Source organism: Pseudomonas neuropathica (genome assembly GCF_051174785.1).
Taxonomy (GTDB): Bacteria; Pseudomonadota; Gammaproteobacteria; order Pseudomonadales; family Pseudomonadaceae; genus Aquipseudomonas; species Aquipseudomonas neuropathica_A.
This window is the reverse complement of record NZ_CP195111.1, coordinates 1771987-1885871: the sequence shown is the minus strand read 5'-3', so window position 1 is coordinate 1885871 and position 113885 is coordinate 1771987. Positions and strand designations below refer to the sequence as shown.

The following is a 113885-nucleotide window of genomic DNA, read 5'->3' as shown; positions in this document are numbered from 1 at the left end:
CAGGTCGGGGAATCGATGCGCAACACGTTGGCGCCAAGGCCAGCGAGGAAGCGACTGGCAGTGGGACCCGCGAGTACGCGTGTCAGATCCAGCACTTTGAGCCCGGCCAACGGTTGCGCCAGCGAGCCTTGCCACGCTGGATTGTTCTCATCCGGCGACTCGAGGAAATGCACCAGCGGTTCGGCATTCACCGCGAGCCCCTGCGGATGCTTCTGCCACTGTGCCAAACTGCGCATTTCGGCGGCGCAGCCCTTGGCCTCGACCACCGCTTGCTCCAGATCTGTACTCGCCCATTGCGCGACTTTCGCCGCCATCGCGGCACGGTCGGCGCAGGCACCGAGCACACGTTCAGCGGCGGCGCGGTGATGTGGAGCGTTGGTGTGCAGGCGGATCCAGCCGTCGCGGGTCTGGTAATCGCCAGCGACTGGATCCCACAGTGGCGGGACTTGCCAGTCGATGGGACGGATTGATGTGGCAAACCAGAACGAGGCCAATCGACGATCGACTTCAACGGCAAGTTGCTGACCGGTCTGCTGCCGGAGCAATTCGCTGACGGCCTGACCGGCAGCGGCAATGCTGGCGCAGGCAAGCTCAGTGACGGCGAATGCCGAGGGCAGTGCGCCATCGGCGGTGAACGGAATCGGCGTGTGCGGCAAGCCGAGTGCGGCTTGAATGGACGTGAGTAAATCAGTCATCGAAGGCCCTCCGGAGCGAGAGGGCGATGATAGTGCAAAAGAATCCCGAGTCAGATGAAATCACCGGCAGGTGAACACTCACCCCTGTGGGAGCGAGCTTGCTCGCGAAGGGGCCGTCACATTCAACATCATTACTGAATGGCAGACCGCTTTCGCGAGCAAGCTCGCTCCCACAGGGTTCAACGGTGTAGCGTCAGACGCGGAACTGATCCATCAATTTCATCTGCTGACTCGCCAGGGCATTGAGCTGGCTGCTGATCGCCGCCGACTCGGTGGCTTGCTCGGTCAGCGTCTCGGTGACGGTACGAATCGCCGAAACGTTGCGATTGACCTCTTCAGCCACCGCACTCTGCTGTTCGGCCGCACTGGCAATCTGCAAGTTCATGTCGCTGATCACCGTCACCGCGTCGCTGATCTTGCCCAGCGCATCCACCGCCTGACGAATCTGTCCGGCGTTGTTGTGCGCCTGGGTCTGGCTCGAATGCATGGTCGCGACCACGCCCCGCGTACCGGTCTGAATCCGCTCGATCACGATGCGAATCTCTTCCACTGAATCCTGCGTACGTTTGGCGAGGTTGCGCACCTCGTCGGCAACCACGGCAAAACCACGGCCGCTCTCACCGGCACGGGCCGCTTCAATCGCCGCGTTAAGGGCGAGCAGGTTGGTCTGCTCGGCGATGCTGCGGATCACTTCCAGCACCGAGCCGATCTGCTCGCTATTCACCGCCAACGCTTCAACTTCGGTCACAGCCTTGCTGACTTCATCGGCCAGTTGGTTGATGTCGCGGGTGCTGCGCTCGATGATCGACATACCATCTTTGGCCGACTGATCGGCACCTTTCGCCGCATTGGCCGCGTTCGATGCGCTGTTGGCGACGTCATGGGCAGTGGCGCTCATTTCGTTGGAGGCGGTGGCGACCTGATCGATCTCGCGGAACTGCACCTGCATGCCTTCGCTGGTCTGACGGGCGATTTCCGAAGACTGGTCGGCGGTGCCACGGGCTTCGGTGATGCTCTGCTTGATCTGCGCGATGGTCGGTTGCAGCTTGTCGAGGAAGCGGTTGAACCAGTTCACCAGTTCGCCCAGTTCATCCTGCTTGCTGTAGTTCAGGCGTTGGGTCAGATCGCCTTCGCCGCTGGCGATGTTCTTCAGCATCTCGGCAACGCTGTTGATCGGGCGAGTAACGCCGGACGCGGTCAGCCAGATCAGCAACAGGCCGACCAGACCGGCGACCACGGCAACCAGCAGCGCTGTGATCACGCCGGTATCCTGAGCATCGTCGAGTACCGCTTGCAACTTGACCGAGTCGGCCAGCAGCACTTGTTTCGGCAAGTCGATGACCACGCCCCAGGCGCGTGAGTTACCGATCGGGTCGACCGGGTACACCGCACGAATCAGGTCGCCCTGTTCAAGAATCTTCGGGGTGCCGGAGGTCAGCAGTTGCAGCACATCTTTGCCATCGGCACCGAGGGTGTCGCTGATCTTTTTGCCGACCTTGCTCGCGTCGGAGCTGTCGGCAGCGAGCACGCCGCTGCCGGAGACGATCAGCATGTGCCCGGCGTTGTTGAACAGGTTGCGCTGGGAGTCGACGGCCGCTGCTTGCAGGGCGTCGAGGGCGATGTCGACGCCAACCACGCCGATGGCTTTGCCGTCGACAATAAACGGCACGGAAATGGTCGTCATGAGCATTTCCTTGCCGCCGACGGTGTCGGCATACGGGTCGAGCAGGCAAGTGCGCTTGGCATCGCGAGGGCAGGTGTACCAGCTGTTATACGGGGTGCCGCTGACGCTGAGAGTGGTTTTGGTCAGGTCTTCTTCGACCATGATCGTGTTCAGTGAGGCGCCGGCGGCGCGGCTCCAGTAGGTGGCAAAACGTCCGGCTTCGTTGGACTGGCGCGCGGCATCGTTGGCGAATTCGCTGTCCTTGCCGTCGAGAGCGTTCGGTTCGAAAGCGAGCCAGATGCCGAGCACTTTGTCGTTGCGCTCGAAGGCGGTTTTCAGGCTCAGGTTCAACTCTTCGCGCAAGGCGCCGGCGTCCAGCGAACGCTTGGCGGCCATGACGCGCATGTCCTTGATCTGATCCGCTACGGCAGTGATCACCGTCAGGCTTTCACCGAAGGTTTTCTGCACCCGCACGGCTTGTTCGGCAGCTTTGGCTTGCAACAGATTCTGCACACTGGCGGTGAGCAATTTGTTGCTGGAGTTGCTGACCAGTTCGTCGTTCTGGTTGGTCTGGTAGATGTTCATGCCGACGATCAGCGCGACTACACCGAGCAGGCACAGGCCGGAGAGCAGAACGATTTTCAGGCGAATGGACAGAGCGTCGAACATAGGGCGATCTCGCGAATGAATAAACGGGTGGCAGGCGGATATGAACTACCCGGTTCGCCAAATCCATTCAGCGCCATTCAATGCTCATCGGCGTGGAAGCAGAGGGCATGAGGCGCGTGCCGACGGACGGTCAGTGCTAAACGTTTGCGCAGGAGAATGTGCTGAAAAAGCGAATAATTACAGGGAAGTTTCAGTGCGATGACGGGTCAGTACAGACCCGGATGGTTTCCGGGCGTGTCCAGATCCACAGATTGCCCAGGCTCATCCCGGCTATCGCCAGATAGACCGGCCAGCCGTGGTCGAGCATCACCAGCATCAGAGTCGCGCAGAGCAACATGCTTACCGTCGCACTGATCTTGGCCTTGCGCGCGATGATCTTGCCGTTGCGCCAGTTGCTCAGGATCGGCCCGAACAGGCGATGGTTTTCCAGCCAGGCACTCAGGCGCGGTGAGCTGCGCGTCGCGGCCCAGGCGGCGAGGAGGATGAACTCGGTGGTCGGCAGGCCTGGCACGACGATGGCGATCAGGCCAATGCCGAGGCTGACGTAGGCCAAGAGGCCGAACAGCACGCGGGCGAGTTTCGAGGAGGCGGGTTGCGGCATGGGCTCGGGATTGCTGTGAGGCGAGATGGGGATTCTACAGACTTGCGCTGTTCCCATGTGGGAGCGAGCTTGCTCGCGAAAGCGGTATGTCAGTCACATCAGTGTTGAATGTGCCGCCGTCTTCGCGAGCAAGCTCGCTCCCACAGGGTTTTGTGGTGTGTCGGGGATCAGGCCGGTTCGGCTTCTGTGGCGTAAGCCTGTTCCAGCAGCACGGTGAAGCGGTTGAATGCATCGATCGCGCCTTGCTCCACCTCAGCCTCTTCTTCAGCGCTGAATTGCAGCGAATCGAGAGTACGCACGAAGCTTTTCCAGCCTTCGGCACGGCCACCTTCAGGCTCGCCGAGGTGACGGGCGCCAAAGGTTTCGTTCAGCTCCAGCGCTACGGCGCGTTTGATCAGGAATGCCGCACCGAGCTTCGAACCTTCGGAGACAAAGATCCAGCCCAGTGCGCGAGCCTTGCTCGGATTTTTCACCGCGCCCGCAACCGGAGCCGGCACTTCGGTGTCCAGATCAGCCAAGTCAGCCTTGGCCGCTTCGGCACGGCAACGGGCCGGCAGGTCAGGGACGATGGCGGTGAGTTCGGCGTCGTTGTACAGGTCGACCAGTTCCGACTGGAACAGGTACTGCGCAACGACAAAACGCGCGAAGTTGGCGCGGGTCTCGAACGGCGCGTGGGCTTTGACCAAGGCGTCGAGCTTGCTGTGCGGCTCATGGGTTATCTGGTTCAGGCGTTGTGAACGCAGGGCTTTTTCCGAAGTGGTCATGACATGTCCTTGATAAAAGAGGCGCTTGATAACGAGACGAACAAGGCGACGTGCAAGCGTAAAAAAACCTCACTGCGCGGGGAGAAAACACGCGCAGTGAGGTTGGCCGGATCAGATGTCCCAGATCAGATTGATCGCGAAGTTGCGGCCCGGTTGGGTCAGGCGATCGAGGTTGGCCGGCTGCGTCACCGAGGCTTCGCCAACGCTGTCGTAACCGCGCACGTCATCCCACAGCCAGTATTTCTTGTCGGTCAGGTTGTAGATGCCGCCGCTGACGGTGACGTCGTCGGTGACTTTGTAATAACCGGCCAGATCAAGAATGCCGAAACCCGGGGTTTTGAACTGGCTGCTGACGCCATCCGGCGACTTGAAGTTGCTGTCGTCGACGCGATCCTTTTTCTTCACCACGGTCCAGCTCAGCAGGCCGCCGTAGTTGTCCTGGTCGTAACCCAGACCGAACACGCCGGTCAGCGGGTTGACGCTGTTGATCGGCTCGCCGTTGTCGTTGTTGCGACCGTAGGCGTAGGCGATCGAGCCTTGGGTGTAGAGGCCTTGCGGGGCGCCGAACGCATCCAGATTCAGGCGACCTTTGACTTCCGCACCCTTGATGGTGGCGTGCTTGATGTTGGCCGACTGGAAGGTCAGCTCGTTGCGGCCCGGGGTCACAGCGTCTTCGTTGATGAAGTCGCGGTACTTGTTATAGAACACTGCCACGTCGAACGAACCGTGTTCGAAGTTGCCGCGCAGACCGGTTTCATAACTTTTGCTTTTCTCCGGTTCCAGGTCCGGGTTCGGCGCCACGCTGTAGCCGGTGGTGGTGTTTTCGAAGCGGCCGTACAGGGCTTTCGCGGTCGGTGTGCGGAAACCTTCAGCGTACTGACCGTACCAAGTGTAATTCTCGGTCAGGGCGTAGGTCAGGCCGAATTTCGGCGAGACTTTGTGCCAGGTCTTGTTTTCGTCGCTGACCGTGCCTTGGCCGTCAGCCGCCACGGTGTTGAGGAATTCCTGAGTGATGTGCGGCTTGAGCTGGGTGTAGTCGTAGCGCAGGCCCGGCAGGAAGGTCCAGTTGTTCCAGCTGATCTGATCCTGAGCGAACACGCTGTAGGTGTTGATGGTCGGGTCCGGGAAGTCGGTGGCTTTGGCCAACACGTCAGCGGTACTGGTTGCGCCGATAGCGCTGCAGCCCCGGCCGACGGCCAGGCAGGTGCCGTCGCCGCTGCGCGAGCCGGTGACTTTCTGTTGCTTGATGGTGGTGCCGTAAGTCAGCACGTGATCGGTGGCGCCGATGGCGAACGCCTTGTCCAGTTGCGCATCGAAGACCCACTGCTTTTCTTCGTAGATCGTGTCGCGAGTACGCAGCACTTTACGGGTGATCGGGTAGTAGAACTCGGTGGTGCTCTGGTCGGTCTTGGCGATCTGGTGGTTGAGGCTCCACTTCACGTTGTCGACCAGCAGGCTGTCGAGGGCGAACGAGTGTTCGATGCCGATACGCTCACGGGTGATCGTGTCGTTACCGGTGCGCCACTGGTACATGCCGCCGGGCAGCACGCTGTTCGGAATGGTCGGCGCGCCGTTGAAGTACGGGCCGCCGTAAGCGCTTTTCTGATCGGTGTCGCGATCATCCTTGTACTTTTCGTAGGTCAGGCCCAGACGCGAATCGTCGTTGTAGTTCCAGCCGATCTTGGCCAGCACGTTGTAGGCGCGGACGTCTTCCGGGTTGGCGGCGGTGCGCTCAAGGCCAGTGCCATTGTTGCTGCCGTAGGAATCGGTTTCGTGGCCGTCGCGTTGGCTGTAGTGCAGCAAACCGTCGAACTGGTCGGCACGGCCGGCAAGTGTGGCGGACTTCAGCCAGCTGTCATCGGCGGAGCTGTAACCGGTTTTCATGCGGGCGCCGACGTCTTTGCCTGGCTTGATGATGTCGTCGGCATCGAGGGTGTAATAGCTGACGGCGCCGCCGATGGCGTTGCTGCCGTACAGCACCGAGGCCGGGCCACGGAGGATTTCCACGCGTTTGACGATTTCCGGATCGACGTAGTTGCGCTGGGTCTTGGCGTACGGGCCGTTGAAGAAACCGTCTGGCACTTCCACACCATCAACCTGCGTCAGGATGCGGTCGCCGTCGATACCACGGATGTTGTAGCCGCTGATGCCGCCACGGGTGCCGGCGCCGCCGACGGAAACGCCCGGCTCATAACGCACCAGATCCTTGATAGTGTTGACGTTGTTGCGGTCCAGATCCTGACGGGTCTGCACGGTGACGGTAGCCGGCACGCTGTTGACCGACTGCTCCTGACGGGTGGCGCTGATGGTCACCTGATCCAGATTGAGCGTGCCGCTGGCGTTGCGCTTTTCCAGCACGACGTTGTTGTTGCCGATTTTGCGGAAGCTCAGGTTGGTCCCCACCAACAGACGCTCCAGGGCTTTTTCCGCTGGCAATGAGCCACGCACGCCCGGCGACGACACGCCCTGACCCAGTTCTGCCGGCAAGCCGACCTGCCAACCGGTCACGGCGGTGAAGGCATTGAGTGCCGACACCAGCGGCTGCTGGCCGATGGCGAACGAGTAATCGCCCATGTTGCGCGTCGGTTGCTCAGTGGCAGCCATCAGTGGCGCGGTGCCGGCCATCAGAATGGCAGCGGTCAGCAGCGACAATACGCGAGAAGGGGAGGAAGTCTGGCGGGTAAGGCGTGAGGACATCGATAGCGCTCCGTGTCGCACGAATCTTTATAGGTGCTGATTGCTTCGCGTGTTGCGAATCAATTGCATTGGCTATAACGAGACGTACTGACGTTGGCTATCGAGTAAAAATAATTCTCATTTAGTTCAAAATCACCAGCGCGGGGAATTCCTGCAGGCGCGCCGAGGTGATGTGCGCGAGGGAACGCACCACGTCGAGCGGCTGGTCGAGACGGTAATTGCCGGTCACGGCGACGTCCGCCAGTTGCTCGTTGTTGTTGATGATCCAGCCCGGATAGTAGCGGCGCAATTCGGCCAGCACCTGATTCAGCGGGCAGTTTTCGAACACCAGCCGGCCCTGGACCCAGGCCAGATCGGTGTTGGCATCGAGTTTGGCCGGGCGGTCGAAACCGTTGGGGCCGATGCGAATGCTCTCGCCGGCAGTCAGGCGCACACGAGCATCGTTATGGGTGGCGCGCAGATCGACGTCGCCGCGTTGCACATTGACCTGCGCGACGCCATCGAGATAACGCACGGCGAACGCGGTATCGCGCACGCTGGCGGTGACCGGGCCGGCATCGATTTCCAGCGGTTGACTGCGGCCGCTGGCGATCTCGAAAAACGCCTCGCCCTGAAACAACCGGGCAACGCGCTGCTGATCGTTGATGGTGCTGGAGAATGCCGAGTTGGTATTGAGCAGGACTTTCGAGCCGTCCTCCAATTGCAGACGCTGGCGCTCGCCGACCACGGTCAAATGATCGGCCTGAATGCGCATCGGCAAATTGCTGAAACTGAACAGACCGAGCACCAGCACGGCGGCGGTGGCCAACGGTTTCCAGTGCGGGTGCAGACGCTTGAGGAAAGTGACCTTTGCAGGCTTGGCCGCCAGGCTTTGCGCGCACAGGGCGACTTGCGGGCCGTCCCAGATCGCCTGAGCCTTGGCGAACGCCTCGGCATTCAACGGATCAGCCGCCAGCCAGGCATGAAACTGCCGGGTCTGCTCCTCGTCCGGGCTGCCGAGCACGATGAGCCAGTCCAAAGCCTGGTCCATTGCGTTGGCAGCGTCCTGCACCGAATCCGGCGAAGGCGAGCGGTGGGTGTCCGTCACGGTGTTTCCTCGGCAGTGTCTGCGCACGGCTGTTTTTTCAAGTGAAGCGTAAAAGTCGGGCAAGGGTAACAAAGCCAGCTGATCCGTGCAGGCGATCCTGGCACTTACAGAAAAGCCCTACAGCTTCAGTCGCCATTCAGACGTTCAGCGACGCCGATGCAAATGCTCATGATCAGCTTCAGTTCTTTCTGCACAGTGCTGAGGGAAACATTCAGCTCATCAGCGATTTCCTGATAACTGTTCCCGTGCAAACGGCTAAGGATGAAGATTTGCTGCTGGCGGGGGCTGAGTTGACTGAGGCTCACGTTCAGGCGCTCCAGCATCTGTTCAGCGTGGGCGGCGTCTTCGGCGCTGCTGGTCGGGGCGGCGATGCTGTGCACGACATCCTGCGGCACGTCATCGACCATGGTCCGCGAACGGATCTTGCGCGCACGCAGATGATCCAGTGCCAGATTGCGCGCGGTCTGGAAGACAAAAGGTTCGAGGTGATCGATGGCCCGCTCGCTCAACGCCCGCGTGACGCGCAGGTAGGTCTCCTGCAGCAGGTCTTCAGCGGTGCTGTGATTGTTGACCATCCGCTCCAGCGTACGCAGCAAGGATGTGCGCTGAGTAAGGAAGACGTGGTTGAAGCGCGATTGACTCACGGGAGGACCTGATCGATTTCAAGCGAATGATAATGCTTATCATCTAGTCGACTGGTCAAGCCCTGATTTTGAAAGCTGCGCAAAAAACTGTGGGAGCGAGCCTGCTCGCGAAAGCGGTGGATCAGCCAACATAAATGTTGAATGACACATCGTATTCGCGAGCAGGCTCGCTCCCACAGGGGCAGGGGATAACCTGAGATTATTCCGCGTTACACAGCGCCAGGCAGTTATCCAGCATGCGGTTGGAGAAGCCCCACTCGTTGTCATACCAGGCCAGCACTTTCAGCAGTTTGCCGCTGGATTTGGTGTGGTTGGCGTCGAAGATCGACGACAGCGGGTTGTGGTTGAAGTCGCTGGATACCAGCGGCAAGGTGTTGAAGCCGAGAATCTTCGAGTGTTGGCTAGCCGCTTTCATCAGCGCGTTGACTTCCTCGGCGCTGGCTTCTTTTTTCAGCTGCACGGTCAGGTCCACCAGCGACACATTGATCACCGGCACGCGCACGGCCATGCCGGTCAGTTTGCCCGCCAGTTCCGGCAGCACCAGGCCCACCGCTTCAGCGGCGCCGGTCTTGCTCGGGATCATGTTCTGCGTGGCCGAACGCGCGCGGTACGGGTCGGTGTGATAAACGTCAGTCAGATTCTGATCGTTGGTGTAGGCATGAATCGTGGTCATCAGACCGCTTTCGATCCCCAGTTCGCGGTGCAGCACTTGCGCCACTGGCGCCAGGCAGTTGGTGGTGCACGAAGCGTTGGAGATGATCTGGTGCGACTGGCGCAGAATGTCGTGGTTCACACCATAAACCACAGTGGCGTCGGCGCCTTTGGCCGGGGCCGAGATGATCACTTTGCGTGCGCCGGCAGTAATATGCGCGGCCGCTTTGGCGCGATCGGTAAAGAGACCGGTGCATTCGAACACCACATCAATCTTTTCCGCCGCCCATGGCAACTCGGCCGGGTTGCGAATGGCACTGACCGAGATGCGGTCGCCGTTGACGGTCAGACTTTCGTTGTCATGCTCGACCTGAGCGTCGAACGTGCCGTGAACGGTGTCGTATTTGAGCAGATGAGCATTGATCGAGCTGTCGCCCAGATCGTTGATGGCGACGATCTGCAAATCCTGTCGATAGCCTTGGGTATACAGTGCGCGCAGGACATTACGGCCAATGCGGCCAAAACCATTGATTGCGATTCGAAGAGTCATGGAACAGCGCCGCCGTCGTTTTGTTGTTGGAATTACAAGATTATTCGCATAAAAATAGAAAACAAGCCTTTTTAGTGGCAATATTTTGTTTTATCTACAACGAGTGACCTGAATCAACTGGTCCGAATGGTCAAAAAAACCGTCTGTCATTCCAACAACAACGGCGTTTGATCAGCATAGACAATCAGGTCGCCACATCCGTTAGCCTGGAGTTCTACACATGCATCCCCGCGTCCTTGAGGTCACCGAACGGCTTATCGCCCGCAGCCGCGCCACGCGTCAGGCTTACCTTGCACTGATTCGCGGCGCCGCCACTGACGGGCCGATGCGCGGCAAGCTGCAATGCGCCAACTTCGCCCACGGCGTGGCCGGTTGCGGCAGCGAAGACAAGCACAGCCTGCGGATGATGAACTCGGCGAACATCGCCATTGTGTCTTCGTATAACGACATGCTCTCGGCGCACCAGCCGTACGAAGTGTTCCCGGAACAGATCAAGAACGCCCTGCGCGAAATCGGCTCGGTCGGCCAGTTCGCTGGTGGTACGCCGGCGATGTGCGACGGCGTGACCCAGGGCGAGCCGGGTATGGAGCTGAGCCTGCCGAGCCGCGAAGTGATCGCCATGTCCACGGCGGTGGCGCTGTCACACAACATGTTCGACGGTGCGCTGATGCTCGGCATCTGCGACAAGATCGTCCCGGGCCTGATGATGGGCTCGCTGCGTTTCGGCCATCTGCCGACGATTTTCGTCCCGGGCGGGCCGATGGTCTCGGGGATTTCCAACAAGGAAAAAGCCGACGTGCGCCAGAAGTACGCCGAAGGCAAAGCCACCCGCGAAGAGCTGCTGGAATCGGAGATGAAGTCCTACCACAGCCCGGGCACCTGCACGTTCTACGGCACCGCCAACACCAACCAATTGCTGATGGAAGTCATGGGCCTGCACTTGCCGGGCGCTTCTTTCGTCAACCCGAACACACCGCTGCGTGACGCGCTGACCCGCGAAGCCGCGCACCAGGTCACGCGCCTCACTAAACAAAACGGCAACTTCATGCCGATCGGCGAAATCGTCGACGAGAAGGCGCTGGTCAACTCGATTGTTGCGTTGCACGCCACCGGCGGCTCGACCAACCACACCCTGCACATGCCGGCCATCGCCATGGCCGCGGGCATTCAACTGACCTGGCAGGACATGGCCGACCTCTCCGAAGTCGTGCCGACCCTGAGCCACGTTTACCCGAACGGCAAAGCCGACATCAACCACTTCCAGGCGGCGGGCGGTATGTCGTTCCTGATCCGCGAACTGCTCGCCGCCGGTCTGCTGCACGAAGACGTCAACACCGTGCTCGGCCACGGCCTGAGCAAGTACACCAGAGAGCCGTTCCTCGATAACGGCGAGCTGGTCTGGCGTGAAGGCCCGGTCGACAGCCTCGACGAAAACATCCTGCGCCCGGTCGCTCGTGCGTTTTCGCAGGAAGGCGGTTTGCGCGTGATGGAAGGCAACCTCGGTCGCGGTGTGATGAAGGTGTCCGCTGTGGCGCTGGAAAATCAGATCGTCGAAGCACCAGCGATGGTGTTCCAGGATCAGCAGGACCTTGCCGATGCGTTCAAGGCCGGCCTGCTGGAAAAAGATTTCGTCGCCGTGATGCGCTTCCAGGGCCCGCGTTCCAACGGCATGCCCGAGCTGCACAAGATGACGCCGTTCCTCGGCGTGCTGCAGGATCGCGGCTTCAAAGTCGCGTTGGTGACTGACGGCCGGATGTCCGGCGCCTCGGGGAAAATCCCCGCAGCGATTCACGTCAGCCCTGAAGCTTATGTCGGCGGCGCTTTGGCACGCGTGCAAGAGGGCGATATCATCCGCGTCGATGGCGTCAAAGGCACCTTGGAACTCAAGGTCGACGCCGCAGAATTTGCAGCGCGCGAACCTGCCAAAGGCCTGTTGGGCAACAACATCGGCAGCGGGCGCGAACTGTTCGGCTTCATGCGCATGGCCTTCAGCTCGGCGGAGCAGGGCGCCAGCGCCTTCACTTCTGCCCTGGAGACGCTTAATTGAAACTGGCTTTGGTCGGTGACATCGGAGGCACCAACGCGCGGTTCGCGTTGTGGAAAAACCAGCAACTGCAATCGGTTCAGATTTTGGCCACCGCCGACCACGCCAGCCCGGAAGAGGCGATCAGCCTCTATCTGAGCGGGCTTGGTGTGGCGCCGGGTTCGATCGGTTCGGTATGCCTGTCGGTGGCCGGCCCGGTGAGTGGTGATGAATTCAAGTTCACCAACAACCACTGGCGCCTGAGCCGCACGGCGTTCTGCAAAACCTTGCAGGTCGAGCAGTTGTTGCTGGTCAACGACTTCTCGGCGATGGCGCTGGGCATGACCCGTTTGCAGCCGGGCGAATTCCGCGTGGTCTGCGAGGGTACGCCGGAGCCGTTGCGTCCGGCGGTGGTGATCGGTCCGGGCACTGGCCTTGGCGTCGGCACCTTGCTTGATTTGGGCGAGGGCCGTTTCGCGGCTTTGCCGGGCGAGGGCGGTCATGTTGATTTGCCGCTGAGCAGCCCGCGTGAAACCCAGCTGTGGCAGCACATCCACAACGAGATCGGCCATGTCAGCGCGGAAACCGCGTTGAGTGGCGGCGGTTTGCCGCGGGTTTATCGGGCGATCTGCGCAGTGGACGGGCATGAGCCAACGCTTGATACGCCGGAAGCGATTACGGCTGCTGGCCTGGCGGGTGATCCGATTGCCCTGGAAGTGCTCGAGCAGTTCTGCTGCTGGCTCGGCCGTGTCGCCGGCAACAACGTGCTGACCACGGGCGGGCGTGGTGGGGTGTATATCGTCGGCGGTGTGATTCCACGCTTTGCCGACTTCTTCCTCGAAAGCGGTTTCGCTCGCAGCTTCGCTGACAAAGGGTGCATGAGCGATTACTTCAAAGGCATTCCGGTGTGGCTGGTGACAGCGCCGTATTCCGGGCTTGTCGGTGCTGGCGTGGCCCTGGATCAATCAATCCCGACCTGAAATGCATTCCAATTGTGGGAGCGAGCCTGCTCGCGAAAGCGGTGTGTCAGTCAACAGATTTGTTGAATGTTTAAACCGATTCGCGAGCAGGCTCGCTCCCACAGTGGTTCTGTGGTGTTTGTAAGTTCCATGCTTAAGGCATAATCCGCCCCAATTCCAACAACAAGGATGCCTTCGAAGTGAGCTCAGTCAACAAGTCGATATTGTTGGTCGATGACGACCAGGAAATACGCGAGTTGCTGGAAACCTACCTGACCCGCGCCGGGTTTCAGGTACGGGCCACAGCCGACGGTGCCAGTTTCCGTCAGGCTCTCAACGAGGCGCCGAGCGATCTGGTGATCCTCGATGTCATGCTGCCCGACGAAGACGGCTTCAGCCTGTGCCGTTGGGTACGTCAGCATCCGCGTCAGGCGCAGGTGCCAATTATCATGCTCACCGCCAGTTCCGACGAAGCCGACCGCGTTATCGGTCTGGAACTCGGTGCTGACGACTACCTCGGCAAACCCTTCAGCCCGCGCGAACTGCAAGCCCGCATCAAAGCCCTGCTGCGGCGTGCGCAATTCGGCCAAGAGCGCAGTGGCAGTGACGTGCTGGCCTTCGATGAATGGCGCCTGGACATGGTCAGTCATCGGCTGTTTCACACTGACGGCGAGGAAGTGATTCTCTCCGGCGCCGACTTCGCCCTGCTGAAGCTATTCCTCGATCACCCGCAGGAAATCCTCGACCGCGACACCATCGGCAACGCCACCCGGGGCCGCGACCTGATGCCGCTCGATCGCATCGTCGACATGGCCGTCAGCCGTTTGCGCCAGCGTCTGCGCGACACCGAGAAACCGCCACGGCTGATTCGCACCGTGCGCGGCAGCGGCTACCAACTGGCAGCCAACGTGGTTGCCGGCAATGCTCACTGAGTCGTTGCGCAAACTCGCCGCCAAGGTGCCGGTACCGCGTTCGCTGCTCGGGCGGATGTTGCTGCTGACCTTGCTCGCGGTGTTGTTTGCGCAGACCTTGTCGAGCGTGATCTGGGTCTCGCAACTGCGCGCCACACAACTCGAAGGCCTGGTCACCAGCGCCCGCAGCCTCGCCCATTCGATGACCGCCAGCGTCAGTTATTTCCGCTCGTTGCCGGTGGCTTATCGTCCTTTGGTGCTCGACCAGTTGCGCAGCATGGGCGGCACCCGATTCGTCGTGACGCTCAACGACAAGCCGCTGGGCATGGACGTATTGCCGGTCACGCCGCGTAAAGCGGCGGTGATGAAAGCGGTCGATGAAGTGCTGCGCCAGACCCTCGGCAATGACACGGATATTTCGGTGACCTTTGTCAGCCCCGAAGATCTGCGGATTTTCAACGCCGGGCTGAAACTCGATGAGCTGCCGCGCTCATGGGCGCATTACGCGCTGACTCTGGAGCCGGTCAATCCGCCCGTGCTGGTCACGCAAATTCAAATGGCTCCGGGCGAATGGCTGTACATCGCCTCATTGTTGCCCGAGCCGTACACCAGTCTTGAAGAACAAGGCCTGCCGTCGCAGCAAGTGTGGTTCATCGTCCTCACCAGCGGATTCTTGCTGTTGTTCATCGGCCTGTTGGTGCACTGGCAGAGCCGGCCGCTCAAGCGCCTGGCGCGGGCAGCGCGAGATTTGTCGCTGGGCGCCGACGTCGAGCCAGTGGCCGAGGGCGGCGGCAGTGAGGTGGTCGAAGTGGGCCGCGCGTTCAACACCATGCGCGAGCGCATCAGCCGTTACCTGACTGAGCGCAGCCAGTTGTTCAGCGCGATTTCCCATGACCTGCGCACGCCAATCACCCGTTTGCGTTTGCGCGTCGAACTGCTGGAAGACGAGAAGCTGCAAGCCAAGTTCGGCCGTGATCTGGATGAACTGGAGTTGTTGGTTAAAGGCGCGCTGCAATGCGTGAAAGACACTGACATCCACGAGAACATCGAACCGGTGGACCTCAACCATGTGCTTGATTGTCTGGTCGAGCCGTATCTGGCGCCGAACGGCAACGGTCGGGTGACTCAGCATGGTCGTGCGTTGGCGGCGTATCCGGGTAAACCTTTGGCGTTGAAGCGCTGCATCGGTAATTTGATCGACAACGCGTTGAAGTATGGGCAGAACGCACATCTGCACATCGATGACGATGACAGCGCGTTTGTCTTACACGTTGATGATGAAGGGCCGGGAGTGCCGGAGCAGCGCTTGGAGCAGGTGTTTGAGCCGCACTTCCGGTTGGCGGGGCAGCAGCAGGGATATGGCTTGGGGTTGGGCATTGCACGCAATATTGCCCACAGCCATGGCGGGGAAGTGACGTTGCAGAATTTGCGAGAGGGTGGGTTGCGGGTGACGTTGCAGTTGCCGCGTTCAGCGGATTAGATCAAAAGAGCCCCTCACCCTAGCCCTCTCCCGGTGGGAGAGGGGACTGATCGGGGGATGCTGCAGATATACGCCGACCTGACCGTACAACGCTGAATCCATAATCGACTCGGTATTTCAGGTCGGCGGAAAGCTTATTACACCTCGGTCGGCCCCCTCTCCCTCTGGGCGGTCCGACGTTTCGGGAGGGCTGGGGTGAGGGTGGCTCTTTTGTCACGGATCAGTGACAAACCCCGCCCCCTTCGTTACAAGCCCAACCCGACCCGTTGTTTAGACTCCCCGCAGTCATAACAACAAAAAAGGCCACCCATGGATCTCTTCCAACCCGGCTTCAGCAGTTGGCTGAACGCCCCTGCACACCAGCAATGGCTTGCCGCCGAAGGCCTGCGTCTGCTGGATTTCGCCAAGGCAGCAAAACTCCCGCACGGTTTCGGTAACCTCGACGAACGCGGCCGTCTGCCAGCGAACGCGCAATCCGAAACCATGAACACCGCGCGCATGACCCACAGCTTCGCCATGGCCCATATTCAGGGCCTGCCGGGTTTTGCCGAACTGGTCGATCACGGCATCGCCGCCCTGCGCGGGCCGTTGCGTGATGCGTTGCACGGCGGCTGGTTTGCCGTCGCCGAACACCGCGACGACAACACCGGCAAGAACGCCTACCTGCATGCCTTTGTCGCACTGGCCGCCAGCTCCGCTGTAGTCGCACAGCGTCCCGGCGCCCAAGCGCTGCTGGATGATGCGATCGACATCATTGACACCTATTTCTGGAGTGAAGAAGAGGGCGCCATGCGCGAATTCTTCAATCGCGACTGGAGCGAAGAAGAAGCCTATCGCGGCGCCAACAGCAACATGCACGCGACCGAAGCGTTCCTCGCGCTGGCCGATGTCACTGAAGATCCGCGCTGGCTGGTACGTGCGCAACGCATCGTTGAGCGGGTGATCCACGGTCACGCCGCTGGCAACGGTTACATGGTCATCGAGCATTTCGACCGCGACTGGCAACCGCTGCGCGACTACAACCACGACAATCCTGCCGACGGTTTCCGCCCGTACGGCACCACCCCGGGCCACGGTTTTGAGTGGGCGCGGCTCTTGCTCCATCTCGAAGCCGCGCGGGTGCAGGCCGGCATGTTGACGCCCGGCTGGCTCGCCACCGACGCGCAAAAACTGTTCGAGAACAATTGCCGCAACGGTTGGGACGTCGATGGTTTGCCGGGCATCGTCTACACCCTCGACTGGCACAACAAAGCCGTTGTCCGCCATCGTCTGCACTGGACGCACGCCGAGGCCAGCGCTGCTGCCAGCGCCTTGCTCAAACGCAGCGGTGATGCGCAATACGAAACCTGGTACCGACTGTTCTGGGAATTCTGCGAGATGAATTTCATCGACCGTTGCGACGGCAGCTGGCACCACGAACTCAACCCGCAAAACCTGCCAAGTGCCGATATCTGGCCGGGTAAACCCGATCTGTATCACGCCTGGCAGGCGGTGCTGATCCCTCGTCTACCCTTGTCGCCGAGCATGGCGACTGCGCTGGCGCAGTTGTCCCAGAGCAGTCCTGTGTAACCATACGGTGACATTCGCGCATCCCTTCGTTACCTGCGAAGGGAAACGTCCTGTTTAAACTCCTGTGCAGCGCAAGCACCAGACTTGCATGCATAACAACAAGAAAGGTACATCTCAGATGAATGCGATTTCTCGCCTCGCTACTGTCATTTCTGTCGCCTCCCTGTTTCCGCTCGCAATTCTGCCTCTCAGTGTTTCCGCTGCCGAATCCAAAGGTTCGGTCGAAGTCGTGCACTGGTGGACGTCCGGTGGCGAAAAAGCCGCTGTTGATGTGCTCAAGGCGCAAGTCGAAAAAGACGGTTTCACCTGGAAAGACGGCGCTGTCGCCGGTGGTGGCGGTGCGACTGCCATGACCGTGCTGAAAAGCCGTGCCGTTGCCGGCAACCCGCCTGGCGTTGCCCAGATCAAAGGCCCGGATATTCAGGAATGGGCGTCCACTGGCCTGCTCGATACCGACGTGCTGAAAGACGTCGCCAAGTCGGAAAAGTGGGACAGCCTGCTCGACAAGAAAGTCTCCGATACCGTGAAGTACGACGGTGATTACGTGGCCGTGCCGGTGAACATTCACCGCGTGAACTGGCTGTGGATCAACCCGGAAGTGTTCAAGAAAGCCGGTATCACCAAGAACCCGACCACCCTCGAAGAATTCTATGCCGCTGGCGACAAGCTGAAAGCGGCGGGCTTCATTCCGCTGGCTCACGGCGGTCAGCCTTGGCAGGACAGCACCGTGTTCGAAGCTGTAGTGCTTTCGGTCATGGGTGTCGACGGTTACAAGAAAGCCCTGGTTGACCTGGACAACGCCGCGCTGACCGGCCCGGAAATGGTCAAGGCGCTGACCGAGCTGAAGAAAGTCGCGACCTACATGGACGCCGACGGCAAAGGTCAGGACTGGAACCTCGAAGCGGCCAAGGTCATCAACGGCAAGGCCGGCATGCAGATCATGGGTGACTGGGCCAAGTCCGAATGGACCGCCGCCAAGAAAGTCGCCGGCAAGGATTACGAGTGCGTAGCCTTCCCGGGCACCGACAAGGCGTTCACCTACAACATCGACTCGCTGGCCGTGTTCAAGCAGAAAGACGCAGGTACTGCGGCCGGTCAGCAGGACATCGCCAAAGTCGTGCTGGGTGAAAACTTCCAGAAAGTCTTCAGCATCAACAAAGGCTCGATCCCGGTACGCAACGACATGTTGAACAACATGGACAAGCTTGGTTTCGACTCCTGCGCCCAGACCGCTGCCAAGGACTTCCTGGCAGACGCCAAGTCCGGTGGCCTGCAGCCAAGCATGGCGCACAACATGGCGACCACGCTGGCGGTGCAAGGTGCATTCTTTGATGTCGTGACCAACTACATCAACGACCCGAAAGCCGACCCGGCCGACACTGCCAAGAAACTGGGGGCGGCGATCAAGTCGTCCAAATAAGCGTCGGTAGCACAGGCTTCTCCTGTGGGAGCGAGCCTGTTCGCGAAGGCGTTGTGTCAGTTGCTCCATCCGTCGACTGATACACCGCATTCGCGAGCAGGCTCGCTCCCACAAGGGATCTCACTGTAGTTTTTATTCCCTGTACTGGATTTCCCCATGAGTTCTGTTGCTGTGTTCAGCAAGGCCTCGCCGTTCGATGCATTGCAACGCTGGCTACCCAAACTGGTGCTGGCGCCGAGCATGTTCATCGTGCTGGTGGGCTTCTATGGCTACATCCTGTGGACGTTCGTGCTGTCGTTCACCACCTCGACCTTCCTGCCCAACTACAACTGGGCCGGTCTGGCGCAATACGCGCGGTTGTTCGACAACGATCGCTGGTGGGTCGCGAGCAAGAACCTCGCGGTGTTCGGCGGTATGTTCATCGGCATCACCTTGGTGATCGGCGTGTTGCTGGCGGTGTTCCTCGACCAGCGCATCCGTCGCGAAGGCTTTATCCGCACCATTTACCTGTACCCGATGGCGCTCTCGATGATCGTCACCGGTACCGCGTGGAAATGGCTGCTCAACCCGGGCATGGGCCTGGACAAATTGTTGCGTGACTGGGGCTGGGAAGGCTTCCGTCTCGACTGGCTGATCGACCCGGATCGCGTGGTCTACTGCCTGGTGATCGCTGCTGTGTGGCAAGCCTCGGGCTTCATCATGGCGATGTTTTTGGCCGGCCTGCGTGGCGTTGATCAATCAATCATCCGTGCCGCGCAGATCGATGGCGCGAGCATGCCGACGATCTACTGGAAAGTGGTGCTGCCAAGCCTGCGTCCGGTGTTCTTCAGTGCGGTGATGATTCTCGCGCACATCGCGATCAAGAGCTTCGACCTGGTCGCGGCGATGACCGCCGGTGGTCCGGGTTATTCCTCCGACCTGCCAGCGATGTTCATGTATTCCTTCACCTTCAGTCGCGGCCAGATGGGCATGGGCTCGGCCAGTGCAATTCTGATGCTCGGTGCGATCCTCGCGATCATCGTGCCTTACCTGTATTCCGAGCTGAGGACCAAGCGCAATGACTAGTCTCGCTGCCAAACCTGCTATCAGCCTGAGTCGCGTCGCGATCTACGCGGTGCTGATCCTCGCCGTACTGCTTTATCTGGTGCCGCTGGTGGTCATGTTGCTCACCAGCTTCAAGACCCCGGAAGACATCAGCACCGGCAACCTGCTGAGCTGGCCGACCGTGGTCAGCGGCATCGGCTGGGTCAAGGCCTGGGCCACGGTTGACGGTTACTTCTGGAACTCGATCAAGATCACCGTTCCGGCCGTGATCATCTCCACCGCCATCGGTGCGTTGAACGGTTATGTGCTGTCGTTCTGGCGCTTCCGTGGTTCGCAGTTGTTCTTCGGTCTGCTGTTATTCGGCTGCTTCCTGCCGTTCCAGACCGTGCTGCTGCCGGCCTCGTTCACCCTCGGCAAAATGGGCCTGGCGAGCACCACCACCGGTCTGGTGTTTATCCATGTGGTTTACGGTCTGGCGTTCACCACGCTGTTCTTCCGTAACTACTACGTGAGCATTCCGGATGCGTTGGTGAAAGCTGCACGCCTCGACGGCGCGGGTTTCTTCACGATTTTCCGCCGGATCATTCTGCCGATGTCGACGCCGATCATCATGGTCTGCCTGATCTGGCAGTTCACCCAGATCTGGAACGACTTCCTGTTCGGTGTGGTGTTCTCCAGCGGTGATTCGCAGCCGATTACGGTAGCGCTGAACAACCTGGTCAACACCAGCACCGGCGCCAAGGAATACAACGTTGATATGGCAGCGGCGATGATCGCCGGCCTGCCGACCCTGCTGGTCTATGTGGTCGCAGGCAAGTATTTCGTGCGCGGGCTGACGGCCGGCGCAGTCAAGGGGTAATCATGGCAACGCTCGAACTTCGCAACGTTAACAAGACCTACGGTGCCGGCCTGCCGGACACCCTGAAGAACATCGAACTGTCGATCAAGGACGGTGAGTTCCTGATCCTCGTCGGCCCGTCGGGCTGCGGCAAGTCGACCCTGATGAACTGCATCGCCGGTCTGGAAACCATCACCGGCGGCGCGATCATGATCGGTGATCAGGACGTCAGCGGCATGAGCCCGAAGGATCGCGACATCGCCATGGTGTTCCAGTCCTACGCGCTGTACCCGACCATGAGCGTGCGCGAGAACATCGAGTTCGGCCTGAAGATCCGCAAGATGCCGCAGTCGGCGATCGACGAAGAAGTCGCGCGCGTGGCCAAGCTGTTGCAGATCGAACACCTGCTCAATCGTAAACCGGGTCAGCTCTCCGGCGGTCAGCAACAGCGTGTGGCGATGGGCCGTGCCCTGGCACGTCGACCAAAGATTTATCTGTTCGACGAACCGCTGTCCAACCTCGACGCCAAGCTGCGCGTCGAGATGCGCACCGAAATGAAACTGATGCACCAGCGCCTGAAAACCACCACGGTCTACGTGACCCACGACCAGATCGAAGCAATGACCCTGGGCGACAAGGTTGCGGTGATGAAGGACGGCATCATTCAGCAGTTCGGCACGCCGAAAGACATCTACAACAACCCGGCCAACCTGTTCGTGGCGAGCTTCATCGGTTCGCCGCCGATGAACTTCATCCCGCTGCGTCTGCAACGCAAGGACGGTCGTTTGTTGGCGCTGCTCGACAGCGGTCAGGCGCGTTGCGAGTTGCCGATGAGCATGCAGGACGCCGGTCTTGAAGATCGCGAAGTGATCCTCGGCCTGCGCCCGGAACAAATCGTCTTGGCGAACGGCGAGGGCAATGGCCTGCCGAGCATTCGTGCCGAAGTGCAGGTCACCGAGCCGACTGGTCCGGACACCCTGGTGTTCGTCAATTTGAATGACACGAAAGTCTGCTGCCGTCTGGCACCAGACGTGGCGCCGCAGGTGGGCGAGAGCCTGACGCTGCAGTTCGATCCGTCGAAAGTGTTGTTGTTCGACGCCAACACCGGTGAGCGCCTCGGCACTGCCGGCCAACCACAGACCGATGCGCGGTCTGCGAACGTGGCGCAATTCAAAGGCCGCTGAAGAACAACTGTGGGAGCGAGCCTGCTCGCGAAAGCGGTCTGACATCCAGCATTGATGTCGCCTGATACACCGCATTCGCGAGCAGGCTCGCTCCCACAAAGGAGCACGCGGTGGATTGCCTGTAATCCATCGCAATTTATGTAAACCGCGTTAGATAAAAACAGTTAATAACAATAAAGACGAGGATGTAGGGATGAAAAAGAAACACGTCAATGCCCGGTTGATCTGCCAAGTGTCGGCTGCGGCGGCCTTGGTGCTGGCCGGTAACGCCATGGCGGCGGACGCCTTCAGTTCCGATTCGAAATGGATGACCGGCGACTGGGGTGGCGAGCGTACCAAGCTGATCGAGCAGGGTATCGACATCAAGGCCGATTACGTTGGGGAAATGGGCGCCAACCTGCACGGCGGCTACAACGATGACAAGACCGGACGCTACAGCGATCAGTTCGGTCTGGGCGTGGCTCTCGATCTGCAAAAGCTGTGGGGCTGGGATAACACTCAGGCGAAGATCCAGCTGACCAACCGTAACGGCTACAACATCTCCAACGACCGCGTTGGCGATCCGCGTGCCGGCACCCTCAGTTCCTCGCAAGAAGTTTACGGCCGTGGCCACATGGTGCGTCTGACCCAGTTGTGGATTCAGCACCAGTTCTTCGACAACAAGCTCGACGTCAAGGCCGGTTACTTCGGTGAAGGCGAAGACTTCAACACCTTCCCGTGCGACTTCCAGAACCTGGCGTTCTGCGGTTCGCAAGTGGGTAACTGGGCGACCAACATCTGGTACAACTGGCCCGTCAGCCAGGCCGCGATCCGCGTGAAGTACAACATCAACGACGAGCTCTACGCGCAAATCGGTGCGTACAACCAGAACCCGTCGCAGCTGGAGCACGGCAACGGCTTCAAGCTCAGCGGCAGCGGCACCAAAGGTACTGTGTTGCCGGTCGAGCTGGTCTGGTCGCCGAAGGTCAACAGCCTGCCGGGCGAATACCGCGTCGGTTACTACAAGAGCACGGCTGATGCCGACGACGTTCGTGAAGACGTCAACGGTTTCGACGCTGCCACTACTGGCGACGCCTACAAAACCCACAACAGCAAAAGCGGTTACTGGTTCGTCGCGCAACAGCAACTCACCAGCCACAACGGTGATGCAACTCGCGGTCTGAACATCGCGGCCAACGCCACGTTCCACGACAAAGACACCAACTTCATCGACAACTACCAGTCGGTGATGTTTGTCTACAAAGGCCCGTTCGACGCGCGTCCGAAGGATGACGTCGGTATCGGCGCGGCGCGTATCCACGTCAACGATGACGTGAAGAAAAACGCCGAGCTGCTGAATGCTTCCAACGGTGTTTCGGACTACGACAACCCGGTGTTCTCGCCGATTCGTGAAACCGAATACAACTACGAGATCAACTACGGCTTCCACGTCACCAACTGGCTGACGGTACGTCCTAACCTGCAGTACATCACTCACCCGGGTGGTGTGGATGAAGTGGACAACGCTTTGGTCGCTGGCCTGAAAATTCAGTCTACGTTCTAACGCGTCTGCGATAAGCTCCTCTCTATGTGCGCATATTTGCGGACAGCCAAGGCTGTCCGCTTTTTTTTGGGGCAAGCGCCGCCCTGTGAAAGTCGATTTCAGGACCGTGGCAAATGCATGAGCATCCGCTACAACGCTTCTTCAAATCCCTGCGTGAACAACCGGTGTTCGCCTGGGAGCGCTATCAGATGCGCGACGTGTTGGTGATCGATCACCCGCTGTGTCAGGCGGTGTTCAGTCGTCAGGGCGCGCAGTTGCTGCACTTTCAGCCGCGTGGGCAAAAGCCGTGGTTGTGGTGTGCGGCGAAGTGGCCGCATGTCGGCGCGATCCGTGGTGGTGTGCCGGTGTGCTGGCCATGGTATGGCCGTCACCCGAGCGAAAACGCCTGGCCATCGCATGGTTGGGCGCGTTTGCTCGACTGGAAGTTGCTCGACAGCAGCAGCGCCGAAGATGGCGTACGCCTGCACTGGCAATTGCAGTTGTGCGACTGGCAGGTTGACCTGCACGCACACCTTGGCGAGCGCATGGAATTACGCCTGAGCACCGAGCATCAGGACGACATGCCGTGCCAGTTGAGCCAGGCTTTGCACGCTTACTGGCGTATTGGCGATGTTGGTGAGATAGCGCTGTCTGGGCTTGAAGGGGCGCAGGGTTATGACCAATTGAATCGGCAGGTTTGCCAGCAGGAAGGCGAGTTAAGGGTTGATGGCGGCTGTCAGCGAGTGTTCCAGCATGACGGCGAATTGCAGCTCAAAGATCACGCCTGGCAGCGCGAGTTGTGCATCGATACCGGTGACAGTGCCGACACGGTGGTGTGGCATCCGGGCGCTCGGCCGTTGTTGGGCGTGACGTGGGATGAGATTTCCGAGTTCGTGTGCGTGGAAGCGGCGGCGGGTGGGACGGACAGCCTGCATCTGGCGCCGGGGGAGAAGGCGCATTTGAGTTTGCAGGCGTGGGCGGCGGCTTGAGTGTGTCAGGTACACCGCTACCCTCACCCTAGCCCTCTCCCGGAGGGAGAGGGGACTGATTGCGGGATGCTCAAAAGTTACGCCGACGTGAAAGTGCAGCGCTGAATCCATAATCGACTCAATCATTCAGGTCGATGTATAGCGCAAGACACCTCGGTCGGCCCCCTCTCCCTCCGGGAGAGGGGACCGATCGGGGGATGCTGAAGAATTACGCCGACGTGAAAGTGCAGTGCTGAATCCATAATCGACTCGGTCATCCAGGTCGATGTATAGCGCAAGACACCTCGGTCGGCCCCCTCTCCCTCCGGGAGAGGGCTGGGGTGAGGGTTGGCTTTCGCTTTTAGCGCCTTAGTTGAACTCGTCACCCACCGGATACCGGCTGGCATTCAAGCTCTCTTTGATCTTGCGCAGATGCGGCTGGAAATCCACGCCACGACGCAAGGTCATCCCGGTCGCCAACACATCCAGCACCGTCAACTGAATGATCCGCGAAGTCATCGGCATATAAATGTCGGTGTCTTCCGGCAACGGAATATTCAGACTCAAGGTACTCGCCTTGGCCAACGGCGAATTCTCCGCCGTCAAACCCAACACCGAAGCGCCGTTCTCACGAGCGATGCGCGCCACTTCGACCAGCTCACGAGTACGGCCGGTGTAGGAAATGATCACGAACAACTCACCGGTGTGCGCCACCGAGGCAATCATCCGCTGCATCAACACATCGGCGTGCGCGGTGACGGCGAGGTTGAAGCGGAAGAACTTGTGCTGCGCATCCAGCGCCACCGGTGCCGAAGCGCCGAGGCCGAAGAAGTGGATCTGCCGCGCCTGAATCAACAGGTCGACAGCGCGGCTGATCAGGTTCGGGTCGAGCGCCTGACAAGCACTGTCCAAGGACGCAATGGCGCTGCCGAAAATCTTCTGCGTGTACGCCTCGGGATTGTCGTCGGCCTCGACTGCGCGGCTGACATAGGCCGCGCCGCTGGCCAGGCTCTGCGCCAGTTGCAGCTTGAGTTCGGGATAGCCGCTGACACCGAACGAACGGCAGAAACGGTTGACCGTCGGCTCGCTCACCGAGGCTGCCTGGGCGAGGGCGGCGATGCTGAAGCGGGTGGCCTGCTGCGGGTTGAGCAGGATCACCTCGGCGACTTTGCGTTCGGCCTTGTTCAGGTCTTCAAGGCGACTCTGGATCTGTTCCAGTAAATTTCGCACGCGGTCCATATGGAATTCCTAATTCACCTGCGCAAAGGTGCGCCGGGCTATGCAAATTGGGCCTTTGATATGGCCCGTAACGGTGGCCTATCCTACTGATGGCTCCGACTGACCACCACTCGGAATCTGTATTTTGCGAAAATGTTGTGGTTATTACTACATTTTCCCTTGAGTGATGCCTTGAAAAAAGGTATTTGTAGCTTAACTTGATAAAAGAACAAACATCATGCCTTCGATTACGGTTGAACCGTGCACCTTTGCCTTGTTCGGCGCGCTTGGCGATCTGGCCCTGCGCAAGCTGTTTCCTGCCCTTTATCACCTCGATGGCGCCGACCTGCTGCACGAAGACACGCGGATCATCGCGCTGGCCCGTGAAGAAGGTTCCGAGCAGCAGCACATGGCGTTTATCGCCGCCGAACTGCGTCGCTATGTGGGCAAAGAGCTGGACGAGGCGGTCGCCGAGCGTTTTCTCGCACGCCTGACCTACCTGCACGTCGACTTCCTCAGATCTGAAGATTATGTGGCGCTGGCCGAACTGGCTGGCAGCACGCAACGCATGATTGCCTACTTCGCCACACCGGCAGCGGTGTATGGCGCGATCTGCGAGAACCTGGCGAAAGTCGGCCTGGCAGAAAACACCCGCGTGGTGCTGGAAAAACCGATCGGCTCCGACCTCGAATCGTCGCGCAAGGTTAACGACGCCGTGGCGCAGTTCTTCCCGGAGAACCGCACCTACCGCATCGACCATTACCTGGGCAAAGAAACCGTTCAGAACCTGATCGCCTTGCGTTTCGCCAACAGCTTGTTCGAAACCCAGTGGAACCAGAATTACATCTCCCACGTGGAAATCACCGTGGCCGAGAAGGTCGGCATCGAAGGCCGCTGGGGCTACTTCGACAAGGCCGGCCAGCTGCGCGACATGATTCAGAATCACCTGTTGCAGCTGCTGTGCCTGATCGCCATGGACCCACCGGCTGACCTGTCCGCCGACAGCATCCGTGACGAGAAGGTAAAAGTGCTCAAGGCCTTGGCGCCGATCAGCCCCGAAGGCCTGACCACGCAAGTGGTGCGCGGCCAGTACATCGCCGGCCACAGCGAAGGCAAATCCGTTCCGGGTTACCTCGAAGAACCGAATTCCAACACCCAGAGCGACACTGAAACCTTCGTCGCTCTGCGTGCCGACATCCGCAACTGGCGCTGGGCCGGTGTGCCGTTTTACCTGCGTACCGGCAAGCGTATGCCGCAGAAACTGTCGCAGATCGTCATCCACTTCAAGGAGCCGTCGCACTACATCTTCGCCCCTGAGCAGCGCCTGCAGATCAGTAACAAACTGATCATTCGCCTGCAACCGGACGAAGGCATTTCCTTGCGCGTGATGACCAAAGAGCAGGGCCTGGACAAAGGCATGCAACTGCGCAGCGGCCCGCTGCAACTGAATTTCTCCGACACCTGGCGTAGCGCGCGGATCCCCGATGCCTACGAGCGGTTGTTGCTGGAAGTGATGAACGGCAATCAGAACCTGTTTGTCCGTAAAGATGAAATCGAAGCCGCGTGGAAGTGGTGTGACCAGCTGATCGCCGGGTGGAAAAAATCCGGTGACGCGCCCAAGCCGTATGCGGCCGGGTCGTGGGGGCCGATGAGCTCCATTGCATTGATCACGCGGGACGGGAGGTCGTGGTATGGCGATATCTGATGTGCAACTGCCTACGGGCGTGAACGCTCACGAATTCAAGAGCCCGGTGCTGTTGGCCGAAGGTCTGGCGCTTAACGTCGCCAAGCAATTGAGCGACGCCATTGCCGCACGCGGCAACGCGGTGCTGGTGGTGTCTGGCGGTCGTAGCCCGGTGGCGTTTTTCCAGCACCTGGCCAAGCAGGCGCTGGACTGGTCGAAGGTCGTTGTGACCCTCGCCGACGAGCGTTGGGTACCGGTTGAACACGCTGACAGCAATGCCGGTTTGCTCAAGCAATACCTGCTCAAAGGCCCGGCGGCGAAAGCGCAGTTCCTCAGCCTGTATAGCGCGGCGGCCAACGTCGAGCAGGCTGCTGAACAGGCTGACCGCTTGCTCGCCGAATTGCCGCCGATTGACGTGCTGGTGCTGGGCATGGGCGATGACGGCCACACCGCGTCGCTGTTCCCCGACAGCCCGAATCTCGCCGAAGCGCTGCAAGCCGATGGCACTCGCCGTTGCTGGCCGATGCTGGCGCCGAGCGTGCCGCGTCAGCGCCTGACCATGAGCCGTGCGCTGCTGGCCTCGGCCAAGCACAAGATTCTGTCGATTTCCGGTCAATCGAAACTGACCACCCTGAATGCCGCACTGGCATCCGACGACGTCGCCGCCATGCCGGTGCGCGCGTTTCTGCAACCTACGTTAGAGATTTACTGGTGCCCATGAGCCAAGGAACAGCCGCTATGACAACCCCATCCCCGACCGTTTCCATGGCGGACAAAGTTGCCCTGATCGACAGCCTCTGCGCCAAGGCGCGGATCCTGCCGGTGATCACCATCGCTCGCGAACAGGATGTGCTGCCACTGGCCGACGCCCTGGCTGCCGGTGGTCTGACCGCGCTGGAAGTGACCCTGCGTTCGCAGTTCGGCCTCAAAGCCATTCAGATCCTGCGCGACCAGCGTCCGGAACTGATGACCGGTGCCGGCACCGTACTCGATCGCAATATGCTGGCTGCGGCTGAAGCTGCCGGTTCGCAATTCATCGTCACTCCGGGCATCACCCGTGACCTGCTGGAGGCCAGCGTCGACAGCCCGATTCCGCTGTTGCCGGGCATCAGCAACGCCTCCGGCATCATGGAAGGTTATGGTCTGGGTTATCGCCGCTTCAAGCTGTTCCCGGCTGAAGTCAGCGGTGGCGTAGCAGCAATCAAGGCCCTCGGCGGCCCGTTTGGCGAAGTGAAATTCTGCCCGACTGGCGGCGTCGGCCCAGCCAACATCAAGAGCTATATGGCGCTGAAAAACGTCATGTGCGTGGGCGGTAGCTGGATGCTTGATCCGGAGTGGATCAAGAACGGCGACTGGGCCCGTATTCAGGAATGCACCGCTGAGGCACTGGCGCTGCTGGACTGATTGTTACCAGACACTTCGTTGTGTGTTCTACGGCTTTACGGTGCGCTTGGTCGGTGCACCGTTTTTTTTGCCTTGAAGAAAGTGCGAGGACATCACGCGATACATAGTTACCGCACGGCTGCGTTTGCGTGGCGCTAATCTGCGTTCATCTTACGGAAGAGAGAACGCCTCATGGACGACCATCAATCTTTAGCTTTATCAGTCAACGCTCTTCAGCCACGGCAGTTGCCCGTGGTTGGCAGTTTCGATTGGCACAACAGCAAGGGCAAGGTGCGCAACATCAGCGCGGGCATCGAAGGCTTGCCTCTTCTATTGCGGCTGGCCCTGGTCGATGCCATGACCGGCGAGCCGGTCAGTGGCGCCGTGGTCCGCATCGAGCAGCACATCGGCACCGACACACTGTGCGGCAGTCAGTCGACCGACAGTAAAGGCATCGTTCGTTTCACCAGCCTTTACCCGGATCGGCAAACTGCCTTTTCGTGCATCGCTCTGAGCGTCGCCATCGCCAATGACGATCAACAGCCGCAGCTGTATCAGGAGGCCTGGGCGGGGCGCCTGCATTTGCCCTGTGCCTGCAATTGCACAACCGCTGATAACGATGCCGTTCGGCTGGCGTTGCGCCCGATCACAGACGATGGCCCGGAGGACGGCTACTTCGGCAACCTGACGATCGGCGTCGACACCTTTGCACTGTCATCGCAGATCGGCGTGGCGGGCTATGACAAATACCTGATCACAGTGTTTTAGCGCAGCTCGTTCAGCGCGCGCACCAATAACTGCATCTCGGCAGCAGTGGTTGTCAGCCCCGGCGTGATGCGGATGCTCGGCCCGCTGGCGGCGCCGTTGCGCACCACGGTAAACAGGTTGTAGTCGTTGAGCAGACGCTCGGCCATCGCCTGTTGATTGTCGTGCCGGGTGAAGCGCAGCGAGGTGATGCCGCAATACAGCCTTGGATCGTCTGGCGTCATCACCTCGATACCCGGCAAGTGCCGTACCGCGCTGACCCACAGATTGCGCAGATAATTGACGCGAGCGCCTTTGGCCGGTGCACCGCCGAGGGAGCGGTGCTCCTCGAACACCAGCGGCAAGGTCATCAGTGCTGGAATGTTGGGCGTGCTGTACGAAGTGCGCGCACGGATATCATTGGCCGGGTAGTGCATTTCATCCATGTCCGGATCGATATCGGTCAAGCGTTGCGGCGCGATATAGAGGAAGCCGAGTGTGAGCGGTGCGCCGATCCATTTGTGCAGGTTGTAACCCGCGAAAGAGATGCCCAGTGCTTCAAGATCGAACTCGATCTGACCGAGTGCATGGGCGCCGTCGAGGATGACATCGACGCCATGCTCTTTGGCCAGCGCGGCGATGGCTTGCACAGGCATGACCAGGCCGGTGCGGTGAGTGACGTGAGTCAGGGCCATCAGCTTGATCTTCGGCTGGCCGCTGAACGCTTCGCGGTAAGTCTCCAGCAGACTGTCGTAACTCGCTGGGTGCGCGTGGGCAATCTCGATCACCTCGGCACCACGATGTCTGGCCAGCCAGCGCATGGCGCCTTTGACCGTGTCGTATTCCAGATCACTGATCAGCACCTGATCGCCCGGTTGCAAGCGGTTGTAGTTGCGGATCAGCGACTGCAGGCCTTCGGTGGCGTTACGGGTGAAGGCTACGCTCTGCGCATGCACGCCAATCAGCTCGGCCAGTTGCGCGCGGATATCGAGATTGTCGTACTGCTCGAAACGCTGGCGCACGTACACCGAATTGCTGGTGTTGATCAGCTCGATATTGCGCTGGTATTCCTCGATCACCGTGCGCGACATTCGCCCGAAGTAGCCATTTTCCAGGTTCACGGGGCCGGGTTGAGTGTCGTAGCGATCGGCGAACGTTTGCCAGAAGGCTTCGTCACGGGCGCGGCGGGTGTTATCGGGCATGGTCGGCTGACTCTAGAGAGGAGGGCGCTTCAATGGCGCGGGGCAGGTTTGCCGTGTTTGGCGCGCAGCGGTTCGAGCAGGTCCGAGAGGCCGTTATGGTCGATCTCCTGCATCAGCGCGAGCAAGCCACCAAGCTCGCCGTGGGGAAAACCTTCACGGGCAAACCAGTTCAGGTACGGCCCCGGCAGGTCGGCAATGATCCTGCCCTTGTACTTGCCGAAGGGCATTTCGCGGGTAATCAGCAGTTCGAGTTTTTCGGGATTCATCAGGGATTTCGTCTGGCTTCAAATCAGCTTGGAAAATACAGGCATTCTGCATGCAGGCCAAATGACAGATCATGCAAATAACCGTGATACAGATAGTTCACTTATCTTTAACTATTTGATTTGAAAGGTTTTTTCAAAAATAAAAAAACTGGCACGCACACTGCAATATCCCTTGCATCTTCAACCCATCGCAAGGAATTGAAAAATGACCGACATGAATAAAGAAGCCATCTCTGTACTCAATGACCTGATTGAAACCTGCAAGGACGGTCAGGAAGGGTTCAAGACTTGCGCTGAAGACATCAAGCATCCAGAACTGAAATCCCTGTTTGTGACTCGCTCCGCCGATTGCGCTACCGCTGCAGCAGAACTGCAAGCCGAAGTTCGCAAGCTGGGCGGCGATCCGGAAACCTCTACCAGCGTCAGCGGTGACCTGCACCGTCGCTGGGTCGACGTCAAAGCCATGTTCACCGGCAAAGACGAAGAGGCTGTGCTGAACGAAGCCGAGCGTGGTGAAGACCATGCGCTCAAGGCTTATCGTGAAGCCATCGAGAAGATCAACAAGCACAACCTGGTCGGTATTCGTGACCTGGTTGAACGCCAGTATCACGGCGTACAACGCAACCACGATCAGGTGAAAGCCCTGCGTAACCAGGCTCGCGCTCGTTCTTAAGCGTTCGCCAGTAACAAAAAACGCCAGCTAGTCTGGCGTTTTTTTATGTCTGGGGGAAAGCCAAAGCAAGAGCCCCTCACCCTAGCCCTCTCCCGGAGGGAGAGGGGACTGACCGAGGTGGATGTTGGAGATACACCGACTTGAGCGATTTTAGGTGAACTCAGGTTTTGAAAAGCACGAAGATCGGCTCCCTTTCCCCCTCGCCCCCCTGGGGGAGAGGGCTGGGGTGAGGGGGAAAAGCTCTCACTGACACACCACCAATCAATCAGCCAATGCTGATCGCCGGCAAAGTAGGCAACGTCACCGTCTGCTGCTTGCGCGGCGCCAGAATCTCAGCCTCGCCATCCACCACCAGCTCATCACGCTGGTTGAACACGCGAGTGGCAATGCGCACGCGAAACTTCGGCAGCTTCTCGAGAATTTCCAGACGCACGGTCAACGTGTCGCCAATCTTCACCGGCTTCTGAAAGCTCATCTGCTGACCGATATAAATAGTGCCCGGTCCAGGCAATTCGCAGGCCACTGCGGCACTGATCAGCGCCCCGCTGAACATACCGTGAGCGATACGCTCCTTGAACATGCTCGCGGCGGCAAACTCGGCGTCCAGGTGCACCGGGTTGTGGTCGCCCGACATCGCGGCAAACAGTTGAATGTCGCGCTCTTCGACGGTTTTGCTGTAGCTGGCGGTCTGGCCGACTTCGAGGGCTTCGTAAGGGATGTTGGTAACCTGGGTCATCGGTCTCGATTCCTGTGACGGATTCAGTGAATCCACAAAAAATTATTCGCTGCGCTGAGGGCGCGGATGGCTCAGGGCCTGATCGATCCAGGCCAGCACATCAGCGATCACTTCGTCGCGGTTGGTTTCGTTGAACAATTCGTGCCGTGCCTGCGGGTAGATTTTCAGTTGCAGGTGCTGGCTGCCGGCCGAGCGCAAGGCATTGGCCAGATCTGTCAGACGCTTGCCCTCACTCACCGGATCACATTCGCCGCCGATTACCAGCAGCGGCAGGCCCGGGTCGATCTGCGCGAGATTGGACGCTTTGCTGATCTGCTGCAAGCCGCCGAGCAGGTCGATCCACAGTTGATTGGTGCAGCGAAAGCCGCACAACGGGTCGTTGGCGTACTGGTCGACTTCGGCGGGATCACGACTCAGCCAGTCGAAGCGTGTGCGCACCGGTTTGAACTTGTTGTTGAACGAGCCGAACGACAGCCATTCGATTAGTGCACTGCGACCCTTGCCACCCTGACGCAGTTTCTCCAGACGGGCGATCTGCCGTGCAGCGCCGTACAGCGCGACGGGCTGAAAGTTTGAACCACTGAGAATCGCCCCGTGCAGGCTGGCGCTGTGGTGCAGCAGATAGCCTTGGGCGAGGTAGCTACCCATGCTGTGCCCCAGCAGAATGATCGGTACACCGGGGTGTTGTTGGCCAATGTGCTGATTGAGGCTGGCCAGGTCGCCGAGCACTTTGCACCAGCCGTCGTCATCGGCGAAGTGGCCGAGGGTTCCGTGATTGGCGGTTTTGCCATGTCCGCGTAAATCCGGTGCGTACACGCCATATCCTTTGTCGCAAAACGTGTCGGCCAGTCGAGCGTAGCGGCCGCTGTGTTCCGCCATGCCATGGGCCAGCAGGATCACCGCTTTCAACGGCGCCGCCGGCAGCCATTGATTGACGAAGAGGCGGCTGCGGTCACTCGCGTCCAGCCATAGGGTGTCGTGGATCATGGCGATTCCTTTGCTCAGAGTCGGAACATTGTATAGCGCGTCTGATCAGCCCACGCCATGGCAGGAAGATTCACACGGTCAATGACGGCTTTGTCCATATTTGCCTCAATGGCCATAACTGCTAGTGTCCGTGAAGCTCCGCTTTTTCAGAAATGACAGAAAGCGGCCCGGATCGGCTCAGGTAAAGAGGACAAGAACAATGCAACCTGATTTCTGGAACGATAAACGCCCGGCCGGCGTACCGCTGGACATCGACATGGGTGAGTTCAAGTCGGTGATCGAGGTATTCGAGCGTTCCTGCAAGAAGTTCGCCGATCGCCCGGCGTTCAGCAACATGGGCATCACCCTGACCTACGCCGAACTTGAGCGTCAGAGCGCTGCCTTCGCCGGTTACCTGCAGGCGCATACCGATCTGGTGCCGGGGGATCGCATCGCCGTGCAGATGCCCAATGTCCTGCATTACCCGATTGCCGTATTCGGTGCCTTGCGTGCCGGGCTGATCGTGGTCAACACCAACCCGCTGTATACCGCGCGGGAGATGCGCCACCAGTTCAAGGATTCCGGCGCACGGGCGCTGGTGTACCTGAACATGTTCGGCCAGAAAGTCCAGGAAGTGCTGGGCGACACCGACATTCAGTACCTGATCGAAGCGAAGATGGGCGACCTGATGCCCACCGCCAAGGGCTGGCTGGTGAATACCGTGGTCAGCAAAGTGAAGAAAATGGTCCCGGCGTATTCGCTGCCGCAGGCGATTTCCTTCAAGAGTGCGTTGCGTATCGGCCGTGGCCTGGGCATCAAGCCTTTGAAGGTCAGCCTCGACGACATCGCCGTGCTGCAATACACCGGCGGCACCACAGGGCTGGCGAAAGGCGCGATGCTCACCCACGGCAATCTGGTGGCGAACATGCAGCAAGTGCGTGCCTGTCTCGCGCAACTCGGCCCGGATGGCCAGCCATTGCTGCGCGAAGGCCAGGAAGTGATGATCGCGCCGCTGCCGCTGTATCACATCTATGCCTTCACCGCGAACTGCATGTGCATGATGGTTTCCGGCAACCACAACGTGCTGATCACCAATCCACGGGATATTGCCGGCTTCATCAAAGAGCTGAAGAACTGGCGTTTCTCGGCGCTGCTGGGGCTGAACACCTTGTTCGTGGCGCTGATGGATCACCCGGACTTCAAGACCCTCGATTTCTCCAGCCTCAAGCTCACCAACTCTGGCGGCACCGCGCTGGTCAAGGCCACCGCCGAGCGCTGGGAGCAGATGACCGGTTGCCGCATCACCGAAGGTTACGGCCTGACCGAAACTTCACCGGTGGCCTGCACCAATCCGTACGGCGATCAATCGCGGCTGGGCACGGTCGGTTTGCCGGTGCCGGGCACGTTGCTGAAAATCATCAATGATGACGGTGTCGAGCAGCCGATGGGCGAGCGGGGCGAGTTGTGCATCAAGGGCCCGCAGATCATGAAGGGCTACTGGCACAAACCGGAAGCCACGGCCGAAGTGCTGGATGCAGAGGGTTGGTTCAAGTCCGGCGATATCGCGGTGATCGATCCGGACGGTTTCGTGAGAATCGTCGATCGCAAGAAGGACATGATCATCGTCTCCGGTTTCAACGTGTACCCCAACGAAATCGAAGACGTGGTGATGGCGCACCCGAAGGTCGCCAACTGTGCGGTGATCGGTGTGCCGGACGAGCGCTCGGGGGAGGCGGTAAAGCTGTTTGTGGTGGCGCGGGAAACCGGGGTCAGCCTCGAAGAACTCAAGGCCTACTGCAAAGAGAATTTCACCGCGTACAAAGTGCCGAAACACATCGTATTGCGTGAGTCATTGCCGATGACGCCTGTGGGGAAAATTCTGCGGCGTGAGTTGCGCGATATCGCGTAGCCCTTAACCGCTGCGCTTCGCGCATTCGCGAGCAGGCTCGCTCCCACAGGGAAAGATGTAATCCTTGTGGGAGCGAGCCTGCTCGCGAATTTTTGTCTGACGTCCCCGAAAACCGGGGCTTTCAAGGCGGTCTAGGATTTTTGCTCTAAAATGACTGCTTGGTAGTCTTGAGTCATCATAGTGACTGTAGGGGCCGCTTTTGGCTCTAGTCGACCCTTGGCAAAGCTGCTACTCTCGGCGCGCTTTGTGACTTCTCGGCCTATGTAAAAGCCAGATTCACCAATACCAAACACACACCAATAATAATCGCATCAAATGCGGTGAAGAATTCGCGTTGCTGAGGAGTGGGCTTCCATGATCGAAGACTTTTGGAAGGATAAATACCCGGCTGGAATTGCTGCCGACATCAATCCGGACGAGTATCCGAACATTCAGGCAGTGTTGAAGCAATCCTGCCAACGCTTCGCCAACAAACCGGCTTTCAGCAACCTGGGCAAGACAATCACCTACGGTGAATTGTATGAATTGTCCGGTGCGTTTGCCGCGTATCTGCAACAGCATACCGATTTGCAGCCCGGCGATCGAATCGCCGTGCAACTGCCCAACGTTCTGCAGTACCCGGTAGCCGTCTTCGGTGCGATCCGCGCCGGGCTGATCGTGGTCAACACCAACCCGCTGTACACCGCGCGGGAAATGGAACACCAATTCAATGACTCCGGTGCCAAGGCGCTGGTGTGCCTGGCAAACATGGCGCACCTGGCCGAAGCCGTGGTGCCGAAAACCGGCGTCAAACACGTTATCGTCACTGAAGTTGCCGACCTGCTGCCGCCGATCAAGCGTCTGCTGATCAACAGCGTCATCAAGTACGTGAAGAAAATGGTCCCGGCCTATCACCTGCCCAAAGCCGTCAAGTTCAACGACGTGCTGAGCAAGGGCCAGGGCCAGCCGGTGGCCGAAGCCAATCCGCACAGCGGCGATGTTGCGGTGCTGCAATACACTGGCGGCACCACCGGCGTGGCCAAAGGCGCGATGCTGACCCATCGCAACCTTGTCGCCAACATGCTGCAGTGCAAAGCGCTGATGGGCTCCAACCTCAATGAAGGCTGCGAGATCCTGATCACGCCGCTGCCGCTGTACCACATCTATGCGTTCACCTTTCATTGCATGGCGATGATGCTGATCGGCAACCACAACATCCTGATCAGCAACCCGCGCGACCTGCCGGCGATGGTCAAGGAACTGTCGAAGTGGAAGTTCAGCGGTTTTGTCGGACTCAACACGTTGTTCGTGGCGCTGTGCAACAACGAAGGTTTCCGCAAGCTGGATTTCTCCGCGCTGAAAGTCACCTTGTCCGGCGGCATGGCCCTGCAACTGGCCGCTGCCGAGCGCTGGAAAGCGGTCACTGGTTGCGCCATCTGCGAAGGTTACGGCATGACCGAAACCAGCCCGGTGGCCACGGTCAACCCGATCCAGAACATCCAGATCGGCACCATCGGTATTCCGGTGCCATCTACTTTGTGCAAAGTCATCGACGATAACGGTGTCGAGCAGCCGCTGGGTGAAATCGGCGAGCTGTGCGTCAAGGGCCCGCAAGTGATGAAGGGCTACTGGCAGCGTCAGGAAGCCACCGATGAAATGCTCGACAGCGAAGGCTGGCTGAAGACCGGTGACATCGCGCTGATCCAGCCGGACGGTTACATGCGCATTGTCGATCGCAAGAAAGACATGATTCTGGTCTCCGGTTTCAACGTCTACCCGAACGAACTGGAAGACGTGCTGGCGACCCTGCCGGGTGTGTTGCAGTGCGCGGCCATCGGCGTGCCGGACGAGAAGTCGGGCGAGGCGATCAAGATTTTCATCGTCGCCAAGCCGGGCGTGACCCTGACCAAAGAGCAAGTGATGGAGCATATGCGCGCCAACGTCACTGGCTACAAGGTGCCGCGTTCGGTGGAGTTCCGCGATGCACTGCCGACCACTAACGTCGGCAAGATTTTGCGTCGTGAGCTGCGCGATGAAGAGCTGAAGAAGATCAAGGCCAAGTCCGCCGCCTGAAAACACGAAGCCCCGCAGATGCGGGGCTTTTTGTTGGGGCAGGCTGTAGATTTGCAGTGCCTGGTAAATCTACCCCCTCACCCCAACCCTCTCCCGCAGGGGGGCGAGGGGGAAGGGAGCCGATCGGGGGCTTTTCAGAATCTGAGTTCGACGCGATATCTCAGGTCGGTGTATCTCGCCCAAACAACTCAGTCAGTCCCCTCTCCCTCTGGGAGAGGGTTAGGGTGAGGGCTATTGACGAAACGGCGCGAAATTCACATTGGTCCCCGCCGGACGCATGTCCTGCAGATACGAATCCTTGTCCGCACTCAATTCCAGGCTCAACGCCGCTTTGCGCTTGCCTTCATTGCGGATCACCAGCCCTTCAAGCTTTTCACGCAGGAACACTGTCGGCACTTTCAGGTGCAGCAGTTCATCGGTAGCCGGTGTGTGCATCAGCAGGTGAATCCACTCGTACTGACCGATGGCCAGGCGCGACACTGGCAGGTCGAACCACCAGATGTTGCGGTTACGGTTCAGTTCGGCGAAGTGGCAGTTGTTGGTGCCGAGCACGGCACCGCCCAGTTCCTTGTTGCGTCGGGCGATGGCCTGCGTTTTATCGAGTTTCATAACATTCCTGCGGGATCGGTTCCTGGCGCTTGGCGCCCATATGTTGCGCATTCTCGGGGCTACGCACACAAACATAAAGCCCAACCTGCACGCCGCGACGAAATGAGCCCCTGAAAATAAATGAAACTTGGCGCAAACCCGGCCAGTCAATCATTACGTACTGACTTTTCCCCCTTTATGCATCACGGAGAAACACCATGAGTAGCACAGGCGATAAAGTAAAAGGCATGGCCAACGAAGCGGTCGGCAACGTCAAGCAAGGCGTCGGTAAAGCCACCGATAACAGCAAGCTGCAAGCCGAAGGCAAGGTTCAAGAGAAAAAAGGCGAAGCCCAGCAAGCGGTCGGCAAAGCCAAGGACGCTGTAAAAAAAGGCGTCGACAAGGCGTAATTCAGCCTTGAACGAAAGACACGAACGGCCATCCAAGGATGGCCGTTTTTGTGTCAAAAGCCTGCAGCGACCCGACGAGGTTCGCCAAACAGGCTACCTTGATGTAAAAAACGGCCCCTGAGTCGCCACGACTTCAACCTGTATTGCGGCGAAAGGAGACGCGAATGATTTTTCCGGACATGAAAGGTCTGCCCCTGCACCGGGTGATGGTGCGCACGGTCACTGAGTTCGTCGACGACGAAATGTCGACCTACGCCTCGGCACTGGCCTACCAGATGCTGTTCTCGCTGTTCCCGTTCATTCTGTTTCTGATCGCCCTGATTGGTTTCCTGCACCTGCCGGACTTTTTCTCCTGGCTGCGCCTGCAATCGGAACTGGTCCTGCCTCCGCAGGCGCTGGAGCAGGTCAATCCGGTGATCGACCAGTTGCAGCAATCCAAGGGCGGCCTGCTTTCCGTCGGTATCGTCATTGCCCTGTACACCGCCTCCGCTGGCGTGCGCTTGATGATGAGCGCGATGAACGCGGCGTACGACGTGGTCGAAGGCCGACCGGTCTGGAAGCGCTTCCCATTGTCGATTTTCTACACCGTCGGCATTGCCGGCATGCTGCTGGTGGCCGCCGCGCTGATGGTGCTCGGGCCGCAGGTGATGGGCTGGATCGCCGCGCAAGTGGGGCTGGAAGACTTCATCGTCACCGTGTGGACGATTGCGCGCTGGCCGGTGATCGTGATTCTGATGATGGTCGCCGTGGCATTGATCTACTACGTCATGCCCGACGTCAAACAGGAATTCCGTTTCATCACACCCGGTTCGGTCCTGGCCGTGGTGGTGTGGATCATCGCCTCGTTGGGGTTCGCCTTCTACGTGAAAACCTTCGCCAACTACAACGCGATGTATGGCAGCATCGGGGCGATCATCGTGCTGTTGCTGTATTTCTACATTTCCGCTGCGGTGCTGTTGCTTGGCGCCGAGATGAACGCGGTGATCGAGCACATGTCCAGCGAGGGCAAGGACTCGGGTGAAAAAGTCCCCGGCGAACTCGATGAACATCCCAAACAACACGTCTCGGGCCTGGGTCGCGATCATTCGCTCAAGCCGGACACTGACGAAGTCTGATCATGATCCGTGAAATTCTGAAAATGGGCGACGAGCGCCTGCTGCGTATCGCCCCGCCCGTGCCGGCCGAGATGTTCGACAGCCCTGAGCTGTGGCAACTGATCGACGACATGTTCCAGACCATGGAAAGCGTCGGCGGCGTTGGCTTGGCCGCGCCGCAGATCGGCGTCGATCTGCAACTGGTGATCTTTGGTTTTGAACACAGCGAACGTTACCCGGACGCTGAAGCGGTGCCGCAGACGATCCTGATCAATCCGCTGATCACGCCGTTGAGTCCGTTGATGGAGGAGGGCTTTGAAGGGTGTCTGTCGGTGCCGGGGTTGCGTGGAGCGGTGGAGCGTTATCAGCAGATTCGTTACGAAGGGTTTGATCCGAAGGGCGAGCCGATTGTCCGTATCGCGTCAGGTTTCCATGCACGCGTTGTGCAGCACGAATGCGATCACCTGATCGGCCGGCTGTACCCATCGCGCATCACCGACTTCAGCAAGTTCGGTTTTACCGAAGTGATGTTCCCGGACCTTGATCCCACAGCCGACGACTAGCTCAAGACCGCAGACTGTCCCCTGTGGGAGCGAGCTTGCTCGCGAATGCGATTAATCAGTGACAACTTAGTGACTGACACTCTGCTTTCGCGAGCAAGCTCGCTCCCACATTGGTTTTGCATTGCACATCAGGATTGAGCAGGAATCAGCTCCATCGCAATCATCGGCTTGCTCCGCGCATACCGGCTCAACCGCTCGGCCATCGCCTGGGGCAGGGCGGGGTCGAACGTGAACCCGCGCCGCTCATAAAATCCGCGTAAATCCGGATGGCAGAACAGCCACACCGGCTCGCTCACACCCTGCACCGCCGCCGCGATCAACTGCGCGGCAAGCCCTTGTCCGCGACATCCCGGATCAACGAACAACCCGGTCAACCAATGCCCACCCGCCACCGGCCGCAAGCACAATGCGCCAACGATTTCTCCACGCCGCGCTACCCACAATTGCGCCTCGCGAACGGCTTTCATCGAGGACTGGTGGCTGCGGTAAAACTTGTTCATCAACGGCCATAACGACTCGTCGAGCAAGGTGTATTGGGTGTCGGGCATGGGATCGGACTGTCGGTGGGCAAAGCGGCGATTATAAAAGAACGCAAGGCTCTGGATAGGTGTATACCTGACCTCACATCCCCTGTGAGTGGAGTACGCATCATGTCCAAAGGTATGGATTCAAAGAAAGCCGCGAAGAAGAAACCGGCCAAGACCGCGATTGAAAAACGCGCAGAGAAGAAAGCCAAGAAAGTCGACATCTTCGGTCATTGATTACGCCTTTTCGGAGCCCGGTTCTCGGGCTCCTGCCTTGACCTGAAAATAATCTGCAAGATTGCGCTGCGTCGTTGCACAGAAGGGCAAGAATCCCGTTCCGAGCAACGCCATGCCCCATTACTTCGACGCGGCCCATCGTCAACAGATCGAAACCCTGCGGCAACGCTTCACCGCCCGTACAGAGTGGCCGACCTGGCTACTGCTGATCGGCGTCTATGGCGGCTGGTTTGCCATTGTGCTCAATAGTCAGTGGCTCGGCCGTGGCTTGAGCACGTTGTTGCTGATTCCGCTGCTGGTGTTGTGGTTGTCGGTGCAGCACGAGTTGCTGCACGGGCATCCGACGCGCTGGGTGCGTTTCAACAAGATCCTCGGCTATGCGCCGTTTGCCGTGTGGTATCCGTACACGCTGTATCGCGACAGCCATTTGCTGCATCACCGTGATGAGGATCTCACCGTGCCCGGCGTCGATCCGGAAAGCCGTTACCTGACCCGCGCTGGCTGGCAGGGCAGTTCGCTGTTTGAACGCAGCCTGCACTGGTTGAACAAAACCGTGCTCGGACGTTTCGTCATCGGCGCGCCGCTGACGCTGATAGCGCTGGCCAAAGAAGAGTGGCAGCGGCTGAAAAACGGCGAGCGGCAGGCGTGGCTGATGTGGCTGACCCACGGCGCGTTCACCCTGCTGATGCTGGGGTTCATCGCTCGATACAGCGTGCTGCCGGTATGGCATTACCTGTTGTTGATCAGCGTGCCGGCGCTGTCGATTGCGATGATCCGCTCCTACTATGAACACCGTCCGCATGCGCAACCGGAACAGCGCACGGTGTTGAACGAAGCGGCCTGGCCGTGGCGCTGGTTATTTCTGAATCTGAATTTTCATCTGGTGCATCACGACTTGCCCAAGCTTGCGTGGTACGACTTGCCGACGGTTTATCGAATGCATCGCGAGCAATGGATCGCGCGCAGTGGCGGGTTTCTGGTGCAAGGGTATGGCGAGTTCTGGCGGCGCAATGGCTTAAGGCCAATCGACAGTCCCGAGCATCCTTACCACTAACCCAAGAACACCACAAAACCCTGTGGGAGCGAGCCTGCTCGCGAAGGCGTCGTATCAGTTGATGGATCTGTTGTCTGACCCAGCGCTTTCGCGAGCAGGCTCGCTCCCACATTGGATATTTGTAACTCGGAAAATATGTATATGGCTCAACACCACACCGAACTCTTGATGTACGTCGCCCCCGAGCCAATCCGCGCGGCCAGTGAACGCTGGATTGCGCGCATCCTCGAGCAACTTGGCCACACTCGCCTGAGTGCTGAAGGCCTGTCATTGCCCGAACTCTGGTTGTCACCGGATCTGCTGCTCACGCAAACCTGCGGCTATCCGCTGATGACCGCATTGCGCGGGCAGGTGCGCATCGTCGGACGCCCTCGCTACGAACTCCCCGACGCCAGCGCCGGCAATCATTGCAGTCTGATCCTTAGCCGAGTTGATGACCCACGCAAAACCTTGGCGGAGTTCCGCGACAGTCGTGGGGTGATCAACAGTGACGACTCCAACAGTGGCATGAACCTGCTGCGTCAGCGCTTGGCGCCGCTGAATCAGGACGGACGATTCTTCGCCTCGGTCGGCATCAGCGGCGGCCATCGCGAGAGCCTGCGCTGGTTGCGGGAAAACCTTGGCGATCTGGCCGCTATTGACAGCGTCACCTATGCGTATCTGGCGCAACATGCGCCGGAAGAGGTCAGCGCTTTGCGAGTGATTGCGCGCAGCGCCCTGAGTCCGACCTTGCCGTTTATTACCATTGGCAGCGCTACGGATGAGCAGGTTGAGGCATTGCGCCAAGTGATGAATGAAACCCTGCGTGAACTACCTGATGTCGCACAGACCTTGGGTTTACCTGAGGTGCTTGCTGCCAGCGAAAGCGATTATCAGATCCTGCTCGACTATCAGCGTGAGGCTGAAGAATGGGGCTATAGCTACTTACGGTAAAAGATCGCAGCCTTCGGCAACTCCTACATGGAATGCGTACATCTGTAGGAGCTGCCGAAGGCTGCGATCTTTAGCTTTTATATTCGAAAATAGAATATAAAAATGAAATTTAAATATTATTAAAGAATAAGGCGCCCTGCTACGATCGCGCCACCGGAACACCGGACATTCAGCGACCCCTAACCCAGGAGCCCCTATGTCCGGCGCCGAGCTTTCCCATCGTCATACCGTGGACAGTCTGTTTCGCGCCCACTATCGCTGGCTCTGTGCCTATCTGCGCGGTCATCTGCACGACGCGGCCGGCAGCGAAGACATCGCTGCTGAGACCTTTGCGCAATTGCTCGAAGCCCCGGCGCTAAGAGCCATCCGCGAACCTCGCGCCTTATTGACGACCATCGCCCAACGCCTGCTTTACCAGCGCTGGCGACGCGCAGATCTGGAGCGCGGTTATCGCCAGCAGATCGACGTCGATTACGCCGCATCGGCCGAAGAAATCGTCCAGCTATCGCAAACCCTCAATCGCCTCGATCACAGCTTGCAGCGCCTGCCCGACAAGGTCCGCACGACGTTTCTGCTCGCCCGTGTCGATGGCCTGACTTACCCGCAAATCGCCGCCGAACTGGGCATCTCCCAGCGCTCGGTCAGCGTTTACATGAGCCGTTCCCAAGCGCTGTGCGATCGCCACAGCGCCAATCAATTCCTGCAAGACAAGAGGTCCGCATGAGATCAATCAAAACCCTGCTCGGCACTTCGCTGCTGGCGTTGAGCCTGAGTGTCGGCGCTGTTTCGGCGGCGGAAAAAACCACGCCGATCCACTTCGGCGACATCACTTGGGAGAGCGGTAGTTTCATCACCGAAGTGCTGCGCCTGATCGTTGAAAAAGGCTACGGCTACCCGACCGACACCTTGCCCGGCAGCACGGTCAGCCTTGAGGCCGCACTGGCGAAAAACGATATCCAGGTGATCGGCGAAGAATGGGCCGGGCGCAGTCCGGCCTGGGTCAAAGCGTCCGCCGAGGGCAAGGTATTCGGCTTGGGCGATACGGTCAAAGGCGCGACCGAAGGCTGGTGGGTGCCGGAGTATGTGATCAAGGGCGACCCCGAGCGCGGGATCAAAGCGTTGGCGCCGGAGTTGAAATCAGTGGCGGACCTGCCACGCTACAAAGACGTGTTCCGTGACCCGGAAGACCCGTCGCGCGGGCGCTTCCTCAACAGTCCGACCGGTTGGACTTCGGAAATCGTCAACAGCCAGAAGCTCAAGGCCTACGCGCTGAACGACAGCTTCGTGAATTTCCGTACCGGCTCGGGCGCGGCGCTGGATGCCGAGGTGGCATCGTCGATCAAGCGTGGCAAGCCGGTGCTGTTCTATTACTGGTCACCGACGCCGCTGCTCGGCCGATTCAAACTGGTCAAACTGGAAGAGCCGCCGTTCGATGCCGAGGCCTGGAAAACCCTGGCCGATGCCAATAACCCGAATCCCAAAGGCACCCGATCGATGCCGGCGAGCCTGGCGATTGGCGTATCGGCGCCGTTCAAGGCGCAGTATCCGGAGTTGGTGACGTTTTTTGAAAAGGTCGATCTGCCGATTGATCTGTTGAACCAGACCTTGGCCGGGATGAGCGAAAGACGTTTGCAGCCGAGAGTGGTGGCGCAGGCGTTCTTGCGCGATCAGCCGCAGGTCTGGAAGCCTTGGGTGCCCGCGGATGTGGCGACCAAGGTGACTGGAAGTCTGTAAGTCGTTTCTGTCGTTTTTGTAGCGCTTCTTATGGCGCCTTCGCGAGCAAGCTCGCTCCCACAGGAGAAACGCATTCCAATGTGGGAGCGAGCTTGCTCGCGAAAGCGTCCGCACCGGCAACAATTCTCCCCGCGCTGAACCGTTTCTTGTGCAAAAAGTGCCAGATACTGGCCGACTAGTGGCCTTGCGCAGGTCTTTGCACTGGCTATGCTTCCCGTAACTAACTATGTCGACCGTCATGTCAAAAAATGGCGGATGCGCAGAGTTGGTCCGTGAATTCATGCTGCCAGAGTGCGCAACCCAAGGCACCGACACTGAACCAACAAGGAGCGTCGCTTACATGGAAGTTCTTCAACGCGTTAGGGCTGGCCCGCGTGCGGGCTATCAAGAGAAGGATGTCTTGATTAGAGCATCGCTGCATGGACGCTCCGATTGATCATCATTTATCACCTGACAACTTCCTCCCGTGGAGGAATGCGTGTGCCTGTTCTGTGGAACGTAGTGGTGGATCGTGAAAGAACTGAACTTTCATCAAATCAAAAGTCCGCGCGGAAGGTGATACAACCATGTTCAACCTACATCACAAGGCTGACCTGCAGCAGATCGAGCGCTTCAGCTGCGCCCTGACCGAGGCCAACGCCAAGTTGGCCGCCATCAGCCGTTCGATGGCAATGATCGAGTTCAGCCCTGACGGCATCGTTATCGATGTCAATGAAAACTTCTGCAAGACCATGGGCTACAGCGCCGATGAAGTGCGTGGCAAACATCATCGGGTGTTTTGTGAAGAGGCTTTTTACCGCAGCGAGGAGTACGCCAAATTGTGGCGTGATTTGGCTCGCGGTGAACCAATCAGCGGCACTTTTTTGCGTTTGAACAAGGCCGGCAGGGAAGTCTGGCTCGAAGCCAGTTACATGCCGGTGTATGGCCCGGACAAACAGGTTCAAAGCGTGATCAAAGTGGCGGCGGACATCACTGCGCGGATCAACAAGGAGCACGAAGAAGAAAGCATGCTGGCCGCGATTGGTCGCTCGATGGCGGTGATCGAGTTCACCCCGGAAGGCAATGTCATTACCGCCAACGACAACTTCCTGAAGACCATGCAGTACTCGCTCAACGAAATCGTCGGCCATCACCACAGCATGTTCTGCCATCGCAGCGAAGCGGAATCCTCGCAGTACAAGGCATTCTGGGCTTCGCTCAACCGCGGCGAATATCACTCACATCGTTTCGAGCGCAAGAACAAGTCCGGGCACATGGTCTATCTGGAAGCCTCGTATAACCCGTTGTTCGACGCCAAGGGCCGCCTGTACAAAGTGGTCAAGTTCGCCAGCGACATCACCCATCAAATGACCACCTTGCAGAACGCTGCCGAATCGGCCCACAGCACCTCGGTACAAAACGACGCCTGCGCGCAAAAAGGCTCACAAGTCGTGCAGCAAACGGTGCAGATCATTCAGGACATTTCCCGCGACCTCAACGAAGCCGCGTCCAGTATCGATGCGGTGAGCAAACAGTCGGACATCATCGGCACCATCGTTCAGACCATTCGCGGCATTGCCGATCAGACCAACTTGCTAGCGCTCAATGCTGCCATCGAAGCGGCGCGCGCCGGTGAACATGGACGGGGCTTTGCGGTAGTCGCGGATGAAGTGCGTAGCCTCGCCGCACGAACCAGTCAGGCGACGCTGGAGATTGTCGAGGTGGTGCGCAAGAACCATGACCTGTCGCTGAGTGCGGTGTCGAGCATGCAGTCGAGCCTGAGCCGCACCGGGCTCGGGGTTGAGCTGGCGAATGAGGCCGGGGAGGTGATTCTGGAGATTCAGCAGGGATCGCGGCATGTGGTGGATGCGATCAGTCAGTTCAATGAGACTCTGCAACTGAACTGATTCCTATTGTTGGATACGATTAATGTGGGAGCGAGCTTGCTCGCGAAAGCGATGTGTCAGTCGGTGGAAATTTCACTGATACAGCGCCTTCGCGAGCAAGCTCGCTCCCACATTTGATTTCAGGCGACCTGGAGATCAAAGCGCAGCGAGAAACTTGTCCGCCTGCTTGTCACTGTCCTTCACATCGTTGTCCTTCTCCGCCTGCGCCAATTTCATCTTGTCCTGCAAGCGCTCGGCGATCTCCTTGCCGACGGCCAGTTGTTTCTCCGGCGGCATGGCGTTGATGTCATCTTCGGTCAGCCCCATCGACTGCAGAATACTGTCGCGCAGACGCTGTTCCGGCGTCTTGCTCATGTAGTCCTTGAATTCATCGGTGGCGGATTTTGCCGAGGCCGTGGTGGCATCGGTGGCTTGCAGGTTGACGCGGGTCTTGGCGAAGGCTTCGTCGACGTTGTCGCTGATGCGCGTGGCTTCGCTGACTTGCTGGGTGGCGACTTGCGTAGCCGAGTCCTGCACCTTGGCGGTGGCTTCGGCGGTTTGCGCCTGGGTCTGGTTTTGCAGGGTTTGCAGCATGGCGCCGTGCAGGCCACCTTGCAGACCGGCCGCAGCGGTGGATGTCGCATCGTCATTCAGCGCTTTTGGCAGATGAATGATTTGCTGTTGTTTGGCACTGATCAACATGATGTGTGGACCTGTAGGTAATTGCTGACTCGCGTAGCGGAGCAATTACCGTGCCTTCTGAATAAATTCTGTTATTTCAACAAGTTGTTCGTCAGTCAGGTGTTCGCGGCGGTCATCCCTTGCCGATAAGCGGCAGGGGATGACCGTTGCCAGCCTCAGCGATGGGCAATGTTCTCTAGCGCCAGATTGCGCGTACGCGGGCCGAACCAGCCGATGGTCAGCATCACGATCAGCATGCTGCTGACGATAAACGCCAGAACGCCCGGTGTGCCGAAGTTGTCGAGAAACAGACCGATCAGCAAGCTGCTGAACACCGTCGACAAGCGACTGAACGAATAACAGAAACCCACAGCGCGCGCGCGGATGTTGGTCGGGAACAGTTCGCTCTGGTACGAGTGATAACTGAAGCTCAGCCAGGCGTTGCAGAAGGTGATCATCACCCCGCAGAAGATCAGCCCGAAGGCGCTGGTCTGCAAGGCGAACAAGGTGCCGAAGGTCATCGCGCCGAGGGCTGAGCCGACGATCTGCCACTTGTTTTCGAAGCGGTTGGCGAATTTCACGAACAGCAACGGCCCGAGCGGGTAGGCGAGGGTGATGATGAACGCGTACATCAAACTATGGGTAACGCTGACGCCCTGACCGGACAGCAGCGCCGGCAGCCAGTTGCCGAAACCGAAGAAACCGATGGCCTGGAAGATGTGGAAAACGATCAGCATCAATGCGCGACGGCGATACGGCGGCTGCCAGATATCGGCGAAGCGGCCCTTGCCTTCGACATCGACCGGAACGGCTTCGGGTGCGTCCAGCGGTTTACCGTGATCCTTTTCACAACGGGCTTCGATAGCGTCGAGAATCCGGTTGGCCTGATCAAAGCGGCCATGCTGCGCGAGCCAGCGCGGCGATTCCGGCAGACGCTTGCGCAGCCACCAGATAAACAGCGCAAACACTGCGCTGGCCAACACCACCCAGCGCCAGCCGGACACACCGAACGGCGCTTGCGGCACCAGCCACCACGACATCAACGCCACCGCCGGCACCGAGAGGAACTGTATGAAAAACGCAAAGGCAAAGGCCGAGCTGCGCATGCGTTTGGGCACCAGTTCCGAGAGGTAGGCGTCGATGGTCACCAACTCGATACCGAGGCCAATGCCGACCAGAAAGCGCATGCAGATGATGCCCAGCGCCGAACTCTGAATCCCCATCAACACTGTCGCCAGCGTGTACCAGACCAGCGCGAAGGTGAAGATCGCGCGGCGCCCGAAACGATCGGCCAACGGGCTGAGCAGGCTGGCGCCGAGGAACAGGCCGAGGAATGTTGCCGAGGCAAATGCCGCTTGATCAGAGAAACCGAACACACCCTGATTGCCGGTGGCAAAGATGCCATCGCGAATCAGCCCAGGGCTGATGTAAGCGGTCTGGAACAGGTCGTAGAGTTCGAAAAAACCACCGATCGACAGCAGCGCCACCAGCCGCCAGATCGTCGCGACCGCTGGAAGGCGATCGATGCGGGCGGACACTTGGGCGGCGTGTATCGGGTCGATGCCGTCGCTGTGCGCGGCGGCGGGGGCGTGTGCAGTCATGGGCTGATCCATTTTTTATTGATGGAAAAGCTTAGCCTGCTATCGGAGTTAGCGGATTGTGAATATCGGCGGTTTATCCGGGTAAACAGCTGATTTCTCGCAATATCTGTTTACGATTTAACGATTTATGCCGCAGCCGCCGAATCCGGTAGCGCCGAGGCCGGCAAGCCGAAGATCCGGTCGAACAGCCAGTTGAAGGCAAACGTGTAGCACGGGATGAAAATGATCAACGCCAGATCCAGCAGGAAGGCTTGTACCAGACTGATGTTCATCCACCACGCGATCAACGGAATCAGGAACACGATCAGCGTCAGTTGAAAGCCGACGGCGTGAGCGATCCGTCGTTTCACCGTGCGGGTGCGCGACTGCTGGCGGCTTTCCCAGTGCTCGAACAACGAGGTGTAAATGAAGTTCCAGGTCACGGCGATGGTGGTGATGATCACCGCGAGCGGCCCGGTGCTGCCCGGTGAGGTGCCGGACAACAATGCCAGGCCGAGGGCGGAGAAAGTCATGCCGATCACTTCGTAGAGCGACACATAGACCAGTTTGCGTTTGACGCCTTGCATGGGGATTTGCCTCTTTCTTGCCGTTTGCTGGCCAGTTGGACTGGCGAAGATGGCGAAAGATAGCTTCAATGGGGCTGACAGAAAAAGTCAGCTACTTTCAGTTCTATTGATAGGTGTGTGAAGTGAATTTCAACAGCGACAGCATCGAGCTGTTTCTTGCGGTAATTGAACGCGGCTCGTTTTCAGCAGCGGCTCGCGCATTAGGTCGGGTGCCTTCCGCCGTCAGCATGAGCATTGGCAACCTTGAGGCCGAACTGGGTTATCTGCTCTTCGACCGCAGCCATCGCGAACCGCAACCGACGCCGATGGCGCTGTCGCTGGTGCCCCATGCGCGGCTGATTGCCGAGCAGCTCAAACAACTGCAAGTGCACGCGGTAGAACTGTCGTTGGGCCTGGAGAGCAAGTTGTCGATCGGCGTGGTCGCGGACATCGACCGGCGCCGTTTGCTGGCGGCGATCAAGGTGATCGCCGAGCGTCATCCGCTGCTCGATATCGAAGTGCTGACCGCACCGCAGGATGACGTGCTGGCGATGCTGCACAGTGGCCGGGTCAGCGTGTGCCTGGCGTTCGCCGGGCTGAGCATGAATGTACTGGAGCGTTTTCAGTTTGTCGGCAGCGAACGGATGATCGCTACGCTGGCGGCTGACAGTCCGCTGTTGCAGGGGCAGCAGGACCTGTTTCTGGAAGATCTGGTACATGTGCGGCAGATCATCGTCGCCAGTCGTGACTTGCCGATCAGTGAAACGCGGCCGTTGGTGGCAGAGTCGTATTGGCGCACCGACAGCCTTGAGACGGCGATGGAAATGGTCGAGGCGGGATTGGGCTGGGGTAATTTTCCGTTGTCGGTGGTGCAGTCGCGGATCGAGTCCGGGCGATTGAAACGGCTGAATTTTCGCAATATCGAAAATGGTCTGGTGATGCCGGTGCATGCGGTGTGGCTCAAGAGCCAACCACTGCAGAAAGGCGCACTGGCCCTAGTTGACCTGCTCAGCCACTAGCGATTGTGGAGATCCAATGTGGGAGCGAGCCTGCTCGCGAAAGCGTCGTGTCAGTCGGCACATGCTTATCTGACACAGCGCTTTCGCGAGCAGGCTCGCTCCCACAGGAATTGTGTTTCAACGGGAGGTCAGGTGCTTTCGCGGATCTTCAGTTCAAAGCCCATGTCCTCCACCGGGCGCGCCACGCTGTTACCGGCCATCAACGTCAGCATCTGCTCCGCCGCCCGCCGGCCAATCGCTTCACGCGGGGTGTTGATGCTGCTCAGGCGCGGCACCATGTGCTCGGACATCGGCAAGTCGTTGAAACCGAGGATCGCCACCTGCTCAGGAATCTTGATGCCGTGACGCAGCGCTTCCAGCAATGCACCTTGCGCCAAATCGTCGTTACCAAAGAAGATTGCATCAACATCCGGATGCGCCGCGAGTAATTGCATAAACAGTTCCCCGCCCAAGCCCACCGATGAAGAACGCGGCGTCAGCACTTCCAGATCCGGGTCATAACGCCCGGCCTTCTGCAGCGCTTTGCGGAAACCTTCACCGCGCAACAACGTGCGCTGATCGAGCTGCGCGCCAATGTAAGCCAGACGCTTGCGTCCACGGGAGAGCAAATGCTCGGCCGCGGTTTCACCGGCACTGAGCTGCGAGAAACCGACGCAGTTCACCCCGGCGGCGCTGTCCAGTTCCATCATGTACACGCAGGGAATGTTGCTCGCCTCGATCATCCGCCGCGAACTTTCCGTGCGGTCAAACCCGGTCAACAAGAAACCGCGCGGCTGATAGGCCATGTAGTTGCGCAGCAGGTTTTCTTCTTCATCGCGCGAGTAGTGGAAGTTGCCGATCAGCACTTCGAAGCCTTTGGGCGTGAGCACCCGATGAATGGCTTCCAGCGTATCGATAAACAAAAGGTTGGACAGCGAAGGCACTAATACGACGACCGAATGGCTTTGCGCCGAGGCTAAAGCGCGGGCGGCCGGGTTCACTACGTAGTTGAGTTCGAGGGCAGCTTTCTGGACCTTTTCCACCAGTTCGGTGGCGACGGTGCTGACACCGCGCAAGGCGCGGGAGGCGGTAATCGGGCTGACACCGGCCAGGCGGGCAACTTCATTGAGGGTGGGACGGCCGGTGGTGCGCGTGTTTTTATCGTTTTTAGGGGAGGTCATCGGGCGGCTTGCCAAACAAAAATCAAGGCACTAAGGTAGCGCTGTCCTGATGCAGCTGTAAATGCGTAAGCGAGGTCCTGCCTGATCTTCGCTTTTTGGTGTTGGGAACAAACCTGCTGCAACCCAAAAAAACGACAAGAAGGCGTCGGCAACTTCTGCCTGTGCACTAGAGTCATAGCTAGCAAAGGTAGCGCTGTCTGCGCGCTGAGGTGTTATATGAGTCATCCCATCACCGCCCTGGTCATCATGGGCGTTGCCGGTTGCGGCAAGACGTGCGTCAGCGAGGCCCTGTGCCAATTGAGCGGCGCCACTGCCATTGAAGGCGATACTTTCCATCCGGCCGCGAACATCGAAAAGATGAGCGCGGGGATCCCCCTGAACGACGACGACCGTGCCGGCTGGCTCGACAGCCTGTGCGATGAACTGCGTCGCGTCGATGCATCGGGCAAACGCCCGGTGCTGACCTGCTCGGCCCTTAAACACAGTTATCGCGAAGTGTTGCGCAGCGCCTTGCCGGGCCTGGGCTTCGTGTTTCTTGAATTGACCCCTGAAGTTGCCGCTGAACGTGTGTCCCATCGTCCGGGCCACTTCATGCCGGCAACGTTGATCGAAAGCCAGTTTGCCACCCTCGAATCGCCGGTAGGCGAGCCGCTGACTCTGGCCCTGAATGCTTCGGTCCACAGCGTTGAAGAACTGGCGTCCCAGGCTCACGTCTGGTGGCTGGATAACGGTCTGAAACAGGCGGTATGAGTGTGTTGAAAGAGATAGCGCTGTCCTCCCGACTTCTGTTTAACCCGCTTTAATAACAACAACAATCCAGGAGACACCCCCAATGTTTGGCATGTCCCATGAGACGTTCCTGCTGCTCGATGCAGTGGTCACGGTAATCGGCCTGATTATCCTGATCACCAAATTCAAGATTCACCCGTTCATTTCCCTGACCATCGCCGCCGCGTTCCTCGGCCTGACGTCTGGCATGCCGATCGGCACCATCATTAAAGCGTTCCAGGACGGCTTCGGTGGCGTGCTCGGTTTCGTCGGCATCATCCTCGCGCTGGGCACCATGCTCGGCAAAATGATGGCCGAGTCGGGCGGGGCGGATCAGATCGCCCAGACCCTGATCCGTGCGTTCGGTAAAGACAAAGTCCAGTGGGCAATGATGTTTGCCGCTTTCCTGGTGGGCATCCCGCTGTTCTTCGAAATCGGTTTCGTATTGCTGATTCCGTTGGTGTTCATCGTCGCGCGCCGTACCGGCGTGTCGATCATCAAGATCGGTATTCCGCTGCTCGCCGGTCTGTCCGCCGTGCATGGTCTGGTGCCGCCGCACCCGGGCCCGTTGCTGGCCATCGGCGTGTTCGGCGCGGACATCGGCAAGACCATTCTTTATGGTCTGATCGTTGCGCTGCCGACGGCAATCATTGCCGGCCCAATCTTCGGTACGTTCATCGCCAAGCACATTCCGGGTCACCCGAATCAGGAACTGGTCGATCAACTGGCCCGCGAAAATGACGATTCGACCACGCTGCCGAGCTTCAGCATCACCCTGATCACTGTGCTGTTGCCGGTGTTCCTGATGCTGCTGAAAACCTTCGCTGACGTGGCGCTGCCGGACGGTCATTTCTTCCGCACCTGGATGGACATGATCGGTCACCCGATCTCCGCGTTGCTGCTGGCGTTGCTGCTGTCGCTGTACACCTTCGGGCACAAGCAGGGCATCGGTTCTCAGCAGATGCTCAAGTGGCTGGATGCGAGCCTGGCGCCAACCGCCGCGATCATTCTGATCATCGGTGCCGGCGGTGGCTTCAAGCAGATGCTGGTGACCAGCGGTGTGGGCGACGTGATCGGCCATATGGCGGTCAGCGCGCAGATCTCGCCGATCCTGCTGGCGTGGCTGGTGGCGGCGGTGATCCGTATCGCAACCGGTTCGGCAACTGTGGCTACCATCACTGGCGCGGGCATTGTGGTGCCGGTGGTGGGGATGATCCCGGGTGTTAACCGTGAGTTGCTGGTACTCGCTACCGGCGCCGGTTCGTTGATCCTGTCGCACGTCAACGACGCCGGTTTCTGGTTGGTGAAGCAATACTTCAACATGACCGTGGCCGAGACGTTCAAGACCTGGACGGCGATGGAAACCATCCTGTCCATCGTTGCTTTGGGCTTTATCCTGCTGTTGTCGCTGTTTGTTTAAGCGACTTCACGCAGACACAAAAAAACCGCAGCGATGCGGTTTTTTTGTGGGTGGATTTCGTGGTTCACCCAAAACCAATGTGGGAGCGAGCCTGCTCGCGAAGAGGCCATGTCAGCCAGCCAATATGTTGACTGATATACCGCTTTCGCGAGCAGGCTCGCTCCCACAGGGGATAGGTGTTAGCCGCCAGTTTTTGCGACTAAGCCATCCGCCCGGAACATCCCGCGAATGCCGCGCACCGCCTGACGAATGCGGTCCTGGTTTTCGATCAGCGCAAAGCGCACATGATCATCGCCATACTCACCAAAGCCAACCCCCGGCGAAACACAGACCTTGGCCTCGGCCAGCAGCTTTTTGGCGAATTCCAGCGAACCCAGATGCGCGTACTGCGCGGGAATCTTCGCCCAGACATACATCGAAGCCTTCGGATTCTCGACCATCCAGCCCAGTTCATGCAGGCCTTTGACCAGCACATTACGCCGCTGGCGATACTGCTCGGCGATGTCGCGCACGCATTGCTGATCGCCTTCCAGCGCCGCAATCGCCGCCACTTGCAGCGGGGTGAAGGTGCCGTAGTCGTGGTAGCTCTTGATCCGCGCCAGCGCGTTGACCAGTTCCGGATTACCGACCATGAAACCGATGCGCCAGCCGGCCATGTTGTAGCTCTTGGACAGGGTGAAAAACTCCACCGCGATGTCCTTGGCGCCCGGCACCTGCATGATCGACGGGGCTTTCCAGCCGTCGTAAACGATGTCGGCGTACGCCAGGTCGTGAATCACCAGCACGTCGTACTGCTTGGCGAGGGCGATCACTCGCTCGAAGAAATCCAGCTCCACGCACTGCGCGGTAGGGTTCGACGGGAAGCCGAGGATCATCATTTTCGGCTTCGGAATCGAGCCACGAATGGCCCGTTCCAGTTCGTCGAAGAAGTCCACGCCCGGCACCAGCGGCACCGAACGCACCTGGGCGCCGGCAATCACCGCGCCGTAGATGTGAATCGGGTAGCTCGGGTTTGGCACCAGTACGGTGTCGCCCTGATCGAGCGTCGCCAGCATCAAATGCGCCAGGCCTTCCTTGGAACCGATGGTGACAATGGCTTCGCTTTCCGGGTCAATATCGACCTCGTAGCGTTGCTTGTACCAGTTGGAAATCGCCCGGCGCAGGCGCGGAATGCCCTTGGACGTCGAGTAACCGTGGGTGTCTTCGCGTTGGGCAACCTGGACGAGTTTTTCGACAATGTGCGGCGGCGTGGCGCCGTCGGGGTTGCCCATGCTCAAGTCGATGATGTCTTCACCACGACGACGCGCGGCCATCTTCAGCTCGGCGGTGATGTTGAAAACGTAAGGGGGGAGTCGATCTATGCGCGCAAAGCGGCGCGGCGAACCTTGTTCAGCCATTGTTGCCTCGGATAACGTAAGCGCCCGGAACCGTCCGAGCGACGCTGGTCACTGCGGTGACCTGTGGCGGAAGATAAGGTCAGTGATGGCATACTGTCCAGCCCGTTTGTAAACAATTTTGTCCCAAGGAAATCGGTAGATGGAATTCACCAGCGGCTTCTTGCTGAGCCTTTCGCTGTGCCTGGATATCGGCGTGGCCAACATTGCAATGATCACGCTGGCGATGCAGCGCGGTTACTTTCAGGGCTTTGCGCTGGGCCTCGGCACTTGCGTCGGTGACCTGGTTTACGCGGTGCTGGCGCTGGCCGGCATGACGGTTTTGCTGCAGTACGAAAGCGTGCGTTGGGTGTTGTGGATCGGTGGTTCGGCACTGCTGATCTACTTCGCGGCGAAGATGATTTACTCGGCGATTCATCACGAAGCGCAACTGGCCGCGACCGCTGAGGTAGGGCAGAACTCTCATCGCAAGGAGTTCTTCCGGGGGATTTTTCTCGCCATGTCCTCGCCGAGCGCGATTCTCTGGTTTGCGGCGGTGGGCGGGACCCTGATTGCACGTTCCGGTGGCGGTGGTCCTTTGAGTTCGGCGCTGTTCCTCGGCGGCTTCCTCTGCGCCGGACTGCTGTGGTCGGCCGGTTTGTGCTTCGCCGCGAGCCATGGCGGCAAGCTGCTCGGTGACAAGCTGTTGCGCTATTCCTACATGGCATCTGCAGCGATCTTCTGCTATTTCGCGGTTTACGTGATCGTATCTGGTTATAACGAATTTGTCGGCTCGGGCGCCGTCGAGCAGTTGCACGTGCTGTAACCGTGCGATTTGTTTTCGCCTTTCTATACTCCCAGCCGAACCCCTTTTTTGTTCCAGGAGTCGAGTCATGGATGAGCAAAAACGCGTCGAAGTGGCTGAACCTCGCTTCGAACATGGACACTTCCTGCTGATTGCAGGCTTTCGCGGTCGATTTACTCAAGACACAGCAAAAAAAATCCCGGCGCTGTGGGAAAAGTTCTTGCCGCACCTGGGAAAGATCCAGGGGCAAAAGAACGAAGTGACCTACGGTGTCTGCAGCAATTTTGACCGCAAGGGCGGCTTCGATTACATCGCCGGGGTGGAAATCGACAAGCTCGATGATCTCGACCAGAAGGTCTACCAGTGGGTCGAAGTGCTGCCACGGCAGTACGCAGTGTTCGAGCACAAGGGACCGCTCGAACAGTTGCCGCAAACCCTGCAATACATCTACAAGACCTGGTTGCCGACCTCTCATTATGTGGAGCTCAACGCCCCGGAACTTGAGCGTTACAGCGCCGACTTCAATCCGAAGCTGCACACTGGCAAGCTGGAAATCTGCGTACCGGTCGATACCAAGGCTTGAGAAGACAACCATGCGGCGGATCACTGATTCGCCGCATGTTTTCAACGTTGTTTACGCCGCGTGCGCAGCAGGTCGACTGCCAGCGTGATAAAGCCAAACGTACTGATGCCCAACACCATCAACAGGCCGATCTCAACGCTGCTCATAAACGGTTTCCCCCAAGGGTGATCAGAGATACACCTGAGAAATAGCCCGCCGCGAACACGAAGAAAAGCACTTATACGCAGGTTTTACGCCGCCCGTGCGCATCGATATGCAGGCCTTATTCCTTTATGCTTTCGGCACTTTCTTCTGCTGATTTTCGAGCCGCCATGAACACCGTCATCCGCAACGTCACCGCCGCCGACCTGGACCGCTGCTACGCCATCGAAACCGTCGCCTACGAAGGTGACGAAGCGGCCACCCGCGAGAAGATCGCCACGCGCATCGCCACTTGGCCGGAAGGTTTTATCGTTGCCGAAGTGGACGGTGTGGTCGCCGGTTTCGTCAATTCCGGTGCGGCATTTGATGTGCAGATGTCGGATGAGGCCTTCAAGGAGCTGATCGGCCATGACCCGCAAGGGCCGAACGTGGTGATCATGTCGGTGGTGGTGCACCCGGATTATCAGGGGCAGGGCTTGGCCAAGCGCTTGATGGGCGAGTTCATCGAGCGTATGCGCGGGATGGATAAGGCGACCATTCATTTGATGTGCAAAGAAATACACATCCCGCTGTATGCAGGCTTTGGCTTCGCTTACATCAAACCGTCTGAGTCGGATCACGGCGGCATGGCGTGGCACGAGATGATCCTGACCCTCTAATCCAACACTGATCAAAACTGTGGGAGCGAGCCTGCTCGCGAAGGGGTCGTGTCAGCCAAGCAATTTGTTGACTGATATGACGCTTTCGCGAGCAGGCTCGCTCCCACAGGGTGTTGTGGCGTTTGAAATTCCGCGTTTAGTAGAGGGTGTCGGTTACCCGTTTCGGGGCTTCGCGGTCGTAGGTGTCGGCGTCAAAAACGCCATCGTTCAGGCGCTTGTGGAAGGCGCCCGCAGAGGGCAGGGCAGAGCGCGGCAGATGCGTCTCAGGATTCCAAGCATCCGAGCGTACAAACGCTTTTGAACAATGAAAAAACGCCGCTTCCACCGTCACCAACAACACCGTTTTCGCCGGTTTGCCATTCACCGCAAAACTCTCCAGCAACGCCGGTTCATCGCTGATCACCGCCGTGCCATTGACCCGCAACGTCTCGCCAATCCCCGGAATGATGAACAACAACGACACTCGCGAATCGTGCAGTACATTGCGCAAGGTATCGATGCGGTTGTTGCCCGGACGGTCCGGTAAGGCCAAGGTGTTTTGGTCAATGATCCGCACAAACCCTGGCGCATCACCGCGCGGCGAATTATCGAGGCCATCGATCCCCAACGAGCTGACAATCACCAGCGGTGACAGGCGCACCATCGCCTGATAATCCTCGTTGAGAAAGCCGATCTGCTTGCGCACCGCCCGCTCGTGGGGCAATCCGTAAATCGCTTCCAGCGCTTCGATTGAATCGATCATCGTGCTTCCCTCGATGACTTAGAAAACCAGGCCCATGCGCCGTTCGTAACCGATCCGGCCCTTGTACGCTTCGCCGCTGTCGACATAGCCGTGCTTGGCGTACAGCGCGATGGCTGCGTCATTGTCGGCATCCACCGACAATTCCAGGCCCTTGATCTCCGGCCACGCCTGACGCGCAACTTCGGGGAGCGCTTGCAGACAGGCCTTGCCGTAACCCTTGCCCTGCGCGCGGCGATCAACCTGCAACGCATGCAATGTGGCGCTGTGTTCATCGGCCCAGGCCGGCAACACCGGCGGGCGTTTGAGCAGCAAAAACGCTACTGGGACGTCGTCTGCCAACAGGGCAAAACCCTTCACGCCTGGGCCGGGTTTCGACAGCAGGGTGTGCAAGGCACCATGGATATCACCGGAGAATTTGATCTGCTCGGCATGGATTTCGATCGCCTCGACTTGCTCACGCTGCAAGGCGTTGAGGCTGTCGTACGGCACGAGTTGGGCTGACACGGGAATTTCCTTTTTCCTACAAAGACGAGCCTCGGATTCTAGCGACTTTGTCTGCGCTGGAATTTTTTTGTTTCGACTGTCGATCTGCCCGTTTACCGAACGACTAAAGGTGTCTTCACAACAAAAACCACGGAGAACAGCATGAGCGCACAATCTGAAATCCAGACCCTGATCAACACCTATCGCGAAGCCGTCATGACCAAGGACGTAGAGAAAGTCATGGCGTTGTACGCCGACGACATCGTCTCCTTCGACGCGATCAAAGCCCTGCAATTCAAGGGCAAACCGGCCTACCGCGCGCACTGGGTCGACTGCATGGAAATGTGCCCCGGCCCACACATTTTCGAGTTCCACGAAATCGCCATCGAAAGCGCCGACAACATCGCCTTCGCGCACTGGGTGGCGAACTGCGGCGGCACCAATGAGAAGGGCGAAACCCAGAGCTGCTGGATGCGCGTCACCGCCTGCTACCGGCAGATTGGCGGGGCGTGGAAAATCGCCCACGAACACTGGTCGGCGCCATTCGATCCGATGAGCGGCGCGACGCTGTTCGATGTGACCCCCTGATCTTCAGCCATAGTTGATCCGTCCGATTCAGGAGAACGCCATGAAGTATTTATGCCTGGTCTACAGCGATGAACGCCTGCTGCATTCATCGCCCGACAGCCCGGAAGACGCCGAGTGCTGGGCTTATGCCGAGTCGATTCAGGGCAGCGGGCGGATGGTGGCCGCCGAGGCGCTGGAGTCGGTGCAGACCGCCACGACCGTCAGGATGCGCAACGGCAAACTGTCGATCACCGACGGCCCGTTCGCCGAAACCAAGGAGCAACTGGCCGGCTTCTACCTGATCGACGCCAAGGATCTCAACGAAGCGATCCAGCTCGCCGGCAACATTCCGGCGGCGCGGGTCGGCAGCGTTGAAGTGCGCCCGGTTCGACAGTTGAATGTCTGAGGTTCGAGCGCGGGTCGAGCAGGTCTATCGCGAAGACTCGCGGCGGATTCTGGCGACGCTGATTCGCCTGCTGGGTGATTTCGACCTCGCCGAAGAGGCCTTGCATGAGGCGTTCTTCGTCGCCGTCGAACGCTGGCAGCGTGACGGCGTGCCGGACAACCCGCGCACCTGGCTGGTGTCGACCGGGCGGTTCAAGGCGATTGACGTGTTGCGCCGGCGCGCGCGGTTCAAGGCCTCGCAACCCCTGTTGCTGGCGCAACTGCAAGAACTGGAACAGGCCGACTGGAGTGGCGAAGACGTGGAAGACGATCGTCTGCGACTGATCTTCACTTGCTGCCACCCGGCGTTGGCGGCGGATGCGCAAGTGCCGCTGACCTTGCGCGAAGTCTGCGACCTGACCACCGAGGAAATCGCCCGCGCCTTTCTCTCGGCGCCGGCGGCGATTGCCCAGCGTATCGTGCGGGCCAAAGCGAAGATTCGTGATGCAAAAATCCCTTATCAAGTGCCGAGCCTGAGCGAATTGCCAGAGCGACTCGACAGTGTGTTGCGGGTGATTTATCTAGTGTTCAACGAAGGGTATTCGGCGTCGGTCGGGGCTGAATTGACGCGTGAGGATCTGACGCGTGAGGCGATCAGGCTGGGGCGGTTGTTGATGGAGTTGCTGCCGGAGCCGGAGGTGATGGGATTGTTGGCGATGATGCTTTTGCACGAGTCGCGCCGTCCGGCGCGCACTTCGCCGAGTGGTGAACTGGTGCTGCTGGATGATCAGGATCGATCGTTGTGGGATAGCGAGTTGATAGCCGAAGGTTGTGCGCTGGTCGAGCGTGCGCTGACCACGCGGCGGTTTGGGCCTTATTGTCTGCAAGCGGCGATTGCCGCGGTGCATGCCGAAGCGCCGTCAGCGGCAGAAACCGATTGGGAGCAGATCGTTGGTTTGTATGACGTGCTGTTGCGCGCGGTGCCGTCGCCGGTGATCGAGTTGAATCGGGCGGTGGCGGTGGCCAAGCGTGATGGCGCGTTGGCCGGGTTGAATCTGATTGAAGGGATTTTGGCGCGGGGCGAGTTGCAGGATTATCACTTGGCGCATTCGGCGCGGGCGGAGTTTTGTCGGCAGTTGGGCAGAGTGGAAGAGGCGAGGGCGGCGTATTTGCGGGCGTTGGAGCTGACCCGGCAGGAGCCGGAGCGGCGGTTTATTGAAGGGCGGCTTTCGGCGCTGGAATCGCCCTCACCCTAGCCCTCTCCCAGGGGGAGAGGGGACCGATTGGGGGATGCTGTAGAAGTACGCCGACCTGAACGCTCAGCGGTGAATCCATGATCGAACCAAATTTCACGACCCTATATACCGCAGCAATCAATCCATAATCGACTCGGTCTTTCAGGTCGATGTACGACGCAAGACACCTCGGTCGGCCCCCTCTCCCTCCGGGCGGTCCGACGTTTCGGGAGGGCTGGGGTGAGGGGCTTTTGACTTCAGGCTTGCCAGCGATCGGCAGCGCCGCTATTCCAGCATCTTGCTCAACAACCAGCTCCCCGCCGGCCCCGGCGGATAAAGCCTCGACCACAAGGCATCGACAAACACCGGTTTCGGCCAGCCGCGTACGTTCAATTCCACCAGCAAATCATTGCCAAAGCGCTGCGCCAGCCAGCTCGGCAACGGCGCCCAGCCAAAACCCTTCTCGGCCATTTCCAGCAGCATCAGGTAACTCGGCGCCGACCACACGCGACCTTTGCCTCGACTGTCATACGGATTGACGATGGTCGCCAGACGCAATTCGCGATGCTGCTCGAGGATCTGCTGATCAATGTGATCAAGCTTGGCCAGCGCGTGGTCGCGATTGACGAACAAGGCGATTTCCGTGCGCTCGGCCACGGTTGAGGTGACCAGATCCGGCGGGTAGCTCTCTTGCATTTCGGCGAACGCCAGATGGGCACGACCACGCTGGACCAATTCAACCAGGTCATCGCATTCAGCGATCAGACATTCCAGCTCCAGATCCGGATAACGCTGCTCGAAGCCGACCAACGCCGCTTCAAACCGAGCCGACTGATAGGTGTCGGAAATCGCCACCGTCAGCTTCGGCTCGACGCCTTGGGACAACTGCCGCGCAGTCATTTCCAGACGACTGCTGGCCGCCAGAATCGCCTCGGCGCGTTGCAGCATCACATGCCCGGCCGGGGTCAGGGTCGGTTTGCGACTGCTGCGATCGAACAACAGCAGATCCAGATCGATCTCCAGACTGGCCACCGCCGCGCTGATGGTCGACTGGCTGCGCCCGAGCTTGCGCGCCGCTGCCGAAAACGAACCTTGGGTGGCGGCCTGGACAAATGCCAGCAGTACTTCCTGCGAGATCATCAACTATCGCCTTGATCGATGGTTATTGGTTATGAAGTATCGATATCAAGATAGATCATGGCAACCATCTTCACTCAAGGACTCGGGCCATGACTGCCAATAAATCCATCACTGAACGTATTTTCCAGGCCGTTGGTTTCGAACTGCTGGCCATCCTGATCTGCACACCGTTACTGGCGTGGATCATGCAAAAACCGATGCTTGAAATGGGCGCGGTGACCGTGTTGATCGCCTTGCTGGCGCTGGGTTGGAACGTGGTGTTCAACCGCTTCTTCGACCGCATGCTTGCGCGCATGAACGTGGCGCACAACGCTTGGGTGCGAGTGGTGCATGCGTTGCTCTTTGAGGGCGGCTTGATCGTGATGGGCGTGCCGCTGATTGCCTGGTGGCTGTCGGTCAGTCTGTGGCAGGCGTTTTTGCTTGACATCGGTGTGCTGCTGTTCTTCCTGCCGTACACCTATGTTTATCACTGGGGCTATGACGTAGTGCGTGAGCGCTTCATGACCCGTAACGCTTGTCAGGGCTAACCCCCATCTCCATGTAGGATCTGCCGCAGGCTGCGATTTTTTGATCTTGATTTTTAAGGGCAAGATCAAAACATCGCAGCCTGCGGCAGCTCCTACAAGGGAAAGTGTTTCAGCGTTGGTCAGAGGAACATGCCGCCGGATGCCTCAACCCGCTGGCCATTGATCCACTGTCCGCCCGGCGACAGCAGCAGCGCCAACGCTCCGCCAATGTCATCCGGCTTACCAGCACGGCCTAGCGCGGTGTTGCTGGCGACCATCGCATTCACTGCTGAGTTGTCGCGTACTGCGCCACCACCGAAGTCAGTTTCGATGGCGCCCGGAGCAAGAATGTTTACGCCAATCTGCCGTGCACCCAGCTCTTTGGCCTGATAACGGGTCAGCACTTCCATCGCGCCTTTCATCGCCGCATAAGCGCCGTAACCCGGCAGGCTGAAGCGGGTCAGGCCGCTGGAAATATTGATGATCCGCCCGCCGTCGTTGATCAGCGGCAGCAATTGCTGGGTCAGGAAGAACGGCCCTTTCAACTGGATGTTCATCAGCAGATCGAACTGCTCCGGCGTGGTTTCGGCGAACAGTGCATGCACACCGATCCCGGCATTGTTGATCAGGAAATCAAACCGCTGGCGCTCGAAGGTTTGCGCCAAGGCTTGCTCGACCTGCCCGGCAAACGCAGCAAAGCTCTCGCTGCGGCTGACGTCCAGTTGCAGCATCACGGCTTTGCCGCCAAGTGCTTGCACTTCGGCAACCAGCGCCTGCGCCTCATCAGCACGGCTGTGGTAAGTGCCGATAACGTCGATGCCCTGAGCGGCCAAGTGCAGCGCTGCGTTTTTGCCCAGGCCACGACTGGCGCCGGTGATCAATGCGATTTTGCGATTCATGGAAGCTTCCTCGATTGCGGTGAGTGATGATGGGATGAAGTTTATTTATCCGCCCTGAGGTGATAAACAGACTGAATCCGGAATCACTGGTCGGCTCGGCCGAACAATCCACAGGTGCCCCCATGAACAAACTGGAACTGCTGCGCACCTTTGTGCGGGTCAGTGAACTGTCGAGTTTCACCCTCGCTGGCGAGAACCTCGGGCTGCCCCGTTCAACGGTGTCCGAACACGTGCAAGCGCTGGAAGCCCTGCTCGGCACACGCCTGCTGCAACGCACCACGCGAAAGGTGCAGGCAACGCAGGACGGTCTGGTGTTGTACGAACGCAGCAAGGATCTGCTTTCGCACATGGACGAAATCGAGGGCTTATTCCGTCAGGATGAGGCCTCGCTGACCGGACGCATTCGGGTCGACATGCCGAACATTCTTGCGCGGCGCCTGATCATGCCGCGCCTGCCGCAGTTCATGGATCGCCACCCGAATCTGGAGCTGGAAATCAGCAGCACCGATCGCCGGGTTGATCTGCTTAGCGAAGGCTTCGATTGCGTGGTGCGTATCGGCGCGCAGCCGGATCAATCGGTGGTCGCGCGCCACCTCGGTGACTTTCCCATGGTTAACTGCGCTAGCCCTGCCTACCTTGAGCGCTACGGTGTGCCGCAGACCCTGGAAGATCTCGCGCAGCATCGGCTGGTGCATTACGTCGGCGTGCTCGGCTCGCGTTCGGAAGGGTTTGTGTACGAGGAAGACGGTCAGGTTAAACGCTTGCCGATGGCTGGCAGCATTACTGTCAACAGCACCGACGCTTACGAGTCGGCGTGCCTCGGTGGTTTCGGTCTAACTCAGGTACCGCGTACGGGTATGCAACCGCATCTGGATAACGGTGAACTGGTGACCGTGTTGCCGCAGTTCACGGCGCCGGCGATGGGGATTTCATTGTTGTATGCGCGGCAGCGGCATTTGCCGTTGCGGGTGCGGGTGTTCATGGATTGGCTCGGCGATCTGATCCGCTCCGCGCTCTGAACCTGAATACAAAACCAATGTGGGAGCGAGCTTGCTCGCGAAGAGGGCGTGTCAGTCAGTACTGAGTGGACTGATCCAGCGCTTTCGCGAGCAGGCTCGCTCCCACAAGGGCATTTGTGGAGGGTCAGAAGATCTGGGTGAACAGCCAGTAGAGGCTGCCCGACAGCAAGATGGCGGCGGGGAGGGTCAGCACCCACGCCATCAACAGATTGCGGATGGTCTTCATCTGCAACCCGCCACCGTTAGCGACCATGGTCCCGGCCACACCCGAAGACAACACATGCGTGGTCGACACCGGCAAACCAAACATGTCCGCCGCACCAATGGTCAGCATCGCCACGGTTTCCGCCGACGCACCCTGCGCATAGGTCAGGTGGGTCTTGCCGATCTTCTCGCCGACCGTCACCACAATCCGTTTCCAGCCAACCATGGTGCCCAGCCCCAGCGCGATGGCCACGGCGATCTTCACCCACAGCGGAATAAACCGCGTGGCGTTGTCGATCTGCTGTTTGAACAACTGCAGCTTGCCGCTGGTGTCTGCGTCGAAATTGCCGACCTTGTTCTTGTCCATCAGGCGAATGCTTTCGCTGGCCAGGTACATGTCGTTACGCACGTTGCCCATGGCTTCGGCCGGGACTTTCGCCAGCGAACCATAGCCTTTGACTTCTTCACCGATGTGCCCGGTGAGGGCGGCGAGCGCCGGGATAAGTTGCGGAGTAGGCTCTTTGCTGCGCACATAATCGGAGAGGATCGGACGCGGATCGGCGGGCGCTGGCAGCGGTGCACTTTTCACCAGCGCTTGCTGGGTGACTTGCGCCACAGCGGCGAACTGCAGCGATTGTTCTTCCGGCATGGTGCGGTTGAGTGCATAGGCCATTGGCAGCGTGCCGACCAGAATCAGCATGATCAGGCCCATGCCTTTCTGCCCGTCGTTGGAGCCGTGAGCGAAGGACACGCCAGTGCAGGTCAGAATCAGCAGACCGCGAATCCACCAAGGCGGTGGGGTATTACCCTTCGGGGCCTTGTACAGCGAGCGGTTCTTCACGAAGGCGCGCAACGCCAGCAACAACAGCGCCGCACAACCGAAACCCACCAGCGGCGACAACAGCAACGCATAACCGATCTTGGTCGCTTGCGCCCAATCGACGCCGCTGGTGCCATCGCGGCCATGCATCAAGGCATTGGCCACGCCGACACCGATGATCGAACCGATCAAGGTGTGCGAAGACGACGCCGGCAACCCCAGCCACCAAGTGCCGAGGTTCCACAGGATCGCCGCGATCAGCAGGGCGAAGATCATCGAGAAGCCGGCGGAAGAACCGACCTGCAGAATCAATTCCACCGGCAGCAAAGCGATGATGCCGAACGCTACCGCGCCACTCGAAAGCAGCACACCGAGGAAGTTGAAGAACCCCGACCAGACCACCGCGACATTCGGCGGCAGCGAGTGGGTATAGATCACCGTAGCGACGGCGTTGGCGGTGTCATGGAAACCGTTGACGAACTCGAAACCCAAGGCAATCAGCAGCGCCACGCCGAGCAGCAGGAATGGCGTCCAGGTGGTGACCACCGTGCCGAGTTCGTGCATGTCGTGCATCAGGCTGTAGGCGGTGAACAGCATCCCCATCGCCAGCACGGCGAAAAAGATCACGTAGGTGAATGGGCCGGTTTTCTTGTCGAGGGCAGGCCTGCTGCTGGCGGCGGACGCGGGGCTGGCGGTCAGGGAGGGAGTAGCCATGAGCGGACAATCCTGAGCGAGGGAAGGAATGTCGCCCATGATCGTTGCAGAATGTTACAGAGAGACTGCGCCATGTCAGTGTTTGCTTTATTAGTCCGACCACTGATCTAAAGAACGACCAAGATCCCCTGTGGGAGCGAGCCTGCTCGCGAAAGCGGCGTGTCATTCAACATGATGGCGTCTGACACTCAGTCTTCGCGAGCAGGCTCGCTCCCACAGGGGATCTGTGGTGGTAGTACATTCGGTGGTCAGTAATCGCCTCTTTTACGAAACGCCCAACGCCCGGCAATCACGGTAAACGTCGCCACCAGCGCGACCAGAATCCAGAACCCTTCGGGATCCTGCGACAACGGCACCCCACCCACATTCATCCCGAAAAAACCGGCAATGATGTTGATCGGCAACGCGAGCACAGTCACCACCGTCAGAGTAAACAGCGTGCGGTTGCTCTGTTCGTTGAGGTTGGCGGCGATCTCTTCCTGCAACAGTTTGATCCGTTCGCCGAGGGCGGTGAGGTCGTTGATGATCAGCGCAAATTCCTCGGTGGATTTGCGCAATTCCTTGACGTCCTCCTTCTGCAACCACGGCGGCGGCCGATTGAGCAAACGCAATAAAGAACCCGGCTCCAGCGCCAACAACCGTTGCAGCCGCACCAGCACGCGCCGGTTGGCACCGAGTTCGGCGCGATTGGTCGACAGCCGCGAGGAGAGCAATTCGTCCTCGACCTGATCAACACTCATGCTGGTCTTGCGCACGATCTGCGTCAGCACCTCACCCTGATCACGCAGCAGATGTACCAGCAGTTCCGAGGGCGAACGAAAGCGCTCGCCGGCCTTCACCGACGAGCGCAATTTGTCCACCGAGTGCAGCGGTTGCAGGCGCGCGCTGACGATCAGTTTGCTGCGCACGCAAACCCACAGCGTCGACACATCCGAAGACACCATGCTGCTGAGGTTGAACACTACATCGTTGACCACCGCCAACAACGCCGAATCGACATGCTCGATGCGCGTCGAACGCGAGCCTTCGTGCAGCGCCTCGAAAAATTCTTCGGGCAATTGCAGATGACTTTTCATCCAGCGCTCGCACGCCGCATGCGCCAGATTGAGGTGCAGCCAAAGAAATTCGCCACTGTCGCTGTCGTCCTGAAAACAGCGCAACGCCGTGGCCGAGTCGACCTCGCGGCCCCGTTCGCCGGGCAGGAAGCGATAGCCGTAGAGCAGGCCAAACAGATCAGGATCGCGATGACTGATATCGAGGCTGTGGTTCATGAAGGCTCGCTGCGAGGAGGGTGCGTCGGTGCGCAAATGGCAGGTTCACTGAGCCGCATCATCGCAATGTCACATGACGTTTATGTGACAGCAAAGTGACGTCAAATCAGCGACTTACCGACGGTCGGATTTTCTTCAAGAAGCGCTCTGGTGCGCCGATCACGCTTAGGTTACGTTGCGCGCGCTTGGCCATGAGCCAAGGCTCGCCGACATGGATGTCCGGCAAACTTTCACGCCTTACCGGGCGTGCCTCATCCTTGTTCTGAGTATCTTTCGATGCTGCAAAAATCCTTGAGAGCGCAAATTCTCGCCCTGCTGAGCGGCAGCCTGCTGGCGGTGCTGTTGATCGCGCTGGCCTGTTTTCATTTCCTGTCCAACGGCGTGCAAAGCTACAGCCAGTTGATTGCCGGTCCTTTGCACACGTCGCAATTGATCGATGAGGCCAACCTGCAATTCAAGGTGCAGGTGCAGGAGTGGAAAAACGTTTTGCTGCGCGGCAAGCAACCGGCGGATCTGGCCAAATATTGGGGCCAGTTCGAAGATCGTCAGCGCGATGTGCAGAACATCCTCGGTGAACTGGCCAGCCAGAAAGGCATTGAGCCGAGCCTGAAAAGCCGCATCGAACGTTTGCGTGATGAGCATCGTCAACTCGGTTCCGCTTACCAGAAGGGCCGCGACGCCTACGTGGCGGCCGGTGGGGATCCGACGGCGGGTGACGCGGCGGTCAAAGGCGTCGATCGTGCCGCCAGCGATCAGATGAGCGAACTGGTCGCCGAGTTGCGCAAGCAGGGTAGCGCGCAGTCGGCGCTGATCAGTGCCGAGGCTGATCGCACTGTGTGGCTGGGGCTGCTGGTGATGCTCGCGTCGGGTCTGCTGATCGGTTTGTTGAGCCTGTGGCTGGTCAACCGTAACCTGGTCGAGCCGATTCGCAAACTCATTGATTACGTCACGCAGTTGAGCCGCGGCAAACTCGCTGAACGTGTGGTCAGCAACCGTCAGGATGAGCTGGGCAACCTCGCCGCAGCGGCCAACACCCTGCGCGACTTCCTCGCCGAAACCTTCACTCGTCTGCAGCGCAGCGCCAGTGATCTGGACAGCGCCAGCGGCGAGTTGAACGCGATCGCCACGACCATGGCCGGCGGCACCAACGAGCAGTTCAACCGCACCGATCAGGTGGCCACGGCGATGAACGAAATGTCCGCCACTGCGCAGGAAGTGGCCCGCCACGCCGCTGATGCTGCGCGTGCTGCTGACGATGCTGACCAGTCCGCCCAACAGGGTGAGAAGGTCATGCAGAGCACCATCCATTCGATCACGCAGATGCGCGGTGAAATCGCCAATACCGCGACCGTCATTCGTCGTCTGGAAGCTGATAGCGGCCGTATCGGCAAGGTGCTGGAAGTGATTCGCGGCATCGCCGAGCAGACCAACCTGCTGGCGCTCAACGCCGCGATTGAAGCGGCGCGCGCCGGTGAAGCCGGGCGTGGTTTTGCCGTGGTTGCCGATGAAGTGCGCAACCTCGCACAGCGCACCGCCGAGTCGATCATCGAGATCAACCAGATCATTCAGAGCGTGCAGACCGGTGCGGTGGACGCGGCGCAAGCCATCGACAGCGGCCAGACGCGCAGTGACGAAAGCGTCGAGCAGGTGACCCAGGCCGGCGCGATGCTGGAACGCATCACCCACGCCGTGGAAGCGATCCGCGACATGAACCGTCAGATCGCCACCGCTGCTGAAGAGCAGACCTCGGTGGCCGAGGACATCTCGCGCAACCTCACCGAGATCACCTCGATCGCCAGCACCAACCTCGACAACGTGCAGCGCACCGAAAGCGCCAGCCAGAACCTGCACAGCCTGTCGGGGCAACTGAACGAAGTCACCGCTCGCCTGAGCGCCTGACGCCATCGACTGTGTACCGGTTCGGATACCGAGTCGGTACACAGTCGATCTCAAATTGATGCGGCCAGTGTCGATGACCGGTTATCTATAACCGGCATTGGAGCCTTTCCATGGTCAGCATCACTTCAGTTTCGATCAATCAGACCGTCACGACACCCACCAGCAAAACCGCAATCAGCGACGTCGGTGACGATACCTCAAGCACGGCAGCCGCCAGCACTGGCGTGAAAGCGGACACCAGCAAAGTGGCTGCGGGCGGTGGTGCGGCACCGGCGGGTGACAGCGATACCAGCAGTGAAGAATCGGATTCGGTGAAAGAACTGCGCAAGCAGATTGCCGAGTTGCAGAAGCAATTGCAGGAGGAGCAGCAAGCGCTGCAAGCGGCGCAGGCGAAGCAGGAAAGTTCTGATGCCAAGGCTGCCGAAGTAGCCGCCGCACAGGCGCAGATCACCGCTACCTCGGCTTCCCTGTCTACCGCCACAGCCTCGCTGTTGCAGGCCTTGCAGGATTCTGACTCGAGCACCTCGGGTTCGCTGGTCAGCACCTCGGTGTGATGCCCTTTTCCCTCACCCTAACCCTCTCCCAAAGGGAGAGGGGACTGACCTGGGTGCACTATTCGAGTTACGCCGACCTGAAATATCGAGTCGAACTCAGGTCTTGAATAACCCCCGATCGGCTCCCTTTCCCCTCACCCTAGCCCTCTCCCAGAGGGAGAGGGGACTGACCGTGGTGACTATTTGAGCTACGCCGACCTGAAATATCGAGGCGCACTCAGGTCTTGAATAGCCCGCGGTCTGCTCCCTTTCCCTCGCCCCCTTGGGGGAGAGGGCTGGGGTGAGGGGGAGAAAATCTCACTGGCAACACATCAACCAAGCCAAACACCAGACACAAAAAAAGCCGCACGATCTTTCAATCGTGCGGCTTTTGGTGGTGCGTTCAATCAAGTGTCTTGCTTGTTGCTCAACACCTTGCCAGTGGTGGCGTCGAAGTCGACATCCCATTCAGTACCATCGGCCAAACGCAGTTCAACTTCATACTCATAACCATTGAAGTGGTTATCCAGGTCGGTGTCAGTAATAGTCGCACCCGGATGCAGTTTCAGTGCTTCGGCGTTCATCGACTCCAGCGACTTGATCTTGCCCGACTTAACCAGTTCAGGAATCTGGTCAACGCGAACATCAGCCTGGGCCAGGCCAGCGGTGAGAGTCAGGGCAGCGGCAGTAAACAGTGCAGTCAAAGTTTTCATCGGTTCGTTCCTTGGGGTGATTCGTTTAAGTGGCCTCAGGTTAACCGCCACAACTTAACTTAGCCTTAAAACGCCAAACCCAAACGAAACGGGCAAGCCATGCACCTGCACAGAACCTGTGGGAGCCTGGCTTGCCCGCGATGAAGGCGCCTCGATTTCAGATCAGAAGCCGTTGTTCTTCAGCACCTGATCAACACTGCCAACCGCCGGGCGTTTGTAGAACTTCAACAGTTCGCTGGCGCGGTTGGTGAAGATACCGTCGACACCCGCCGCCATGACTTTCTCGAAGTCTACCGGCTCGTCGACGGTGTAGACGTGCACCAGCATGCCCTGATCGTGGGTGTATTTATTCATCCACGGTTGCACCAGATCCGAATAGCTCTGATCGCCGCCCTTGCTCAGCTTCGCCGACGGGCCGGTGCCGATCGCACCTTGCGCCTTGGCGTAATCCACCCATTGCTTGAATTCGGCTTCAGACTTCGGCTCTTGTTTACCGTAGAAAACGTTTTTGTCCTTTTCGCCGGATTCGGCAAACGTCACTTTCGACTTCGGCTCGATGCTGCCTTCTCCAACCCACAGCAGGAGGATTTTCGGCACTTGCGGCATTTCTTTTTCCAGCAGTTCGAGGCTGTTCTTCTCAAATGTTTGCAGAATCACTTTGCCTTTGCCCTGACCGACGCCCAGCGCGCTTTTCGCCAGTTTCGAACCGGCCGGGCTCAGCCAGCCGCGATCCTGCAGTTTTTCCTTGAGGTCTTTCTCGATCCCCGGAAACAGCTGCGGCTCTTTGGTCTCGATGTACAGGCCCGGTTTGTGTTGCGGGTTGGCCTGGGCGATGTCGATGATTTCATCGAGGGTCAGAATTTTCAGCCCGGCATAGGACGGGCGGGCGCGATCCGGGTATTTGGTGTTGAACCAGCTGCCGGCGTCGAGGGTTTTCAGTTCGGCCATGGTGAACGCGGTGGCCGAGGCGTCCTTGCGCTCCGGAAACTTGGTCGCAACGTCAGTGGTGCGTTGCAGGTTGTCGTCGTGCAGGGCGAACAACACGCCGTCCTTGCTGCGCTGCAAATCCATTTCCAGGTAATCGGCACCCAGATCCCGCGCCAGTTTGTACGAGGCAGCGGTGGATTCCGGCGCATCGAAAGACGCGCCACGGTGAGCGATCACTGCTGGATGCGGAATGCCGTTGGCGGCAGCGACCGCATCGGGATCGGCGTGGCTGGCGGCGTGCGCCTGACCGAGGCCGAGCAGCAGGCTCAGGACCAGAGCGCTTTTGGTGAAAGTAGCGGGCATGTTCGAGTTCCTTTCGCAGGGCATTTTCAAAGACGTATCTTTTAGCAACTGAATCGATTGCGTGCTATCGCAGGACCGACATAAACGTATTAAAAGCGATTTTTCCTGCACTTTTGTGGCGCTGTTTGCAGTACGCTTGCCCACGGCAGACGCTCCGGCAGAGGGCGCGCCGCTCCGTTGCCCTGCGTGTAAACCATCGATCATCTTTCGTGAGGTTTACCATGCGCATCACCTCCCAACTCATCTGCCAGGCCGCCGACGATCTCAAGGGATTTGTCGGCCTTAACCGCAAAACCGGCCAATACATCGTGCGCTTCAGCGAAGATTCGTTCGGCATGGACGTGGCCGATGACGGCATTATTCCTGTGAACGAATTCGTCTGGGCGCCGGCGACAGCGCAGACCATGACGCTTAAACGCGAGTTGATTCAGTTGTTGCTGGATCAGAATATTGATGACCGGATCAACATCACCGAGCCGTTGCGCGTTTATATGAGCAAGGTTGAAGTGCCGGAGATTGTCGCGGTGCGGAGTCTGGTGCGGGGCTGAAGTTTTGCTGTGAGGGTGAGGGCCTCTTCGCGAGCAGGCTCGCTCCCACATGGGAACCGTGGTGTTCACAAATCCCCTGTGGGAGCGAGCTTGCTCGCGAAGGCGGCTGCCAATGCGCTGCCATTTTATGACCCGAACCGATACTCACGCTCAACCCGACACACTCGCGTATGAAACGCCGAATACCACTCCAAACGCCCACGCTCCTGAATCACCCGATGCTCAGGATTCCGCCGCCACGCCAGAATCGCCGCTTCGCTGTCCCAGTACGACACCGTAATCCCGACACCATCCGCTCCTCGAACCGACTCCACCCCAAGGAACCCCGGCTGCTCACTGACCAACGCAGCCATGCGCTCAGCCGCCTCGGCATAGCCGTTGTCACCCTCGGTGCGAGTCGAGGTAAAAATCACCGCAAAGCAGGCAGTCATCAACGTAACTCCGCACAAGCTTCAACAAACGCGCGTACCAGCGGTGGCATCTGCCCTTTGAGGGCGGCACGTTCAGGTTGAAACAACGTCGCGACAAAGAATCGGTGATCCTTGAGTTCAAGCGCGCGCAAATCTCCCGCTGAATCATGACCCACGGCGTGTAGCCGATCGTTCAACAGTTGCCGTTCGAACAGCGGATTCACACCAAAGCGGCAGCGATAACCTTCACGAATCTGCGACGTTTCGTACGCCTTGGCGATCAACGATCCGGGCAGCAGATGAATACTGTCCACCGCTTCGACCAGCGAACAGGTCAACGGAGTGAGTACCGCGCGTTCAGAGTCGGGCGATGTTTCACCATGCTCGGCATCCTCCCAGCCCAACACGTTGCGGGAAAACTCCAGCACCGCATGCTGAAAACCGCCGCAGGTGCCGAGGAAAGGGCGCTGCTGCTCGCGGGCAAAACGGATCGCTCGCAGTGCGCCGTCTTCACTTTTGTAAGGGCTGGCGGGGACGCACCAGAAACCGTCGAACCGCTCGAGCGGCGTATCGGCGTGGATCCGGTCGGTGGGCAACCATTCGAGTTGCACGTTGCGGTCGAGGTGTTCGGCGACCAGCCCGAGGGCGACGGGGATGGCTTGGTGAGCGGTGACTTGCGGGTCGTAGTCGCCGATCAGGGCGATACGGAGGGCGCTGTTTTCCATGGGGGTTCCCTGCGCTTGTTGATTGATGGCACTCACTATAGATTGGCGTTCACGCACTCAACATTGGCGTTTGCCCAAGTGATCAATGCAGCGACGCACTACCAGCTCGACTTCCCCGACTTGGCCCTGATTCTTGCCTTGGTGCGAGGCGGCTCTCTGGCCCGCGCTTCACAGCTGTTGAAGGTCGACGTTTCGACAGTGTTCCGCGCCGTGCGCCGTCTCGAAGCTGCACTCGGTCAGCAACTGTTCGAAAAAAGCCGCGCCGGTTACCTGCCGACGACGTTGGCACAGACACTGGCCGAGCAAGCCGAACGCGCCGAACAGGCACTGGAGGCCGCGCGCATTGGCGTGGAGCAGGGCGGCGAAGTGGTCAGCGGCACGGTGCGCCTGACTTGCACCGATTCGGTGTTGCAGGGTTTGCTGCTGCCGGCTCTAGCCCGGTTCATGCCGAATTACCCGGCGTTGACCATCGAACTGAGCACCTCCAACGATTTCGCCAACCTCAGTCGCCGCGATGCCGACATCGCCCTGCGCCTGACGCGTACACCGCCCGAGCATCTGGTCGGACGGCAACTGGCGAAGATTTCCTACCGGGTCTGTGCCAGTACGCGCTATCTGCAGAATGTCGATGCTTCGGATCTGACGACGTTGACCTGGATCGCCCCGGACGACTTTCTACCCGATCATCCGACGATTGCCTGGCGTCGCCAGCACCTGCCCGGCGTGACACCGGGCTATCGCTGCAACAGCATGTTGTCGGTGACAGAGCTGGTTCGCGCGGGCCTCGGCGTGGCGGCGTTACCGGACTTTCTGATTACCGAGGGTGTGCAGGCGTTGAGCGAGCCGCTGCATGGTTATGACACCGCGCTGTGGCTGCTGACCCGCCCGGATTGCCGGGCGTTGCGCTCGGTGGTGACGTTGTTCGATGAGTTGGGGCGTGCGCTGCGTTTGTCGTGATCAGCGCTGCGGGTTCTGGCGCATGTGATCGTGCAACTCGCTGGTCAGGCTGGCGATGCGTTCGGTGAGGTTTTTGGTCATCTCGGTGAGGCGGGTGTTCTGCTCCAGCAGCTCAAGCAGTTGCGCGGTGTTCTTCGCCGCCTGGGCCTGACGCTCGGTGTTGGCTTGTGCCAAGGCTTCACGGTGTTGCGCATCGGCATCCGCCTGCGCCTTGTCGCGCGCGGTCTGACGGGTTTGTGCGAGCAGAATCAGCGGCGCGGCGTAGGCCGATTGCAGGCTGAAGGCGAGGTTCAACAGGATGAACGGGTAAACATCGAAAGTGGTCACGCCAAACACGTTCAGGCAGACCCACAACAGCACAATCAAGGTTTGCGCGCCGAGGAACATTGGCGTGCCGAAGAACCGCGCAAACGCCTCGGCGCGCAGGGCGAAGGTATCGTTGCCGAAAGTGGTGTTGAGGTGGGCGTGGGGGCGGTGGAAGCGCAGGTGATCGATGGGAGCTGTTTCAGGCGATACGGGTTTTTCAGTGGTCATGGTGCACTCGGCAGGGCGTGGGACGTGTAGTCACTATAGCCCTGCGTTGTGGCGACCGGCCCCTTCGCGAGCAAGCTCGCTCCCACAGGTAGCCGGGGTATTCACAAATATTGTGATCAACCTAACCCCTGTGGGAGCGAGCCTGCTCGCGAAGGCGACGACGCGGTCTACCTGCCTTGCACAAGCCTTAACCCGGCGCCCGCTCATTGGCAAACATGCTCACCGCATCCACCGCCTCACTGGCGCCATCACGAATCTGCAAGATCACCGTGCCCGCTTGATTCGCCAATTCGACCCCTTCAGCTGCGCGACCCCGGGTGCCTTCCATACTCTTGATGGCCTGGCGGGTTTCGCTCTGGATCAAACCGATCATGGTGGATATCTCCGCCGTCGAGCCGCTGGTACGCCCCGCCAGCAGGCGCACCTCGTCGGCAACCACGGCAAATCCGCGTCCCTGTTCGCCGGCGCGCGCGGCCTCAATGGCGGCGTTGAGCGCCAGCAGATTGGTCTGGTCGGCAATCGAGCGGATGGTGTTGACGATGGCGGTGATCTGCTCGGAGCGTTCACCGAGTTGCGCAATCAACGTTGAAGACTGGGCAATGTCCTCGGCAATTTCGCGCATTTCGCTGGCGGCCTGCTGGATGACTTGCGTGCCTTGCTCGGCGACTTTCCGCGTCGCCACCGAGATGTGATAAGCCGCGCTGGCACTGCGCGCGTCCTGCTCGTGTTGCTCGACGCGGGCGGTCACATCAGAAGCGAACTTCACCACTTTGCACAAGCGCCCGGCGGCGTCGTAAACCGGGTTGTAGTTGGCCTCAAGCCACACGGTTTGCCCGCGTTTATCCACACGTTCGAACTGACCCTGGAAAAGCTCGCCCTGATTCAAACGCCGCCAGAAATCCTGATAGGCGCTGCTGTTGACCAGTTCCGGCGTGCAGAACAAACGGTGATGTTTACCTTTCAGCTCGGCGAGGGTGTAACCCATGCGCGTCAGAAAATTCTGATTGGCCGTGAGAATACTTCCGTCGAGGTTGAATTCGATGACCGCCATAGCCCGGTCAATCGCCTGCAACTTGGCGTTGGCTTCACTTTCCTGCTGCACCTTGGCGGTCACGTCCATGGCGTACTTGACCACTTTCACCACACGACCCGAGGCATCCTTGATCGGGTTGTAACTGGCTTCCAGCCAGATCGGCTGGCCCTTGCTGTCGACCCGTTCAAACGTACCGGATTTGAACTCGCCGTTTTTCAGGCGTGACCACAACTCAGTGTATTGAGCACTGCGCCCGAACTCCGACGTGCAGAAGCGCCGGTGAGGCTGGCCAATGGCTTGTTCGGCGGTGTAACCCATGGTCTTGAGAAAGTTGTCATTGGCACGCAGCACCACGCCATCGAGGTCGAACTCGATTACCGCCATTGAGCGATTGATCGCATCGAGCAGGCCGGCTTGTTCGGTGAGGGTGCGCTGAAGATCGTCGACGACGGTTTTGTGGCGATTGAAGAACATGTTCGCAGTACTCAGGAAGTGGGGAGGATCGAGGATTCAGTCCCTATTTCCGCGCCGGCAGACCGAATGCGCGGACGGCATTCGGCAATGACTGCTCAATGCCAGCATTCCATAGCTGGCAGATGGCTACTTATACAAAACTTCATAAAGTTGTACAAGAAAGTAATTGTTTGTAATTTTGTATAACTTTTTGGCCTTCGGCGTTGTCCGCCGCGGTCCTGGTCAAGGCAATGATGATGGTGTTGAGGCCCTTGCGTTTAGCGGGTAGAGCGCTTTATCGGCATTGTCCAGCCAGTCGATGGCATCCTTGTACAAGGATTGATAACGCGCCAAACCGATACTAAGGCCCACTCGCAACTCTGGCACCTGTGGATGACAACATGAATTCAATGCTTGACCCAACGCTCCATCAAGCCTCAAGCCCTCGAGCCGCGGCAACTGGCAGGTCATGCAGAGCTGGTTACAGAGGAGGGCGGATTAACGTTGATAGCAGGCGAGAAACATTTCCAGTGCCGATTCGGCGACGGTGTTCTGCATCTCGATATCAAGGGCTGCGCGGCCCATCGACATCTGCGGCCAGAAGCCAAACGTTTTGAGCAAACCTTGTACTTGATGTGCGGCGAATTCCGGATCGACGGCTTTCAGCCTCCCGTCCGCCTGCGCGGCGCGAATCCACACGGTCAGGCCTTCCTCGCGTTCGCCCATTCGCTCCACCATATTCTGCGCGCGCTCCGGCGAATGAATGGTCGCAGCAATTGCCACTCGGGCCAGGGTCAGAAAGTTTTCGTCGGCCATCAACTGCACTTTGGCCTGAAGCATTTGCCGCAACTGCTCACGTAGAGGCTGATCGCGGTTATAGACGACCGATTGCTCGGCGCTGATTCGTGCCCACAACTGGTTGAGAATTTCGGCGAACAGCTCTTCTTTGCTGGGGAAATGGTTGTACACCGTGCGCTTGGAAACACCGGCGGTGGCCGCGATTTTGTCCATGCTGGTGACTTCGAAACCGTTGGCACGGAATTCGGCAATCGCCGCCTGAATAATGGCTTCGCGTTTACGGTCGGTGAGGCGCTGTGGAGCTGTCATAAGTACGCTTCGGCAGAGAAAAAATGAAATTACACTCGGCAGTTTACTTGTCATCCACTTTGATGCAACCTAGAAACTACACCGCTCAGTGTAATGTTGCGTTAATCCTCGCAACCTAAAAGACAGAAGTTCGGCCTATGCGTGCAGCTTTGGCCATTTATCGTCCCATCGTGGAAAAACCGCGAATTGCGCGGTTTTTCTGGAGTCATTCAGTCATGGCCAATCCAGTTTCGATCCCGGATCACACATCCACGCCTGAAGCCTCGCGGCAGCATCAGGGGCTGTTTCGCAACCACGCACCCGTGCAACGCGAAGGTGTGCGCAAAATGCTGCGGATCATGTGGAACATGATTTTCCACAAACCGCGCAACACCCGGCCCGCAGCGCCTATTCCAGTGCAAGCGTTGACCCGGGAAGCGTTGCTGGCAGCGCCCAACCATAGCGTCTATCGCCTCGGTCACTCGACCTTGCTGCTGAAACTGCGCGACAAATTCTTCATCACCGACCCGGTCTTCGCCGAGCGCGCATCGCCGGTGCAGTGGGCCGGGCCGAAACGTTTCCACCAGCCACCGATCAGCATCGACCAGTTGCCGCCGATCGAAGCGGTGATCCTGTCGCACAACCATTACGACCACCTCGATTACCAGGCCGTGCTCAGACTGGCCGCCAAGACCAACCTGTTCCTGACCCCGCTGGGCGTCGGCGACACGCTGATCAAATGGGGTATCGATGCCAGTAAAGTCCGTCAGTACGATTGGTGGCAGGGCGCAGAGATTGCCGGCATCCGTTTCGTCGCTACACCGTCTCAGCACTTTTCCGGCCGTGGCCTGTTCGATGGCAACAGCTCCCTGTGGGCGTCCTGGGTGATGATCGACGGCGACACACGGATTTTCTTCAGCGGCGACAGTGGCTACTTCGACGGCTTCAAACGCATCGGTGAACAATACGGCCCGTTCGACCTGACCCTGATGGAAACCGGCGCCTACAACGTCGAATGGCCGCACGTGCACATGCAGCCCGAAGAAACCCTGCAAGCGCACATCGACCTCAAGGGCCGCTGGCTCTTCCCGATCCACAACGGCACCTTCGACTTGGCGATGCACGCCTGGCACGAACCGTTCGACCGGATTCTGGCACTGGCGTGGGAACGCAGTATTTCCATTACCACGCCGCAGATGGGGCAGGCGTTTAACATCGCTCAACCGCAACGCGGGGAGGCGTGGTGGTTGGCGGTTGAAGGGGAGAGTGAGGCGGTGGTGCAGGAGGCCTGATGGCTCATTCCGCCGGGCGAGTCCTGATGCGGATGGGCCGTTTAACTATATGAATTAGCGATTATTTGTGTCGGAAAAATCCGCTTACCTTTGTAGTGGCTACAAGTCAGGATGACTTTTCCTACTGTATGCGGTCTGTTTTGCCGACAGCTCTTTCCTACGTCCTCGGTAGGCTGTGTCGCGAGTGAATGACTCACCCGTGCATAGCCTAAACAAGGACGATAAATATGAAACACCGCTTTAAACACCGCTTGAATCAACTGGCGCTGGCCATCGTTTTGCCGATGGCCGTGATAAACGCTGCCGTCGCGGCCGATGCCCTGGAGTACGCAAGCGTCAGTGAGCTTGGCAAACTGATGGCCGACAATGAGTTGACCGCCGTCGCCTTGGTCGAGCATTTGACTGAGCGAATGGCCAGCCTGGACAAACAAGTCCCAACGCTCAATGCAGTTATCGAGTTGAACCCGCAAGCCGTTGAAATCGCCACGGCTCTTGATCAGGAGCGCGCGCAAGGCCAGATCCGTGGCCCGCTGCACGGCATTCCGGTGCTGCTCAAAGACAGCATCGATACGGCGGACATGCTGCAAACCAGCGCGGGCTCTTTGGCGATGGTGGGTCAGCCTGCGAGCAGGGATGCCTTCATCGTTGAACAACTGCGTGAGGCTGGGGCGATCGTCTTGGGCAAAACCAATATGAGCGAATGGGCTTATGTGCGTGACATGGAACTGCCCCATGGCTGGAGCGGCCGAGGCGGTCAGAGTAAAAACCCTCATGTACTGAGTGAGGGCGTCTGTGGTTCCAGCTCGGGTTCGGCGGTTGCCGTTGCAGCGGGTTTCGCGCCGCTGTCCATCGGCACCGAAACCAATGGTTCGATTACTTGCCCGGCCACGGCCAACGGTGTGGTCGGGGTCAAACCGACGCTGGGATTGTTCAGTCGGTCCGGTATCGTGCCAATCACGCGCCTGCAAGATACACCCGGCACATTGACCCGCTCCGTTCGCGATGCCGCGCTGATGTTCAACGTGCTGCAAGGCATGGATTCTGCTGATGCCGCCACAGCGGGAGCGCCTCAGGGCATTGATTACACCGCGCTGCTCGCCAACGATGCCTTGAACGGTAAACGCATCGGTTACCCGATCGCGTATACAGGCTCCCATGGCGCGAGGTTGACGCCGAGTTTTGAGTTCCTGATGGCGATGGCCACGATGCAAGAGCTGGGCGCGACGCTTGTTCCTCTGACGATGCGCTTGCCCGACATGGGGGACTACTTCACGGGGTTGATGGGTGGCATGAAACATGAGCTGCCCGAATATCTCGCCAGTCGAACCGGACTGCCAGTCCAGTCGTTGCAGGAACTGATCGACTTCAACACGCTAAATCCCGGCCATGATGGCTACGGTCAATCGATGCTGGAAGCAATCAATGCGCTGTCGACCACACATCAGGAAGCAACGGTAATCATTGAGGCCCTTAACGCGGCCTTCAAGGAGGCCATCGACGAGCAACTGCGTGAGCACAATCTCGATGCTTTGGTTTCCGAAGACGACGGTTTCTCACAGTTTTCTGCTGCTGTCGCGAGCTATCCCGCGATTACTCTGCCATCGGGTATGAACGGCGATGGGTTGCCGACTTCCGTGTTCTTTTTTGGTCCGCGCTGGAGTGAACCGCAATTGCTGGCCATGGCTTACAGCTATGAACAGGAATCGCAGCACCTGCAGCATCCGGCGTTCAAATAACGGCTGACAAAAGCGGCATCGCTCTTCCGGGACGATGCCGTTTTTGCCTTGAGAAATTCGTCGCAGGCACAGCGTTTAATCAATCATCGCAAAATCCGCATGCCCTGCCGATTGCCGAGCCACGCTCACCGAGCGCCCCGGCGCAAACCCGGGAAAGAACACCAGCCCCTGCGCCTCGAACCGGTAAGCCAACGCCAGTCGCGCCGCATCCGCGACATCCTGCTGCGCTTCAAAGCGTTGAATGTCTTCAACCGAAACCTCAGCCTCCCGCGAGAGCTGTTCCGCGCTCCAGCCCAGCATCGCTCGGGCCTGGACGCAGTGCGTTGGGGTGAACTGGAAAAGGGCAATGCGTTCGAGGATGTGGTTCATCGCAAGAGAGGCCATGGTGTGCTCCGGGCTCAAGAGTGCTGATTGAAAATGTACTGTGTTTTTGTACAGTTGTTTTCGGCCGGGATCAAACGCATTTTTTGATTTGCGCTAATTCGCCGCCTCCAACCAGACGGACGGTGCCTGCCCGAGGATCCGCCGGAACATTGTCGAGAACGCCGCCGGGCTCTCATAACCGAAGTCCAGCGCGATGCGCGTCACCGCCTCACCCGAGGCCAGTCGTGCCAGCGCCAGAACCACGCAGGCCTGCTGCCGCCATTGCCTGAAGCTCAATCCGGTCTGTTGCCGAAACATCCTGTTGAAGGTGCGCAAGCTTATGTGTAACTGCTCGGCCCACTGCTGTGGAGATTGATGGGCGTACGGCTGATGCAGAAAGGTCTGACACAGAGACAGGAGCTTTCCGTCAGTCGGTAGCGGAATGTGCAACGGCAGCGGCGCACTGCGCGTCAGTTCATGCAGCAACAAATCAATCAACACACCGTCGCGGCCGACCAAGTCATAGGTCAGCGGTAACTCCACGGCCTCCATCAGCAAATGCCGCATCAACGGCGACACACTGATCACCTGGCAGTGCTCGCCCAAATCCACTGCGCCGGGTTCGATGTACAAGCTGCGAGTGCTGACCCCAAGCATCAACACCTCATGCGCCACCCCCGGTGGAATCCACACCGCCCGCTGCGGCGGCACCACCCAGTTGCCGTCATGGGTGCTTACTTGCATCACACCAGTCGCGCCGTACAGCAACTGCGCCCGCCGATGCGTGTGAAAGGGCAGCCGGTGACCGTGGGAATAATCCGTACCGATCGCCACCACCGCGCGCGGCGTGTCATCCAGCAGATTGATCGAAACATTGCGCATCAGGCGTTTCCCCGTGGTTGGCGTAAACGCAAACATTATTGGCTGACTTGCTGAAGCAGGCCAAGCCACATCGCTCTATCGTCGACTGCTTTCCCCGACCGGACGCCTGACATGTTCTATTTACTGCTGACCCTCTTCGGCTGCCTGACTGGCATCACCGCCGTCCTGTTCGGCTTCGGCGGCGGCTTCGTTGTCGTGCCGCTGCTGTATCGCATGCTCACCGCCAGCCACGGCGCCAACGACCCGATCGGCCAATCGGCGATGCACATCGCCGTCGCCACTTCGACCTGCGTGATGATCGTCAACGCCCTGATCGCCACCGACAAACACCGACGCGCCGGCAATCTCATCCGTCATTACCTGTGGCCTTTGGGCGGGTTCATCGGCGTGGGTGCGGTCGTCGGCGCAATAGCCGCGGTGTGGGTCAGCGGCGAAGTGATTCGTTACGCGTTCATCGGCTACCTCGGCGTGACCATTGTCGATTGCCTGCTGAGGCGCGGCTTCCTCACTCAGAACGCAGACGTCATCCCACGCCGACTTGGCGCTACGGAAACTTCCGCAGGCGGTGTAGGCATCGGCGCCATTGCGACGTTTCTCGGTGTAGGAGGCAGCGTCATGACTGTGCCGTTGTTGCGTCGGTGTGGACTGAGCATGTCGCAAGCAACGTCCATGGCCAACCCGTTGAGTGTGCCGGTGGCATTGGCCGGGACGCTGACGTACATGGCGTTGGCCGGGTTCAGTCAGGCTGAGTTGGGCGCGTGGTTTGTCGGGTATGTGGATTTGCTGGCATTTGCGGTGCTGACGGTCGGCTCGCTCATCGGGATTCGCTTGGCCGCGCCATGGGTCGGGCGGATACCGGATCGGCTGCATGCTTGGGTTTATATTGGTTTGCTGATTATCGTGCTGCTGTGCATTTCGCTTAAATGAACCATTGCCAGGTTACAGCGGAAGAAATCAAAATCGGTAATTGAGCGCCATACTCCAGCAACTACCAGAGAACCAGGATGTTGATCTTCAATTGCACCGAAGCCGCCAGCAAGTTTTTCAGCCGTGTTCACAAAGGCAAAAAGATTACGCCGGTGGACGCTAATCCGCCGTCCTCCATCATTGAAGATGATGAGTCGAACGGCGCTGACGAGCAGTGGCTGGTGCACGCGATAACGGTACAACGCAAGCATGTGTTGCTGGTCATTCACGTCCAGACCCGCTATTGCCTGATTTTCGCTGATGCGAAAAAGGCTGACACAGAAGACTTTGTTGATCGATTTGTGGATCGTTGGGTCAAGGGGATAGTGATCAACGCCCATCATCATGACCTCGGGCAGTGGCTTAACCCGGAGTTGATGTTGGCGCGGCTGAAACAGACTTGTGAGCATCAACGGTTCTATCGGCGTAGTCATCGCAGCGCGCAAAAACACATTGATGAGATTGCATGGATTTTCCAGGACAAGGTCGCCCATACGGGGTCTTTGCCACCGGATGAAATTACCGCGATGGTATTCGACGAGCAAATGAATGACACGCCCAGGAACAGCAAGGGCGCCAAGTCCTACTACTTTCCGGATGAGGAAATGGCGCTTCACTGGCTGCGTCACTACTGCTTTCTCGATGACGTCCAGCTTCATACTGCCAAGGAACGTCGCCAACAAATGGCTCGGGAAATAGCAGCCCTCGAGCACGAGGCCTGGCTTAAAAAGTACGAGCAAGAAAACTCTAATAGTTAAGCCGCCGCCATAATCCGCAGCGTATTTTTCAGCGCCGGCGCCTGTGTGCCGACGCGACCTCCGACTCCTTCAAGGATTGATTCATGCTCAAGGGACTGATGCGCTTGGCGCCATATGTCGCGGCGCTGTTCACACTGATTTCCACTGCCTATGCCGAAGATGGGCGGCGCGTATTTACGGGTACGCTGGGTAAGACACCGATTGTCGTGGAGCTGAATACCACACAGCCGGATGAAGTGACTGGGCGGTATTTCTACGAGAAATATCATCGCGATTTGCCTCTCAGCGGGGCGTTGCAGGACAGCACACTGACCCTGACCGAGGGTAACAATCGCTACGGCGACGACAAGCCGCTGCCGACGCTGAAATTGAAACACACTGCTGATGGCTGGCAGGGCGAATGGCAAAGTCCGCAGGGCAAGAAGTTACCGATGAAACTTGCCGAAGCCAAACTTCCAGCGCCGACATCAACGACTTTGCCTTTCATTGCCACACTGCCGAAGAGCGAACCCTACGAGTATCTGCGTTTACAGGGACTCAAGCTCAAGCCCGCGAAAACAGAAAGCTTCATGGGTTATAACCTGCAGTGGTGGGTCGAACCGGAATCGAAAATTTCGTTGTTCAGCGTCGCGTCCGGCTACCCGGCGCAAGATCAACTACGCATCAATCAGCTATTGCTTGAGCGACTTTGGCGAGAGGTCATTAGCTACCACGCCTGCATGCTGCAGGGTGGCGAAAATGCCGAGCAGTATCAGAGTGTCGCGCCCACGTTCCTGTCGCCGGACGTGGTCAGTCTGAATATCAATACCGGGTATGACTGTGGGGGCGCTCACCCCGATGTCAGTAACTCACCCATAAACCTCAATGTTCACACCGGCCAAGACATGAAGCTGCAAGACGTGTTGTGGGTTGGCGAGCGCGAGAATACTTCGACTGGAGTAAGCGCCAGCAATCAGAGCGATGTGTTGGCGCCGTGGCTGATCAAACAATTCACAACGCTGTATCCCAGCGAAATGAAGAAGCCAGCCGACGGTGATGAGGACAGCTGTGATTACACCGATGAAAATGTCTGGAGTATTTTGAATTGGCACTTCACTGCCAAGGGCATTTACCTGGGACCGTACTTCCCGCGCGTTCAACGTGGTTGCGATGAACCAGAGTGGTCGATCCTGCCGTACTCCCTCGTCAAACAACACCCCGGCGCCGTCAACCTGCAACTGCCCCAAGGCTAACGGTCACTCCAGACCCGGCGCTTCACGAATGATGAAGTGATCCAGGTTCTCGATATTGGCATTGAAGACCTCGAAAGGCTTTTCGGGGTTCTTCTTGCCGGGCACCTGCTTCAACTCCGGCGTCACCCCATAGAAGAAACAGAACAACGCCTTGTCGCTATCCACCGCATGCTTGATCTCCTCCAGAAACGCCTTGCGCTTGCGGTAGTTGTCGATCAGCTTCTTATTCAGATAAACACTGACTGGATAAGGCTTCTTCTTACTGTCCTCGGGCTTCTTAAACCAGACCTTATCCTCGAAATCGATACGAAAACTGGCACTGTGGAAGTCCTCGATCTTCTTGATCCGCCCCCAGTAAATCAGCCCCTTGTTGTCCGTCAGATACTCAACCTTCTTGAAGAACGAACTGTACGGCGCCGTATGCTCACCGACCTTCAACGGCATCCGCTTGAGTAACTCCTTGTCCCCGAAGTTCGAAACAAAACACTCCACCGGATGCGCAAACACACTGGTCTTATCCGGCGCCGACTCACGACTCGCTGACTCTTTACCACTGTCCGCCGCCACCCGCACCGGGTCATCGCGCAACACATCCGCCACCCCCGCTGGCGCGACAGGCTTGCGCACATACTCACGGCGGGTCAGCAACAACTCTGATGGGAAGTGTTCCTCACGACCGTCATCCGCCTCGCCATCCGCCGTCTCAACACCAGACGCTGAAGCCTTCAAACTCACATACGGACAACCCGCCACATGCTGCGTCGTGGGCAGATTCTTGAAGTGCGGCGTGCGCACGTAATTCACATTCTTGGCGTTGAACGTGCCCAACTCATTGGAAGCCTCGAACGCCGAACGACAGGCATCGTTGGGGCACTGGAAGTGTTCCTTCGCCGAGTCAAACGCCACCGTCTCATCGAAATTGAGATCGCGAACGTCATAGATCGACAACTTGTCGTCGAGGCTGAGGCAGTAGGCGAGATCGAATTTCATGGTGGGGCTCGGGTCCTTGAGTGGGGGAGGGGTATTAATAGCGGGAGGCGGCGCGGGTTGCACTGATTGTTTTCAGGATGATGCGGAATCTGTGGGAGCTAGCCTGCTGGCGATTCTCGGTACCAACACAATACCGAATCCAGCCACCCGCTCGGCAGCAACACGTTTCAATTGTGGTGAGGGGATTTATCCCCGATGGGCAGCGAAGCTGCCCCAAGGACTTTTGGCCACAAAAAAACCGCCGCTTGAAAACTCAAACAGCGGATTCTGAAACCATCAGCCTCCACGTAACAATCGTGAAGCCTTACGCCACCAGGACTCATGACGATTAAACGGATCATTCGCCAACAAACAAGGCATATCCCGCAACCGAATCCACGGCTCATCCTGCCAGTGCAACGTACTCAGCGACATTTGCGGCCAGCTCAAAACACTCAACGTCGGCCGCTCAATCGAGCGCGCCGTACGAGCATCACGCAGAGCAGGCACAACCTGATGCGTCAGCCACTCACGAAGCTGCCGATGCTCAGGACAGTAGTGATAGATCAGCAGTGCATACACACCCGACTCACTCACCATCATGTGGTCCTCAGCTTCGCCATAGGTCTCCACGCGCATCATCTGCTGCTGATCGGCGTCGAGTTTACGCAATTGGCGCTCATCAAGATGTTTACCCATCAACCGGCCCAGTTCATGGACACAGAACCACGCTTGGTTCTCAACCAGAAGGGCGTGCAGATGCGTTTTGTTACGGGTGAAACGAGTCGGGAGAAGTGGTTCAGACATGGTATGCCTCCTGACCTGGAAGCACGGGATTCGAACGGCGGGTACAGTGATTCACCTTCGTCATGAAGGTTGGATAGTCAGGCATTTCCATTTACCTCTGGCTGCTTTCTTAGGGCATTCGTTAGGGTGTCGGGAGCTAAGAAACCCACCAGAGACGGGCCGGACATATTCCCCTTTCGGGTCTTGTATTCGCCCACTCCCGACATAACGGGATTTTTCGCAGGCGTAGAGAAACCGCAGACGAAAAAAAGCCGCATGACTGTCGGGTGCGGAGAACCGCTCTGGTTTGTAGAGTTTCTTAGGCTCGGAGCTGAGGGTAGGGTTATCAGGGATCATCGTCAACTAGCGACTTTTCCTACCGTTCAGGATGCGAAACGAATTCTGGACAATGGCGCGGAGTAAATTATGCTGTATTTATATCCAGTATCTGGTCGCCGTTGTTCTTTACAGTTCTCCCAATCCGTGTAGCCATGACTGATCTGATGGAATACGGGAAATTTCATGTATTTTGAAGTTTTCAGGGCTAGAATGGTGACCATTCGTCACAGCTTTGACCCAGAGGAATTTCCGGCTCATGAATCTTTTTGAAACAGCATCTTTTGAATTTTTGAGCGAAACGACCTCGGATTCGTATGAGCCTGAACCCCATCCTGTTACCGACCTTGCGTTACTGCACAAGCTGCTGGAGATCTACGACCAAGGGCAGTTAGCCGAAATTCTCAACGATGTGAGCCCGAGTCACTGGTGCCGTGAAACCATCAATCGATGGATCAAGGGCAAGGCCTCGCCGAAGCTTTCCCACATTGAGTTCACTCGCCTCAAGGATCTTCTGCCTAAACGTTTGAATCATAAACCGTCATTCTCCTTTATTGACCTCTTTGCTGGTATCGGCGGCATCAGAAAAGGATTTGAAGCTATCGGCGGCGAGTGTCTGTTCACATCCGAATGGAACAAGTACGCGGTCAAAACCTACAAAGCGAATCACTTTTGCGATCCAGTTCGTCACCGCTTCAATCTCGATATCCGCTCGGTCACGCTTTCAGACAAACCCGAAATCAGCGACGAAGAAGCGTACAAGAACATTGATCGAGAAATTCCCGATCACGACGTCCTGTTGGCAGGTTTCCCGTGCCAGCCGTTCTCGCTAGCAGGTGTTTCCAAGAAGAACTCCTTGGGGCGTAAACATGGTTTTGAGTGTGAGACTCAAGGCACGCTATTTTTTGACGTGGCACGAATTATTGCTGCAAAACGGCCGGCTGCGTTTTTGCTTGAAAACGTGAAAAACCTCAAAAGCCATGACAAAGGCAATACGTTCCGGATCATTTGCGAAGCGCTGGATGAATTAGGTTATGAGGTTGCAGACGTTAATGCACCGAAAGGCTCAGATCCTAAGGTCATTGATGCTAAGCATTTTGTCCCTCAGCATCGTGAACGAATTGTGCTGGTCGGTTTCCGTCGTGACTTGAATGTTCACCAAGGATTCACTCTTAGCGACATCAGTAAGCTCATACCGAAGCACCGACCTAGCTTCGGTGATCTGCTTGATAAGGATGTGGACGAAAAATACATCCTTACTCCGAAGCTCTGGGACTACCTCTATCGATATGCCGAGAAACATCGCGAAAAGGGCAATGGTTTTGGCTTTGGTTTGACTCGTCCAAACGACGTTGCTCGTACGCTTTCGGCGAGATATCACAAGGATGGCTCGGAAATCTTGGTTGATCGTGGGTTCGTGGACACCTTGGACTTCAACAGTGACTTGAATCAGCTCAATCGCCCGCGCCGACTGACTCCACATGAGTGCTCGCGCCTGATGGGGTTCGACAAGCCTGGGGAAAGCAAATTTGTAATTCCTGTATCAGATACCCAAGCCTATCGTCAGTTTGGTAATTCGGTTGCCGTTCCTGTTTTTGAAGCAGTTGCACGTTTGATGAAAAGTCGAATTTTGGAGGCGAAATCAAAAATCGATTTTTCTAAGAAAAGTCAGTCGTAGTGTAAAAATTAGAGCGATTATGCTCGACAAATAACTATTTCGAAAAAGAATGGGGGGCGTAAATTGGCTGATGTAGTAGACACCGCCACCCGTTCAAAGATGATGGCTGGTATTAAAGGAAAGAATACAAAGCCTGAATTGGTGGTTCGTCGTTATTTGCACGGGATGGGGTACCGATTCAGGCTTCATGGAAAAGGTCTTCCGGGTAAGCCGGATATAGTACTTCCGGGTTATAAACTCGTAATTTTTGTGCATGGATGTTTTTGGCATAGACATTTTGATTGCGTATATTCAACATTGCCTAAAACAAGATCTGGTTTTTGGAATGATAAGCTTTCCAGTAATGTTGAAAGAGATAAACGTCATGTTATTCAATTGGAAAATGCAGGATGGAGAGTTATTACAATTTGGGAGTGTGGATTAAAACATTTTCCTGATCGATTGGATGAAATTATTCATCTGATTCGATCCGGTGTGGGAGTTATGGTTTGGCCAAGCTCACTTCCGAGAGTGAGGTAGTCAGCGATGAATAAAATAAAATAAATTTTGAAAAATAAAATAGATGTTTTTCGTAGTTGTAGTTAATAAATACTCGCATTTTTTAGGGGGCGCGTGTTGAAGCAGAATTTAAGGAAATATTTTACTGATGTTGGTGCGAAATATTTGACAAAAGTCGATGTGGGTAAGCAGCATGAAATTGGCTCAAATAATTTTACTTCCATTTTGGGAGATCCGAAAGATAAGAAAATTCCTTATAAAAGCACGCTTCTGTACTTGGATGATGAGACTGATTTTTCTGCAAGGGTTAACTGTGATTTAACTTGGTATGATACTAGGCTAGAGCAAAAGCATAGAAGCTCCGAGTTTCGGTTGTACTATAAAACGAATATTGTTTCCGAGCGTATGAAACAAGGCGATTTTTGTGTTGTAGCCCTCAAGTCCGATCGATCGTTGTTGGTTATATTTACTCCGCCGCAATCAACAATGGAACGACAAGTTAGATGGTTATTCGGGATAAGTGATCTTCCTGCAAGGGGGTTTAGTCTTGATGAAGTTGACGATCGTAGGATCAGCATCGCAGAGGCGACGATTCTCGAGGAGCTAGGAGTTGAAGTTAGGCGTGATGATGAAAATTGGTTGGATAGGATTGTAGGCCAGTTTGGCGGCGTTTTTCCTAATACTATGCTTTTTAGCAATTTCGCCCGTCAAACTTGTCCTGACTCATTCTCACCTATAGTCGAACCTGATGCGGCTCTGATGGCATGGATTGAACACGAGGAAATGCTTTTTCGTACACTGGAACGACAGATTGTACAGAGGCAGTTGGACATAGGTTTTGAAAGTGTTGATCATTTTATTAAATTTTCATTGAGTGTTCAGAATAGAAGGAAGTCGCGTATAGGTTATGCGCTAGAACACCATTTGGCGGAGATTTTTTCTGCTAGAAAGCTTCCATTTGGACGGCAAGTGGTTACCGAAAATCGCTCAACAGTTGATTTTGTCTTTCCTGGGCAAAACGAATATTCTGATTTTGATTATCCGGACAGTAAGCTTATTATGCTGGCCGCTAAATCTACTTGTAAAGATCGCTGGAGGCAGGTGCTTGTGGAAGCGGCGCGTATTAAATCAAAGCATCTGTTAACGCTTGAGCCTGCTATCAGCCCACATCAAACAAATGAGATGAAGGCGCACGGATTGCAGTTGGTCGTACCGCGTGCCTTGAAGGCTACATATACATTAAACCAGCAGCGCTGGGTTTTGGATTTTGAAAGTTATCTTGATATCTGTGAGGCGCTTTTAACTGAATTTTGATTTTTTTCTACTTATCAGAAAATTGTGTTTTGGAAGGGGTTGATGTCCTGGGTTTTGTAAGTGGGGCTATTTTATAAGGTTAAGCCATAGCAGATGTTGAGGTTTTCCAAGACATCAGTTAAGTCTAGCCTGAGCTCTTCGAATTTAATAAGCTTTATGCCAGTTGTAAGTGATCTTAATCCGTGATACGTGCTCTTCTTGCGTTTCGTCGCGTGTTTTTGAAGTGTGGATTATTCGGATGGTGTAATGTTGCTCATTGAGAACTTTTGAGATCTCGAAAGTATCTCCTTCGCGTGCATCCACCTCTCGAAAATATTTAGTTAAATAAGTAATTCGATATTCGTTTCGAGTACCACCATCATCGTGCAAGCGGTTGTTGTAGTAAATAAATCGTAGCTTTCGCACTATATCCACTTCGTCTAGACATTCGATCCATGCGTCAGGGTTCTTAATGGCTGGGTCAAGTTGTGGGAGGAACTCTAGTAGTTCACGTTCGGATTTTGGAATAAGTATTCCTCCTTGATGACCACCGGTTGCACCTACATCGTTGGCACTCAGGATTTTTCTGAAAGAAGTTTTTTTCATATTTTTCTCGGTGTAATTTCAAGGGCCCGTTTTAAGTCGGTCTCATATCGTGACGAAATTGGTATGATTTCGTTTGCCAACTCACTCTTCCAAGAAGAGCGATCAATCATTACTTCTTCCACGGTGTCTTTATAAAAAAGTCGATAAATAGTAACCGGCTGAGTTTGACCTCGGCGATGTGCTCTTGCACTTGCTTGAGCCTCTAGTGCTGGGTTCCAGACAGGGGTGAAATGGATAACCACAGTGGCAGCAGTGATATTTAGTCCAGCTCCTGCGGCTCGAGGATTTAGCACTAAGCATCCAGGGCCAGGATGTCTGGAAAAGTCGTCAATTATTGCTTGACGCTCGTTTGGAGGGGTCGAGCCATTAATCGCGCCCCAGTAGATATCCGGATAATTAGGAAGGGCCCTCCTCAGTAGATCTCCGACCTGATTAAAAAGGGCGAATACGATCACTTTTTTCTTATTATAGAACGCCTCTTTTAGAAGTGTTACCGCGCGCTCCATTTTTGTGGTTATTAACGGGAAGGCGTCTTTAGGTACTATTTGCGCGGTTTCCCCGGTGATGTCGCTTTCAACAATGCAACTTAACCATGGATGGGCGCAAACTAGTTGTAGCTGAAGCGTTGCAACTAAAGCCCCTGCAACAGGATACTTGGCGAGAGCTATGTTTCGCACTTGTAAGTAACGATCAGTAAGCTGGGGGTCTAATTCAAGAGGTACATCAATGTCTATCCTCTCAGGTAAATCGCCAGCAACATCCGCTACTCTGCGTTTGAGAATCACTGGATCTGTGAAGGTCCTAATCGCATGTGCAGATTCGATAGTGTCGGAATAAGCATGTTCGAAATCACTGCGGGAGCCAAGTATACCTGGGATGGCGAAGTCAGTCAGTGACCATAGATCAAGCAAACTATTTTCCACAGGGGTCCCAGTCATCGGTATGACTCTACGCCGTGGAATTTCTACCATAGCTCGACGACGGTTTGAATCGGGATTTTTAATCGCTTGCGCTTCGTCGCAGATTACCCAAGACCATTCGAAAGATGAAAATATCGAAATGTCGTTGACAATCGTGTCGTAAGTTGCGATTACAATATTGGTTTTTTGAAGTTCGCGAGGTATTCCTGCTCTGTCGGGGCCACGATGCACCATTACTGTTAAATTGGTGGCAAAGCGCGAAAACTCTCTTACCCAGTTAGCTATTAAGCTGGTTGGGCATGCAACAAGAGCTGGAGCTTCTTTTTTTGGCGGGGAAATCAATAACAGTGCAATGATCTGAAGAGTTTTTCCGAGGCCCATCTCATCAGCGAGAATTACTCCTCCGGTGTGGTTGATGGTTTCCCACATCCAACGGACGCCGCGTGCTTGATAAGGAAACAGTGTTGCAGTGAGACCTGGGATGACAATGGTACCGGGGAGGTCATTTGCAGCAAGTTGGCCAGCTATGAGAAAACGTTCGCTGGGTTCGGCGCGCAGGGTAGAAGATTCATCACGCAATAGTCTAATCGCTTCACTATAAGATAAGTTATCAGGATCTGCTCCATTTAGGGTCTCAACAAATAGCCGAGCTATATCAAGTGGAAGTGGCCGAAAAGTTCTACCATCCAATACCCATGCATGACGACAACTCGATGATACGTAAATATTTTTGACGCCTTTTTGTAAACGAATACCAGCTAGCCGTGAAACTATCCGCTCATCATTTTTGTCAATTATGATGACGGGATCAATGATTCGTTCTGAAATGCTATAGCCGGCTGGTAATTTCGCCTTTAGGTCATCAAAATTTTCAGGTAAGTTGACAATATTATCCACGATCTAAGTCCATGAGTTTACGAAGTTCATCAATGGTAATCGGGGTCGGGCGCCTTGTATGTACAGCGCGATGGCAGTTTGGGCAAAGCGGTACCAAATCAGTTAAGGGGTTATAGGCGTGTGGTTTTTCTAGTGATGCTAATGGCTCGAGGTGGTGGACTTCAATAGTTGATCCAGCAACACCGTATTTTTTCTTCAGGTCTAGGGAGCACGCCACACATCGCTCCCCGTGAATTCGTATACATAAAAGCCTATTTCTTGGATTTCTTTCTCTTCTTTTTATGACTGATTGCAGGATGGCGCCTTCGAAAACAGGAGTATCCTCGCTAATCTTCTCTTCAACAACGTCATATCCTATGAGCTCGGCCATTGCGGCCATCATTGGCACTATAACTTCTCGGCACGTGGTGACTACCGCAGTATCCTCATTTGGATATTCTAAATCACGGATCTTCGCGGTTATCTGGAATGCACCATCCGAAACATTCCATTTTTCAGGTGACCCTCCAAGAATATCTAGTTCCACATTTTTTCGAATTGACGTCACTAAGGCCCGGGCAAGCTGAACATCCTCGTCCGAGGCTTGTTTAATCTGCTGAAGAATCTCTCCGGAAAAGTTACCGAATGTTAGATCCACGCGGTGCCCCTTTAATCCAAAAGGGCGAAGTTCAGCAGTCGGACCATGTCCCTCGTCCAAGTCACCAAACCAGATTCGGAGCCCGGTTCGAAGACCACTGCGATTAACTGCAACCGAAATTGCAGCCCCGGTTCCTTCCTGCAGTTCTTGCAGAATTAACTCCTGTTTTTCAGCGATCATTTCAATCTTCTTCACTATCAGACAAATCGGTCGGCTCTGGGTCAGGAACTTTGCGCAGTAATTTTCGGAGGTTGTTGGATATTTCAGTTCGAATATCTTCGAAGATAGGCTCCAGCTCTTCATTTGTGTTGTTCTGTTCCGCAACAGAAAATGCCCACAAGAGCAGATCCATACCCTCTACGGCATAGCCGTTTGCAGCTGCGCGTTGATAGATTTTTAGATAGAAATCATGATGTTTATTGAGAAGAACTGCAGGAGCATGATTGCTGTCACCAGTGCTGCGAAGTGCTGGTTGCCAAAGTTCCCCGGAGGTAATCTCCTCCACGGCCTCAACAAAAACCGTATCAGCGTTTACATGACTTTGTATTGGAACCTTTAATTTGATTTTTTGCCCCATATTATTTGAGACAATTGCAGATTGTGTATTTTGATCAACCGAGTCTACTTGTGGCTTTTCAGCATTTCCTGTATCTGCGATGTTTTTGTTGGCAGAGGTGTGATCGATCGATTGAGTATTCACATACTCACGATTCTTTCTGCGATAACGTAACTTTGCTTCGCGGTGATAAGGGGTAAGCATTTGCTTTAGGAAGGCCGCCAAGTCCGGATGAAAGAGAATTCGGGACTTCTTCACGTCTATATGGAAGACCTCATCCAACTCATGGCCAAAGTCGAACTCAATGCGGAATAGTGAGCTATGTGGCTCTATTACTCCTAAAACCTCCATCCAGCCACCATCTTGGATTAAACGTCCTTCCCGATAGATATAGAACCCTTGGGAGCGGTTGGTGATACGTGCGCAATCTTCATTTTCTTTGTCCGTCATGTCGTTCTTGTGCGGAAGAATCCATGCACGGATATTAGCCTTTTCCTCCGTTCCGTCTGGGAGTTCTAACAGAAGACTCTGCTGCTTTTCGGTGAGAACCTGCTCGGATCGTGCAGGGTAGAACGGATTCCATGCCTGAACGGGTATCTGGTTGATAAGGATTTCGATGTTGCGCTCGCGAGCATCGCTTTTGTCCAAGAAACGGTGGTAAACAAGTGAGAAGTGTTTGGCAAGGCTATCAGAAAGCCTATCAATAGCCTTTTTCTCTCGGGTACCACCAGGCTCATACGTTTTGGTCAATAGTCTGTCGCATTTCTCCCAAATCAAGAGCGTTCCTTTGTCGCCGCATAGCTCATCAAATATTTCTAATTCATCTGATGTAACCGGCTCACGAAGCATTTCCCACTTTTTTTCGTCCGCGACATGTTCTAGGTCCCAAGCCAGCTTTACGAGCTCATCTTCTGGATTTTTACGCGAGATAAGTGAGTATTTGAGACACACTGAACTCGACGCGGTTTTTAGCCCCAAGCCGAATTTTCCTAAGCTCTCGAGGTTTTCACGCTCAGTGGCTCCATAGCGGAGAGCCCCATGAACACCTAAAGCATCCATCCCCTCGCCGTTGTCGCCGAAATAGACGCGCTTACTACCGTCAGTGCGTAATTCAATTTGGATATTGATCTGATCAGCGTTAGCTGCAATCGAGTTATCGATTATGTCTGCTGCAGCAGTCTTAACGTTGTAGCCGGTATCGCGGAGACCGAAGATGAGCCGTTTAGCATCTGGCTCATTGATGAGGTCGTTCATGGTAACGGGTTCGTTCATGAGGTGGTCCAAATTGAAATCCTTCCATTGTTCGTTGACGTCATGGCTCGACTCCTTCCGTTCGGCTAGGGGCTTTCCACGGGTGGTTCACTCGATCATAAATGTCTTTTGGCCATCATGCGAACTCTTCTTCGGGAGGGTTATTCGCAATCGATTTCTCATTGAGAAAAAATTTCTACATTGGTAATTATTGTCAACTCTTGGACGATCCCTACTAACGTGAGGGGGTATTTAGCTTTAGCGGTAGCGAGATAGGGTGATTGAGTAGTCCAGTTTTGGTTTGGCTAGATTCTGGGTATTCAAATGTGGAATAGTTTCGGCTGCTTATGCAGCACCAGCGTCGCTGTTGATAATTTGATTAAGCTTTGGTTTCCAAATATTAGATTCGTATCAGCGGATTTTAGTGGGTTTTTGGAGTTCGGTTGCTAAGGCGTGGATCTCGGGTGTATTGCTTCGCATAGAGTAATTGGGACTGAGATATTAAAAGCAAAAAAGCCCTGAACATTGTTCAGGGCTTTTTTGATATTCAATTTGCTATTTAGGTTGCTAGTCACGGCTCAGGAATCAATCCCAGCTCAACGCCCCACCAGTCTGATACTCAATAACTCTCGTCTCAAAGAAATTCTTCTCTTTCTTCAAGTCCATAATCTCGCTCATCCAAGGGAACGGGTTAGTCGTCCCTGGGTACTCTTCCTTCAAACCAATCTGGCTCAAACGACGGTTAGCGATGAACTTCAGATAGTCCTCCATCATCGCCGCATTCATGCCCAGTACGCCGCGAGGCATGGTGTCACGTGCGTATTCGATCTCCAGCTGCGTACCCTGCAGAATCATCTGGGTCGCTTCTTCCTTCATTTCGGCATCCCACAGGTGTGGGTTTTCGATTTTGATCTGGTTGATCACGTCGATGCCGAAGTTCAGGTGCATGGATTCGTCGCGCAGGATGTATTGGAACTGCTCGGCGACGCCGGTCATTTTGTTGCGGCGGCCCATGGAGAGGATTTGGGTGAAGCCGCAGTAGAAGAAGATGCCTTCCAGAACGCAGTAGTAGGCGATCAGGTTGCGCAGCAGTTCTTTGTCGGTGTCCGGGGTGCCGGTTTCGAACTTCGGATCGGAGATCGAGCGGGTGTATTTGAGGCCCCAGGCTGCCTTTTTAGCGACCGATGGGATCTCGTGGTACATGTTGAAGATCTCGCCTTCATCCATGGCCAGCGATTCGATGCAGTACTGGTAGGCGTGGGTGTGGATCGCCTCTTCGAAAGCCTGGCGCAGGATGTACTGGCGGCATTCCGGGTTGGTGATCAGGCGGTACACGGCCAGGACCAGGTTGTTGGCAACCAGGGAGTCGGCGGTGGAGAAGAAGCCGAGGTTGCGCATGACGATGCGGCGCTCGTCGTCGGTCAGGCCTTCCGGGTCTTTCCAGAGGGCGATGTCGGCGGTCATGTTGACTTCTTGCGGCATCCAGTGGTTTGCGCAACCGTCCAGATACTTCTGCCAGGCCCAGTCGTACTTGAATGGCACGAGTTGGTTGAGGTCGGCGCGGCAGTTGATCATGCGCTTTTCGTCAACGGCGACACGGGCGGAGGCGCCTTCGAGTTCGGCGAGGCCTTCGGCGACGTCGAGGGAGTTCAGTGCAGCCTTGGCGCGGGCGACAGCGGCGGAGTCGTCGGCGGTCACGGCGCGGGCTTCCAGCGCTGCGGCGCCGCCGGCGTTGTCGAGGCGGTCCATGTTGGCTTCAGTAGCGTGGCCGGCGTTGGCGCCTTTCACTGCTGCTACTTCACTGTCTTCTTTGTCGAATTCGTCCCAGCTCAGCATGACGTGTCGTCTCCTGCGTGAGGGCCTGTGCCCGTGTGAAACCTGATTGGTTGGTTTTTCACACGGTCGTACAGACCGCGTTGGATGTCGTTTTTTGCAGCGATGCACGCAGGCAAATAAACAGAAATTTTGACGGGTTCCGAGAGCCTCTGATGGGCGCAATCAGCGTTGAACGCTGCTGCAGGGCTTCAGAATGGCTTTTGCTCCCTGTAAGGGAATATTGCTGACCCGTATGGGGCGGCATTATAGGGAAAAAAACACGGCTGTGCTGAGGCGAATCCGCGCATGGAGCGGTCGAGGAGGGTGGTTTTTCGATGAGAGTGAGGGTTTACAGGGCTTTGCCGGGGATAGATTTTTTTTCGTAAAAATCTCGCCATTGTGAATTTGCTCAAAAAACGAACAAAAAAACCGATTTTTCACTACATCTAGTGTTTTGCAAGCATTTTTGACGACTTCAAACACAACTGAGCCCGACCGAAGTCGGGCTGGAATCGACCCTCAATGAAGCGCTGAGAGATCCAATTCGGTGCAGTCTCGAATCATCAATTGGTGCAGCCGTTGCCCATGACGCTGTAACGCAGGATGTGGCGCTGACCTTTGGAGTCGTCGTACTCCATTTTTGCCGGTACTACTTCGCAGACATTCGGAATTTCACTCATCGATACGACGTTGGCGATGTCCAGGTGAGTGGAGTAAGTGTATTCCTCGATAACCGGTTGTTGCTGCGCGACATCAGTCGGAACCTCATCTGCCATGGCGGTTGCGCACAGACTGCTGAGGGCCAGAACCAATAAAGCTTTCATTTCTAATTCACCTTTTTGAGGTCGAGTGGGGTCACGCAACCTTTTTAGGGTTGCGTGTGGAGCTTGAGTATTTGATGCGTTACTTGGAGAGCTGGATTAACGGCCTTCGTGGGGGCTGTAACGTTGTTAATCGCGTTTGCCTTGTTGGCGAGGTGAATTTTAGGGAGAAGGGGCGGGGGTAAACAGAGCGGGTTTTGATAAACACCTTTGGCAGATTTGGTAACAATCCCCGAAATCCCCCCTCAATCCCTATGTAGGAGCTGCCGAAGGCTCGGGCCGCGTTCGGACGATCTTTTGATCTTGCACCTAAAGATCAAAGTCAAAAGATCGCAGCCTTCGGCAGCTCCTACACAGGGCTCGGCTGGTGGGCGAGGGCTTGTTACTACCATCGTCGAATGGTTCTATGGCCCCCGCCCCGTTACAACAGGGTCATACAAAAACAACTATTACACCGAGGTAGGAAAGATGAGTGCGGCTTCTCTGTATCCCGTTCGTCCCGAGGTTCTGGCTAACACGCTGACTGACGAGGCGACCTACAAAGCCATGTACCAGCAGTCGGTCGTCAACCCTGACGGCTTCTGGCGCGAGCAAGCTCAGCGTCTCGACTGGATCAAGCCTTTCACCACGGTGAAACAGACGTCGTTCGACGATCACCATGTCGACATCAAGTGGTTTGCCGACGGCACCCTGAACGTTTCCTACAACTGCCTCGACCGTCATCTGGCCGAGCGCGGCGATCAAGTCGCGATCATCTGGGAAGGCGACGACCCTTCCGAAAGCCGCAATATCACTTACCGCGAACTGCACGAACAAGTCTGCAAACTGGCCAACGCCCTGCGTGGTCAGGACGTGCACCGCGGCGACGTGGTGACCATTTATATGCCGATGATTCCCGAAGCCGTGGTCGCCATGCTGGCCTGCACCCGGATCGGCGCGATTCACTCGGTGGTGTTCGGCGGTTTCTCGCCGGAAGCCCTGGCCGGTCGCATCATCGACTGCAAATCGAAAGTGGTGATCACCGCTGACGAAGGCATTCGCGCCGGCAAGAAGATTTCCCTCAAGGCCAACGTCGATGACGCGCTGACCAATCCGGAAACCAGCAGCATCCAGAAAGTCATCGTCTGCAAGCGCACCGGTGGCGACATCAAGTGGAACCAGCATCGCGACATCTGGTACGAAGACCTGATGAAAGTGGCGGGCACCGTTTGCGCGCCGAAAGAGATGGGCGCCGAAGAAGCGCTGTTCATCCTTTATACCTCCGGCTCGACCGGCAAGCCGAAGGGCGTGCAGCACACCACCGGCGGTTATCTGCTGTATGCGGCGATGACCCACGAGCGCGTGTTCGACTACCGTCCGGGCGAAGTCTACTGGTGCACCGCCGACGTCGGCTGGGTCACTGGCCACAGTTACATTGTCTACGGCCCGCTGGCCAATGGCGCGACCACCCTGCTGTTCGAAGGCGTGCCGAACTATCCGGACATCACCCGGGTGGCGAAGATCGTCGACAAGCACAAGGTCAACATCCTCTACACCGCACCGACCGCGATCCGCGCGATGATGGCCTCGGGTCAGGCTGCGGTTGAAGGCGCGGATGGCAGCAGCCTGCGTCTGCTCGGTTCCGTGGGTGAGCCGATCAACCCGGAAGCCTGGGATTGGTACTACAAGAATGTCGGCAAGTCGCGTTGCCCGATCGTCGATACCTGGTGGCAGACCGAAACCGGCGGCAACATGATGAGCCCGCTGCCGGGTGCGCACGCGCTGAAGCCGGGTTCGGCGGCGCGTCCGTTCTTCGGTGTGGTGCCGGCGCTGGTCGACAACCTCGGTAACATCATCGAGGGCGAGGCTGAAGGCAATCTGGTGATTCTCGATTCGTGGCCTGGTCAGGCCCGTACGCTGTACGGCGATCACGATCGTTTCGTCGATACCTACTTCAAGACCTTCCGTGGCATGTACTTCACCGGTGACGGCGCGCGCCGTGATGCCGATGGATACTACTGGATCACCGGGCGTGTCGATGACGTGCTCAACGTGTCGGGCCACCGCATGGGTACGGCGGAGATTGAGAGCGCGATGGTTGCTCACCCTAAAGTCGCTGAGGCGGCGGTGGTGGGTGTGCCGCATGACATCAAGGGGCAGGGCATTTATGTCTATGTCACCTTGAAGAATGGCGAGGAACCGACCGAGCAGTTGCGCTTGGAGTTGAAAAACTGGGTGCGCAAAGAGATCGGGCCGATTGCTTCGCCGGACGTGATCCAGTGGGCGCCGGGGCTGCCGAAGACGCGCTCGGGCAAGATCATGCGCCGCATTCTGCGCAAGATTGCCACGGCGGAATACGATGGGTTGGGGGATATCTCGACCTTGGCGGATCCGGGTGTGGTGCAGCATTTGATTGATACGCACAAGACCATGAATGTTGCTTAAGTAGCAGGTCTGAAAAAAGAAGGCCCCGTCCGGTGTATTCCGGGCGGGGCTTTTTTGTGTCTGGACGTTCTGTGGTGGCTGGGCGGGCCTCTTCGCGAGCAGGCTCGCTCCCACAGGGGGAGCGCATTCTGTCTGAAGGAACACGGTCATTAATGTGGGAGCGAGCCTGCTCGCGAAGGCAATTTGTCAGACGCCGGTGTAGTCCGCTGTCGGAACGAGGACTCACCCGACCAATAATTATCGATCTCCCCCGTAAGGCATTTCCCGCTGTTACCCGCTGTCTTCCACGTAACCGAATGTGTAACCGCCCGCCCCGGAGCGGGGCAAAGGGAAACGCATCGCCCCGTTTTAGAGCCTCGAAACCCCTGGTGAAAAATAAGACACAACGCTGCGCTTGCCGGATTAGAAGGGTTTGCGAATAATAGGCCCGCAATTTGCAGCATAGATCGGTTCACTGTCTTTCGCTCTTGCATGAAATTGCAGGGCTGTCAATGTGCCAAAGTCGCTTTCTCTGTGCATCTGTAATTAGTTGTCGCATTGAAGAAATATCGGCTTCGGGCCTGTCGTTAGAATGCCGATCACTCGCTCATCGTGGCTGACGTTGAAACCTCCGACGGTTTCGACGGGAAATTTCCCACCGATGCAGCAACCGATTTCCCGATTCACCCATTCGCATATTGGGCTGTCGCTCACTCTGCCGTTTTTGCCCTTTACCGATGGAGTCCCAAGATGAAGAAACTTGTGCTGCTTGGCGCCCTGGCACTGTCCGTGCTGTCGATGAACGCCTTCGCTGACGAAAAACCTCTGAAGATCGGTATCGAAGCGGCTTACCCTCCGTTCGCTTCGAAAGCACCGGATGGCAGTATCGTCGGTTTCGACTACGACATCGGCAACGCCCTGTGCGAGCAGATGCAGGTCAAGTGTGTATGGGTCGAGCAAGAGTTCGACGGTCTGATCCCGGCACTGAAAGTGCGCAAGATCGACGCGATCCTGTCGTCGATGTCGATCACTGAAGATCGCAAGAAGTCGGTCGACTTCACCAACAAGTACTACAACACCCCGGCACGTCTGGTCATGAAGGCCGGTACTCAGGTCAGCGAAGGTCTGGCTGAGCTGAAGGGCAAGAACATCGGCGTGCAACGTGGTTCGATCCACGAGCGTTTCGCCCGCGAAGTTCTGGCGCCACTGGGTGCCGAGATCAAGCCGTACGGCTCGCAGAACGAAATCTACCTCGACGTGGCTGCTGGCCGTCTCGACGGTACCGTGGCTGACGCCACCCTGCTGGACGACGGTTTCCTGAAAACCGACGCCGGTAAAGGCTTCGCGTTCGTCGGTCCTGCGTTCACCGACGTCAAATACTTCGGCGACGGCGTAGGCATCGCAGTGCGCAAGGGCGATGCCCTGAAAGACAAGATCAACGCTGCCATCACGGCCATCCGCGAAAACGGCAAATACAAAGCTATCCAGGACAAATACTTCGCCTTCGATATCTACGGCAAGTAACACGTCTCTGCGACAAGTCCGAAATGGCGCAAGCAACAGGATCTCTGCGGTTTGCGCCATTTTTTCATCCCAACTTTCGAGGACCTGAATCATGTTGAAAGGCTACGGGGCTGTCATCCTCGATGGCGCATGGCTGACGCTTCAGCTCGCCTTGTCGTCCATGGCTCTGGCCATCGTTCTCGGGCTGATCGGTGTCGCGTTGCGCCTGTCGCCGGTGCGCTGGCTGGCCTGGCTGGGCGATCTGTATTCCACGGTGATCCGCGGGATTCCCGATCTGGTGCTGATCCTGCTGATCTTTTACGGCGGCCAGGACTTGCTCAACCGCGTCGCACCGATGCTCGGCTATGACGACTACATCGATCTGAATCCGCTGGCCGCCGGTATCGGCACCCTCGGTTTCATCTTCGGTGCGTATCTGTCGGAAACCTTCCGTGGCGCGTTCATGGCGATCCCTAAAGGTCAGGCCGAAGCGGGCATGGCGTACGGCATGAGCAGTTTTCAGGTGTTCTTCCGGGTGATGGTGCCGCAGATGATTCGTCTGGCGATTCCGGGCTTCACCAACAACTGGCTGGTACTGACCAAGGCGACCGCGCTGATTTCCGTGGTCGGTCTGCAAGACATGATGTTCAAGGCCAAGCAGGCGGCAGATGCCACTCGCGAGCCTTTCACCTTCTTCCTCGCAGTGGCGGCGATGTACCTGGTGATCACCAGTGTTTCGTTGCTGATCCTGCGTCAACTTGAGAAGCGCTACTCGGTAGGCGTAAGGGCGGCTGATCTATGATCTTCGACTACAACGTCATTTGGGAGGCCATGCCGCTGTACCTCGGCGGCCTGCTGACCACCCTCAAACTGCTCGCGCTGTCGCTGTTTTTCGGTCTGCTCGCGGCCCTGCCGCTGGGGTTGATGCGCGTCTCGAAGAACCCGATCGTCAACGGCGCCGCGTGGCTTTACACCTATGTGATCCGTGGCACGCCGATGCTGGTGCAACTGTTCCTGATCTACTACGGTCTGGCGCAGTTCGAAGCCGTACGCGAAAGCTTCCTCTGGCCGTGGCTGTCCAGCGCAACGTTCTGTGCGTGTCTGGCTTTCGCGGTCAACACCAGCGCCTACACAGCCGAGATCATCGCCGGCAGCCTCAAGGCCACGCCGAACGGTGAGATCGAAGCGGCCAAGGCCATGGGCATGTCGCGCTTCAAACTGTATAAGCGCATCCTGCTGCCATCGGCCCTGCGCCGGGCGCTGCCGCAGTACAGCAACGAAGTGATCATGATGCTGCAGACCACCAGTCTGGCGTCCATCGTGACCTTGATCGACATCACCGGCGCGGCGCGTACCGTCAACGCGCAGTTCTATCTGCCGTTCGAGGCATACATCACCGCTGGCGTGTTCTACCTGTGCCTGACGTTCATTCTGGTCAAGCTGTTCAAACTGGCCGAGCGTCGCTGGTTGAGCTACCTGGCCCCGCGGAAGCACTGATATGGAACGCATCGACCACGTATTGCCGTGGAGCCATCTGGGCAGCGAACGCAAGATTTCGGTGTTCCGCTTCGGGCATGGCGAGCGCAAGGCCTACATTCAGGCCAGCCTGCACGCTGACGAATTGCCGGGCATGCGCACCGCCTGGGAGCTGAAAAAGCGCCTCGGCGAACTCGAAGCCAAAGGCTTGCTCAACGGTGTCATCGAGCTGGTGCCGGTCGCCAACCCGTTGGGTCTCGGGCAATTGCTGCAAGGCAATCACCAAGGCCGTTTCGAAGCGGGCAGCGGCAAGAATTTCAACCGTGACTTCGTCGAGCTGAGCGCGCCGCTTGCGGCCGCATTGGCTGACAGTCTCGGTGATGATCCGCACGCCAATGTGCGCCTGATCCGTCAGGCCATGGCCGATCATCTGGCCGCATTGCCGGAGGCGAGCAGCCAGTTGCAAGGCATGCAGCGCGTGTTGCTCAGCCACGCTTGCATCGCCGATGTGGTGCTCGATTTGCACTGCGATGCCGAAGCCGCGCTGCACATGTACGCGTTGCCGCAGCACTGGCCGCAATGGCGTTCGCTGGCCGCGCATCTGAATGTGAAGGTCGGATTGCTGGCGGAAGATTCCGGCGGCAGCTCGTTCGATGAAGCCTGTTCGTTGCCATGGTTGCGTCTGTCGCGGCAGTTTCCTGATGCGCAGATTCCGCTGGCGTGTCTGGCGACCACGATTGAGCTGGGCGGTCAGGCCGATACCGGTCGCGCCGAGGCTGAAGCGTATGCTGAAGGCATTCTTGCCTTCCTCGCCGAGCAAGGCTTGATCACTGGCGAGTGGCCGAACCCGGCGCACGAAGCCTGTGAAGGCATGCCGTTCGAAGGCACCGAGTTGCTGTTCGCGCCGCACCCGGGCGTGGTGAGTTTTCTGCGCAAGCCCGGCGAGTGGGTCGAGGCCGGCGACGAGATTTTTGAAGTGATTGATCCTCTGTCCGATCGGGTCAGCGCGGTATGTGCTGGTACCTCCGGGGTGCTGTTTGCCATTGAACGGCTGCGTTATGCCCAACCCGGTTTCTGGCTGGCCAAGGTGGCGGGGCGCGAAGCGCTGCGTCACGGGCGCTTGCTCAACGACTGACTGACTGTTTTTGTGAGAACCGACCGCATGTACAAACTTGAAGTCCAAGACCTGCATAAACGCTATGGCAGTCACGAAGTGCTCAAGGGCGTGTCCCTGAAAGCGGCAGCCGGCGATGTGATCAGCATCATCGGCTCCAGTGGCTCCGGCAAAAGTACTTTCCTGCGCTGCATCAACCTGCTCGAGCAGCCGCACGCGGGCAAGATTCTGCTCAACAACGAAGAGCTGAAACTGGTAGCGAACAAGGACGGCGCGCTGAAAGCCGCTGATCCGAAGCAACTGCAACGCATGCGTTCGCGCCTGTCGATGGTGTTCCAGCATTTCAACCTGTGGTCGCACATGACTGCAATTGAAAACATCATGGAAGCGCCGGTTCACGTGCTCGGCGTACCCAAGTACGAAGCGCGCGAAAAAGCCGAGTACTACCTGAACAAGGTCGGCGTAGCCCATCGTAAAGACGCGTTCCCGGGGCACATGTCCGGTGGCGAGCAGCAGCGTGTGGCGATTGCTCGTGCGCTGGCGATGGAACCGGAAGTCATGCTGTTCGACGAACCGACTTCGGCCCTCGACCCGGAACTGGTGGGTGACGTGCTGAAAGTCATGCAAGCGCTGGCTCAGGAAGGTCGCACCATGGTTGTGGTCACCCACGAAATGGGTTTTGCCCGTGAAGTGTCGAACCAGTTGGTGTTCCTGCACAAAGGTGTGGTGGAAGAGAGCGGCAACCCACGCGAAGTGCTGGTCAATCCACAATCGGAACGTTTGCAGCAATTCCTCTCGGGCAGCTTGAAGTAAATCAGGGCTGCCGTTGTGCACCGCTATAGTGCATGCTTCGCAGCCAGTAGGCCGACCTGCGATCTTTGTGGGAGCGAGCCTGCTCGCGAATGCGGTGTGACATCCGACACAGGTGTCGACTGATCCTCCGCTTTCGCGAGCAGGCTCGCTCCCACAGTTGGATCTCTGCCTGGATCTCGGTTGGTTTCAAGATTTGTGTTCATTTACGGGCTAGCATTGGCCCATGCCTTCATCACTGTTCTTCGTTTCGGATCGCCCGCCCATGACTGCCCATCGAATTGGTTTCCTGATTTGGCCCAGCACTAAAGCGTTGACGCTGGCGCTGGCGGAGGAAGCCTTGCGTGTTGCTCAGCGGGTGCACCCGGATGTGGTTTACGAACTGTCGTTCCTGCAGGCCGAGCCGCCGGCCGAAGGCGCCTGGCAATTACCCGGTGAAGCCTGGACCGGCAAGCTCGAAAATTTCCAGAAACTGTTCCTGCTCGCTGATGAGCCACCGACCACTTTGGCCCCGGCCCTCAGCAGTGCGCTCAAGCAACTGGTGCGTGCCGGTACGGTCGTCGGCGGTCTGTCCGCCGGTGTGTACCCGTTGGCGCAACTCGGTTTGCTCGACGGTTATCGCGCGGCGGTGCACTGGCGCTGGCAGGACGATTTCGCTGAACGTTTCCCGAAAGTCATCGCCACCAGTCATCTGTTCGACTGGGATCGCGATCGCCTGACTGCGTGTGGCGGCATGTCGGTGCTTGATCTGTTGCTGGCGGTACTCGCCCGTGATCACGGCGCGGAACTGGCCGGCGCCGTCTCGGAAGAACTGGTCGTTGAGCGGATCCGCGAAGGTGGCGAGCGTCAGCGCATCCCGTTGCAGAACCGTCTCGGTTCCAGCCATCCGAAGCTCACCCAAGCGGTGTTGCTGATGGAAGCCAACATCGAAGAACCGCTGACCACCGACGAAATCGCCCAGCACGTGTGCGTGTCCCGTCGTCAACTGGAGCGGATCTTCAAGCAATACCTCAACCGTGTGCCGAGCCAGTACTATCTGGAACTGCGCCTGAACAAGGCCCGGCAGATGTTGATGCAGACCAGCAAGTCGATCATCCAGATCGGCCTCTCGTGTGGCTTCTCCTCGGGGCCGCATTTCTCCAGCGCCTACCGCAACTTCTTCGGCGCCACGCCGCGGGAAGATCGCAACCAGCGGCGCAGCAGCAGCCCGTTCGAATTGTCGTCAGTACCGCCTGAACGCGGCTAGACACTGGTTGGCCAACACTAGCCAGTGATCATTGCGCTTATGGTTGTTCTTCGCCGTTGGAAAAATCTGAATCCTCGAAGTCTTCGAACGCTCTGTGTATTTCGTCCATCCTCTTGCGCTCCTCGAGCAGTCGTAGGTCATTTGCCGCGTTGTACGTCGCCAGGCTGCGCTGACTTCGGGGGGTCAATGGATTTTCACTGAAGTTGTAGGTCACCGGCCTGTCGTCACCGGGAGCAGGCAGTGGGTCAGGGAGTTCGGCGATGGCGTTTTCCGAAAGGTCTGCGTACGTCAATCGTTGCATGCCAAACAGGCCGTTCGGGACGTCGGTCAGTCCGGTGTTGTTCAAGCGCAGCGTCTGACACTTCTGCAGGTTTCTCAGGTCGGGTGCCCGGCCCAGCGGGTTGTGACTCAAGTCCAGTCCTTCCAGGTTTTTCATGGCCGCCAGTGCGTTCACGGTTTGCTCAGTAAGCACGATGCGGCATTGCGGCAATCTGAGGTTGGTCAGATGGTTCAGGTTGAAAACCGTCACGGGAATCTCGTTGAGTGGATAGCCCGTGATATTCAGTTCCTTCAGGTTCGGGAACAGCTCAAGCAGTCGGTCAACCCGAGGCGGCATATCGGCGGTACTTGTCAGTGTCAATCTTCTGATTTGTTCGAAACGTCCACTCAGTGCCGGCAGCTCGCTGTTCAAAGACACGTCGAGCGTAATATCGGTGTACGGAAGAAAGCTTGGCGCCTCGCGTAACCCTCCTTCCAGGTTGTTCCTGAACCCCATGCGCCGGGCATTTTCCAGGCGTAGCGCTTCGCCCTCCAGCTCGGTGCCCGTGAGCGGGTCCCGTGGCGTTTCTCTCACCCACACATCGAACTCGCCGAGCAGCGTGGTGAGGTTGTTATGGCGCCGTAACAATTCGCTATGGCCCTCGGCCAATGTGCCGGGCAGACCATAGACCAAACGATTGGCTTCTACTTCGCTGATGCCGGGGTACAGCGCTCGTGCCAGGGCAATGTCCTCCGGGTCGGCCGTAACCCCCAGGTACTGATAAGCGTCCCGAGCGAAGATCTTTATTCGCTCTCTTGACGCAGCGGAGAGCGGGTTGGCTCTCAGGACTACGCCATTGTGGAGAAGGCCGCGCAAGTCTTCCGGCAACTCCACGATCGCGTTTTCGCCGAGGAAGGCATCGCGCAGCCGCACCGATTGCCCAACGCCGACGGGAATCTGACTGATGCCTGTGCGTGTGAGGTCCAGGGTCGTCAGCGCTGGCAAGTTGCGGATATCCGGTGCAGTGCCCAAGGGATTGCCGTACAGATCGAGTTCTTTCAATCGCGTCAGCGTGGCAAGCGTCGTTTGTCCCGCCGCATCGAATACAACACCGCAACTGCTCAACGTCAGCGTTTCGAGGCCCGGCATGGCTGTCAGTGCCGAGGGGAACCGGCGCAGGGCGAAATTGCGCATCTCCAGAGACTGCAATCCGCCAAAGCGTGCGAGGAACCCATCCGGAGCATTCAAGGCCGGGTTGCCCTGGATGGACAAGCGGATGACGTGATTGAAGTCGGCTGTCAGTGCCGGTAACTCACCGGCGAAAGGCGCATCGATTTCCAGCGTGTTGAGTCGCAGCTCCGTCCTGTCGACGGTTCTGGCGCGCCAGAACTGCTCAAGTTGCTGACTGAACTGCTTTCTCTTGAGTTGTTCTGTCGTTCTTTCTACAGCGTTCCAGTGTTCGCCCGTCAAAGGATTGCGCACGGGCACGCGTTCGGACCAGGCGCTCAGATCGCTGATCATCTGGCTGATCTCCACTTCCCAACGCAGCAGTTGAGCGGTGCCGGCCTGCAGTGTGCCGGGCAGGTGATAGATCATGTGACTGGCATCGTCGATGTCCATCCACGGATACAGCCTTTGTGCGCTGGCCAGGTCACCGACGTCCGGCAGGACGTCAAACAGGCGCCCGTGCTCGACGTAGTAGGTTTTGATGCGTTCGCGAGCGGACAGCGACAGCGGGTTGTTGGCCAGACTGACCCCATCGGCGAGGTCCAGATCCAGGCTGAAAAAAGCTTCGGGCAGGTCAGTGATGCGGTTGCCGCTCAACAGGGCGTTTTTCAGGCTCGGGTGAGTGGCGAGGCCATTTGGCAGCGACGTAATGCCGGTATTGGACAGCAGGATGTCACGCATGGCCGGTAGCGACTGAAGGTCAGGTGCTACCGTCAGTGGGTTGTCGCTCAGATCCAGAAGTTCAAGGCCGTTGAGTGTGGCGAGTGTGCTCTGATCGGCGGGGGTGAGTGTCACGCCACAGTCTCTCAGCGTGAGTTCCGTCAGGTTGGACAGTTGAGTCACGGTCTGGGGGATTTCACCCAGTGGAAACTGTCGCAGCGTCAGTTCACGTGCATTGGCGAACAGATTGATGAACCCGTCCGGAGCACCAATGGCAGCGTTGCCCTTGAGCTTCACCGTTGAAACATGACTGAAGTCGGTTGTCAGTTGGGGGAAGTCACCGAAAAACTTCGCATCGGCTTCGAGAAAGTCCGCGCGCATGCCTGACTCGCCATTTCTGTAGCGCCAGAACCGCTCCAGCAGTTGTCCGAACTCGGACCGCGCCGCGAACTGATCAAACACCTCGATCGGCGTGAGGACCTCTCCAGTCACGGGATGTACGCTTGGAACCCGTGTTGCCCACGCGCTCAGGTCCGCTGTCATTTGATTGAGTTCCGCCCGCCACGCCACGAGCTGCGTCCGACTGTCCGTGATTGTTCCGGGCAAGTCGTAGATCAGATCGCTGGCCTGTTGCTCGTCCAGGCCCGGGAACAGTTGTCGTGTGAGGGCGATGTCGGTGTTTTCGGCGCGCACCGCAAAATCGTAACCGGTACGTCGGAAAAAGGTCTTGATCTTGTTGCGTGTGGCAAGCGACAGCGGGTTTTCAGAGAAATCCAGGCTGTCACTCAGATCGCCCGACAGCTCGAATAGCTCATCGGGTATTTCGGTGATGCGGTTACCGTTGAAAATGGCCGTGTCCAGATTCGGGTGGCTGGCCAGCCCATCGGGCACTGCGGTGATACCGCAATTGGACAGGTCGAGATGAGTCAGTTCGGGGAGAAGGTTCAGATCGGGAAAAGTCCCCAAGGGATTGTTGCTCAAATCCAGTCTGTGCAGGTTGTTGAGAGAAAGCAGTGTGGCCTCGTTCTCCGGGGTCAATACGACACCGCAATCGTTGAGTTCCAATACACGCAGGTGAGGCAGCCTGATCTGTGACAGCGTAATCGGTTCCAGGTCGAAGGCGTGCATCTCCAGCGTGGTCAGATTGGTAAAGCGCTGGAGGAATGGCAGGGTTGCCGTGACGGTTTTATTGCCCATCAGCGTCAGTCGCGAGACGTGGTCGAAGTTGGCGCTGAGTGCCGGCAGGTCACCCATGAAACCAAGTGTTGCGGTCAGTTCGGACTCTCTGCCAATGAATGTTCTGGAGCGCCAGAACTGTTCCAGCTTTTGACTGAACACGCGCCTCGCCTCGCGTTCCAGCGTTTGCTCATTGAGCGTCAATGGCCTTTGGAACACGGGGTCGAGTGCAGGAATCTGGTTGACCCATTCGCCGAGTTCGATCTGTAGCATGGTGAACTCGTTTTCCCAACGGGCGAGCTGGGTCAGGCTTTCGCTCCATGTGCCTGGGAGTCGATACAGCAACTCACTGGCCTGCTCGGCACTCAGGGCAGGAAACAACGTTGTGGTGCGCAGAACATCCGCTGGCTCCGCGCCGACCCCAAAGTGTTTGCCGGTTTGGTCATAGAGCGTTTTCAGCTTCTCGCGTGTGGCGGTCGACAGCGGGTTGTCGGCGAAACCGAAACCGTCACTGAGGGAACTGGCCAGGTTGAAAAAGGGTTCCGGTATTTCCGTCAGCTGGTTGCCTTCGAAATTACCGACGATCAGATGCGGATGATCGAGCAGATTGGCCGGCGGTGTGGAGATGCCCGTGTTCGACAGATTGAGGTAGCGTAATCGGGGCGTCGCGCTGATGTCGGGAGGCGTGCCCAATGGATTGCCCCGCAAATCCAGTAACGAGAGGTTGGGCAAGGACGCCAGTACTTGCTGGTTGGCAGCCGAGTGCTTGATACCACAATTGCGCAAGATCAATTGGCGCAGATTGGGCATTGCAGCAACGGACGGGGGCAGGCTTGGCATATCGAGATTTTGTGCATCCAGATACCTCAGGCTCGGAAAACGTTGCATGAAGGCGTCCACGGCCCCGTTGCTGGCGCTGCCATTGATGGACAGCATGTGGACGTGGCTGAAATCTGCTTCCAGCGCGGGCAGGTCACCCAATACCGGTTGCGCAATCTGCAACATATGCCCGGCGGGGCCGCGGGTTTCCCGACGCCAGCAACGCAGCACCGCGTCCCTGAACAACGCACGATTCTGCTGGGCTGCCCGGCGTTCGATGTAACTCAATGGCTGGCCGGTCGCTGGGTGATGGGTGGGGACGTCGTGCTCCCAGCGGCTCAAGTCATCGCTGAGCTTGGCGTATTCGTTGCGACCCCTGGCCAGTTCGGCGTTGAACGCTCCCGGATCATTGCGGAACGCGGCGACAAAGTTTTGCGCTTCTTCGGTGGACATGCCTCGATAGAGCGCTTGCACGCGCGCTTCGGGGCTGGTGATCGGCCGGCCCGTGGTGGTCAGAAAGTCCTGGTTCTCTATGCTGATTGCGCCGAGTTCGCCCGCTTCAAAAAAGTTCGCATCTTCAAGGCGTCTTGATCGGTTCGGCTGCTCATCTCCCAAACCTGCCAGGCGCAGTGTGTCCACGGCAGGCTGGCGAATCGGCGTGTCGAACATCACTGTGCGCAAAGCGTTACGCTCCAGTGTTCGCTCGCGAATTGCCGCTTTCAGCGCAGCACCCTGGCCGATCTGCAGGTTCAGGCTCTGACGCTCGCCATCCGGCAGCGCGTACAACAGGCTGGAGTAGAAGTCCGTGGACGAATGCAATTCCTGGCCGCGGTCATCAAAAGGTTGATAGCGGCCGTCAGACTGACGAATCAGGACTTTTTGCGCGGGGGCATCTTCGCGCCCGATGCTGTCGAGCGCAGCCCCTTCGTAATGTCCGTCGCGAATCTCGATGCGCACATCGCCGCTCCAGCCTGGCAACAGCTTGAGGCTGTGCAGCGCAAGAGCGTCGGAATCGGGATTGTTCATGGCGCTCAGTTCCAGACCCTCATAAGCGCGGGTGATGCGCACTTCCTGGCTGGCCAGTTGCATGAGCTCCTGTTGGCGCGGTGGCAATTGTCCCGCGCTGATCTGCAGCAGTTCTTCGCCACTGGCGGTGTCGAGCAGTTCGCGGGTCACGCTGGCGGGTAATGCCGGTGGGTGTTGGCTCAGCTGTCGTGCCAGCGGATCATCGATGGACTGGAGTGCCTGATAGCGCGCTTCGAACAGGGAGCTTCTGTGTCGTCGGGCGAGATGAGCCAGTTGCTTGCGCAGGGTTTGGCTGCGCACGTCCAGCGAAGGTGTCGGCCCGCCGAAGGGTTCTGCGAGCAAGGCTTTGGTTTGTTGCTCGTCGAGCGAATACAGCAGGGTCTTGAGCAGGTCGTCACCGATCAGGCTGTTTTGATCCAGCTCGGTCAGCGGCAAGGTGTCGTCTGCCGAAGATTGCCAGATCAGTTCGCCCTGTCGATCGACCAGACGCAGGCGTCGGTTACTCGGCCAGCGTCCGTGCTCGGTCAACAGTTGCAGTTGGGCTACGGGATCGGCGCGGCGATATTCGTCGGCCACGTCACTCTCGAGCCGATCGACCAGGCGTTGCAGTTCCTGATCGATCTTGAAGCGCTGGATGCTGTCGGCCAGCAGCGGGGGAGGTGTTTGCTGGTCGGCGTGCATCTTGCGCACGGCATCTTCGTTGACGCCGCTGACCTGAAGAATGGTCTCGCGCTCGGCGGGTGAAAACGACTCGACTGCCGGGCCGATTCGCCGCAGTGCGGTGTCGGTGTCCCATTCCAGCGGTTGTTCCAGTTCGGTATGCCAGGCGCCGGCGCTGTTGTGGCGCAATACCGGTTGGTAGGCGTCGGCGCGGGTCGGGTGTTCAATACGGTACTGGCCGGGAACCGGGCTTTCGCTCACGGCAAAACGAGCGTCGTCGATTGGCAGCAGTTGTTTGCCTTGGTGCGGGTGCAGGCCCAACTCGTTGGGTGTCGAGCTGGCGTCAGGCACAGCCGGGTGTTGGTAACGGGCCAGATCGGGATCCCAGTAGCGGGTTTTGCCATTGGCCAGTTGCACTGGTTTGAAGCGGTCGATGAACGCGACGATCTCTTTGGGCAGGACCTTGCGAAATTCGCCGGCGCCAATCGCCCCGCCCACCGCGAACATGCCCAGTTGAATCATCGATTCCAGGGTGCCCATCAAGTGTTCAAAGGCTTCGGTGGTGCGACCTTGCCCCCATTCGATGATGCCCTCGAAGACCTCGTCGAGCATTTGATAAGCCATGTACGCCATCATCGCTTCGCCGAGTACCGGCACGAACGGCGCGACGATCAGCGCGGCGGTCTGCACGATGGTCGAGATGATGTTGGTGACGGAGTCCCAGAAAGCCCAGCGTGCTTTTTGATCGACCGCCGCGGTGGGCACGGCGATCACTCTGGCGTCATTGAAGATCTTGTTCAGTTTCGCCTGATAGAAGTGTTGCCACAGATTGTCTTGAAACGGCGTGAGCGTGGTCTGCAGATCAGGTCGCTCGACAGGGGTGTCGCGCCACGCCGGCAGAGAACTGCCCGGTTCGGTCGGATGCCACTTCAGCTGGCTCAAGCGACTGTTGAGTGTGCTGAAGAAAAACCCTCGATGTTCGTGGTTCACGAAGCGACTGAAAAACTCTTGGTAGTCCTTCGAGCGCAACTGGCGTGTCAGTTCGACGATCAGATCATAGGTCGTGGCGTACTCCTTGAAGGGGTGCTCGGGGTCGTCCGGGACGTAAGCCACTACGCGCGCAGCGGTTCGCGAAATGTACAGGTCGGGGGCAAACACGACGATGCCGGTGAGCGGTGCACACAGCATGCCCATGTCATGGCACAGAACGGGTGCCCCGCCGACGTACAGACCTTTCATGCCGTCGAGCACGGCGTCGATCAAGCGAAAATAACTTTCCGAAACATCGCGGTTCATCCGCGCCCACTGCAGGGCCGCTTTCATTGCGGCTTTCTGGCTGGTGTCTATTTTCAGGCGCAGGACGGACGCCACCATCGGATCGGTGTAACCGAGGTTTTCTTCGAGACGGGTTTTGTACTGCGCGCCGATATCCAGTGTTCGGCACAGCCTGGTGAAGGCGGCAATGCTCAATTTGGCCTTGATCCACGGCAAGGTCATGAACTGGCCGGTATCGGAGGGCCGGGTAGTGAAGGTGGAGTCGGGTTCGAAGGCGTTTTCGTCCGTCTCCTTTTCTTCGAAGTTATGCAATGCAGCGTCCAGCAGCGAGACGCTCCAGGCGCGCGAGCCGGTCCTGATCGGGAACCACGGCGTGGTCGCGGGAATGTACAGGCGCACGAAGGTATTGCGTACATCCACATCCAGGTCGAAGTCGTTCTTCAGTGCTTGCCTGAGCAGCGGTTCGGCAAAGGCGCTGGCGTCCTGCAGGTGTTCCAGACTTTGGTCGACCGCGCTTTGCGCGTTCCAGTGAGCGACGTTGAGGTCGTTCAGTGCTTCGTGCTGAGCCGCCGGTGCCGTGTGCAGATTGCTCGAGCGTTGCGGTGTGATATTTGTGAGTGCCAGACGCCGGGTTTCTGAAGCGCTGCCCAGCCAGTCGGGGAGGCTGTCTTTGAGGGGCTGATAATGACTGTCGGGGTTCTTCGGAGAGTCTGTATCGGTGGAGTCGCTGGAGGGCAATCCGTCAGCTTGCTGCATGGTGTCGATCCTTGGGCCATTGAAGATGCCAAGCAAATCAGCAAGTGCGGATCGAGGTGCGGTACATATTTATAGCTTTGCAGCGAGGTTGAGTTGGTATTCTCTGCGGCCTGCCGCAAATCGGCGGCGCCAGTTAAACTGCGCCTTTGCGACGCTATTTGTCGCATTGCCGTAAACCCGTGAAAATCCGGGGTTTGCGCTATAAGAAGTTGTCGCTTGGCGACAAGGCCGGGCTGAAAACTGTCCTTACAATCCTCACCAAGCTCGCCAGTTTCAGGCGAGTGCTTCTCATCAGGAGACTCCGATGTCCGTTGAGCACGCTGCGGTACAACGCGCCGATTTCGACCAGGTAATGGTTCCCAACTACGCGCCTGCCGCTTTCATTCCAGTGCGTGGCGCTGGTTCCCGCGTCTGGGATCAGGCCGGCCGCGAGCTGATCGACTTCGCCGGCGGGATTGCCGTCAACGTATTGGGCCACGCGCACCCGGC

Annotated in this window: 100 protein-coding genes and 4 pseudogenes (2 of these 104 only partly in view); 58 read left to right on the top strand and 46 right to left on the bottom strand. The window is 57.7% G+C overall.

From position 1 onward, the window contains the following. From ACRRSD_RS08580 to gap, 9 genes and pseudogenes are all read right to left on the bottom strand, one after another. Positions 1-695 carry the 5' portion of a CoA transferase gene (locus ACRRSD_RS08580; RefSeq protein ID WP_435037799.1) on the bottom strand. It extends 655 nt beyond the left edge of the window, so the window shows 695 of its 1350 coding nt (coding positions 1-695); the start codon lies at positions 693-695; the stop codon falls past the left edge of the window. Between the two features lie 193 nt (positions 696-888). After that, on the bottom strand, positions 889-1644 hold the full coding sequence (locus ACRRSD_RS08575) for a methyl-accepting chemotaxis protein (protein WP_400507418.1): 756 nt from the start codon (positions 1642-1644) through the stop codon (positions 889-891). Positions 1645-1746: 102 nt separating this feature from the next. Further along, positions 1747-2754, bottom strand: a pseudogene (locus ACRRSD_RS08570) (PDC sensor domain-containing protein); the annotation flags it as partial. Positions 2755-3217: 463 nt separating this feature from the next. Continuing rightward, positions 3218-3628, bottom strand: coding sequence for a YbaN family protein (locus tag ACRRSD_RS08565; protein ID WP_435037798.1), 411 nt, complete (start codon positions 3626-3628; stop codon positions 3218-3220). Positions 3629-3795: 167 nt separating this feature from the next. Then, a complete protein-coding gene (locus ACRRSD_RS08560; RefSeq protein ID WP_435037797.1) occupies positions 3796-4392 on the bottom strand; it encodes a biliverdin-producing heme oxygenase in 597 nt (198 codons plus the stop codon). A 111-nt stretch (positions 4393-4503) separates the two neighbouring features. Beyond that, positions 4504-7089 (bottom strand): TonB-dependent receptor, encoded by a 2586-nt coding sequence (locus ACRRSD_RS08555; RefSeq protein ID WP_435037796.1) that lies wholly within the window; start codon positions 7087-7089, stop codon positions 4504-4506. Positions 7090-7210: 121 nt separating this feature from the next. Beyond that, positions 7211-8176, bottom strand: coding sequence for a FecR family protein (locus tag ACRRSD_RS08550; protein WP_435037795.1), 966 nt, complete (start codon positions 8174-8176; stop codon positions 7211-7213). 125 nt (positions 8177-8301) lie between these two features. Continuing rightward, a complete protein-coding gene (locus ACRRSD_RS08545) occupies positions 8302-8820 on the bottom strand; it encodes an RNA polymerase sigma factor (protein WP_435037794.1) in 519 nt (172 codons plus the stop codon). 199 nt (positions 8821-9019) lie between these two features. Then, on the bottom strand, positions 9020-10021 hold the full coding sequence (gap, locus tag ACRRSD_RS08540; RefSeq protein ID WP_435037793.1) for a type I glyceraldehyde-3-phosphate dehydrogenase: 1002 nt from the start codon (positions 10019-10021) through the stop codon (positions 9020-9022). 220 nt (positions 10022-10241) lie between these two features. On the opposite strand from gap, the gene edd reads away from it, so the two are divergent. The 11 genes from edd to ACRRSD_RS08485 all read left to right on the top strand — a co-directional run bounded on the left by edd (position 10242) and on the right by ACRRSD_RS08485 (position 23960). Then, entirely contained in the window at positions 10242-12068 is a 1827-nt protein-coding gene (gene edd / locus ACRRSD_RS08535; RefSeq protein ID WP_435037792.1) for a phosphogluconate dehydratase, read from the top strand. Continuing rightward, a complete protein-coding gene (locus ACRRSD_RS08530; RefSeq protein ID WP_435037791.1) occupies positions 12065-13024 on the top strand; it encodes a glucokinase in 960 nt (319 codons plus the stop codon). Before edd ends, ACRRSD_RS08530 begins: the two co-directional genes overlap by 4 nt. Positions 13025-13203: 179 nt before the next feature. Continuing rightward, positions 13204-13935 (top strand): response regulator, encoded by a 732-nt coding sequence (locus ACRRSD_RS08525; RefSeq protein ID WP_007917879.1) that lies wholly within the window; start codon positions 13204-13206, stop codon positions 13933-13935. After that, the gene (locus tag ACRRSD_RS08520) at positions 13925-15394 is read left to right on the top strand and encodes an ATP-binding protein (protein ID WP_077574255.1); all 1470 of its coding nucleotides are present in this window, start codon (positions 13925-13927) and stop codon (positions 15392-15394) included. Before ACRRSD_RS08525 ends, ACRRSD_RS08520 begins: the two co-directional genes overlap by 11 nt. A 309-nt stretch (positions 15395-15703) precedes the next feature. Then, on the top strand, positions 15704-16963 hold the full coding sequence (locus ACRRSD_RS08515) for a D-mannose isomerase (RefSeq protein ID WP_435037790.1): 1260 nt from the start codon (positions 15704-15706) through the stop codon (positions 16961-16963). Between the two features lie 118 nt (positions 16964-17081). Beyond that, entirely contained in the window at positions 17082-18383 is a 1302-nt protein-coding gene (locus ACRRSD_RS08510) for an ABC transporter substrate-binding protein (protein ID WP_016983700.1), read from the top strand. Positions 18384-18539: 156 nt separating this feature from the next. Next, on the top strand, positions 18540-19448 hold the full coding sequence (locus tag ACRRSD_RS08505; RefSeq protein ID WP_435037789.1) for a carbohydrate ABC transporter permease: 909 nt from the start codon (positions 18540-18542) through the stop codon (positions 19446-19448). Next, the gene (locus tag ACRRSD_RS08500) at positions 19441-20286 is read left to right on the top strand and encodes a carbohydrate ABC transporter permease (RefSeq protein WP_016983699.1); all 846 of its coding nucleotides are present in this window, start codon (positions 19441-19443) and stop codon (positions 20284-20286) included. Before ACRRSD_RS08505 ends, ACRRSD_RS08500 begins: the two co-directional genes overlap by 8 nt. A 2-nt stretch (positions 20287-20288) precedes the next feature. Beyond that, positions 20289-21449: an ABC transporter ATP-binding protein gene (locus ACRRSD_RS08495; protein WP_435037788.1), complete on the top strand. Its 1161-nt coding sequence runs from the start codon at positions 20289-20291 to the stop codon at positions 21447-21449. A gap of 193 nt (positions 21450-21642) precedes the next feature. After that, positions 21643-22992, top strand: coding sequence for a carbohydrate porin (locus ACRRSD_RS08490; RefSeq protein ID WP_322844545.1), 1350 nt, complete (start codon positions 21643-21645; stop codon positions 22990-22992). Positions 22993-23105: 113 nt separating this feature from the next. Continuing rightward, the gene (locus ACRRSD_RS08485; RefSeq protein WP_007917868.1) at positions 23106-23960 is read left to right on the top strand and encodes a D-hexose-6-phosphate mutarotase; all 855 of its coding nucleotides are present in this window, start codon (positions 23106-23108) and stop codon (positions 23958-23960) included. 348 nt (positions 23961-24308) lie between these two features. On the opposite strand, the gene ACRRSD_RS08480 is transcribed toward ACRRSD_RS08485, so the two are convergent. Next, entirely contained in the window at positions 24309-25169 is an 861-nt protein-coding gene (locus ACRRSD_RS08480; RefSeq protein ID WP_171057240.1) for a MurR/RpiR family transcriptional regulator, read from the bottom strand. A gap of 226 nt (positions 25170-25395) precedes the next feature. On the opposite strand from ACRRSD_RS08480, the gene zwf reads away from it, so the two are divergent. The 4 genes from zwf (at position 25396) to ACRRSD_RS08460 (ending at position 28992) form a co-directional block, all read left to right on the top strand. Further along, a complete protein-coding gene (zwf, locus tag ACRRSD_RS08475; RefSeq protein WP_007917863.1) occupies positions 25396-26862 on the top strand; it encodes a glucose-6-phosphate dehydrogenase in 1467 nt (488 codons plus the stop codon). Then, on the top strand, positions 26849-27562 hold the full coding sequence (pgl, locus tag ACRRSD_RS08470; protein ID WP_435037787.1) for a 6-phosphogluconolactonase: 714 nt from the start codon (positions 26849-26851) through the stop codon (positions 27560-27562). Before zwf ends, pgl begins: the two co-directional genes overlap by 14 nt. A 17-nt stretch (positions 27563-27579) precedes the next feature. Next, entirely contained in the window at positions 27580-28245 is a 666-nt protein-coding gene (locus ACRRSD_RS08465) for a bifunctional 4-hydroxy-2-oxoglutarate aldolase/2-dehydro-3-deoxy-phosphogluconate aldolase (protein WP_008082815.1), read from the top strand. Between the two features lie 171 nt (positions 28246-28416). Next, complete coding sequence (locus ACRRSD_RS08460; protein WP_435037786.1) at positions 28417-28992, top strand: hypothetical protein; 576 nt, start codon at positions 28417-28419, stop codon at positions 28990-28992. Here ACRRSD_RS08460 and ACRRSD_RS08455 read toward each other — a convergent pair. Further along, entirely contained in the window at positions 28989-30170 is a 1182-nt protein-coding gene (locus ACRRSD_RS08455; RefSeq protein WP_435037785.1) for an aminotransferase class V-fold PLP-dependent enzyme, read from the bottom strand. The genes ACRRSD_RS08460 and ACRRSD_RS08455 overlap by 4 nt on opposite strands. 29 nt (positions 30171-30199) lie before the next feature. Then, positions 30200-30436, bottom strand: a complete 237-nt coding sequence (locus ACRRSD_RS08450; RefSeq protein ID WP_003227425.1) for a DUF3820 family protein — start codon at positions 30434-30436, stop codon at positions 30200-30202. 205 nt (positions 30437-30641) lie between these two features. On the opposite strand from ACRRSD_RS08450, the gene ACRRSD_RS08445 reads away from it, so the two are divergent. Beyond that, on the top strand, positions 30642-31109 hold the full coding sequence (locus ACRRSD_RS08445) for a ferritin-like domain-containing protein (RefSeq protein ID WP_435037784.1): 468 nt from the start codon (positions 30642-30644) through the stop codon (positions 31107-31109). 265 nt (positions 31110-31374) lie between these two features. Here ACRRSD_RS08445 and ACRRSD_RS08440 read toward each other — a convergent pair whose 3' ends face one another. Together ACRRSD_RS08440 and ACRRSD_RS08435 are read right to left on the bottom strand one after the other, a co-directional pair. Next, the gene (locus ACRRSD_RS08440; protein ID WP_003227420.1) at positions 31375-31845 is read right to left on the bottom strand and encodes a MaoC family dehydratase; all 471 of its coding nucleotides are present in this window, start codon (positions 31843-31845) and stop codon (positions 31375-31377) included. A gap of 42 nt (positions 31846-31887) precedes the next feature. Beyond that, the gene (locus ACRRSD_RS08435; protein ID WP_435037783.1) at positions 31888-32832 is read right to left on the bottom strand and encodes an alpha/beta hydrolase; all 945 of its coding nucleotides are present in this window, start codon (positions 32830-32832) and stop codon (positions 31888-31890) included. Positions 32833-33031: 199 nt separating this feature from the next. Between ACRRSD_RS08435 and fadD2 the strand changes: the two genes are divergently transcribed. After that, positions 33032-34720: a long-chain-fatty-acid--CoA ligase FadD2 gene (fadD2, locus tag ACRRSD_RS08430; protein ID WP_435037782.1), complete on the top strand. Its 1689-nt coding sequence runs from the start codon at positions 33032-33034 to the stop codon at positions 34718-34720. Positions 34721-35074: 354 nt separating this feature from the next. After that, positions 35075-36772 (top strand): long-chain-fatty-acid--CoA ligase FadD1, encoded by a 1698-nt coding sequence (gene fadD1 / locus ACRRSD_RS08425; RefSeq protein WP_435037781.1) that lies wholly within the window; start codon positions 35075-35077, stop codon positions 36770-36772. A gap of 231 nt (positions 36773-37003) precedes the next feature. Here the strand turns inward: fadD1 and ACRRSD_RS08420 are convergent, their stop codons facing one another. Then, positions 37004-37381 carry a hypothetical protein gene (locus ACRRSD_RS08420; protein ID WP_007917843.1) on the bottom strand — a complete coding sequence of 126 codons (378 nt, stop codon included), beginning with the start codon at positions 37379-37381 and terminating at the stop codon, positions 37004-37006. Between the two features lie 197 nt (positions 37382-37578). Between ACRRSD_RS08420 and ACRRSD_RS08415 the strand changes: the two genes are divergently transcribed. From ACRRSD_RS08415 to def, 3 genes are all read left to right on the top strand, one after another. Then, a complete protein-coding gene (locus tag ACRRSD_RS08415; protein ID WP_414868301.1) occupies positions 37579-37770 on the top strand; it encodes a CsbD family protein in 192 nt (63 codons plus the stop codon). 164 nt (positions 37771-37934) lie between these two features. Beyond that, the gene (locus tag ACRRSD_RS08410; protein ID WP_223027455.1) at positions 37935-38885 is read left to right on the top strand and encodes a YihY/virulence factor BrkB family protein; all 951 of its coding nucleotides are present in this window, start codon (positions 37935-37937) and stop codon (positions 38883-38885) included. Between the two features lie 2 nt (positions 38886-38887). Next, a complete protein-coding gene (gene def, locus ACRRSD_RS08405; RefSeq protein ID WP_110718790.1) occupies positions 38888-39427 on the top strand; it encodes a peptide deformylase in 540 nt (179 codons plus the stop codon). Between the two features lie 128 nt (positions 39428-39555). Here def and ACRRSD_RS08400 read toward each other — a convergent pair whose 3' ends face one another. Further along, entirely contained in the window at positions 39556-39975 is a 420-nt protein-coding gene (locus tag ACRRSD_RS08400) for a GNAT family N-acetyltransferase (RefSeq protein WP_435037780.1), read from the bottom strand. Positions 39976-40300: 325 nt separating this feature from the next. Between ACRRSD_RS08400 and ACRRSD_RS08395 the strand changes: the two genes are divergently transcribed. The 6 genes and pseudogenes from ACRRSD_RS08395 (at position 40301) to ACRRSD_RS08370 (ending at position 45795) form a co-directional block, all read left to right on the top strand. Next, positions 40301-41242, top strand: coding sequence for a fatty acid desaturase (locus ACRRSD_RS08395; protein WP_435037779.1), 942 nt, complete (start codon positions 40301-40303; stop codon positions 41240-41242). A 141-nt stretch (positions 41243-41383) separates the two neighbouring features. Then, positions 41384-42175 (top strand): phosphate/phosphite/phosphonate ABC transporter substrate-binding protein, encoded by a 792-nt coding sequence (locus ACRRSD_RS08390; protein WP_435037778.1) that lies wholly within the window; start codon positions 41384-41386, stop codon positions 42173-42175. Positions 42176-42371: 196 nt separating this feature from the next. Beyond that, the gene (locus tag ACRRSD_RS08385) at positions 42372-42899 is read left to right on the top strand and encodes a sigma-70 family RNA polymerase sigma factor (RefSeq protein ID WP_435037777.1); all 528 of its coding nucleotides are present in this window, start codon (positions 42372-42374) and stop codon (positions 42897-42899) included. Continuing rightward, the gene (locus ACRRSD_RS08380) at positions 42896-43909 is read left to right on the top strand and encodes an ABC transporter substrate-binding protein (protein ID WP_435037776.1); all 1014 of its coding nucleotides are present in this window, start codon (positions 42896-42898) and stop codon (positions 43907-43909) included. The genes ACRRSD_RS08385 and ACRRSD_RS08380 overlap by 4 nt, the downstream gene beginning before the upstream one ends. A 566-nt stretch (positions 43910-44475) precedes the next feature. After that, a pseudogene (locus ACRRSD_RS08375) lies at positions 44476-45252 on the top strand (PAS domain-containing protein); the annotation flags it as partial. Positions 45253-45255: 3 nt separating this feature from the next. Continuing rightward, on the top strand, positions 45256-45795 hold the full coding sequence (locus ACRRSD_RS08370; RefSeq protein WP_409373139.1) for a methyl-accepting chemotaxis protein: 540 nt from the start codon (positions 45256-45258) through the stop codon (positions 45793-45795). 135 nt (positions 45796-45930) lie between these two features. On the opposite strand, the gene ACRRSD_RS08365 is transcribed toward ACRRSD_RS08370, so the two are convergent. The 3 genes from ACRRSD_RS08365 to ACRRSD_RS08355 form a co-directional block, all read right to left on the bottom strand. Next, positions 45931-46476: a hypothetical protein gene (locus tag ACRRSD_RS08365; protein ID WP_435037775.1), complete on the bottom strand. Its 546-nt coding sequence runs from the start codon at positions 46474-46476 to the stop codon at positions 45931-45933. Positions 46477-46631: 155 nt separating this feature from the next. Beyond that, positions 46632-48056, bottom strand: coding sequence for an MFS transporter (locus ACRRSD_RS08360; RefSeq protein ID WP_435037774.1), 1425 nt, complete (start codon positions 48054-48056; stop codon positions 46632-46634). Between the two features lie 125 nt (positions 48057-48181). Continuing rightward, positions 48182-48622, bottom strand: a complete 441-nt coding sequence (locus ACRRSD_RS08355; protein WP_034153370.1) for a PACE efflux transporter — start codon at positions 48620-48622, stop codon at positions 48182-48184. A gap of 122 nt (positions 48623-48744) precedes the next feature. Here ACRRSD_RS08355 and ACRRSD_RS08350 point away from each other — a divergent pair, with 122 nt between their 5' ends. Further along, the gene (locus ACRRSD_RS08350) at positions 48745-49620 is read left to right on the top strand and encodes a LysR family transcriptional regulator (RefSeq protein WP_435037773.1); all 876 of its coding nucleotides are present in this window, start codon (positions 48745-48747) and stop codon (positions 49618-49620) included. A 128-nt stretch (positions 49621-49748) separates the two neighbouring features. Here the strand turns inward: ACRRSD_RS08350 and ACRRSD_RS08345 are convergent, their stop codons facing one another. Beyond that, complete coding sequence (locus ACRRSD_RS08345) at positions 49749-50780, bottom strand: LacI family DNA-binding transcriptional regulator (protein WP_371043182.1); 1032 nt, start codon at positions 50778-50780, stop codon at positions 49749-49751. Between the two features lie 216 nt (positions 50781-50996). Here ACRRSD_RS08345 and ACRRSD_RS08340 point away from each other — a divergent pair, with 216 nt between their 5' ends. Further along, positions 50997-51530, top strand: coding sequence for a gluconokinase (locus ACRRSD_RS08340; RefSeq protein ID WP_435037772.1), 534 nt, complete (start codon positions 50997-50999; stop codon positions 51528-51530). An 82-nt stretch (positions 51531-51612) separates the two neighbouring features. Further along, a complete protein-coding gene (locus ACRRSD_RS08335) occupies positions 51613-52968 on the top strand; it encodes a GntP family permease (protein ID WP_038362591.1) in 1356 nt (451 codons plus the stop codon). Between the two features lie 179 nt (positions 52969-53147). On the opposite strand, the gene alaC is transcribed toward ACRRSD_RS08335, so the two are convergent. Continuing rightward, positions 53148-54365 carry an alanine transaminase gene (gene alaC / locus ACRRSD_RS08330; RefSeq protein WP_435037771.1) on the bottom strand — a complete coding sequence of 406 codons (1218 nt, stop codon included), beginning with the start codon at positions 54363-54365 and terminating at the stop codon, positions 53148-53150. 139 nt (positions 54366-54504) lie between these two features. Between alaC and ACRRSD_RS08325 the strand changes: the two genes are divergently transcribed. From ACRRSD_RS08325 to ACRRSD_RS08315, 3 genes are all read left to right on the top strand, one after another. Then, on the top strand, positions 54505-55167 hold the full coding sequence (locus ACRRSD_RS08325) for a LysE family translocator (protein ID WP_435037770.1): 663 nt from the start codon (positions 54505-54507) through the stop codon (positions 55165-55167). Between the two features lie 67 nt (positions 55168-55234). Continuing rightward, positions 55235-55729, top strand: a complete 495-nt coding sequence (locus ACRRSD_RS08320) for a GyrI-like domain-containing protein (RefSeq protein ID WP_435037769.1) — start codon at positions 55235-55237, stop codon at positions 55727-55729. Positions 55730-56040: 311 nt separating this feature from the next. Further along, positions 56041-56529: a GNAT family N-acetyltransferase gene (locus ACRRSD_RS08315; RefSeq protein WP_435037768.1), complete on the top strand. Its 489-nt coding sequence runs from the start codon at positions 56041-56043 to the stop codon at positions 56527-56529. A 136-nt stretch (positions 56530-56665) separates the two neighbouring features. Here the strand turns inward: ACRRSD_RS08315 and ACRRSD_RS08310 are convergent, their stop codons facing one another. Both ACRRSD_RS08310 and ACRRSD_RS08305 read right to left on the bottom strand, forming a co-directional pair. Continuing rightward, positions 56666-57271 (bottom strand): pyridoxamine 5'-phosphate oxidase family protein, encoded by a 606-nt coding sequence (locus tag ACRRSD_RS08310; protein WP_435037767.1) that lies wholly within the window; start codon positions 57269-57271, stop codon positions 56666-56668. Between the two features lie 18 nt (positions 57272-57289). After that, on the bottom strand, positions 57290-57775 hold the full coding sequence (locus ACRRSD_RS08305) for a GNAT family N-acetyltransferase (protein ID WP_122853978.1): 486 nt from the start codon (positions 57773-57775) through the stop codon (positions 57290-57292). A 141-nt stretch (positions 57776-57916) separates the two neighbouring features. Here ACRRSD_RS08305 and ACRRSD_RS08300 point away from each other — a divergent pair, with 141 nt between their 5' ends. From ACRRSD_RS08300 to ACRRSD_RS08290, 3 genes are read left to right on the top strand one after another with little or no spacing between them, the layout of a single operon-like run. Continuing rightward, entirely contained in the window at positions 57917-58342 is a 426-nt protein-coding gene (locus ACRRSD_RS08300) for a YybH family protein (protein WP_435037766.1), read from the top strand. Between the two features lie 40 nt (positions 58343-58382). Beyond that, positions 58383-58727, top strand: a complete 345-nt coding sequence (locus tag ACRRSD_RS08295) for a YciI family protein (RefSeq protein WP_400753401.1) — start codon at positions 58383-58385, stop codon at positions 58725-58727. Beyond that, entirely contained in the window at positions 58720-59961 is a 1242-nt protein-coding gene (locus ACRRSD_RS08290) for an RNA polymerase sigma factor (protein ID WP_435037765.1), read from the top strand. The genes ACRRSD_RS08295 and ACRRSD_RS08290 overlap by 8 nt, the downstream gene beginning before the upstream one ends. A gap of 264 nt (positions 59962-60225) precedes the next feature. On the opposite strand, the gene ACRRSD_RS08285 is transcribed toward ACRRSD_RS08290, so the two are convergent. Further along, positions 60226-61080, bottom strand: a complete 855-nt coding sequence (locus ACRRSD_RS08285; protein ID WP_435037764.1) for a LysR family transcriptional regulator — start codon at positions 61078-61080, stop codon at positions 60226-60228. 89 nt (positions 61081-61169) lie between these two features. On the opposite strand from ACRRSD_RS08285, the gene ACRRSD_RS08280 reads away from it, so the two are divergent. Next, entirely contained in the window at positions 61170-61607 is a 438-nt protein-coding gene (locus tag ACRRSD_RS08280; protein WP_435037763.1) for a multidrug/biocide efflux PACE transporter, read from the top strand. A 119-nt stretch (positions 61608-61726) separates the two neighbouring features. On the opposite strand, the gene ACRRSD_RS08275 is transcribed toward ACRRSD_RS08280, so the two are convergent. Then, positions 61727-62485 carry an SDR family NAD(P)-dependent oxidoreductase gene (locus ACRRSD_RS08275; RefSeq protein WP_435037762.1) on the bottom strand — a complete coding sequence of 253 codons (759 nt, stop codon included), beginning with the start codon at positions 62483-62485 and terminating at the stop codon, positions 61727-61729. 122 nt (positions 62486-62607) lie between these two features. Between ACRRSD_RS08275 and ACRRSD_RS08270 the strand changes: the two genes are divergently transcribed. Beyond that, a complete protein-coding gene (locus tag ACRRSD_RS08270) occupies positions 62608-63504 on the top strand; it encodes a LysR family transcriptional regulator (RefSeq protein WP_435037761.1) in 897 nt (298 codons plus the stop codon). A gap of 124 nt (positions 63505-63628) precedes the next feature. Here the strand turns inward: ACRRSD_RS08270 and ACRRSD_RS08265 are convergent, their stop codons facing one another. Both ACRRSD_RS08265 and ACRRSD_RS08260 read right to left on the bottom strand, forming a co-directional pair. Further along, a complete protein-coding gene (locus tag ACRRSD_RS08265) occupies positions 63629-65242 on the bottom strand; it encodes an inorganic phosphate transporter (protein ID WP_435037760.1) in 1614 nt (537 codons plus the stop codon). Between the two features lie 248 nt (positions 65243-65490). Beyond that, positions 65491-66513 (bottom strand): transporter, encoded by a 1023-nt coding sequence (locus ACRRSD_RS08260; RefSeq protein WP_435037759.1) that lies wholly within the window; start codon positions 66511-66513, stop codon positions 65491-65493. 276 nt (positions 66514-66789) lie between these two features. Between ACRRSD_RS08260 and ACRRSD_RS08255 the strand changes: the two genes are divergently transcribed. Beyond that, positions 66790-68412 carry a methyl-accepting chemotaxis protein gene (locus tag ACRRSD_RS08255; RefSeq protein ID WP_435037758.1) on the top strand — a complete coding sequence of 541 codons (1623 nt, stop codon included), beginning with the start codon at positions 66790-66792 and terminating at the stop codon, positions 68410-68412. A gap of 110 nt (positions 68413-68522) precedes the next feature. Then, complete coding sequence (locus ACRRSD_RS08250) at positions 68523-68966, top strand: hypothetical protein (RefSeq protein WP_435037757.1); 444 nt, start codon at positions 68523-68525, stop codon at positions 68964-68966. Positions 68967-69352: 386 nt separating this feature from the next. On the opposite strand, the gene ACRRSD_RS08245 is transcribed toward ACRRSD_RS08250, so the two are convergent. Continuing rightward, positions 69353-69658 (bottom strand): PepSY domain-containing protein, encoded by a 306-nt coding sequence (locus tag ACRRSD_RS08245; RefSeq protein WP_150652099.1) that lies wholly within the window; start codon positions 69656-69658, stop codon positions 69353-69355. 162 nt (positions 69659-69820) lie between these two features. Next, positions 69821-70948 (bottom strand): glycerophosphodiester phosphodiesterase, encoded by a 1128-nt coding sequence (locus ACRRSD_RS08240; RefSeq protein ID WP_435037756.1) that lies wholly within the window; start codon positions 70946-70948, stop codon positions 69821-69823. Between the two features lie 221 nt (positions 70949-71169). Here ACRRSD_RS08240 and ACRRSD_RS08235 point away from each other — a divergent pair, with 221 nt between their 5' ends. After that, positions 71170-71496 (top strand): DUF2025 family protein, encoded by a 327-nt coding sequence (locus ACRRSD_RS08235; RefSeq protein ID WP_108227136.1) that lies wholly within the window; start codon positions 71170-71172, stop codon positions 71494-71496. A gap of 125 nt (positions 71497-71621) precedes the next feature. Here the strand turns inward: ACRRSD_RS08235 and ACRRSD_RS08230 are convergent, their stop codons facing one another. Both ACRRSD_RS08230 and ACRRSD_RS08225 read right to left on the bottom strand, forming a co-directional pair. Beyond that, entirely contained in the window at positions 71622-71927 is a 306-nt protein-coding gene (locus ACRRSD_RS08230; protein ID WP_435037755.1) for an antibiotic biosynthesis monooxygenase family protein, read from the bottom strand. Next, positions 71927-72631, bottom strand: coding sequence for a CTP synthase C-terminal region-related (seleno)protein (locus ACRRSD_RS08225; RefSeq protein ID WP_435037754.1), 705 nt, complete (start codon positions 72629-72631; stop codon positions 71927-71929). The genes ACRRSD_RS08230 and ACRRSD_RS08225 overlap by 1 nt, the downstream gene beginning before the upstream one ends. Positions 72632-72646: 15 nt before the next feature. On the opposite strand from ACRRSD_RS08225, the gene ACRRSD_RS08220 reads away from it, so the two are divergent. After that, the gene (locus ACRRSD_RS08220) at positions 72647-73588 is read left to right on the top strand and encodes a LysR family transcriptional regulator (protein WP_435037753.1); all 942 of its coding nucleotides are present in this window, start codon (positions 72647-72649) and stop codon (positions 73586-73588) included. Here ACRRSD_RS08220 and ACRRSD_RS08215 read toward each other — a convergent pair whose 3' ends face one another. The 4 genes and pseudogenes from ACRRSD_RS08215 to ACRRSD_RS08200 all read right to left on the bottom strand — a co-directional run bounded on the left by ACRRSD_RS08215 (position 73589) and on the right by ACRRSD_RS08200 (position 76715). Then, on the bottom strand, positions 73589-74122 hold the full coding sequence (locus ACRRSD_RS08215; RefSeq protein ID WP_435037752.1) for a DUF1003 domain-containing protein: 534 nt from the start codon (positions 74120-74122) through the stop codon (positions 73589-73591). It abuts the gene before it with no gap. A gap of 187 nt (positions 74123-74309) precedes the next feature. Continuing rightward, positions 74310-74747 (bottom strand): annotated as a pseudogene (locus ACRRSD_RS08210) (methyl-accepting chemotaxis protein); the annotation flags it as partial. A 108-nt stretch (positions 74748-74855) separates the two neighbouring features. After that, a pseudogene (locus ACRRSD_RS08205) lies at positions 74856-75539 on the bottom strand (PAS domain-containing protein); the annotation flags it as partial. Between the two features lie 567 nt (positions 75540-76106). Next, positions 76107-76715 carry a TetR/AcrR family transcriptional regulator gene (locus ACRRSD_RS08200; RefSeq protein WP_435037751.1) on the bottom strand — a complete coding sequence of 203 codons (609 nt, stop codon included), beginning with the start codon at positions 76713-76715 and terminating at the stop codon, positions 76107-76109. A 215-nt stretch (positions 76716-76930) separates the two neighbouring features. On the opposite strand from ACRRSD_RS08200, the gene ACRRSD_RS08195 reads away from it, so the two are divergent. Together ACRRSD_RS08195 and ACRRSD_RS08190 are read left to right on the top strand one after the other, a co-directional pair. Beyond that, positions 76931-77986, top strand: coding sequence for an MBL fold metallo-hydrolase (locus tag ACRRSD_RS08195; protein ID WP_435037750.1), 1056 nt, complete (start codon positions 76931-76933; stop codon positions 77984-77986). A 227-nt stretch (positions 77987-78213) separates the two neighbouring features. Then, positions 78214-79722 (top strand): amidase family protein, encoded by a 1509-nt coding sequence (locus ACRRSD_RS08190; RefSeq protein WP_435037749.1) that lies wholly within the window; start codon positions 78214-78216, stop codon positions 79720-79722. 75 nt (positions 79723-79797) lie between these two features. Here ACRRSD_RS08190 and ACRRSD_RS08185 read toward each other — a convergent pair whose 3' ends face one another. Continuing rightward, positions 79798-80106, bottom strand: a complete 309-nt coding sequence (locus ACRRSD_RS08185) for an XRE family transcriptional regulator (protein WP_435037748.1) — start codon at positions 80104-80106, stop codon at positions 79798-79800. 93 nt (positions 80107-80199) lie between these two features. Next, positions 80200-80967 carry an AraC family transcriptional regulator gene (locus ACRRSD_RS08180; protein WP_435037747.1) on the bottom strand — a complete coding sequence of 256 codons (768 nt, stop codon included), beginning with the start codon at positions 80965-80967 and terminating at the stop codon, positions 80200-80202. 111 nt (positions 80968-81078) lie between these two features. Here ACRRSD_RS08180 and ACRRSD_RS08175 point away from each other — a divergent pair, with 111 nt between their 5' ends. The 3 genes from ACRRSD_RS08175 to ACRRSD_RS08165 all read left to right on the top strand — a co-directional run bounded on the left by ACRRSD_RS08175 (position 81079) and on the right by ACRRSD_RS08165 (position 83923). Next, positions 81079-81894, top strand: a complete 816-nt coding sequence (locus ACRRSD_RS08175) for a sulfite exporter TauE/SafE family protein (protein ID WP_435037746.1) — start codon at positions 81079-81081, stop codon at positions 81892-81894. Between the two features lie 77 nt (positions 81895-81971). Further along, positions 81972-82691 carry a DUF6933 domain-containing protein gene (locus ACRRSD_RS08170; protein ID WP_435037745.1) on the top strand — a complete coding sequence of 240 codons (720 nt, stop codon included), beginning with the start codon at positions 81972-81974 and terminating at the stop codon, positions 82689-82691. Positions 82692-82774: 83 nt separating this feature from the next. Further along, positions 82775-83923: a hypothetical protein gene (locus ACRRSD_RS08165; RefSeq protein ID WP_435037744.1), complete on the top strand. Its 1149-nt coding sequence runs from the start codon at positions 82775-82777 to the stop codon at positions 83921-83923. Between the two features lie 3 nt (positions 83924-83926). Here ACRRSD_RS08165 and ACRRSD_RS08160 read toward each other — a convergent pair whose 3' ends face one another. Next, positions 83927-84913 (bottom strand): hypothetical protein, encoded by a 987-nt coding sequence (locus ACRRSD_RS08160; protein WP_435037743.1) that lies wholly within the window; start codon positions 84911-84913, stop codon positions 83927-83929. A 276-nt stretch (positions 84914-85189) separates the two neighbouring features. Beyond that, positions 85190-85699 carry a BRO-N domain-containing protein gene (locus ACRRSD_RS08155; RefSeq protein ID WP_435037742.1) on the bottom strand — a complete coding sequence of 170 codons (510 nt, stop codon included), beginning with the start codon at positions 85697-85699 and terminating at the stop codon, positions 85190-85192. A gap of 574 nt (positions 85700-86273) precedes the next feature. Between ACRRSD_RS08155 and dcm the strand changes: the two genes are divergently transcribed. From dcm to ACRRSD_RS08140, 3 genes are all read left to right on the top strand, one after another. Continuing rightward, positions 86274-87692 carry a DNA (cytosine-5-)-methyltransferase gene (gene dcm / locus ACRRSD_RS08150; protein WP_435037741.1) on the top strand — a complete coding sequence of 473 codons (1419 nt, stop codon included), beginning with the start codon at positions 86274-86276 and terminating at the stop codon, positions 87690-87692. Positions 87693-87755: 63 nt separating this feature from the next. Beyond that, a complete protein-coding gene (locus ACRRSD_RS08145) occupies positions 87756-88211 on the top strand; it encodes a very short patch repair endonuclease (RefSeq protein WP_435037740.1) in 456 nt (151 codons plus the stop codon). A gap of 96 nt (positions 88212-88307) precedes the next feature. Continuing rightward, positions 88308-89504 (top strand): type II restriction endonuclease, encoded by a 1197-nt coding sequence (locus tag ACRRSD_RS08140; protein ID WP_435037739.1) that lies wholly within the window; start codon positions 88308-88310, stop codon positions 89502-89504. 144 nt (positions 89505-89648) lie between these two features. On the opposite strand, the gene ACRRSD_RS08135 is transcribed toward ACRRSD_RS08140, so the two are convergent. The 6 genes from ACRRSD_RS08135 to ACRRSD_RS08110 form a co-directional block, all read right to left on the bottom strand. Beyond that, complete coding sequence (locus tag ACRRSD_RS08135) at positions 89649-90089, bottom strand: EcoRII N-terminal effector-binding domain-containing protein (protein WP_435037738.1); 441 nt, start codon at positions 90087-90089, stop codon at positions 89649-89651. Further along, positions 90086-91906: a DEAD/DEAH box helicase gene (locus tag ACRRSD_RS08130; protein ID WP_435037737.1), complete on the bottom strand. Its 1821-nt coding sequence runs from the start codon at positions 91904-91906 to the stop codon at positions 90086-90088. Before ACRRSD_RS08130 ends, ACRRSD_RS08135 begins: the two co-directional genes overlap by 4 nt. Beyond that, a complete protein-coding gene (locus tag ACRRSD_RS08125) occupies positions 91899-92723 on the bottom strand; it encodes an HNH endonuclease (RefSeq protein WP_435037736.1) in 825 nt (274 codons plus the stop codon). Before ACRRSD_RS08125 ends, ACRRSD_RS08130 begins: the two co-directional genes overlap by 8 nt. A gap of 1 nt (position 92724) precedes the next feature. After that, positions 92725-94353 carry an ATP-binding protein gene (locus tag ACRRSD_RS08120; RefSeq protein WP_435037735.1) on the bottom strand — a complete coding sequence of 543 codons (1629 nt, stop codon included), beginning with the start codon at positions 94351-94353 and terminating at the stop codon, positions 92725-92727. A 582-nt stretch (positions 94354-94935) separates the two neighbouring features. Beyond that, on the bottom strand, positions 94936-96186 hold the full coding sequence (locus ACRRSD_RS08115) for a ribonucleotide-diphosphate reductase subunit beta (protein WP_435037734.1): 1251 nt from the start codon (positions 96184-96186) through the stop codon (positions 94936-94938). A gap of 542 nt (positions 96187-96728) precedes the next feature. After that, entirely contained in the window at positions 96729-96989 is a 261-nt protein-coding gene (locus tag ACRRSD_RS08110; protein WP_008084846.1) for a DUF2790 domain-containing protein, read from the bottom strand. Between the two features lie 465 nt (positions 96990-97454). Between ACRRSD_RS08110 and acs the strand changes: the two genes are divergently transcribed. From acs to argR, 7 genes are all read left to right on the top strand, one after another. Then, positions 97455-99410, top strand: a complete 1956-nt coding sequence (gene acs / locus ACRRSD_RS08105) for an acetate--CoA ligase (protein WP_034153332.1) — start codon at positions 97455-97457, stop codon at positions 99408-99410. 729 nt (positions 99411-100139) lie between these two features. Continuing rightward, positions 100140-100913 (top strand): ABC transporter substrate-binding protein, encoded by a 774-nt coding sequence (locus ACRRSD_RS08100; RefSeq protein ID WP_435037733.1) that lies wholly within the window; start codon positions 100140-100142, stop codon positions 100911-100913. 91 nt (positions 100914-101004) lie between these two features. Further along, positions 101005-101694 carry an ABC transporter permease gene (locus tag ACRRSD_RS08095; protein WP_007912702.1) on the top strand — a complete coding sequence of 230 codons (690 nt, stop codon included), beginning with the start codon at positions 101005-101007 and terminating at the stop codon, positions 101692-101694. Next, complete coding sequence (locus tag ACRRSD_RS08090; RefSeq protein ID WP_150652078.1) at positions 101691-102389, top strand: ABC transporter permease; 699 nt, start codon at positions 101691-101693, stop codon at positions 102387-102389. The genes ACRRSD_RS08095 and ACRRSD_RS08090 overlap by 4 nt, the downstream gene beginning before the upstream one ends. Before the next feature lies 1 nt (position 102390). Then, a complete protein-coding gene (locus ACRRSD_RS08085) occupies positions 102391-103503 on the top strand; it encodes a M14 family metallopeptidase (protein ID WP_435037732.1) in 1113 nt (370 codons plus the stop codon). A 27-nt stretch (positions 103504-103530) separates the two neighbouring features. Beyond that, positions 103531-104295: an ABC transporter ATP-binding protein gene (locus ACRRSD_RS08080; protein ID WP_007912705.1), complete on the top strand. Its 765-nt coding sequence runs from the start codon at positions 103531-103533 to the stop codon at positions 104293-104295. Between the two features lie 262 nt (positions 104296-104557). Beyond that, on the top strand, positions 104558-105538 hold the full coding sequence (gene argR / locus ACRRSD_RS08075; protein ID WP_435037731.1) for a transcriptional regulator ArgR: 981 nt from the start codon (positions 104558-104560) through the stop codon (positions 105536-105538). A 37-nt stretch (positions 105539-105575) separates the two neighbouring features. On the opposite strand, the gene ACRRSD_RS08070 is transcribed toward argR, so the two are convergent. Next, positions 105576-113396 carry a dermonecrotic toxin domain-containing protein gene (locus tag ACRRSD_RS08070; RefSeq protein ID WP_435037730.1) on the bottom strand — a complete coding sequence of 2607 codons (7821 nt, stop codon included), beginning with the start codon at positions 113394-113396 and terminating at the stop codon, positions 105576-105578. Between the two features lie 304 nt (positions 113397-113700). Here ACRRSD_RS08070 and ACRRSD_RS08065 point away from each other — a divergent pair, with 304 nt between their 5' ends. Beyond that, a protein-coding gene (locus ACRRSD_RS08065) for an aspartate aminotransferase family protein (protein WP_397482089.1) crosses the window boundary here: on the top strand, positions 113701-113885 show its beginning. Its footprint extends 1036 nt past the window's final position; 185 of the gene's 1221 nt are visible here — the first part of the coding sequence; the start codon lies at positions 113701-113703; its stop codon lies beyond the right edge, outside the window.

What these genes read in the sequence shown, in the direction of transcription:
- fadD1 (WP_435037781.1), top strand. Translation starts at nt 35,075, where the DNA reads ATGATCGAAGACTTTTGGAAGGATAAATACCCGGCTGGAATTGCTGCC.
- ACRRSD_RS08400 (WP_435037780.1), bottom strand. Translation starts at nt 39,975, where the DNA reads ATGCCCGACACCCAATACACCTTGCTCGACGAGTCGTTATGGCCGTTG.
- ACRRSD_RS08415 (WP_414868301.1), top strand. Translation starts at nt 37,579, where the DNA reads ATGAGTAGCACAGGCGATAAAGTAAAAGGCATGGCCAACGAAGCGGTC.
- ACRRSD_RS08370 (WP_409373139.1), top strand. Translation starts at nt 45,256, where the DNA reads ATGACCACCTTGCAGAACGCTGCCGAATCGGCCCACAGCACCTCGGTA.
- ACRRSD_RS08095 (WP_007912702.1), top strand. Translation starts at nt 101,005, where the DNA reads ATGTTGAAAGGCTACGGGGCTGTCATCCTCGATGGCGCATGGCTGACG.
- ACRRSD_RS08395 (WP_435037779.1), top strand. Translation starts at nt 40,301, where the DNA reads ATGCCCCATTACTTCGACGCGGCCCATCGTCAACAGATCGAAACCCTG.
- ACRRSD_RS08085 (WP_435037732.1), top strand. Translation starts at nt 102,391, where the DNA reads ATGGAACGCATCGACCACGTATTGCCGTGGAGCCATCTGGGCAGCGAA.
- ACRRSD_RS08560 (WP_435037797.1), bottom strand. Translation starts at nt 4,392, where the DNA reads ATGACCACTTCGGAAAAAGCCCTGCGTTCACAACGCCTGAACCAGATA.
- pgl (WP_435037787.1), top strand. Translation starts at nt 26,849, where the DNA reads ATGGCGATATCTGATGTGCAACTGCCTACGGGCGTGAACGCTCACGAA.
- ACRRSD_RS08520 (WP_077574255.1), top strand. Translation starts at nt 13,925, where the DNA reads ATGCTCACTGAGTCGTTGCGCAAACTCGCCGCCAAGGTGCCGGTACCG.
- ACRRSD_RS08285 (WP_435037764.1), bottom strand. Translation starts at nt 61,080, where the DNA reads ATGATCTCGCAGGAAGTACTGCTGGCATTTGTCCAGGCCGCCACCCAA.
- ACRRSD_RS08575 (WP_400507418.1), bottom strand. Translation starts at nt 1,644, where the DNA reads ATGCAGGTGCAGTTCCGCGAGATCGATCAGGTCGCCACCGCCTCCAAC.
- ACRRSD_RS08215 (WP_435037752.1), bottom strand. Translation starts at nt 74,122, where the DNA reads ATGACCACTGAAAAACCCGTATCGCCTGAAACAGCTCCCATCGATCAC.
- ACRRSD_RS08185 (WP_435037748.1), bottom strand. Translation starts at nt 80,106, where the DNA reads ATGGCCTCTCTTGCGATGAACCACATCCTCGAACGCATTGCCCTTTTC.
- ACRRSD_RS08380 (WP_435037776.1), top strand. Translation starts at nt 42,896, where the DNA reads ATGAGATCAATCAAAACCCTGCTCGGCACTTCGCTGCTGGCGTTGAGC.
- ACRRSD_RS08340 (WP_435037772.1), top strand. Translation starts at nt 50,997, where the DNA reads ATGAGTCATCCCATCACCGCCCTGGTCATCATGGGCGTTGCCGGTTGC.
- ACRRSD_RS08175 (WP_435037746.1), top strand. Translation starts at nt 81,079, where the DNA reads ATGTTCTATTTACTGCTGACCCTCTTCGGCTGCCTGACTGGCATCACC.
- ACRRSD_RS08360 (WP_435037774.1), bottom strand. Translation starts at nt 48,056, where the DNA reads ATGACTGCACACGCCCCCGCCGCCGCGCACAGCGACGGCATCGACCCG.
- ACRRSD_RS08250 (WP_435037757.1), top strand. Translation starts at nt 68,523, where the DNA reads ATGGTCAGCATCACTTCAGTTTCGATCAATCAGACCGTCACGACACCC.
- ACRRSD_RS08500 (WP_016983699.1), top strand. Translation starts at nt 19,441, where the DNA reads ATGACTAGTCTCGCTGCCAAACCTGCTATCAGCCTGAGTCGCGTCGCG.
- ACRRSD_RS08410 (WP_223027455.1), top strand. Translation starts at nt 37,935, where the DNA reads ATGATTTTTCCGGACATGAAAGGTCTGCCCCTGCACCGGGTGATGGTG.
- gap (WP_435037793.1), bottom strand. Translation starts at nt 10,021, where the DNA reads ATGACTCTTCGAATCGCAATCAATGGTTTTGGCCGCATTGGCCGTAAT.
- ACRRSD_RS08320 (WP_435037769.1), top strand. Translation starts at nt 55,235, where the DNA reads ATGGATGAGCAAAAACGCGTCGAAGTGGCTGAACCTCGCTTCGAACAT.
- ACRRSD_RS08155 (WP_435037742.1), bottom strand. Translation starts at nt 85,699, where the DNA reads ATGTCTGAACCACTTCTCCCGACTCGTTTCACCCGTAACAAAACGCAT.
- ACRRSD_RS08230 (WP_435037755.1), bottom strand. Translation starts at nt 71,927, where the DNA reads ATGACTGCCTGCTTTGCGGTGATTTTTACCTCGACTCGCACCGAGGGT.
- ACRRSD_RS08440 (WP_003227420.1), bottom strand. Translation starts at nt 31,845, where the DNA reads ATGACCCAGGTTACCAACATCCCTTACGAAGCCCTCGAAGTCGGCCAG.
- zwf (WP_007917863.1), top strand. Translation starts at nt 25,396, where the DNA reads ATGCCTTCGATTACGGTTGAACCGTGCACCTTTGCCTTGTTCGGCGCG.
- ACRRSD_RS08490 (WP_322844545.1), top strand. Translation starts at nt 21,643, where the DNA reads ATGAAAAAGAAACACGTCAATGCCCGGTTGATCTGCCAAGTGTCGGCT.
- ACRRSD_RS08200 (WP_435037751.1), bottom strand. Translation starts at nt 76,715, where the DNA reads ATGACAGCTCCACAGCGCCTCACCGACCGTAAACGCGAAGCCATTATT.
- ACRRSD_RS08335 (WP_038362591.1), top strand. Translation starts at nt 51,613, where the DNA reads ATGTTTGGCATGTCCCATGAGACGTTCCTGCTGCTCGATGCAGTGGTC.
- ACRRSD_RS08390 (WP_435037778.1), top strand. Translation starts at nt 41,384, where the DNA reads ATGGCTCAACACCACACCGAACTCTTGATGTACGTCGCCCCCGAGCCA.
- ACRRSD_RS08240 (WP_435037756.1), bottom strand. Translation starts at nt 70,948, where the DNA reads ATGCCCGCTACTTTCACCAAAAGCGCTCTGGTCCTGAGCCTGCTGCTC.
- ACRRSD_RS08160 (WP_435037743.1), bottom strand. Translation starts at nt 84,913, where the DNA reads ATGAAATTCGATCTCGCCTACTGCCTCAGCCTCGACGACAAGTTGTCG.
- ACRRSD_RS08120 (WP_435037735.1), bottom strand. Translation starts at nt 94,353, where the DNA reads ATGAACGACCTCATCAATGAGCCAGATGCTAAACGGCTCATCTTCGGT.
- ACRRSD_RS08365 (WP_435037775.1), bottom strand. Translation starts at nt 46,476, where the DNA reads ATGTTGATCAGTGCCAAACAACAGCAAATCATTCATCTGCCAAAAGCG.
- ACRRSD_RS08465 (WP_008082815.1), top strand. Translation starts at nt 27,580, where the DNA reads ATGACAACCCCATCCCCGACCGTTTCCATGGCGGACAAAGTTGCCCTG.
- ACRRSD_RS08125 (WP_435037736.1), bottom strand. Translation starts at nt 92,723, where the DNA reads ATGATCGCTGAAAAACAGGAGTTAATTCTGCAAGAACTGCAGGAAGGA.
- ACRRSD_RS08195 (WP_435037750.1), top strand. Translation starts at nt 76,931, where the DNA reads ATGGCCAATCCAGTTTCGATCCCGGATCACACATCCACGCCTGAAGCC.
- ACRRSD_RS08110 (WP_008084846.1), bottom strand. Translation starts at nt 96,989, where the DNA reads ATGAAAGCTTTATTGGTTCTGGCCCTCAGCAGTCTGTGCGCAACCGCC.
- ACRRSD_RS08385 (WP_435037777.1), top strand. Translation starts at nt 42,372, where the DNA reads ATGTCCGGCGCCGAGCTTTCCCATCGTCATACCGTGGACAGTCTGTTT.
- acs (WP_034153332.1), top strand. Translation starts at nt 97,455, where the DNA reads ATGAGTGCGGCTTCTCTGTATCCCGTTCGTCCCGAGGTTCTGGCTAAC.
- ACRRSD_RS08090 (WP_150652078.1), top strand. Translation starts at nt 101,691, where the DNA reads ATGATCTTCGACTACAACGTCATTTGGGAGGCCATGCCGCTGTACCTC.
- ACRRSD_RS08260 (WP_435037759.1), bottom strand. Translation starts at nt 66,513, where the DNA reads ATGAACCACAGCCTCGATATCAGTCATCGCGATCCTGATCTGTTTGGC.
- ACRRSD_RS08325 (WP_435037770.1), top strand. Translation starts at nt 54,505, where the DNA reads ATGGAATTCACCAGCGGCTTCTTGCTGAGCCTTTCGCTGTGCCTGGAT.
- ACRRSD_RS08495 (WP_435037788.1), top strand. Translation starts at nt 20,289, where the DNA reads ATGGCAACGCTCGAACTTCGCAACGTTAACAAGACCTACGGTGCCGGC.
- ACRRSD_RS08290 (WP_435037765.1), top strand. Translation starts at nt 58,720, where the DNA reads ATGTCTGAGGTTCGAGCGCGGGTCGAGCAGGTCTATCGCGAAGACTCG.
- argR (WP_435037731.1), top strand. Translation starts at nt 104,558, where the DNA reads ATGACTGCCCATCGAATTGGTTTCCTGATTTGGCCCAGCACTAAAGCG.
- edd (WP_435037792.1), top strand. Translation starts at nt 10,242, where the DNA reads ATGCATCCCCGCGTCCTTGAGGTCACCGAACGGCTTATCGCCCGCAGC.
- ACRRSD_RS08565 (WP_435037798.1), bottom strand. Translation starts at nt 3,628, where the DNA reads ATGCCGCAACCCGCCTCCTCGAAACTCGCCCGCGTGCTGTTCGGCCTC.
- ACRRSD_RS08295 (WP_400753401.1), top strand. Translation starts at nt 58,383, where the DNA reads ATGAAGTATTTATGCCTGGTCTACAGCGATGAACGCCTGCTGCATTCA.
- ACRRSD_RS08300 (WP_435037766.1), top strand. Translation starts at nt 57,917, where the DNA reads ATGAGCGCACAATCTGAAATCCAGACCCTGATCAACACCTATCGCGAA.
- ACRRSD_RS08345 (WP_371043182.1), bottom strand. Translation starts at nt 50,780, where the DNA reads ATGACCTCCCCTAAAAACGATAAAAACACGCGCACCACCGGCCGTCCC.
- ACRRSD_RS08505 (WP_435037789.1), top strand. Translation starts at nt 18,540, where the DNA reads ATGAGTTCTGTTGCTGTGTTCAGCAAGGCCTCGCCGTTCGATGCATTG.
- ACRRSD_RS08225 (WP_435037754.1), bottom strand. Translation starts at nt 72,631, where the DNA reads ATGGAAAACAGCGCCCTCCGTATCGCCCTGATCGGCGACTACGACCCG.
- ACRRSD_RS08165 (WP_435037744.1), top strand. Translation starts at nt 82,775, where the DNA reads ATGCTCAAGGGACTGATGCGCTTGGCGCCATATGTCGCGGCGCTGTTC.
- ACRRSD_RS08435 (WP_435037783.1), bottom strand. Translation starts at nt 32,832, where the DNA reads ATGATCCACGACACCCTATGGCTGGACGCGAGTGACCGCAGCCGCCTC.
- ACRRSD_RS08245 (WP_150652099.1), bottom strand. Translation starts at nt 69,658, where the DNA reads ATGAAAACTTTGACTGCACTGTTTACTGCCGCTGCCCTGACTCTCACC.
- ACRRSD_RS08275 (WP_435037762.1), bottom strand. Translation starts at nt 62,485, where the DNA reads ATGAATCGCAAAATCGCATTGATCACCGGCGCCAGTCGTGGCCTGGGC.
- ACRRSD_RS08315 (WP_435037768.1), top strand. Translation starts at nt 56,041, where the DNA reads ATGAACACCGTCATCCGCAACGTCACCGCCGCCGACCTGGACCGCTGC.
- ACRRSD_RS08115 (WP_435037734.1), bottom strand. Translation starts at nt 96,186, where the DNA reads ATGCTGAGCTGGGACGAATTCGACAAAGAAGACAGTGAAGTAGCAGCA.
- ACRRSD_RS08460 (WP_435037786.1), top strand. Translation starts at nt 28,417, where the DNA reads ATGGACGACCATCAATCTTTAGCTTTATCAGTCAACGCTCTTCAGCCA.
- ACRRSD_RS08255 (WP_435037758.1), top strand. Translation starts at nt 66,790, where the DNA reads ATGCTGCAAAAATCCTTGAGAGCGCAAATTCTCGCCCTGCTGAGCGGC.
- ACRRSD_RS08445 (WP_435037784.1), top strand. Translation starts at nt 30,642, where the DNA reads ATGACCGACATGAATAAAGAAGCCATCTCTGTACTCAATGACCTGATT.
- ACRRSD_RS08080 (WP_007912705.1), top strand. Translation starts at nt 103,531, where the DNA reads ATGTACAAACTTGAAGTCCAAGACCTGCATAAACGCTATGGCAGTCAC.
- ACRRSD_RS08420 (WP_007917843.1), bottom strand. Translation starts at nt 37,381, where the DNA reads ATGAAACTCGATAAAACGCAGGCCATCGCCCGACGCAACAAGGAACTG.
- ACRRSD_RS08515 (WP_435037790.1), top strand. Translation starts at nt 15,704, where the DNA reads ATGGATCTCTTCCAACCCGGCTTCAGCAGTTGGCTGAACGCCCCTGCA.
- alaC (WP_435037771.1), bottom strand. Translation starts at nt 54,365, where the DNA reads ATGGCTGAACAAGGTTCGCCGCGCCGCTTTGCGCGCATAGATCGACTC.
- ACRRSD_RS08455 (WP_435037785.1), bottom strand. Translation starts at nt 30,170, where the DNA reads ATGCCCGATAACACCCGCCGCGCCCGTGACGAAGCCTTCTGGCAAACG.
- ACRRSD_RS08170 (WP_435037745.1), top strand. Translation starts at nt 81,972, where the DNA reads ATGTTGATCTTCAATTGCACCGAAGCCGCCAGCAAGTTTTTCAGCCGT.
- ACRRSD_RS08270 (WP_435037761.1), top strand. Translation starts at nt 62,608, where the DNA reads ATGAACAAACTGGAACTGCTGCGCACCTTTGTGCGGGTCAGTGAACTG.
- ACRRSD_RS08235 (WP_108227136.1), top strand. Translation starts at nt 71,170, where the DNA reads ATGCGCATCACCTCCCAACTCATCTGCCAGGCCGCCGACGATCTCAAG.
- ACRRSD_RS08280 (WP_435037763.1), top strand. Translation starts at nt 61,170, where the DNA reads ATGACTGCCAATAAATCCATCACTGAACGTATTTTCCAGGCCGTTGGT.
- ACRRSD_RS08450 (WP_003227425.1), bottom strand. Translation starts at nt 30,436, where the DNA reads ATGAATCCCGAAAAACTCGAACTGCTGATTACCCGCGAAATGCCCTTC.
- ACRRSD_RS08135 (WP_435037738.1), bottom strand. Translation starts at nt 90,089, where the DNA reads ATGAAAAAAACTTCTTTCAGAAAAATCCTGAGTGCCAACGATGTAGGT.
- def (WP_110718790.1), top strand. Translation starts at nt 38,888, where the DNA reads ATGATCCGTGAAATTCTGAAAATGGGCGACGAGCGCCTGCTGCGTATC.
- dcm (WP_435037741.1), top strand. Translation starts at nt 86,274, where the DNA reads ATGAATCTTTTTGAAACAGCATCTTTTGAATTTTTGAGCGAAACGACC.
- ACRRSD_RS08555 (WP_435037796.1), bottom strand. Translation starts at nt 7,089, where the DNA reads ATGTCCTCACGCCTTACCCGCCAGACTTCCTCCCCTTCTCGCGTATTG.
- ACRRSD_RS08265 (WP_435037760.1), bottom strand. Translation starts at nt 65,242, where the DNA reads ATGGCTACTCCCTCCCTGACCGCCAGCCCCGCGTCCGCCGCCAGCAGC.
- ACRRSD_RS08510 (WP_016983700.1), top strand. Translation starts at nt 17,082, where the DNA reads ATGAATGCGATTTCTCGCCTCGCTACTGTCATTTCTGTCGCCTCCCTG.
- ACRRSD_RS08485 (WP_007917868.1), top strand. Translation starts at nt 23,106, where the DNA reads ATGCATGAGCATCCGCTACAACGCTTCTTCAAATCCCTGCGTGAACAA.
- ACRRSD_RS08070 (WP_435037730.1), bottom strand. Translation starts at nt 113,396, where the DNA reads ATGCAGCAAGCTGACGGATTGCCCTCCAGCGACTCCACCGATACAGAC.
- ACRRSD_RS08355 (WP_034153370.1), bottom strand. Translation starts at nt 48,622, where the DNA reads ATGCAAGGCGTCAAACGCAAACTGGTCTATGTGTCGCTCTACGAAGTG.
- ACRRSD_RS08100 (WP_435037733.1), top strand. Translation starts at nt 100,140, where the DNA reads ATGAAGAAACTTGTGCTGCTTGGCGCCCTGGCACTGTCCGTGCTGTCG.
- ACRRSD_RS08190 (WP_435037749.1), top strand. Translation starts at nt 78,214, where the DNA reads ATGAAACACCGCTTTAAACACCGCTTGAATCAACTGGCGCTGGCCATC.
- ACRRSD_RS08310 (WP_435037767.1), bottom strand. Translation starts at nt 57,271, where the DNA reads ATGATCGATTCAATCGAAGCGCTGGAAGCGATTTACGGATTGCCCCAC.
- ACRRSD_RS08180 (WP_435037747.1), bottom strand. Translation starts at nt 80,967, where the DNA reads ATGCGCAATGTTTCGATCAATCTGCTGGATGACACGCCGCGCGCGGTG.
- fadD2 (WP_435037782.1), top strand. Translation starts at nt 33,032, where the DNA reads ATGCAACCTGATTTCTGGAACGATAAACGCCCGGCCGGCGTACCGCTG.